This window comes from Pseudomonas sp. LjRoot277 (genome assembly GCF_964253845.1).
Taxonomy (GTDB): domain Bacteria; phylum Pseudomonadota; class Gammaproteobacteria; order Pseudomonadales; family Pseudomonadaceae; genus Aquipseudomonas.
This window is the reverse complement of the sequence record NZ_CAXURI020000001.1, coordinates 2,825,993-2,941,335: the sequence shown is the minus strand read 5'-3', so window position 1 is coordinate 2,941,335 and position 115,343 is coordinate 2,825,993. Positions and strand designations below refer to the sequence as shown.

The 115,343-nt window shown below is 59.2% G+C and carries 93 protein-coding genes and 5 pseudogenes (2 of these 98 running past the window's edge); 44 read left to right on the top strand and 54 right to left on the bottom strand.

What is annotated here, in order from left to right:
* The 14 genes from nosR to gabT form a co-directional block, all read right to left on the bottom strand.
* Window positions 1–1,559, bottom strand: the 5' portion of a protein-coding gene (gene nosR, locus ACSQ87_RS13925; protein WP_223430119.1) for a transcriptional regulator NosR. The gene continues 655 nt to the left of window position 1, outside the view; 1,559 of the gene's 2,214 nt are visible here — the first part of the coding sequence; it begins with the start codon at window positions 1,557–1,559; its stop codon lies off the left edge, out of view.
* Window positions 1,560–1,850: 291 nt separating this feature from the next.
* Window positions 1,851–3,239, bottom strand: a complete 1,389-nt coding sequence (gene hemN / locus ACSQ87_RS13920) for an oxygen-independent coproporphyrinogen III oxidase (RefSeq protein ID WP_223430120.1) — start codon at window positions 3,237–3,239, stop codon at window positions 1,851–1,853.
* A 22-nt stretch (window positions 3,240–3,261) separates the two neighbouring features.
* Window positions 3,262–4,605, bottom strand: a complete 1,344-nt coding sequence (locus ACSQ87_RS13915; RefSeq protein WP_223430121.1) for a coproporphyrinogen III oxidase — start codon at window positions 4,603–4,605, stop codon at window positions 3,262–3,264.
* A gap of 116 nt (window positions 4,606–4,721) precedes the next feature.
* A complete protein-coding gene (locus ACSQ87_RS13910) occupies window positions 4,722–5,165 on the bottom strand; it encodes a CopD family copper resistance protein (protein WP_046046915.1) in 444 nt (147 codons plus the stop codon).
* Window positions 5,166–5,955: 790 nt separating this feature from the next.
* Complete coding sequence (locus ACSQ87_RS13905; protein WP_046046902.1) at window positions 5,956–6,396, bottom strand: CBS domain-containing protein; 441 nt, start codon at window positions 6,394–6,396, stop codon at window positions 5,956–5,958.
* 40 nt (window positions 6,397–6,436) lie between these two features.
* A complete protein-coding gene (nirD, locus tag ACSQ87_RS13900) occupies window positions 6,437–6,814 on the bottom strand; it encodes a nitrite reductase small subunit NirD (protein ID WP_223430122.1) in 378 nt (125 codons plus the stop codon).
* On the bottom strand, window positions 6,814–9,375 hold the full coding sequence (gene nirB, locus ACSQ87_RS13895) for a nitrite reductase large subunit NirB (protein ID WP_223430123.1): 2,562 nt from the start codon (window positions 9,373–9,375) through the stop codon (window positions 6,814–6,816). The genes nirD and nirB overlap by 1 nt, the downstream gene beginning before the upstream one ends.
* 95 nt (window positions 9,376–9,470) lie before the next feature.
* Window positions 9,471–9,611 (bottom strand): hypothetical protein, encoded by a 141-nt coding sequence (locus ACSQ87_RS13890; protein ID WP_156400838.1) that lies wholly within the window; start codon window positions 9,609–9,611, stop codon window positions 9,471–9,473.
* 108 nt (window positions 9,612–9,719) lie between these two features.
* Window positions 9,720–10,925, bottom strand: a complete 1,206-nt coding sequence (locus ACSQ87_RS13885; protein ID WP_223430124.1) for a DUF1624 domain-containing protein — start codon at window positions 10,923–10,925, stop codon at window positions 9,720–9,722.
* 123 nt (window positions 10,926–11,048) lie between these two features.
* Window positions 11,049–12,986, bottom strand: coding sequence for an acetate--CoA ligase (gene acs, locus ACSQ87_RS13880; protein WP_223430125.1), 1,938 nt, complete (start codon window positions 12,984–12,986; stop codon window positions 11,049–11,051).
* Window positions 12,987–13,461: 475 nt separating this feature from the next.
* Window positions 13,462–15,585 carry a TonB-dependent siderophore receptor gene (locus tag ACSQ87_RS13875; RefSeq protein ID WP_223430126.1) on the bottom strand — a complete coding sequence of 708 codons (2,124 nt, stop codon included), beginning with the start codon at window positions 15,583–15,585 and terminating at the stop codon, window positions 13,462–13,464.
* Between the two features lie 175 nt (window positions 15,586–15,760).
* Complete coding sequence (locus ACSQ87_RS13870) at window positions 15,761–16,249, bottom strand: Lrp/AsnC family transcriptional regulator (protein WP_223430127.1); 489 nt, start codon at window positions 16,247–16,249, stop codon at window positions 15,761–15,763.
* A 47-nt stretch (window positions 16,250–16,296) separates the two neighbouring features.
* A complete protein-coding gene (locus tag ACSQ87_RS13865) occupies window positions 16,297–16,953 on the bottom strand; it encodes an HAD family hydrolase (protein WP_223430128.1) in 657 nt (218 codons plus the stop codon).
* 93 nt (window positions 16,954–17,046) lie between these two features.
* Entirely contained in the window at window positions 17,047–18,339 is a 1,293-nt protein-coding gene (gabT, locus tag ACSQ87_RS13860; RefSeq protein ID WP_436273670.1) for a 4-aminobutyrate--2-oxoglutarate transaminase, read from the bottom strand.
* 288 nt (window positions 18,340–18,627) lie between these two features.
* On the opposite strand from gabT, the gene ACSQ87_RS13855 reads away from it, so the two are divergent.
* From ACSQ87_RS13855 to ACSQ87_RS13830, 6 genes are all read left to right on the top strand, one after another.
* Window positions 18,628–19,554 (top strand): 2-hydroxyacid dehydrogenase, encoded by a 927-nt coding sequence (locus tag ACSQ87_RS13855; protein WP_223430130.1) that lies wholly within the window; start codon window positions 18,628–18,630, stop codon window positions 19,552–19,554.
* Window positions 19,555–19,978: 424 nt separating this feature from the next.
* Window positions 19,979–21,319, top strand: coding sequence for an OprD family porin (locus ACSQ87_RS13850; protein ID WP_223430131.1), 1,341 nt, complete (start codon window positions 19,979–19,981; stop codon window positions 21,317–21,319).
* 336 nt (window positions 21,320–21,655) lie between these two features.
* Window positions 21,656–22,513, top strand: coding sequence for a GNAT family N-acetyltransferase (locus tag ACSQ87_RS13845; protein ID WP_223430132.1), 858 nt, complete (start codon window positions 21,656–21,658; stop codon window positions 22,511–22,513).
* 46 nt (window positions 22,514–22,559) lie between these two features.
* Window positions 22,560–23,267 carry a cupin domain-containing protein gene (locus ACSQ87_RS13840; RefSeq protein WP_223430133.1) on the top strand — a complete coding sequence of 236 codons (708 nt, stop codon included), beginning with the start codon at window positions 22,560–22,562 and terminating at the stop codon, window positions 23,265–23,267.
* A gap of 84 nt (window positions 23,268–23,351) precedes the next feature.
* Entirely contained in the window at window positions 23,352–23,528 is a 177-nt protein-coding gene (tatA, locus tag ACSQ87_RS13835) for a twin-arginine translocase TatA/TatE family subunit (protein WP_223430134.1), read from the top strand.
* 75 nt (window positions 23,529–23,603) lie between these two features.
* The gene (locus ACSQ87_RS13830; protein WP_223430135.1) at window positions 23,604–24,788 is read left to right on the top strand and encodes an aminotransferase class V-fold PLP-dependent enzyme; all 1,185 of its coding nucleotides are present in this window, start codon (window positions 23,604–23,606) and stop codon (window positions 24,786–24,788) included.
* A gap of 83 nt (window positions 24,789–24,871) precedes the next feature.
* Here the strand turns inward: ACSQ87_RS13830 and ACSQ87_RS13825 are convergent, their stop codons facing one another.
* The 15 genes and pseudogenes from ACSQ87_RS13825 to ACSQ87_RS13755 form a co-directional block, all read right to left on the bottom strand.
* Window positions 24,872–25,702 (bottom strand): substrate-binding periplasmic protein, encoded by an 831-nt coding sequence (locus ACSQ87_RS13825; RefSeq protein WP_223430136.1) that lies wholly within the window; start codon window positions 25,700–25,702, stop codon window positions 24,872–24,874.
* 224 nt (window positions 25,703–25,926) lie between these two features.
* Complete coding sequence (locus tag ACSQ87_RS13820) at window positions 25,927–27,006, bottom strand: tartrate dehydrogenase (RefSeq protein WP_223430137.1); 1,080 nt, start codon at window positions 27,004–27,006, stop codon at window positions 25,927–25,929.
* Between the two features lie 41 nt (window positions 27,007–27,047).
* A complete protein-coding gene (locus ACSQ87_RS13815) occupies window positions 27,048–28,505 on the bottom strand; it encodes an NAD-dependent succinate-semialdehyde dehydrogenase (RefSeq protein ID WP_223430138.1) in 1,458 nt (485 codons plus the stop codon).
* Window positions 28,506–28,648: 143 nt separating this feature from the next.
* Complete coding sequence (locus tag ACSQ87_RS13810; RefSeq protein ID WP_436275089.1) at window positions 28,649–29,452, bottom strand: methyl-accepting chemotaxis protein; 804 nt, start codon at window positions 29,450–29,452, stop codon at window positions 28,649–28,651.
* A 54-nt stretch (window positions 29,453–29,506) separates the two neighbouring features.
* A pseudogene (locus ACSQ87_RS13805) lies at window positions 29,507–30,730 on the bottom strand (nitrate- and nitrite sensing domain-containing protein); the annotation flags it as partial.
* Window positions 30,731–30,782: 52 nt separating this feature from the next.
* Window positions 30,783–31,940 (bottom strand): acetylornithine deacetylase, encoded by a 1,158-nt coding sequence (argE, locus tag ACSQ87_RS13800; RefSeq protein ID WP_223430140.1) that lies wholly within the window; start codon window positions 31,938–31,940, stop codon window positions 30,783–30,785.
* Window positions 31,937–33,091, bottom strand: coding sequence for an NAD(P)/FAD-dependent oxidoreductase (locus ACSQ87_RS13795; protein ID WP_223430141.1), 1,155 nt, complete (start codon window positions 33,089–33,091; stop codon window positions 31,937–31,939). Before ACSQ87_RS13795 ends, argE begins: the two co-directional genes overlap by 4 nt.
* Complete coding sequence (locus ACSQ87_RS13790) at window positions 33,088–34,479, bottom strand: NAD(P)/FAD-dependent oxidoreductase (RefSeq protein WP_223430142.1); 1,392 nt, start codon at window positions 34,477–34,479, stop codon at window positions 33,088–33,090. Before ACSQ87_RS13790 ends, ACSQ87_RS13795 begins: the two co-directional genes overlap by 4 nt.
* Entirely contained in the window at window positions 34,461–34,769 is a 309-nt protein-coding gene (locus ACSQ87_RS13785) for a (2Fe-2S)-binding protein (RefSeq protein WP_223430143.1), read from the bottom strand. Before ACSQ87_RS13785 ends, ACSQ87_RS13790 begins: the two co-directional genes overlap by 19 nt.
* Complete coding sequence (locus tag ACSQ87_RS13780; protein ID WP_223430144.1) at window positions 34,766–36,610, bottom strand: ABC transporter ATP-binding protein; 1,845 nt, start codon at window positions 36,608–36,610, stop codon at window positions 34,766–34,768. The genes ACSQ87_RS13785 and ACSQ87_RS13780 overlap by 4 nt, the downstream gene beginning before the upstream one ends.
* Window position 36,611: 1 nt before the next feature.
* Entirely contained in the window at window positions 36,612–37,484 is an 873-nt protein-coding gene (locus ACSQ87_RS13775; RefSeq protein WP_223430145.1) for an ABC transporter permease, read from the bottom strand.
* Window positions 37,481–38,437, bottom strand: coding sequence for an ABC transporter permease (locus ACSQ87_RS13770; RefSeq protein ID WP_223430146.1), 957 nt, complete (start codon window positions 38,435–38,437; stop codon window positions 37,481–37,483). The genes ACSQ87_RS13775 and ACSQ87_RS13770 overlap by 4 nt, the downstream gene beginning before the upstream one ends.
* A 45-nt stretch (window positions 38,438–38,482) precedes the next feature.
* Window positions 38,483–40,129 carry an ABC transporter substrate-binding protein gene (locus ACSQ87_RS13765; protein WP_223430147.1) on the bottom strand — a complete coding sequence of 549 codons (1,647 nt, stop codon included), beginning with the start codon at window positions 40,127–40,129 and terminating at the stop codon, window positions 38,483–38,485.
* Window positions 40,130–40,215: 86 nt separating this feature from the next.
* Window positions 40,216–41,490 (bottom strand): NAD(P)/FAD-dependent oxidoreductase, encoded by a 1,275-nt coding sequence (locus ACSQ87_RS13760; RefSeq protein ID WP_223430148.1) that lies wholly within the window; start codon window positions 41,488–41,490, stop codon window positions 40,216–40,218.
* Window positions 41,491–41,526: 36 nt separating this feature from the next.
* Window positions 41,527–42,195 (bottom strand): haloacid dehalogenase type II, encoded by a 669-nt coding sequence (locus ACSQ87_RS13755; protein ID WP_008146451.1) that lies wholly within the window; start codon window positions 42,193–42,195, stop codon window positions 41,527–41,529.
* Between the two features lie 817 nt (window positions 42,196–43,012).
* Here ACSQ87_RS13755 and ACSQ87_RS13750 point away from each other — a divergent pair.
* Window positions 43,013–44,500, top strand: a complete 1,488-nt coding sequence (locus tag ACSQ87_RS13750) for an aldehyde dehydrogenase family protein (RefSeq protein ID WP_223430149.1) — start codon at window positions 43,013–43,015, stop codon at window positions 44,498–44,500.
* Between the two features lie 202 nt (window positions 44,501–44,702).
* Here the strand turns inward: ACSQ87_RS13750 and ACSQ87_RS13745 are convergent, their stop codons facing one another.
* Together ACSQ87_RS13745 and ACSQ87_RS13740 are read right to left on the bottom strand one after the other, a co-directional pair.
* A complete protein-coding gene (locus ACSQ87_RS13745; RefSeq protein ID WP_223430150.1) occupies window positions 44,703–45,572 on the bottom strand; it encodes an NmrA/HSCARG family protein in 870 nt (289 codons plus the stop codon).
* Between the two features lie 34 nt (window positions 45,573–45,606).
* Complete coding sequence (locus ACSQ87_RS13740; RefSeq protein ID WP_223430151.1) at window positions 45,607–46,542, bottom strand: NADP-dependent oxidoreductase; 936 nt, start codon at window positions 46,540–46,542, stop codon at window positions 45,607–45,609.
* Between the two features lie 102 nt (window positions 46,543–46,644).
* Between ACSQ87_RS13740 and ACSQ87_RS13735 the strand changes: the two genes are divergently transcribed.
* The gene (locus tag ACSQ87_RS13735) at window positions 46,645–47,520 is read left to right on the top strand and encodes a LysR family transcriptional regulator (RefSeq protein WP_223430152.1); all 876 of its coding nucleotides are present in this window, start codon (window positions 46,645–46,647) and stop codon (window positions 47,518–47,520) included.
* 75 nt (window positions 47,521–47,595) lie between these two features.
* Here the strand turns inward: ACSQ87_RS13735 and ACSQ87_RS13730 are convergent, their stop codons facing one another.
* The 11 genes and pseudogenes from ACSQ87_RS13730 to ACSQ87_RS13680 all read right to left on the bottom strand — a co-directional run bounded on the left by ACSQ87_RS13730 (window position 47,596) and on the right by ACSQ87_RS13680 (window position 59,493).
* Entirely contained in the window at window positions 47,596–48,822 is a 1,227-nt protein-coding gene (locus ACSQ87_RS13730) for an RtcB family protein (protein WP_223430153.1), read from the bottom strand.
* 207 nt (window positions 48,823–49,029) lie between these two features.
* A complete protein-coding gene (metC, locus tag ACSQ87_RS13725; RefSeq protein ID WP_223430154.1) occupies window positions 49,030–51,783 on the bottom strand; it encodes a cystathionine beta-lyase in 2,754 nt (917 codons plus the stop codon).
* A 109-nt stretch (window positions 51,784–51,892) separates the two neighbouring features.
* Window positions 51,893–52,156, bottom strand: a pseudogene (locus tag ACSQ87_RS13720) (glutathione S-transferase N-terminal domain-containing protein); the annotation flags it as partial.
* Entirely contained in the window at window positions 52,153–52,749 is a 597-nt protein-coding gene (locus ACSQ87_RS13715; RefSeq protein WP_223430155.1) for a cysteine dioxygenase, read from the bottom strand. The pseudogene ACSQ87_RS13720 and the gene ACSQ87_RS13715, both read right to left, overlap by 4 nt.
* A 17-nt stretch (window positions 52,750–52,766) precedes the next feature.
* Window positions 52,767–53,603, bottom strand: coding sequence for an amino acid ABC transporter ATP-binding protein (locus tag ACSQ87_RS13710; protein WP_223430156.1), 837 nt, complete (start codon window positions 53,601–53,603; stop codon window positions 52,767–52,769).
* Window positions 53,590–54,378 carry an amino acid ABC transporter permease gene (locus ACSQ87_RS13705; RefSeq protein ID WP_223430157.1) on the bottom strand — a complete coding sequence of 263 codons (789 nt, stop codon included), beginning with the start codon at window positions 54,376–54,378 and terminating at the stop codon, window positions 53,590–53,592. Before ACSQ87_RS13705 ends, ACSQ87_RS13710 begins: the two co-directional genes overlap by 14 nt.
* A complete protein-coding gene (locus ACSQ87_RS13700) occupies window positions 54,368–55,102 on the bottom strand; it encodes an amino acid ABC transporter permease (protein WP_223430158.1) in 735 nt (244 codons plus the stop codon). The genes ACSQ87_RS13705 and ACSQ87_RS13700 overlap by 11 nt, the downstream gene beginning before the upstream one ends.
* Window positions 55,099–56,310, bottom strand: a complete 1,212-nt coding sequence (locus tag ACSQ87_RS13695) for an aminotransferase class I/II-fold pyridoxal phosphate-dependent enzyme (protein WP_223430159.1) — start codon at window positions 56,308–56,310, stop codon at window positions 55,099–55,101. The genes ACSQ87_RS13700 and ACSQ87_RS13695 overlap by 4 nt, the downstream gene beginning before the upstream one ends.
* Window positions 56,307–57,731, bottom strand: a complete 1,425-nt coding sequence (locus ACSQ87_RS13690) for an FAD-binding oxidoreductase (protein WP_223430160.1) — start codon at window positions 57,729–57,731, stop codon at window positions 56,307–56,309. Before ACSQ87_RS13690 ends, ACSQ87_RS13695 begins: the two co-directional genes overlap by 4 nt.
* Window positions 57,728–58,579: a transporter substrate-binding domain-containing protein gene (locus ACSQ87_RS13685; RefSeq protein ID WP_223430161.1), complete on the bottom strand. Its 852-nt coding sequence runs from the start codon at window positions 58,577–58,579 to the stop codon at window positions 57,728–57,730. The genes ACSQ87_RS13690 and ACSQ87_RS13685 overlap by 4 nt, the downstream gene beginning before the upstream one ends.
* 71 nt (window positions 58,580–58,650) lie before the next feature.
* On the bottom strand, window positions 58,651–59,493 hold the full coding sequence (locus ACSQ87_RS13680) for a transporter substrate-binding domain-containing protein (protein WP_223430162.1): 843 nt from the start codon (window positions 59,491–59,493) through the stop codon (window positions 58,651–58,653).
* Between the two features lie 253 nt (window positions 59,494–59,746).
* On the opposite strand from ACSQ87_RS13680, the gene ACSQ87_RS13675 reads away from it, so the two are divergent.
* Complete coding sequence (locus ACSQ87_RS13675) at window positions 59,747–60,616, top strand: LysR substrate-binding domain-containing protein (RefSeq protein WP_223430163.1); 870 nt, start codon at window positions 59,747–59,749, stop codon at window positions 60,614–60,616.
* Window positions 60,617–60,651: 35 nt separating this feature from the next.
* On the opposite strand, the gene ACSQ87_RS13670 is transcribed toward ACSQ87_RS13675, so the two are convergent.
* Window positions 60,652–60,867: a TOBE domain-containing protein gene (locus tag ACSQ87_RS13670; RefSeq protein WP_008145745.1), complete on the bottom strand. Its 216-nt coding sequence runs from the start codon at window positions 60,865–60,867 to the stop codon at window positions 60,652–60,654.
* A 136-nt stretch (window positions 60,868–61,003) separates the two neighbouring features.
* Complete coding sequence (locus tag ACSQ87_RS13665) at window positions 61,004–62,266, bottom strand: OprD family porin (protein ID WP_223430164.1); 1,263 nt, start codon at window positions 62,264–62,266, stop codon at window positions 61,004–61,006.
* A 266-nt stretch (window positions 62,267–62,532) separates the two neighbouring features.
* Between ACSQ87_RS13665 and ACSQ87_RS13660 the strand changes: the two genes are divergently transcribed.
* The 5 genes from ACSQ87_RS13660 (at window position 62,533) to ACSQ87_RS13640 (ending at window position 69,588) form a co-directional block, all read left to right on the top strand.
* Entirely contained in the window at window positions 62,533–63,480 is a 948-nt protein-coding gene (locus tag ACSQ87_RS13660; RefSeq protein WP_223430165.1) for a LysR family transcriptional regulator, read from the top strand.
* Between the two features lie 91 nt (window positions 63,481–63,571).
* On the top strand, window positions 63,572–64,375 hold the full coding sequence (locus tag ACSQ87_RS13655) for a putative hydro-lyase (protein WP_223430226.1): 804 nt from the start codon (window positions 63,572–63,574) through the stop codon (window positions 64,373–64,375).
* A gap of 467 nt (window positions 64,376–64,842) precedes the next feature.
* Window positions 64,843–66,006, top strand: a complete 1,164-nt coding sequence (locus tag ACSQ87_RS13650) for a substrate-binding domain-containing protein (protein WP_223430166.1) — start codon at window positions 64,843–64,845, stop codon at window positions 66,004–66,006.
* A complete protein-coding gene (locus ACSQ87_RS13645; protein ID WP_223430167.1) occupies window positions 65,994–69,014 on the top strand; it encodes an EAL domain-containing protein in 3,021 nt (1,006 codons plus the stop codon). The genes ACSQ87_RS13650 and ACSQ87_RS13645 overlap by 13 nt, the downstream gene beginning before the upstream one ends.
* 385 nt (window positions 69,015–69,399) lie before the next feature.
* Complete coding sequence (locus ACSQ87_RS13640) at window positions 69,400–69,588, top strand: ribbon-helix-helix protein, CopG family (protein ID WP_223430168.1); 189 nt, start codon at window positions 69,400–69,402, stop codon at window positions 69,586–69,588.
* A 21-nt stretch (window positions 69,589–69,609) separates the two neighbouring features.
* On the opposite strand, the gene ACSQ87_RS13635 is transcribed toward ACSQ87_RS13640, so the two are convergent.
* Window positions 69,610–71,271: a SulP family inorganic anion transporter gene (locus tag ACSQ87_RS13635; RefSeq protein ID WP_223430169.1), complete on the bottom strand. Its 1,662-nt coding sequence runs from the start codon at window positions 71,269–71,271 to the stop codon at window positions 69,610–69,612.
* A 174-nt stretch (window positions 71,272–71,445) separates the two neighbouring features.
* Between ACSQ87_RS13635 and ACSQ87_RS13630 the strand changes: the two genes are divergently transcribed.
* Together ACSQ87_RS13630 and ACSQ87_RS13625 are read left to right on the top strand one after the other, a co-directional pair.
* Window positions 71,446–71,676, top strand: coding sequence for a hypothetical protein (locus ACSQ87_RS13630; RefSeq protein ID WP_223430170.1), 231 nt, complete (start codon window positions 71,446–71,448; stop codon window positions 71,674–71,676).
* A 1,030-nt stretch (window positions 71,677–72,706) separates the two neighbouring features.
* On the top strand, window positions 72,707–73,165 hold the full coding sequence (locus ACSQ87_RS13625; RefSeq protein WP_223430171.1) for a hemerythrin domain-containing protein: 459 nt from the start codon (window positions 72,707–72,709) through the stop codon (window positions 73,163–73,165).
* Between the two features lie 580 nt (window positions 73,166–73,745).
* Here ACSQ87_RS13625 and ACSQ87_RS13620 read toward each other — a convergent pair.
* The gene (locus ACSQ87_RS13620) at window positions 73,746–75,176 is read right to left on the bottom strand and encodes an IS1182 family transposase (RefSeq protein ID WP_436273669.1); all 1,431 of its coding nucleotides are present in this window, start codon (window positions 75,174–75,176) and stop codon (window positions 73,746–73,748) included.
* A 267-nt stretch (window positions 75,177–75,443) separates the two neighbouring features.
* On the opposite strand from ACSQ87_RS13620, the gene ACSQ87_RS13615 reads away from it, so the two are divergent.
* From ACSQ87_RS13615 to ACSQ87_RS13580, 8 genes are all read left to right on the top strand, one after another.
* Window positions 75,444–76,496, top strand: a complete 1,053-nt coding sequence (locus ACSQ87_RS13615; RefSeq protein ID WP_223430172.1) for an alpha/beta hydrolase family protein — start codon at window positions 75,444–75,446, stop codon at window positions 76,494–76,496.
* Between the two features lie 58 nt (window positions 76,497–76,554).
* On the top strand, window positions 76,555–77,085 hold the full coding sequence (locus ACSQ87_RS13610) for a DUF2867 domain-containing protein (RefSeq protein WP_317851607.1): 531 nt from the start codon (window positions 76,555–76,557) through the stop codon (window positions 77,083–77,085).
* A gap of 148 nt (window positions 77,086–77,233) precedes the next feature.
* Window positions 77,234–77,623: a hypothetical protein gene (locus tag ACSQ87_RS13605; RefSeq protein ID WP_223430173.1), complete on the top strand. Its 390-nt coding sequence runs from the start codon at window positions 77,234–77,236 to the stop codon at window positions 77,621–77,623.
* Between the two features lie 350 nt (window positions 77,624–77,973).
* Window positions 77,974–78,825 carry a sugar phosphate isomerase/epimerase family protein gene (locus ACSQ87_RS13600; protein ID WP_046056025.1) on the top strand — a complete coding sequence of 284 codons (852 nt, stop codon included), beginning with the start codon at window positions 77,974–77,976 and terminating at the stop codon, window positions 78,823–78,825.
* Between the two features lie 14 nt (window positions 78,826–78,839).
* On the top strand, window positions 78,840–79,910 hold the full coding sequence (locus tag ACSQ87_RS13595) for an isopenicillin N synthase family dioxygenase (protein WP_223430174.1): 1,071 nt from the start codon (window positions 78,840–78,842) through the stop codon (window positions 79,908–79,910).
* Window positions 79,911–79,954: 44 nt separating this feature from the next.
* Window positions 79,955–80,749 (top strand): ABC transporter substrate-binding protein, encoded by a 795-nt coding sequence (locus ACSQ87_RS13590; protein WP_223430175.1) that lies wholly within the window; start codon window positions 79,955–79,957, stop codon window positions 80,747–80,749.
* A gap of 64 nt (window positions 80,750–80,813) precedes the next feature.
* Window positions 80,814–82,361 (top strand): amino acid ABC transporter permease/ATP-binding protein, encoded by a 1,548-nt coding sequence (locus ACSQ87_RS13585; RefSeq protein ID WP_223430176.1) that lies wholly within the window; start codon window positions 80,814–80,816, stop codon window positions 82,359–82,361.
* A gap of 59 nt (window positions 82,362–82,420) precedes the next feature.
* Complete coding sequence (locus ACSQ87_RS13580) at window positions 82,421–83,209, top strand: SDR family oxidoreductase (protein ID WP_223430177.1); 789 nt, start codon at window positions 82,421–82,423, stop codon at window positions 83,207–83,209.
* Between the two features lie 312 nt (window positions 83,210–83,521).
* On the opposite strand, the gene ACSQ87_RS13575 is transcribed toward ACSQ87_RS13580, so the two are convergent.
* Entirely contained in the window at window positions 83,522–84,613 is a 1,092-nt protein-coding gene (locus ACSQ87_RS13575; RefSeq protein ID WP_223430178.1) for a DUF3616 domain-containing protein, read from the bottom strand.
* Between the two features lie 351 nt (window positions 84,614–84,964).
* On the opposite strand from ACSQ87_RS13575, the gene ACSQ87_RS13570 reads away from it, so the two are divergent.
* On the top strand, window positions 84,965–85,633 hold the full coding sequence (locus ACSQ87_RS13570) for a polysaccharide lyase family 7 protein (protein ID WP_223430179.1): 669 nt from the start codon (window positions 84,965–84,967) through the stop codon (window positions 85,631–85,633).
* Between the two features lie 642 nt (window positions 85,634–86,275).
* Window positions 86,276–87,409 carry an aminotransferase class V-fold PLP-dependent enzyme gene (locus tag ACSQ87_RS13565; RefSeq protein ID WP_223430180.1) on the top strand — a complete coding sequence of 378 codons (1,134 nt, stop codon included), beginning with the start codon at window positions 86,276–86,278 and terminating at the stop codon, window positions 87,407–87,409.
* 174 nt (window positions 87,410–87,583) lie between these two features.
* On the opposite strand, the pseudogene ACSQ87_RS13560 reads toward ACSQ87_RS13565, so the two are convergent.
* Window positions 87,584–87,694: pseudogene (locus tag ACSQ87_RS13560) on the bottom strand (hypothetical protein); the annotation flags it as partial.
* A gap of 163 nt (window positions 87,695–87,857) precedes the next feature.
* On the opposite strand from ACSQ87_RS13560, the gene ACSQ87_RS13555 reads away from it, so the two are divergent.
* Entirely contained in the window at window positions 87,858–88,340 is a 483-nt protein-coding gene (locus ACSQ87_RS13555) for a GNAT family N-acetyltransferase (RefSeq protein ID WP_436275088.1), read from the top strand.
* 106 nt (window positions 88,341–88,446) lie between these two features.
* Window positions 88,447–89,223 (top strand): nucleotidyltransferase domain-containing protein, encoded by a 777-nt coding sequence (locus ACSQ87_RS13550; protein ID WP_223430181.1) that lies wholly within the window; start codon window positions 88,447–88,449, stop codon window positions 89,221–89,223.
* 141 nt (window positions 89,224–89,364) lie between these two features.
* Here ACSQ87_RS13550 and ACSQ87_RS13545 read toward each other — a convergent pair whose 3' ends face one another.
* Both ACSQ87_RS13545 and ACSQ87_RS13540 read right to left on the bottom strand, forming a co-directional pair.
* Window positions 89,365–90,237, bottom strand: coding sequence for a DNA/RNA non-specific endonuclease (locus tag ACSQ87_RS13545; protein WP_223430182.1), 873 nt, complete (start codon window positions 90,235–90,237; stop codon window positions 89,365–89,367).
* A 282-nt stretch (window positions 90,238–90,519) separates the two neighbouring features.
* The gene (locus ACSQ87_RS13540; RefSeq protein ID WP_411741485.1) at window positions 90,520–91,563 is read right to left on the bottom strand and encodes a GlxA family transcriptional regulator; all 1,044 of its coding nucleotides are present in this window, start codon (window positions 91,561–91,563) and stop codon (window positions 90,520–90,522) included.
* Between the two features lie 105 nt (window positions 91,564–91,668).
* Here ACSQ87_RS13540 and ACSQ87_RS13535 point away from each other — a divergent pair, with 105 nt between their 5' ends.
* The 3 genes from ACSQ87_RS13535 (at window position 91,669) to ACSQ87_RS13525 (ending at window position 93,969) form a co-directional block, all read left to right on the top strand.
* Complete coding sequence (locus ACSQ87_RS13535) at window positions 91,669–92,310, top strand: HD domain-containing protein (RefSeq protein WP_150655705.1); 642 nt, start codon at window positions 91,669–91,671, stop codon at window positions 92,308–92,310.
* A 58-nt stretch (window positions 92,311–92,368) separates the two neighbouring features.
* Window positions 92,369–93,250: an NmrA family NAD(P)-binding protein gene (locus tag ACSQ87_RS13530; RefSeq protein WP_223430184.1), complete on the top strand. Its 882-nt coding sequence runs from the start codon at window positions 92,369–92,371 to the stop codon at window positions 93,248–93,250.
* A gap of 98 nt (window positions 93,251–93,348) precedes the next feature.
* A complete protein-coding gene (locus ACSQ87_RS13525; RefSeq protein WP_223430185.1) occupies window positions 93,349–93,969 on the top strand; it encodes a glutathione S-transferase family protein in 621 nt (206 codons plus the stop codon).
* A 50-nt stretch (window positions 93,970–94,019) separates the two neighbouring features.
* Here ACSQ87_RS13525 and ACSQ87_RS13520 read toward each other — a convergent pair whose 3' ends face one another.
* Window positions 94,020–95,057: a LacI family DNA-binding transcriptional regulator gene (locus tag ACSQ87_RS13520; protein WP_223430186.1), complete on the bottom strand. Its 1,038-nt coding sequence runs from the start codon at window positions 95,055–95,057 to the stop codon at window positions 94,020–94,022.
* Between the two features lie 211 nt (window positions 95,058–95,268).
* Here ACSQ87_RS13520 and ACSQ87_RS13515 point away from each other — a divergent pair, with 211 nt between their 5' ends.
* Together ACSQ87_RS13515 and ACSQ87_RS13510 are read left to right on the top strand one after the other, a co-directional pair.
* Window positions 95,269–96,600: an MFS transporter gene (locus tag ACSQ87_RS13515; RefSeq protein ID WP_223430187.1), complete on the top strand. Its 1,332-nt coding sequence runs from the start codon at window positions 95,269–95,271 to the stop codon at window positions 96,598–96,600.
* Between the two features lie 13 nt (window positions 96,601–96,613).
* On the top strand, window positions 96,614–97,969 hold the full coding sequence (locus ACSQ87_RS13510) for an amidase (protein WP_223430188.1): 1,356 nt from the start codon (window positions 96,614–96,616) through the stop codon (window positions 97,967–97,969).
* On the opposite strand, the gene ACSQ87_RS13505 is transcribed toward ACSQ87_RS13510, so the two are convergent.
* Window positions 97,966–98,874, bottom strand: a complete 909-nt coding sequence (locus tag ACSQ87_RS13505; protein ID WP_223430189.1) for a LysR family transcriptional regulator — start codon at window positions 98,872–98,874, stop codon at window positions 97,966–97,968. The two genes, ACSQ87_RS13510 and ACSQ87_RS13505, sit on opposite strands and share 4 nt — an antisense overlap.
* Window positions 98,875–99,065: 191 nt before the next feature.
* On the opposite strand from ACSQ87_RS13505, the gene ACSQ87_RS13500 reads away from it, so the two are divergent.
* Both ACSQ87_RS13500 and ACSQ87_RS13495 read left to right on the top strand, forming a co-directional pair.
* A complete protein-coding gene (locus tag ACSQ87_RS13500; protein WP_223430190.1) occupies window positions 99,066–99,731 on the top strand; it encodes a type 1 glutamine amidotransferase in 666 nt (221 codons plus the stop codon).
* 69 nt (window positions 99,732–99,800) lie between these two features.
* Complete coding sequence (locus tag ACSQ87_RS13495; RefSeq protein ID WP_223430191.1) at window positions 99,801–100,577, top strand: hypothetical protein; 777 nt, start codon at window positions 99,801–99,803, stop codon at window positions 100,575–100,577.
* An 86-nt stretch (window positions 100,578–100,663) separates the two neighbouring features.
* Here the strand turns inward: ACSQ87_RS13495 and ACSQ87_RS13490 are convergent.
* Window positions 100,664–100,984 (bottom strand): annotated as a pseudogene (locus ACSQ87_RS13490) (acetoin dehydrogenase dihydrolipoyllysine-residue acetyltransferase subunit); the annotation flags it as partial.
* Window positions 100,985–101,454: 470 nt separating this feature from the next.
* Window positions 101,455–101,790, bottom strand: a pseudogene (locus tag ACSQ87_RS13485) (TonB-dependent receptor plug domain-containing protein); the annotation flags it as partial.
* Window positions 101,791–102,768: 978 nt separating this feature from the next.
* On the opposite strand from ACSQ87_RS13485, the gene bcsE reads away from it, so the two are divergent.
* The 9 genes in view from bcsE to bcsC are tightly spaced (at most 5 nt apart) and all read left to right on the top strand, a layout consistent with a single transcriptional unit that may run on beyond the window.
* The gene (bcsE, locus tag ACSQ87_RS13480) at window positions 102,769–104,310 is read left to right on the top strand and encodes a cellulose biosynthesis protein BcsE (protein WP_223430192.1); all 1,542 of its coding nucleotides are present in this window, start codon (window positions 102,769–102,771) and stop codon (window positions 104,308–104,310) included.
* On the top strand, window positions 104,307–104,507 hold the full coding sequence (gene bcsF, locus ACSQ87_RS13475; RefSeq protein WP_223430193.1) for a cellulose biosynthesis protein BcsF: 201 nt from the start codon (window positions 104,307–104,309) through the stop codon (window positions 104,505–104,507). The genes bcsE and bcsF overlap by 4 nt, the downstream gene beginning before the upstream one ends.
* Window positions 104,494–106,125 carry a cellulose biosynthesis protein BcsG gene (gene bcsG / locus ACSQ87_RS13470; protein WP_150655676.1) on the top strand — a complete coding sequence of 544 codons (1,632 nt, stop codon included), beginning with the start codon at window positions 104,494–104,496 and terminating at the stop codon, window positions 106,123–106,125. The genes bcsF and bcsG overlap by 14 nt, the downstream gene beginning before the upstream one ends.
* On the top strand, window positions 106,095–106,331 hold the full coding sequence (bcsR, locus tag ACSQ87_RS13465; RefSeq protein WP_223430194.1) for a cellulose biosynthesis protein BcsR: 237 nt from the start codon (window positions 106,095–106,097) through the stop codon (window positions 106,329–106,331). Before bcsG ends, bcsR begins: the two co-directional genes overlap by 31 nt.
* Entirely contained in the window at window positions 106,328–107,050 is a 723-nt protein-coding gene (gene bcsQ / locus ACSQ87_RS13460; protein ID WP_223430195.1) for a cellulose biosynthesis protein BcsQ, read from the top strand. Before bcsR ends, bcsQ begins: the two co-directional genes overlap by 4 nt.
* Entirely contained in the window at window positions 107,047–109,644 is a 2,598-nt protein-coding gene (bcsA, locus tag ACSQ87_RS13455; RefSeq protein ID WP_223430196.1) for a UDP-forming cellulose synthase catalytic subunit, read from the top strand. Before bcsQ ends, bcsA begins: the two co-directional genes overlap by 4 nt.
* Window positions 109,641–111,929 carry a cellulose biosynthesis cyclic di-GMP-binding regulatory protein BcsB gene (gene bcsB / locus ACSQ87_RS13450; protein ID WP_223430197.1) on the top strand — a complete coding sequence of 763 codons (2,289 nt, stop codon included), beginning with the start codon at window positions 109,641–109,643 and terminating at the stop codon, window positions 111,927–111,929. Before bcsA ends, bcsB begins: the two co-directional genes overlap by 4 nt.
* 3 nt (window positions 111,930–111,932) lie before the next feature.
* Entirely contained in the window at window positions 111,933–113,036 is a 1,104-nt protein-coding gene (gene bcsZ, locus ACSQ87_RS13445) for a cellulose synthase complex periplasmic endoglucanase BcsZ (RefSeq protein WP_223430198.1), read from the top strand.
* A 5-nt stretch (window positions 113,037–113,041) separates the two neighbouring features.
* Window positions 113,042–115,343, top strand: partial view of a cellulose synthase complex outer membrane protein BcsC gene (gene bcsC / locus ACSQ87_RS13440; RefSeq protein ID WP_223430229.1) — the 5' portion only. 1,193 nt of this gene lie beyond the right edge of the window; 2,302 of the gene's 3,495 nt are visible here — the first part of the coding sequence; its start codon is at window positions 113,042–113,044; the stop codon falls past the right edge of the window.

Here is a 115,343-nt window from a genome sequence, read left to right as displayed (position 1 = left end):
AGCATGAAAATCAGCGGATCGGTGAGAAACAGCTCCCAGCGGAAGTGATCGAACAGCGCATGGGCGAAGGTCAGGACATTGACCACTGACAACTGCCCCAGCGCGTACCAGCCGATAAACACCACGGTAAAGATCAGGTAACCGCGGCGCAGCCAGTGCAGAAAATGCGGCCGGCGGGTGAAGGTGTCCTGCAGGAACAGGATCGCCGTCAGCAGCAACAACGCAGTCCCGAGTACGGCGATCTGGAAGGATTTCTGGTACCAGATGGTCAACCACATCGGCCGGCTGGCTTCCTCGAGCGCGGCCAGTTCTTCGGCGCTGGGCAGTGGCCGCTCAAGGTAGGGCTCGGGCAATTGATAGGCCAGTTCGAAGCTGCTGAACGTGCCGCTGACCGGGCCGGTCTGGCGACGTACCAATAACTCCAGAGACCAGGGCGATCCCGGATCAAACTTCGCCGGTTCGCGCACAACGAAAATCGACATCTCAGTGAACTCGGGCATGCCTTTGGCAAACACATCCGAGAGCCGCTGATGGTCCATGTCGCGAAAGCTGATGACGTTGCCGAACTGGCGCAATTGCACCCGATCGAAAATCCCGCCGCGCACGTACCCCGAGCCCTTATAGGAAAACAGCCCACGACCCAGCACCGCGATGGCTTGCTCGCCCGGCTTGAGGTCTTGCATGAGGAAGCGATATTGACTGTCGCCCAGTAGCGCGCGGCCGATGGTCGGCGGATTCAGGTCGGCGGTGTAGAGCTCGATAAAGGTCTCATCAACTTGATCGGCGCTGGCGTTATCGACGCCTTCGGCATCAGTGCCCTTGAAGGCGGCGTCGACCTGGCCACGGGTCAGGTTCAAGCGGCGGATGGCGCCGTTGCCGGTCAGTTGTTCCCAGGTGGCGGGCTCGAAAAAGTCCTGGCGCACGGTGGCGGGCTTGCGCGCCACACCGGCCGTGTCTTCGATCAACTTCAGCGATACGGCCACCTCGTGGGCGGCGCGCATGATGACCTCGTTGACTACCATCGCTGTGACGGTGGCCCCTGCAATCGCATCGACGGTCACCGCGTTCGGGTCACTGGAATGGCCGACGACGACCCGCTGACTGACCTTGACGCCTTTGTATTTGGCGCTGAAGCCGTGAAGTTTTGCCTCAGGAATGCCAATCAGCAGAATCGGCTCGTGGTGTTCCAGCACATAGGCATCCTGAATCATGCCGGTCGTGTCGAGAATCACTTGAGTGTTGATCGGTTTGCCTGAGTAGGCCGGAATATCCACCACGTCCAGGCTCTGGAACACATAACCGATGACCTTGCCGGCGGCGGACAGCGTGCGCACCTTGAACCGGCCTTCGGGGGCGGAAACGGAATCGGTCTGAGGGAAGGTTTTCTCGATGCGCTGCTGCTCGATGTCGCCGTACTGCTTGGCCTGCGCTCCTTCGAAGGTGGCGAGTATCAACATCAGCAGGACCACCAGCCCGACGCCCCAGGCGCGCAGGTTGCCGTGTATCGAAGGCTGATGGATTGTCATGGGTTCGCTGATTTCAAAAGGGCTTTCGGTCATGTTAGGGAGCGTTGCGCCCCCTGCCCTTGATTGAAATCAACTTAAGAAATTAGCCCAGGAAGACCAGTTAAACCATATCTGCCGCAACGCAAACCTTGTAGCAGCTGGCGAAGCCTGCGTTCGGCTGCGTAGCAGTCGTGAAATTAAACAATGCGGAGCTTTAGGAACACCGTGCCGTCAGTTTTACGACTGCTTCGCAGCCGAACGCAGCCTCGCTGGGGCTCGACAGCTGCTACAAAGAGCGTGTTTTGTCTGCAATTTATTAACTGATCAGCATTAGGCTCCAGTGTCTCAAACCGTGCGTGAAAACTGGCCTTTTTGCTCTCCACCCAGATAGGCGTCAAACGCCATCGCGGCACTGCGCATCATCAAATGCCCTTGCGGCAACAGCACCAGTTCGTCGCGGTGAATCTGCAGCAACCCATCGCGCACATGCTCGCCCAGCTGTGCCAGCGCCTCGGCAAAGTACTCGGTGAAGCGAATGCCATGCCGCGTCTCATACTTGTCGAACGCGATACGGCCATGGCACATCAGGTCGCTGATCACCTCGCGGCGCAGCAGGTCGTCGGCGTTCAAGCGGTAACCGCGATGCACCGGCAACAACCCTTGATCGATACGCGCGTAGTACTGCGAAAGCTCCTTGACGCTTTGGCTGTAGCTGTCGCCGACCTTGCCGATCGACGACACCCCAAGGCCGATCAAATCGCAGTCGGCATGGGTGGAATAGCCCTGAAAGTTACGCTGCAGGGTGCCATTGGCCCGCGCCAGCGCCAGTTCGTCATCCGGCAAGGCGAAATGGTCCATGCCGATATAGACGTAACCGGCCTCGGTCAGACGGCGGATGGTCAGCTCGAGCAGTTCCAGTTTGCGCTCCGGTGGCGGCATGTCGGCGGGGCGAATCAGCCGTTGTGCGCGGACCATCTCCGGCAAATGCGCGTAGCTGTAGGCGGCAATCCGGTCCGGACGCAGCGCGATGATCTTGCTCAGGGTGACGTCGAAACTCTGCACGGTTTGCAGAGGCAGACCGTAGATAAGGTCGACGCTGATCGACTTGAATTGCGCCTCGCGCGCCGCAGCGACCAGCGCATAAATCTGCTCTTCACTTTGCAGTCGATTGACCGCTGCCTGCACGTCGGGGTCGAAATCCTGCACGCCGAAGCTCAGGCGATTGAAGCCCAACTGGCGCAGCGACTGAATCTGCTCGGTGCTGATGGTGCGCGGGTCGACCTCGATGGAGAACTCATGGTCATCGCTGTCATCCATGTTGAACGCCTGGTGCAGACAGTCCATCAGGTCCGCCAGCTGCTCGCTGGTCAAATAGGTCGGCGTGCCGCCCCCCAGGTGCAACTGAGTGAGCTTGCGGGTGCTGTCGAACAAGGCCGCCTGCATCGCGATTTCACGCTTGAGGTACTTCAGGTACTCGACGGCGCGATGGGTTTTCTGGGTAATGATTTTGTTGCAGGCGCAGTAGTAACAAAGGCTTTTGCAGAACGGGATGTGGATATACACCGATAACGGTTTCGGCGCGGCCACCTGATTGCTGTCGCGGGCGGCACGCTGATAGTCGTCAACGGCAAACGCCTGATGAAACTGCGGCGCCGTGGGGTAAGAGGTATAACGCGGCCCTGGGCGGTCGTACTTTTCGACCAGGGCGCGATTGAAATCAAATGTCGTGTTCATGATCGATCAACTCGCAATGGGATTAATGCTTCGCACCGCCCAAATCCTTTTCAAACAGGTTGCAGATGGCATCCACTTCCGGCCGACCGGCGGGAAGGATGCTGATGAAACGGTCTGACAATTCAATCAACCCGTCCCGACTCAATTGCTCCAGCAACGGCCAGACGGCGGAGAAGTACTTGGAAAAAACCAGTCCGTAGCGCCTCTCGATAGCGCGGATATCCAGCTCCTGATCGCAGGCCAGACGCTCCATGACCATTTGCCGGATCTGGTCCCCCGCCTCGAAGCGCCAGCCTCGACACGTCGGCAGTTGCCGCATATCCAGTTGCTGCTGATAGCGTTCAATCCCGTCGGTGTTTTGCGTGTACAAATCGTCGATCTGGCTGATCGCGCCCAAGCCGAACCCGACATGATCGCAATAGCCGTGACGGGAGAAACCCTCACAGGTACGGCGCAACCGGCCTCGCTCCTGGGCGACCGCCAAATCATCATCAGGCCGGACAAACTGCCCCAAGCCGATGTAGTGATAACCCGCACAAAGCAGTTGCTCGAAACAGATCTGGCGCATCGCGCCTTTATCGTTCTGGCTGCACAGTGCTCTGACTTTGTCACCGAGCACCGGCCGATAGCGCCGTGGTGGCCGGGCATAATCGAACACCATCAGCCGGTCCGGCTCCAGCTCGATAATGCTCGCCAGCTTCAGCGCAAAACTGTCTGGCGTCTGCCAGGCATGGCCAAAACCCAGATCGACGTTGATGGATCGAAAACCAAAGGTGCGCGCCGCGTCCATAAGCGATTGGATCGGCGCCGGGTTCTGGTAGCAGGCCACCGACCTGTCACAGTCGGCGTCTATATCCGGCACGCCGATGCTGACGTGATTGAATCCCTGATTGCGCAACAACCCCATGGTCGACCAGTCGGTATGGTGAAGGTCGACCTCGACGCTGTAGTCACCGCCTTCATGTTCGAGAAAATTGAACCGGCCACGCAGATGACTCATCAGCCGCTCCAGATGGGCAGGCGCGGGTGTTCCGCCGCCCAGATGAAACTGCTCGACCCGTTGCTCCGCGCCCAGGTGACAACCGACGAGGTCGATTTCACGCTCCAGGTGCTGAAGGTACTGCTCGATACCGTTGTGCTCGCCGGCGATATCTCGCGGGGAACAGGAAGACGGCTTGAGGCTGGAAGGCAGTTGCACATTCAGGGACAGCGGACGGCACTTCTGGCGGCTGACGCGCAATGCACGAAGCAGGTCCAGAGAGCCAATACCGTCATGAAATTTTTGCGTGTCGGCATGACAGTTAGGGTCAAGCACGCCTTGATCGCACCGGGCGATCTCGCCTGGGTTGTGAAGTAAATCGAGCATGACGGTCTCCGAGACTGGCTACGGATTTACAGTCTCCGGGTTTAACCATCAATGCTCCTTGATTTGCGTCAAGCGCAAGCGAAGTGTCTGCACAACGGACCACCGGTCAGCCCCGATTACCATGTCAGGTAAAACATGCCCTTGGCCAGCAGCACGATAACGACCATGTGGCAAAACAGGCTGCCATGGATGAAGTGCAGGTATCGCGGGCTCATTCGGCCGCTTTTGAACAAAAACATCGCGCCGAGGAAATGCAGCAGCACGCTCACGGCCACCGCAATTTTCAACGCCAGCAATGTGCCGAACGATGAGGCCAGTGGTGAGGCCAGGGCTGGCAAGTAGCGCAACCAGACCATGCCCAGCCCCGCCCCGAACAACACCAGCAGCACCCACGGCATCAGCGAGCGGGCCCGGCGGCCAATCCCCTGCTCCACCAGCAGCATCACCCTGGCGGGTAACTGTTTGCGGATGCTTTCCAGGAACAGGACTTCGAAGAACACCGTGCCGATGAAGATCAGCGCGGCAAACAGGTGCAAGGTCAGAATCAGCGGATAGATCATGGTGTTTTCGCCTTGGGTCAAGGCAACCCGCGCTACGGCGAACATTGGGGTGAGCGCACTGGCTGTCGGTCTCTGGAGACTACAGAGACCGTCGGGCTATGCGGTTGATACCGATCAAGAAAGCCGCAAAACCGTGTGCATATCCGTTTCTGCGGTGATGGCTGCTTAGGGTTCCGCCCTTACGGCGGGTCACTTTCGAAAAGCGCGAAAGTAACCAAAGCGCTTCTGCCCCTGTCGTTCGGTGCCTCGCCTAGGCTCGGCATGCCCTCGCTCCGGTCCTGCTCCGTGGGCCCGCCGCCATCGGCCATCCATGGCCGGGGGCGGCTAACCCGGCATCCATGCCGGGTTGCCCACTGCGCAGAACCTCCACTCGGCCTCTCGAGGGTGCGGTGCATCCAGATCAAAAGCTGCAGGCGAGCTAACGCTCGGCCTGTTGAGTGGTGAGGAGCGAAAGTTGTACGCCGATCTGCTTTATGTGGGAGCGGGCTTGCTCGCGAAGCTGTTGATCTTGCCGTTGCCGTTGCTTTTGATTTTGATCTGTTGCCCCTTTCCCAGAGGCCGAACGCAGGCGTTGCGCAGGGGGCACCGCGGCAAGGATGCCGCGGTAGCCGCCCCCGGAGCAATGCCGGAGTGAGGGCATGCCGAGCCTAGGCGAGGCACCGAATGGAGGGGCAAAGCGTTTTGCTTCCTTTTGGGCGTCTGCAAAAGGGAGTCGCTGTAAAAGCGAAACCGTAATCAGCCAACACCGCAGAAACGGATATGTACTCCAACCTTAGTGGCGCTGACCGGTCTAGTGCCCGCGAATGTAATGCTCCAGTTGCCGAATCAAATCCGCCTGCTCAACAATGGCTTCCTTAACCAAATCCCCAATCGATAACAGCCCCATCAGTTCGCCACCCTCCATCACCGGAAGATGACGCAGATGGCTGTCAGTCATAACCGCCATGCAACGCTCAATACTCTGCTGACTGTCAGCCGTCACCACAGGCGCGCTCATGATGTCGCGCACCGGCGTACCAACCGAAGAGCGCCCCTGCAGAACGACCTTGCGCGCATAGTCGCGCTCGCTGATCACGCCGACCACCTGCCCGGCTTCGATCACCGGAAGCGCGCCCACGTTCTTTTCAGCCATGATCCTCAGCGCTTCAAGGACCATCTCATCCGGCGCGATGCTATGCACCTGGCGGTTTTGCACGACCTTGAGTTTCAGCAATTGTGCGGCTGTTTTCATAAATGCCTCCGATGCGGATACGCGATGCTGTTGAACAGGCTCAAGCCACCCCGACTTCCACCACGCCGCTGTTCAACCGCACGGGCCAGACACGCAGACGCTGTTGCGGGTACTCCAGGCAACTGCCGTCTTCAAGGCGGAAATGCTGTTTGTAGATCGGCGATGCAACCACCAGATCACCCTTGATGCTGCCCACCAACCCGCGACCGATCACGTTCGCCCCGGATTGCGGGTCATGGTTGTCGATGGCGTAGAGGGTCCGACCCTCGGCACCCGGCAGGTAGAACAGCGCCACTTGCGCGCCGTCGAGCCAGACGACGACGCCGGAGTTGCTGACCAGGTCCTGTTGCTCGCACACCGATTGCCAAGCCTCAGTGTTTTCCAGGGAATCGATGCGTTGGGTATTGGACTGGCTCATCAGGCAATCTCCTCGATAACAGGGATAAGGTTGAGTTCGGCCGCCATGATCGGGCGCCGCTGGCCGCGTTCCTGGACAAAGTGGATGTCCGGGTCCGGGCGTTTATCGTTGACGAAGGTACGGAAGCGCTTGAGTTTTTCCGGGTCTTTGAGGGCGTTGGCCCACTCGCATTCATAGCGATTGACCACCAGTTGCATCTGCGATTCGAGCTCTTCACCCAGCCCGAGGCTGTCGTTGATGATCACGTCCTTGAGGTAATCGAGGCCTCCTTCCAGGCTTTCGCGCCACACCGAGGTACGCTGTAATTTGTCGGCGGTGCGGATGTAGAACATCAGGAAGCGGTCGATGTAGCGGATCAGGGTTTCATCGTCGAGGTCGGTAGCGAACAGCTCGGCGTGACGTGGACGCATGCCGCCGTTGCCGGCGATGTAAAGGTTCCAGCCTTTCTCGGTAGCGATCACGCCAACGTCTTTGCTCTGGGCCTCGGCGCACTCGCGGGTGCAACCGGACACCGCGAATTTGAGCTTGTGCGGCGAGCGCAGGCCCTTGTAGCGGTCCTCGATGGTCAAGGCCATTTGCACGCTGTCCTGCACGCCATAACGGCACCAGGTGCTGCCGACGCAAGACTTCACTGTGCGGGTCGATTTGCCATAGGCATGCCCGGTTTCGAAACCGGCTTCGATCAGCTCGGCCCAGATGTCCGGCAATTCATGCAACTGCGCGCCAAACAGGTCGATACGCTGGCCGCCGGTGATTTTGGTGTAGAGGTCGTATTTCTTCGCCACCACACCGATCGCGATCAGTTTGTCGGCGGTGATCTCACCACCGGGGATGCGCGGCACCACCGAATAGGTGCCGTTTTTCTGCATGTTGGCCATGAAGGTGTCGTTGGTGTCCTGCAGCGGCACCAGTGAGGCGTCCATGATCGGCTGGTTCCAGCACGACGCGAGGATCGAGCCCACCGCTGGTTTGCACACGTCGCAACCGGTGTGGCCACGGCCATGCTTGGCCAGCAGTTCTTCGAAAGTGATCACCCCTTCTACCCGCACCAGCGCATAAAGCTCTTGGCGGGTATAGGCGAAGTGTTCGCACAGGCTCTTGTCGACGCTAACGCCACGGGCGATCAACTCATGCTCGAAAACCTGCTTGAGCAGCCCGGCACAACCACCGCAACCGGTGCAGGCCTTGGTCTGCGATTTGAGCAGGCCGAGGTCGGTGCAGCCACCGTCGATGGCCGAGCAAATGGAACCCTTGGTCACGTTGTGGCACGAGCACACCGTGGCCGCTTCGGGCAACGCGCCCGGGCCGAGGGTCGGCGCACCTTCGGACGACGGCAGAATCAGGCTGGCGGGTTCCGCCGGCAGCGCAATCGCGTTCTGCATGTATTGCAGCAGCGTGTCGTAATAGCTGTTGTCACCGACCAACACCGCACCGAGTACGTGCTTGCCCGTCGCGTCCACCACCAGGCGACGATAGCTGGCCGTGGTTTCGTCGATGAACTGATAACTGCGCGCGCCCGGCGTGCTGCCGTGCGCATCACCGATGGAGCCGACATCGACGCCCAGCAGTTTGAGTTTGGTCGACATGTCCGCGCCCATGAACGGCTCGGCGGTTTCGTTGCACAGCAGTGCGGCGACACCGCGCGCCATTTGGTAGCCCGGGGCGACCAGGCCAAAAATGCTGCCATTCCACGCGGCACACTCGCCGATGGCATAGATGTTCGGATCGCTGCTCTGGCATTGGTCGTCGATCACCACACCGCCGCGCGGGCCGACTTCCAGCGAGCATTGACGGGCCAGTGCGTCTTGCGCACGGATACCGGCGGAAAACACGATCAGGTCGGTTTCAAGGAATTCGTCATTGGCGAAGTTCATCCGGTAGCGGTATTCCTCGCCTGCGCTGATCGATTGCGTACCGCGCGACAGGTGCACACCGACGCCGAGCCGCTCGATCTGCGCCTTGAGTGCCAGGCCACCGTACTCGTCCAGTTGCACCGGCATCAGGCGCGGAGCGAATTCCACTACATGCGCTTCCAGTCCCAGGGTTTTCAGGGCGTTGGCCGCTTCCAGACCCAGCAAACCACCGCCGACCACCACACCGCGTCGGGCGTTGCTTGCCGCAGCACGAATGGCATCGAGGTCTTCAAGGGTGCGATACACCAGCCGCGAATCGCCCTCGGCGCCTTCGATCGGTGGCACAAACGGATAGGACCCGGTGGCCAGCACCAATTTGTCGTAAGAAATGCACCCTTGCGCGGTGATCACCTGGCGGCGTGCGCGGTCGATTTCCAGGACCGGCACCCCCAGATGCAGGGTGACGCCCGGGGTCTGGTACAGCGAGGCTTCGCCGAGGGCCAGCGACTCGGCATCACGGCCGGAGAAATACTCGGAAAGATGCACGCGGTCGTAGGCACGCATCGGCTCCTCGCTGAACACGTGCAGCCGATAGTGATCAAGGGCACCGCGTTCGATCAGCTGTTCGACACAATGATGTCCGACCATGCCATTGCCGATCACGATCAGCGTTTGCAGCTTGTTCAAAGTGGCAACATTGGAATTCATAAGAGACACCCGTCGATAGCTGTTCAAAAAGCAAAAAAAAACGCCTGAAACCTTGCGGTTCCAGGCGTCTTTGCCTGTTCATTTACGGTGCTAAGTCAGGCATCTATGCCGGATCCACCGATGTTGCCCGCGACCTGTTCGGCCAATCGATCGTCGTTGACCGAGGGGGCTGCCCACTCGACTGCGTTCACAGTGGGCCTGAACAGTGTCTTGCAGACTTTGTGCCAGTCAGCCATTGGCAGTCCTTGCGCCAGTAAACGTTGACTACGGGCGCCTATGAACGCCCGATATTTGCCTTCGCATAGTGCAGAGGCGTGTTGCGCGGCCTTATAAAAGTGCACACCTCAGAGGTATTTGAGGATCGCGATATCGCGGCGGCGCTGCTTGAGGTTGGCGAACCAGCGCGTCGGGAAGAACAGCAGCACCCCGAGGATCACACTCCACAGCCACACCGTGGGCAGGTTATCGAAGCCATAATAGGCCCCCTGATTGGCGCCCCAAATCGCGACCGCCACCAGGTACATGGCCTTGAGTACGTACAAGTGCAGCAAATAGAAGAACATCGGCGCCCCGCCGTAAATCGCCAGGGTCGCGGTGGACCAGCGATCCTGCAGCTTCTCGAACAGCGCCAGCAACATCAGCGAAAGGCCAATCGTCGGCATCAGGAACATCAGCGACGGCGGGTACTTCTTGGCGCTCATGAAACTCATGAAGGTGCGCAACGAGTCACCGGTCTGCACCCAGGGTTTCTCGCCATAGACATTCAAGTAGCGAATGAACACGAACGCCACCAGCAGGCCGGCGCCCAGTTTGAGCAGGCGGGAAATCCGCTCGGCCGGGTCCATGTCCTTGCCGAACCACGGCCCGATCCCCCACCCCAGCAGGATCACGCCAATCCAGGGCAATACCGGATACGTGGTGCGGGCCCGGGTGAATTCGGTGATGTCGATGAACACCCGCTGATGCAGGATCGACCACGGCACGAAAAACGGCGACTCCGGCCCCACGGTCACGCCATCGAGCAGGTTGTGCCCGGCGACAATGGCCACGCCGAGCACAATCAACCAACTGCGTTTGAAGTGCAGCAACCCGGCGAGCACGATCATGCAGATACCGATGCACCAGATCACCTGCAGCCACAGGGTCTTGGGCGGGAACTCGGCGTTCCAGGCAAAGCACACAAAGGTGACTTCGAGAAACACCAGGAACAACCCGCGCTTGAGCAGGAACACCGAGGTTTCTTTCGCCGTGTGTTTCTGGCTGTAGAGCCAGGCCGACAAACCGGTGAGGAAGATGAACGCCGGCGCGCAGATTTCGCTGAGCATGCGGGTGAAGTACAGGTCCGGCGTGACGCTCAGCGCATCGATCGGGTCGGTGACCTGACGGTGCAGCAGAAAGGTTTCGCGCACATGGTCGATCAGCATCAACAGCATGACGAAACCGCGCAGGGCGTCGATCGCCAGCATGCGGGTGTTGGCCTTGACGGCACTGGTTGCAAGCGCAGGGGAAGCGGTTGTCGCCTGCCCTGCCAATCCTGAAGATGGGGTCATATCAGTCACTCATGTAATGGTCGAGGGATCAGGCCTGTTTATTCCACGGCCACCACGTAGGTGTCCTGCCACGGCAGCTCGAAGCTAATTTTACCTGCGGCATCGGTGCGCTGGGTGAACACTTCACCGGGTATCGATCAGGTGCTGAACCACACCCGGATCCGCCAGGGTGGAGATATCCCCCAACCCCTCATATTCGGCCGTGGCAATCTTGCGCAGAATCCGGCGCATGATTTTGCCCGAACGGGTTTTCGGCAGGCCCGGCGCCCACTGGATCACATCCGGCGAAGCAATCGGACCAATCTCCTTGCGCACCCAGTTTTTCAGTTCCAGGCGCAGCTGCTCGCTCGGCTCTTCGCCACCGATCAACGTGACATAGACATAGATGCCTTGCCCTTTGATGTCGTGCGGCACACCGACCACCGCCGCTTCGGCGACTTTCGGGTGGGCGACCATCGCGCTTTCGATCTCGGCGGTGCCCATGCGGTGGCCGGACACGTTGAGCACGTCATCCACGCGACCGGTGATCCAGTAGTAACCGTCTTCGTCACGACGCGCACCGTCACCGGTGAAGTACATGCCGCGGAACGTCTTGAAGTAGGTATCGACGAAGCGGTCATGGTCGCCATACAGCGTGCGCGCCTGGCCTGGCCACGAATCGAGAATCACCAGGTTGCCCTCGGCCACGCCTTCGAGGATGTTGCCCAGGTTGTCCACCAACGCCGGCACCACGCCGAAGAACGGACGTGCCGCCGAACCCGGCTTGAGACCGTGAGCGCCCGGCAGCGGGCTCATCATGTTGCCGCCGGTTTCGGTCTGCCACCAGGTGTCGACGATCGGGCAACGGGATTGGCCGACGTTCTTGTAGTACCAATCCCACGCTTCCGGGTTGATCGGCTCACCGACCGAACCCAACAGTCGCAGGCTGCTGCCATCGGCGCCTTCAACAGCGGCTTTGCCCGACGCCATCATCGCGCGGATCGCGGTGGGCGCGGTGTAGAGGATATTGACCTTGTGCTTGTCGACGATTTTCGCCACCCGGGTGATGTCCGGATAGTTCGGCACGCCTTCGAACAACACGGTGGTCGCGCCGTTGGCCAGAGGGCCATAGACAATATAGGTGTGACCCGTGACCCAACCGACGTCGGCGGTGCACCAGTAGACTTCGCCCGGACGGTAGTCGAACACACGCTCGTGGGTCATCGCCGCGTACAGCAGATAACCGCCGGTGGTGTGTTGCACGCCCTTCGGCTTACCGGTCGAACCGGAGGTATAAAGGATGAACAGCGCTTCTTCAGCGCCCATTTCTTTCGGCGCGCACACAGTGCCCGCCACTTTCATCAGGTCCTCGAACCAGATGTCGCGATGCTGATTCCACTTGATGTTGCCACCGGTGCGCTTGCACACGATGACTTTCTGAATGCTGCTGGTTTCCGGGTTGGTCAGCGCGTCGTCGACGTTGGACTTGAGCGGGATCTTCTTGCCGGCACGAATGCCTTCGTCGGCCGTGATCACCACTTTGGATTTGCAGTCGATGATCCGTCCCGCCAGGGCTTCCGGCGAGAAACCACCGAACACCACCGAGTGAATCGCGCCGATCCGGGTACAGGCCAACATGGCGACCACGGCTTCAGGGATCATCGGCATATAGATAGTCACCACGTCGCCGCGGTGCACATCCTGGCCACGCAGGGCGTTGGCGAACTTGCAGACTTGTTCGTGCAACTCGCGGTAGGTGATGTTGCGGCTTTCGGCCGGGTCATCCCCTTCCCAAATAATCGCGACTTGATCGCCGCGCTCGGCCAGATGACGGTCGAGGCAGTTGTAGGAAACGTTCAGGGTGCCGTCGGCGAACCATTTGATGTCGACATGGTGATCGTCGAAAGAAGTCTGTTTCACCGTGGTGAAAGGCTTGATCCAGTCGAGGCGCTTGGCTTGCTCGCGCCAGAAGCCGTCCGGGTTAACGACCGACTGCTGGTACATGGCCTTGTAGGTCACCTCATCAGTCAGGGTGTTGGCCGCAACCTCGGGACGAACGGGATACAGAGAAGCCGCACTCATCTTTGTTACCTCGGTGGAATAGTTGTTGCTAAGTGTTTGTACTGATTAAACGTGCCCAGTACCTGGTAACCGGGAAACGGCTGCGATGTTTTCCACAGGTTAAGCTTTTGGCGCAATTGTCTAAGCCGAACTTGACCTCTGAGAAATTCGGATCGACTGTTTTCACCCCGGAAACAGCAGAATCCCTCAGCTTTAGTCATCCCCATAGAATCTACCGACATGTGCCAAATAGAACGTAGCGTAACTTCCGTCCAACATTCATGAGCATGGATGGAAATGGGCTTTAGTTACACGACTGGGTTAAATTACCGTGAACTCAACCGTTACTCGAAGATCTGCCAGGCGTTGTTGACCGTCGGATCTTCGAGCTCGGAAATCGGCAAGTACGTATAGACCTGACGATAGAGAAAGCAAACAGAGCGTTCGTAATACTTACGGTCAAAAATGCCTCTCTAGCGCCCCAGGAAGATTCTTCCTACAAGGTGTATGAAATTCCCACCTGCACGGTTCTAGGCGCCCCTGGATAGGCGTAGACATTGCCGAATGCCCCTTCCTCGTAATCTTCGTCCCCCAGATTTTTCACATCCAGATTGAGCCTGATCTTGTCGTTGACCTTGTAGTAACTCAGCAGGTCGACAACGGTGTAGCTGCCCATTGAAAACGACGTATTGGCCGTCTGCCCTGCTCGCTCATCGACGTATTTGAGCCCGGTGCCGAGACCCAGCCCCTTGAGTGCGCCATCCTGGAACTCGTAGACGTTGAGCAGGCTGAAGCTGTTCTGCGGAATATTCATTAGCCGGGTGCCGGATTTGATGACGTTGTCCTTCGTCACTTCGGCATCGACATAGGCGTAGCCGCCAATCACGCGCCATTGCGGGGTCAGGTTGCCGGCGATGTTCAAGTCAAAGCCACGGCTGCGTACCTCGCCTGCCGCCACGCTGTAGGTCGAGTCCACGGGATCGGTGGTGAGCACATTGCGCTTTTCGATCTGGTAGATCGCCGCATCGACACTCAACTGGCTGTCCAGCGCTTGCCACTTGATACCCAGCTCATAGGATTTACCCTTTTCCGGATCAAAACCGCCGCCCTCGCGACTGGCACCGGTATTGGGCTTGAACGAGCGCGCCGTATCGGCATAAATCGCCACTGTGTCGCTGAGGTCGTAGGTCACCCCTATGCGCGGGGTCACGGCATTGTCGCTGGCCTGCCAGCTTCTGCCGCCCGGCACGAAGGTTTCGTAGTCATGCTCGAAGCGTTCGAAACGGGCCCCGGCCAGGACGCGCAAGCGCTCGGTCAAGGCCACCTGATCCTGGATGAACGCGGCGTAGGTCTTGAGGTTTTCCTTGTCGTTGGTCGGGGTGCGGGTCAAGGCTGGACGCGGCTGGCCGTACACCGGGTCGAAGATATCGATCGGGTAGGCACTCACCGCTCCGCTGGAGCGCTGGATTATCGACTGGTAGTCGTAATCTTCGTACTCGACGCCGGTCAGCAAGGTATGTTCGAAACCGCCCGCGGTGAAATGCCCGGTGAGGTTGAGCTGGGTGTCCTTGTCCGTCCACTCCAGCTTGCGATAGTTGAAGTTGCGGCCCAGGGTGCGCCCGTCAGCCGCGACACCGTTGGCCTCGACGGCATTTCCCTGCAGTGTGCCGTCGAGCCATTGGAATCCACCGCCCAGCGTCCAGGTATCGTCGAGCACGTGTTCGAAACGCAGCTGCGCCATGTTGTTGTCGTTGTGCAGTTTGCCAACGTCTTTTTCGCCGAAGAAGGTATCGCGGGAGGCCGTGCCGATCTGGTTTGGATAGCGCGTCAGGCCGCGATCGAGCGGGTGGTTGTTGCGCATGAAGTCGCCTTCGAAAATCACCCTGGTGTCGTCGTTGACCTGCCAGGCAAGCACCGGCGTGACGCCGTAGCGCTCGGTTTCGACATGATCGCGGAAGGTGTCGCCGCCCTCACCCACCACGTTCAAGCGATAGGCCAGGCGGCCTTCTTCGTCGAGCGGGCCGGAAGCATCCAGGGTGCCACGCTGCATGCCCTGGTCATCGAGTTGGCTGCCCAGAGTCACAGTGGGCTCGGCCAGCGGCTGCTTGGAGATCACGTTGAAGGTGCCACCCGGATCGCCGCGGCCATAGAGCATGGTCGCGGGCCCTCGTAGCACTTCGAGCCGTTCGATGGTGTTCGCATCCGGCATGTTCGGATAGCCACGGTTGATCGGGAACCCGTTGCGATAAAACTCGCCGGTGGTAAAGCCACGTACAGTAAAGGTGGTCAGCCCCTGGCCACCAAAATTGTTGGCCCGCCCCACCCCGCCAGCGTAGTCGAGGGCGTCCTGCAATCGAGTGGCACTGATGTCCTCGACGACATCCTTTGTCACCACACTGATGGATTGTGGTGTTTCGTGAATCGAAGTGTCGGTACGCGTCGCACTGGCCGAACGGGTCGCGCGATACCCCTGGACCGGCCCTTGGGCCTGCTCATCGAATACTCCATTGATATCGATCGCTTGTAACTCTAACGAGGCGGGATCAGTGGGTGATTGTTCAGCCCAGGTGGACTGAGAGATAGCTTGAATCACACACAGAGAAACGAGAGTTCGACGCATGAACATAAAACCTTTGAGAAGATACCGGCCACATCAACAGCCGGGAGGAATTGTAACTAATGATATCAATTCCCATTCTCACTGAATAGTCTTTACTTTCAAACAACTGTGTTAATGCACAACTCATTGCAGCAACAGCCGCCCACTGACAATCGAGGTTAAGTAGTCAGGGACATCAGTGACGTAATAGTCTACGTAGCGGGATCCCATCTTTAAGTACAGGAGATTTAATGACGATATAACTGAAGTACTTGGAGATACCGATGTTCTTGTCCAGAAGCCCTTCGATCACTTCCTGATAATGCTGAATGCTGCAGGTCATGAAGCGCACCAGGTAATCGTAACCGCCACTTACTAAATGGCACTCAAGTACCTCATCGACCAAACGAATATTGGATTCGAACTTGGCGAAGTCCTCCCGTTTATGGTCGCTGAGCGTGATTTCAGTAAATACCGTGACCGAGTCAGTGATCTTGGCAAGGTTTAGATGAGCTCTGTACCCGGAAATATAGCCAGCCGATTCAAGCCGCTTGACCCGCTGCAAGCACGGGCTGGATGACAGACCCACCGCATCGGCCAGGCTGACGTTGGTCATTCGACCGTCTTTTTGAAGTTCAACCAGGATACTGATATCAATTCGGTCTAGTTTAATTAAACCTTCCATCGGGTACCTCGTGATTGCCGTTCAGTTAGACAGTGGTTTTAGCAAACTCAACGTCGCAAAGATAGCTGATGCTGAGCGACCAGGTCGGCCATGCTGGTGATGTAAAAATCTGCGGAGTATTCCTGAGTAGAATCTTCATGGCCGCGGCGAATCAGGCACAAACCAGCCGATTTTGGCGGCTGCGCTGGAGGTCTGGATACCTGCAGAATATTTTTGGGCTCCAGGTTATTGGCCAGCAACCATGCGCCGTCCTCCAATGGATTACTGGCTCGGGAATGCAGGTCTTCGGGTAAAATCCCCAAACGCTCACAGAGCTGCTCGCGATCTTCAGCATCACGATCGCAGTACACCAGCAGCCGATAGAATTTGCGCAGGTACAACATGGCACCCGGCGCGTCCTCGAACAGTGACCAGTTGCATGCCGAACGGGCGAAACTCATGCCCTCCTCCCAACTGGCCTTGAGCCCAAGGTGCTCTGCCAGTTGACGATGGGCAAAGCACAATAAACCACTGAAACCCAGCTCGGAAAAACGTGGGTACAGCGTGCGCACCGCCTCGTCAAACTCAGCCAATACCTCTTCCCTGCCCAGCGTGCCCGAATGGTTTTCGAGCAAAGGTTGCAGGGCCGTCCAGATACCGGAATCCCGATCGACCAGGACTTCGTCGCAATCGATCAGCAGTGCACGATAATCAGTCAGGTACATGGTGTGTAGCCTCCCATGATGCATTCATCAATCCATGTGCTCTAAATGCCCTCGGTTGGCGCATTGCTGCAAAGCGCCAACCGAGGCATGAGATCAATTCAACACACGCAACAATGCCGCTTCAAGAATAGTCAGCGCTTCGTCGATCTGCTCCTCTTCGGTTACCAGAGGCGCAAGGAAGCGCAGCACATTACGGTACACCCCACATTTGATCACCAACAGCCCACCCACCCTGGCTTGATCGATCAGTTGTTGGGTGAGTTCGGCATCGGGGCTGCGGGCCTCATCATCCTTGATCAGTTCGATAGCCAACATGAAGCCGGTGCCGCGTACGTCACCAATGCGCGGATGACGTGCCTGCAAACGCAGCAGGCCCTGACGTAACCGCTCGCCCAACAGGTCACCGCGTGCAAGCAACTGCTCTTGTTCATAAGCTTCGATCACCGCCAACGCCGCCGCGCACGCCAGGGCGTTACCGCCATAAGTACCGCCGAGACCACCGGGTAATGGCGCATCCATGATGTCCGCACGACCCACCACGCCCGATATTGGCAAACCACCTGCCAGGCTCTTGGCGACAGTGACCAGATCCGGCTGAATCCCGGCGTGCTGAAAACCGAACCATTTGCCGGTGCGGCCGAAGCCGGTCTGGATTTCATCAAGAATCAGCACAATGCCATGTTGTTCGGTCAGCGCTCGCAGCGCCTGGAGAAACTCCGGTGGCGCACTGAGGAAGCCTCCGTCGCCCTGCACCGGTTCGATGATGATCGCCGCCACTCGATCCGGCGTGACCTGGGTCGCGAGCAATTCGTTCAGGGCTTGCAGCGCCATCTCGCTGCTGAAACCGCGATAAGCGTTAGGGTACGGGGTATGGAAGACCTCGGGAGCGAAAGGCCCGAAATTCTGCTTGTAGGGTTGGCTCATGCCGGTCAAGGTCGTACCGAGCAACGTGCGCCCATGGAAACCGCCTCGAAAGGAGATGACCGCCGGGCGATTGGTATGCGCGCGGGCGATCTTCACCGCGTTTTCCACAGCCTCTGCACCGGAGGTAAACAGCGCCGCCTTGTAGGCTTCGCCACCACCGACCAATTCGCACAAGCGTTGTACCAGGTCGAGATAGGGCTTGTAGGCCACGACCTGGAAGCACGCATGGCTGACCTTTTGCAATTGCGCCTGCACCGCCGCGACCACCTTGGGGTGATTGTGGCCGATGTTCAGCACGCCGATGCCGCCGACGAAATCCAGGAAGCGCTTCCCGTCCACGTCCCACATCTCACAACCCTGGGCCCGATCGATGACCAGCGGGTGTGCGGTGACCAGCCCTCGTGGCACGAATTGATCGCGTTGACGGAGCAAATTCGGGGTTTCTTCGACTTTACTGTTCATTGGCATCTCTCATAGTGAGTCTGGCAACCGGGTAGCGGCTGCGACGTGATTCACAGGGTAAGCTTTCGACGCAATTGTCTAAGCCGAACTTGACCCCTGAGAAATCCGGATCGACTGTTTTCACCCCGGCAAACAGCAGAATCCTTCAGCTGTGGCCCGGCCCCATGGAATCTGCCGATAGGCGCCCCCTACAACGCAGCGTGATGCGTTTACGCAGAATCATTCGACATATCCTGCTCCGCCACTCGGGCATGCTTGAGGCTCCCTATTTAATGCGAGAAATGACCCATGGCCCTGCTCTATAAAGCCGACCCGGTGCGCGGTGAACATTGGAAGCGTCTGTTTGCCGAGCACGCCCCCGATATCGAATGGCGTGCCTGGCCGGACATCGGCGATCCGCAGGATATTCGCTACCTGGCGGCCTGGCAGGCGCCGGACGATGTCGACACCTTGCTGCCAAACCTGCAGGTATTGTTCGCCTTGTCGGCGGGTGTCGACCAGCTTGACCTTGACAGTCTGCCAACGGACCTGCCGGTGGTACGTTTACTCGACCCCGGCATCACCCGCGGCATGTGCGAATACGCCAGTTTTGCGGTGCTGAGCCTGCACCGGGATATGCTCCGCTATCGCCAGCAACAAATGGCCCGGTGCTGGCAGGCTCACCTGCTGCAACCGGCAGCCAAACGTCGAGTAGGTGTCATGGGGCTCGGCACGCAGGCTCAACAGATTCTGGCCACGCTGCAGCCTTTTGGCTTTGCCTTGTCGGGCTGGGCACGTAGCGAACATCAGATTGAAGGAGTGGATTGCTTTGCGGGTGCCGGGCAACTTCCGGCGTTCCTCGGCCAATGCGATATCGTGCTGTGCGTCCTGCCATTGACCGAGCAGACCAAAGGGATTCTCAACCGTCAGTTATTCCAGCACCTGCCAAAGGGCGCTGCCTTGGTCAACATGGGCCGGGGTGGGCACCTGATAGAAGAGGATCTGCTTGAGGCTTTGGCCAGCGGCCAGCTCAGTGCGGCGGTGCTCGACGTACTGCAACAGGAGCCGGCGGCGCCAGACCATCCCTTCTGGCACCATCCGCAAATATTGCTGACACCGCATATCGCTGCGATGACCCAACCGGAAAGTGCGTTTAGCGTGTTGCTGGAGAATATCCGCCGACATCAACGCGGTGAGTCAATGCTTGGCCAGATTGACCGCGAGCGAAGTTACTGACCAACGGCTGTCAACTCACCAGTAACAACCAACCGACGCCAGATTTTTTATCTTCTCTGAGGCAAATCTGGCGTTAAACAACAGACCTGATGTTCATCTCATTTTGCTGTTTCTGCGCATACCTCCCCCCAAGAACCAGCCGACATTTGCTGCTGACCTCGCCCCCCAATTGAGCAGTAATTGCGGCCCCTGAAGCCGCAACTTATGCAATCTACCGAATTGATTGCAGCCCATTGTCAGGCCTCGCCGTAGCTGCGATATAGCCACCCGCTGTGTGCCGCCCGGCCGTGCAGATCAAGTCCACCGCAAGACGGTGCTCGACAAGATGCTCCCGGGTTGCTTCGCAGTGGTTCACCTGAGCTGCCGTAAGAGCGTTGCCTGCCGCGCAGGCAACGAACACTAATAAGATCAAATGGGGTAAGCGATGAACTTCGCAAAACAAAGCTCTCTCTCCTTGGCTGTCATTGCTGCCACCGCGCAACTGGCAATAGCTGGACAGCAACAAGAATCCAAAGGCTTCATTGAAGACAGTAGCCTTGGACTGCTCAACCGTAACTTCTACATGAACCGCGACTTTCGCGATGGCGGCAGCAACAGCCAGGGCACCAACGGCGCCAAGCCGGCCAGCGAGCGCAATGGCTATCGGGAGGAGTGGGCACAGGGTGCCATGCTCAACTTCGCCTCCGGTTTCACCCAGGGCACCATCGGTTTCGGCACCGATGCCTTCGCCTACGGTGGGGTCAAGCTGGATAGCGGCCGCGGCCGAGCCGGGACCGGCCTGCTGCCGATCAGCAACAACCGCACCGCCGACGCTGAAGTGCCAGACAGCTACGGCGAGATCGGCGGCGCAGTGAAGATGCGCATTTCCTCTACCGTGCTGAAGTACGGCGAACAACGCCCGACCGCTCCGGTATTCGCCACCGGCGACAATCGCTTGCTGCCGGAAACCGCTACCGGCTTCCAACTGACAAGCAAAGAGTTCGACGCTGTTTCTTTCGAGGCTGGCCACTTCACCGCATTCAACAATCGAGCCTCGACCAACTCCGATGACAAACTGCTCACCACTTACGGTGGGACCGAAGCTGACAGTGTCGACTTCATTGGCGGCACCTATAAAGTCAACAACAACCTCAGCCTGATGGCGTACACCAGTGAGGCCGAGAATGTCTGGCGTCAGCACTTCGGCAGTGCCTCCTATACGATCCCTCTGACTGATCAGCAATCGCTGAATTTTGGCTTGACGGCCTATAAGACCCAGGACCAAGGCGAAGCGCGTGCCGGTAAACTGGACACTACGAGCTGGTCGGCAAAGGCGGCCTATTCCTTGGGGGCCCACAAGCTCACCTTGGCTTATCAGAAGATCGATGGCGACGAGTATTTCGACTACATCGGTGTGGACTCGATCTGGCTGGCCAACTCGATTCAGTACTCCGACTTCAACGCCCCCAACGAGCGTTCCATCCAGGCTCGTTATGACCTGAACATGGCCACGTTCGGCATACCGGGGCTGAGCTTCATGGCCCGCTATGTCAAGGGTGATCAAATCGATGGCACCAAGGCCGATCCGCATGGTGCCTATGCCAACAAGGTGGGCGACGACCAGAAGGAGTGGGAGCGTGACCTGGAAGCAAAATACGTGGTCCAGGAAGGGACCGCCAAGGACCTGTCCTTCCGCCTGCGCCAGGCTACGCATCGCGCGACCTCGTTCGAGAGCGATATCGACGAGGTCCGCCTGATCATCGAGTACCCGCTGAGCATTCTGTAACGGTTGATCCTGGCCGGTTTTGCTCGTGGACCGGCCGACTTTCTTGAAGGTCTGCTCCCGCTCCCTTAGCCTTGAGGCGCCCATCCGGGCGCCTTTTTTTTAAGCAATCCCTCCATCAGAAGCGCCTTTTGCGTTGGCCTGCATCCTGAAAACCGACCCGGTATTTGCTGCCGATACTGCTTCTCATTTGAGCAGTAACTGTGGCCTGCAGATCCATCGATGACGGAATCTGCCGAATCAATTGGAGCCTCTTGTCAGGCTTCGCCGCAGGTGAGATACAAATACTTTCAGCGGAGAAATCCGACCGATTACGCCCCCTTCAACTGGAGACCTGACATGTCCGTCTCGCCACGCCCTGCGTATAGCTATCGCCCCATGACTCCGGCCGATGTGCCGTTGGCCCACGCCTTGTCCGTACAGTTGAAATGGCCCCACCGCCTGGAGGAATGGGCCATGTTGCAGCGCATCGCGAAGGGTTTTGTCGCAGAAGACGCAGGCCGCTTGATCGGTACCGCGTTTACCTGTCCGCAGGGAGATTACGCCACTATCGGCCTGGTGATCGTCAGTGATGAGTACCAGGGCCAGGGTATAGGTCGCAAGCTGATGGAACTGGCACTTGAGGCTTGCGGATCACGTACCGCCATACTCAATGCGACGCTGGCCGGTGCCCCACTTTATGCCAGCCAGGGATTCATCGACTTTGGACATATTCAACAACATCAGGGGCACGCGCGGGCTCCTGCACCAAATGATCTGGCAGCCGGTGAGCGCTGCCGCCCGCTGACCGAAGCCGATCGGGCCGTCCAAATCGAACTGGCCAACGCCGGAAGCGGCCTGGACCGAGAAGTCGTGCTCAATGATCTGTTCGATGTCGTTGAACACTCGGTCGGTATCGAGCGCGATGGTCAGCTGCGAGCCTTCGCCATGCTGCGTTCGTTCGGCCGTGGTCGCTGTATCGGCCCGGTCATCGCCGAAAATCCAGAGCAGGCCAAGCACTTGATCGCGGTGTTGTTGGCCCGGGTACCGGACGCCTTCGTGCGCATGGATATACCGTCCGACAGCGGTCTGGCCCCCTGGCTGGAAGAGACCGGGCTAAAGCACGTCGACACCGTTGCGCAAATGGCTCGTGGCACCCCACCTCAGGCTATCGGCACAGTGCGCCAGTTTGCTCTGGTGACTCAGGCCATCGGCTGACAAACCCAGCGTTACATCCAATGCATTTTCCTGGAGAAACACCTTCATGCTCGAACCCACTGCAGTGCTGTTGGCACACGCCGACGGCAGTCCCGCTTCAACAAAATTCACCCCCGGTTCGTTGGGGGGCACCGATCCTTTCGACCGGTACATTGCTTATCTCGGGCCGGATGACATCGCTGCCGGCGTGGTCCAGGCGAGCGGACAGTTCAACGTCGATGACTATCCCTATAGCGAAACGATCGTGGTTCACGCGGGACGCGTCACCCTGCAGAGCCAGGATCACAGGCTCCAACTAAATCCCGGCGACAGCGCCGTGATCGCCCGCGGTACGTCGCTCCAGATCGAGGCGCAACCCGACTCTCTCTGGGCATTCTGCGCGGATACCCAGCTCGTTGAAGAGCGCCATCCCGGGCTCACCGCGCTCCCCCCGCTAACCCTGCTCTCTCCCTCGGCGGCACCGGGGCCAGAAATTCTGCTAAGCCCGGCACCGCAATGTCGCTCACACAATTTGTTTGTCGAAGAGGCGACCAACCTGCGCATCGGCGTCTGGGATTCGACACCCTATACCCGCGGGGCGAGGCCGCACCTGCTGCATGAACTGATGCACCTGATCGAAGGTAGCGTCACCCTCCAGGTGGCGGACGGGACCGATCTGACGGTCAACACCGGCGATACGGTATTTGTGTCCCGAGGTGCCCCATGCGCCTGGCATAGCAGCGTCTACGTACGCAAGTTCTACGTCGTCAAATAACTCGAATCGCGTTAGCGCCGGCAGATGAGTTTTCCTCCGCCGGCCCCCCCAGCAAACCGATCAATCACTTGCGGAGCTCAGACAATGGGATTAGGTGGCTTCAGTACCGGAAAACTCCTGATCATCCTGTTGATCGTGATCATGCTGTTCGGAACCAGGCGCCTGAAAGGCTTGGGGTCGGACCTCGGCGACACGATCAGGGGGTTCCGCAAATCCATGGGCGACGATAAGCCAGTTACCGAGGAACCCAGGGATCGCTAATCGTGGTGTTGAAGATCGTGGGTGTGGCGAGCACCCAAGCCCCAGTCACAATTCAAACAGAGGTGAGAAGCGGAAATGGAAGTGCAACTGATGTCAGACAATTCTGTCGCCGGGGAAGCATTCTGGGAGCGTGTGCGCGCAGCCTATCCAGAGCAGCGCCCCCTATTGAACCTGAACAACGCGGCCGTGAGTCCGCCGCCGCTGGTGGTAGAGCAGGCTATGATCGATGCCTATCGGCTGATCAGCCAAAACCCGGACGTCAATATGTGGAGCAAGCTCGACGCCGAGCTCCCTACGATCAAGCAACAGCTGGCTGACATGGCCGATTGCGATCCCGATGAGATCGCCCTGAACCGCAACTCATCCGAAGGCTTGTCGACAGCCATCTTCGGCATTCCATTGAAGGCCGGCGACCAGGTGCTGGTCTCACTGTGGGACTACCCGAGTGTAATAGCCGGATGGCTGCAGCGTCAGCAGCGCGAAGGCATCGAAGTAGTGACCGTCGACTTCGACCTGATGGACGATGAGAATGTCATCGTGCAAGCGTATGCGCAGGCAATTACCCCGCGCACCCGGGTGATCCAGTTGACCCACATGCTGCACTGGACCGGGCGGGTCCTTCCGGTCAAACGTATCTGTGCGCTGGCCCGGGCGCAGGCGATTATCACGGTGGTGGACGGTGCCCAGACGTTTGCGCAGATGCCGCTCAGCTTCCGCGAACTGGATTGCGACTACTTCGTCACCAGCCTCCACAAATGGCTGGGCGCGCCGGTCGGCAATGGCATGCTCATTGTCAGGCGCGACCGAATCGACAGCACCTGGCCGTTGCTGGGGCCTTTCGACCCTCCGCCGCTACAGATCGACAAGTTCGACCACTGGAATCTCGGCACCTATAACTCGGCGATACAGGCGGGCATTGCCCCGGCTATCCGTTTCCATACGGAAATCGGCACGCAAGCCATTCACACGCGTCTACAGGAGCTGACCCGCTACTGGGTTGACCTCGCCAAAGACATTCCCGGTTTCAGGCTTCACACGCCACTTGATACCGTCGAGCTGGGCGCAGTAAGCCTGTTCTCTATCGATCAATGCGATGCTCGATGGGTTGAGCAGGAGCTTCGAAACACCCACGGAGTGCATGTCAAGTTCCGCCAGATCAGACACATCAGCGGACTTCGGGTATCGCCGAGCATCTACACGCAGAAGAGCGATCTGTGCCGCTTTGTCGAGGCGCTAAAGCAGGTGGTTGCAAGCAGATAGCCTGGCTGGTCAGGGGATACACTTGAGACCCGCGGAAGCGGTGGCCCCCTGAAGGAGGCTTGAGTGTGTTCCCCCCACCGCAGCTAGATGCCATCACCTGGGGAGTACAAGGGACTAACCAAATCGTAACTTTTTGCCAGGCGTTCGATGCTGCCATCACGTTCCAACTCCGCCAGGATCTTATCGAGACGCTGCATGAATTTGGGCTTGTAAGGGTAAGCCGTAGCATTGAGCCGGGTATAACCAAGGTACCCCGCCTCACCGGAGAGCCAAGGTCCTTCGACTAGCCAGTTGAGATCACTCTGGACAAAGACGCCCTCGCGCTGCATCTGCTCAAGTTCCCATTGGACCGAAAGGCGGTCATTGATATAGACATCTATTCGCCCATGGTAGAGCCTGGCCAGGTTGGTACGATTGTCGTTGGCATAACTCTGCTTCAAGGCACCTGTAGCGAGCATGCTTTGGTAATCCTGGTCGTCAATGCTCATGAACCCTCTGTTCACGCCAATACGTAGACCGCTATAGGCAAACGGGAAACGTTCGACCGGCTGTTTTCGCGCCAACTCTGCGCGCACAAAGACGACTACCTTCTCCTTCAATATAGGCCGCGAGTAGTCCATCCAGGGCCGTGCGCTGGGGCGATAGTAGGGCGGATAGAGAGCAAAGGCACGGCCGCTGGCCACTTCCGCCAGACCGCGCGCCCAGGGCACGGGACGAATGTGCACGTTGTATTCCGGCATGCGGCTAAAAGCTGTGCGCAGAATATCGGTGTAAAGCCCTTTGACCTCATCCCCCTCGGCGTAGCTGTATGGCGGGTAGCCGGCGTCACAGAGAATGACCACGTCTATGGGAGAGCTCGCCCAACTCTTGGCGTGCATGGCGCAGCCCACCAAAACCATCAATAACAACCGCATACTCGACTTCCTTCACATTCCTTTGATCCCTCTTCGCTGGCCCTTCGCAACACTGAAGGAAAGAGCCGTTAGAAGCGATTCCACTGCGCAGGCGGGGGCCGCCTTGAGAAGAGACTGTCAGAGGGGTATTTGCGCGTGATAAAAAAAGCCCGCAGTGAGACGGGCTAAAAGGGTGAAACACAAGAATGAATAGAGCGGTCAAGCCGACCTGGTGTTTCCTCAGCTCACAGCGCCGAGGCGATTGCCATGCCGACATCCTGGGTCGAGCCCTGTCCACCCAGATCAGGGGTGATCGGTCCCTCGGAGATAACCTGCTCGATGGCCTTGAGAATACCGTCATGGGCCGCCCGGTAGCGCTCATCGCCATTGCCCAGGAAGTCCAGCATCAAGGCACCGGACCAGATCATCGCAATCGGGTTGGCGATGTTCTGCCCATAGATATCCGGCGCCGAGCCATGGACCGGTTCGAACAGCGAGGGGAAACGTCGCTCCGGATCGAGGTTGGCCGAAGGAGCGATGCCGATGGTACCGGCGCAGGCAGGTCCCAGGTCGGACAGAATGTCGCCGAACAAATTCGACGCCACCACCACATCAAAACGGTCCGGTTGCAGCACGAAACGCGCGCACAGAATGTCGATGTGCTGCTTGTCCCAAGTGACGTCCGGGTACTGCGCAGCCATCAATGCAGTGCGCTCGTCCCAGTACGGCATGCTGATGGAAATGCCGTTGGACTTGGTGGCCGCCGTCAGGCGTTTGCGCGGTCGGGTCTGGGCCAGATCGAAGGCGAACTTGAGAATCCGGTCCACGCCGCGTCGGGTGAACACCGACTCCTGCAGCACGAATTCATGCTCGGTGCCTTCGAACATCTTGCCGCCGACCGAGGAATACTCGCCTTCGGTGTTTTCGCGGATCACCACGAAGTCGATGTCCCCCGCTTCGCGTCCGGCCAGCGGACACGGCACGCCAGGAAACAGTCGTACCGGACGGATGTTCACGTATTGGTCGAAGTCACGGCGAAACTTCAGCAGTGAGCCCCACAGGGAAATGTGATCCGGCACTTTGTCCGGCCAGCCCACGGCGCCAAAATAGATCGCGTCGAAACCCTTGAGTTGTTCGAACCAGTCGGCGGGCATCATCTGCCCGTGTTCCAGGTAGTAATCGCAGTGAGCCCAGTCGAGTACTTCGATGCTCAAATCCAGCTGCCATTTTTTCGCGGCCTGCTCCAGTACCCGCAGCCCTTCCGGCAAGACTTCCTTGCCAATGCCATCGCCGGCAATCGCGGCGATTCTGAATGGTTTGCTCATCAATCGTGGCTCCTCAAATATCTGTTCAAAGGGTGACCGGATCACAGCCCACCGATGTGGAAGGCTTTGACTTCAAGGTATTCATCCAGGCCGTACTTGCTGCCTTCACGGCCCAGACCCGATTGCTTGATACCGCCGAAGGGGGCGACTTCCATGGAAATGATCCCGGTGTTGAGACCGATCATGCCGAACTCCAGCGCCTCGCCGAAGCGCCATGAACGGCGCAAGTCCTGGGTGAAGAAATAGGCGCCCAAGCCATAAGGTGTGGCATTGGCCAGAGCCAACGCCTCTTCTTCACTGGTAAAGCGCATCAGCGGTGCAACGGGGCCGAAGGTTTCTTCGCTGGCCAGCAACATCCCGGCATGAGCCTCACCGAGTACCGTGGGCTGGACGAACTGGCTGTCGCCCTCGGGGATGCCGCCACAGAGCAGATGGGCTCCCTGACTCAACGCATCGTCGACATGTCGAGCGACCTTGCTCACCGCCGCCGCATTGATCAATGGGCCGATGGTCACGTCGGCGTCCAGGCCATTGCCGACTTTGAGCTTGCCCACCTCCTCCACCAGACGCTGGGCGAAGCGCTCGTAGATTCCATCCTGTACCAGAATCCGGTTGGCGCAGACGCATGTTTGTCCGGCGTTGCGGAACTTGCTGAGCATAATGCCGGCCACTGCCTGTTCCAGATCAGCGTCGTCGAACACAATGAACGGCGCGTTACCGCCCAGTTCCAGGCTCAAGCGCTTGATGTGTTCGGCACTCTGACGCATCAGCAGCCGACCGACAGCGGTGGAACCAGTGAACGAGATTTTGCGCACCGTCGGGTTGACGGTCAGTTCTTCGCCGATGCCGGCGGGCATGCCGGTCACTACGTTGAAAACTCCCGCCGGAATACCAACCCGCTCGGCCAGTACCGCCAGCGCCAAGGCCGACAACGGGGTCAGATCCGAGGGTTTGACGATGATCGGGCAGCCCGCCGCCAGGGCTGGTGCGCATTTGCGGGTGATCATCGCGTTAGGAAAGTTCCACGGGGTGATCGCGGCGCAAACCCCGACCGGCTGCTTAAGCGTGAGCAAGCGGCGGTCGCCGCTGGGTGCCGGTATGGTCTCGCCGTAAATCCGGCGGGCTTCTTCGGCGAACCATTTGACGAAACTGGCACCATAGCGAATCTCGCCCTTGGCTTCATTCAGCGGCTTGCCCTGTTCGCTGGTCATGATCAGCGCCAGGTCGTCGAGGTTGTCGATCATCGCCTGATACCAGCGTTCCAGCAGCGCTGCCCGTTCTGCCGCCGGGCGTGCGCGCCAGGCCGGCCATACGCGTTCGGCGGCTTCGATGGCGCGTCGGGTTTCGCTGCCTTGCATCGCGGGTACGCGGGCGAGCAACTGGCCGCTGGCCGGGTCGATGACGTCGAGGGTGGCGGCGTTGTCGGCGCTGATCCACTGACCGTCGATGTAAGCGAGTTCTACCAGCAGGCTGGGGTCTTTCAGGCGATTCTTGAGCATGGTCGAGTCCTGTTCCGAGACAGCCTTCAGTCTATTGATTCGCCACAGGCAAGGATGCTGAAAGCGCCGCCTCTGCAGCCTCGAATGCTGAAAATCAGCATTCGACAGCAACCTCTACTGTAGGTGAGTGCAACGAGTCTCAATCAGACGATGAAGTGCTTGACCATGCCATTCAGCTCGCTGGCCAAGCCGGCGAGTTCCCGACTTGAGGCCTGGCTCTGATTGGCCCCGGCCGAGGCTTGTTGGGAAACGTCACGAATATTGAGCAGGTTGCGATCCACCTCACGGGCAACCTGGGATTGCTCTTCGGTGGCACTGGCGATACACAGATTGCGTTCATTGATCTGGGCGATGTCGTCGACGATGGCATTCAGTACCGCACCTGCCGCACGGGCAACCTCCAGGGTTTCCCGGGTTTTACCATTGCTGCTGTGCATGGCTCGCAGAGTGCCGTGACTGCTTTTTTGCACCGAGCCGATGATGGTCTCAATCTGTTTGGTCGACTCCTGGGTTCGTTGCGCCAAGGCCCGGACCTCGTCAGCCACCACGGCGAAACCCCGTCCGCTTTCGCCCGCGCGAGCCGCCTCGATCGCCGCATTCAAGGCGAGCAGATTCGTTTGCTCGGCAATGCCGCGAATCACATCCAACACCGAGCCGATATCACCTATCTGGCCTGCCAGGGTTTGCAGGGCGTTTGCGGTGTCCTCGATATCCCCGGTCAACGATTCGATGGCGCCGACTGTACGGCTGACGCTCTCCTGCCCCTGACGCGAGCGCTGGTCTGCTGCCTGGGAAACCTCCGAGGCCCAGGCGGCATTCCGCGCCACGTCTTCGATTGCACCCGTCATTTCTGTGACCGCAGTGGCCGCGTGGTCGAGTTCAGCGCTCTGCCGTTGCACACCACGGGTGGCGTCATCGGTCACTGCACTTAACTGAGCGGACGTCATGGCCAGTCGTTCGGAAGAACTCAAAATCTGCCTGACCGTACTGCGCAGGTTCATTTGCATACGCCCAAGCGCCTGCAACAGGCGCGCCGCTTCATCCATGCCGACGATATCCAGGGGTTGGGTCAGGTCACCCTTGGCGATACGCTCGGCCGCCGCCATGGCAATAGCCAACTGTTTGAGCAGACGCAGCACGATCAAGGTCGCCAAGGTACCGCCGGCTAGCAGAAGCGCCAGCAGACCTGTGGACATCAGGATGAAGCTCTGCCGGGCACTGTCGCGGCGTTTCACCAGCGCCTCATCGAGTGCCGTCAGCGCAGAACGGCCAACGGCATACAAGGCGTCAACAGGTTTGTTGTAAGCCGTCAGATAGTCGCCAACCGGGTAATTCAGCTTAAGCGCGTACAAGGCATCGGTAGACTCGTTATTCCCGGCGGTGTTTGCACTGGGAGCAAAATCCATGTCCATTTCGACGGCCGATACCAATCGCGCATTGCTCAGTTCAAGCGCCTGATGGATTTGCGGACCTAGTGCCGTTAGCGGCGCGTCCAGCAGAGTCTTGAGTTCGGGCTCGGCGGCACTCGCCTTGGTCAAGGCACGTGCCGTCTTGTCAACGCTGCTCAGCGCCTGAGTGGCCAAGCCACGCAGTGCACCTTGTTGCTCAGGCAGGATCCGGCCCTGCGCCAAATACAGACCGCCAGCACCACGCAACTGACCTAACAACTCGGTGGCTTGCGGCAATTCGATCAAGGCACCCGCCATCAACGAGTAAGTCCCTAAAACTGGATCCAGGGACAGTTTGAAGTGATCGAGCATTGCGTCTTCGATCAGCAGATAGGCTGCGATCAACTGGCTGTGCCGGGCCAGACTTTGCGAGCCCTTGATGGCGGCCTGATCGACCTGGCCGGCCAGCGCTTGCCATTGCTGCCGGGCCTGTCGCCAGGCAGCCAGAAGGCTGGGGGCGACTTGTGCCTCCTGCAAAACCTGCTCGGTTGCCTCGACAGCGCGATCCACTTCAGCCTGTTTGTCCGAACGGGCTTTGTTGAAATCTCGATTGCCGGTCAGCACGACGGATGCCAAGTCGCGATGCTGCTGCGTCAAGTGGACCAGCTCGAGCAATGCCTGTACCGGACGTATACCCCGCAGCTCCTGATTGGTCTGCAGGCTATTGTGATACGCGCCCAGTACGTAGAGGCCGGTCGGGATGGTGATCAGCGTCACGGCCAGCGAGCCGAGCAAGGCGAACTTGCCGGCGAATGACAGGCGCTCAAGCGCTTTCATGGGAGGTAGCTCCAGAAGGGTTGCGGATGGCTGACGGTGAACGGGCGGAACACTAAAGCCGCATCGAGCCCAACAACCCTTGCAGGAAGTGCTCGCCGGCTTCCATCTGGCTGATCTCGATAAACTCGTCAGGCTTGTGTGCCTGTTCTATCGAGCCTGGACCGCAGACCACCACCGGCACATCCAGGCGTTGTTTGAACAACCCGCCCTCGGTGCCAAAGGAGACTTTGGCAGTGCCGGTGTCCGGGGCGGCGAAGTTTTTCAGAAAACGCACCGCTTCGACGCTCGGGTGTGTTTCGAGGCCCGGATAGACATTCAGGGTCTCAATTTCGATATCCGCCACGCTAGACAGTTTTTTGGCTTCGCGCACGATCACTTCGGCCCGCGCACGCATCTGCTCCAGAAACTGATCCAGGTCGTCCGCCGGCAAGTTACGCACTTCGAAATCCAGGGTGCACAAGTTCGGCACGATGTTCAGCGCCTTGCCGCCGACAATTTGCCCGACATGCACGGTGCTGTAGGGCACGTCGTATTCGGCATCCTGGGCACCCTGCTCTTGCAGTTGCTGCTGGCCCTGACGTAGCGCAGCGATAAAATCGCAAGCCACGTGAATCGCATTGACCGAGCGCGGTGCCAGGGAGGAATGAGCTTCCAGGCCGCGACAGTAAGAACGGTAAGAACCCTTGCCCTTGTGCCCAAGCACAAACTGCATGTTGGTCGGCTCACCGATCACGCACAGAAACGGCCGCACCGGTGCCAGATGCAACACATCCAGTAAGCGTCGAACACCCACGCAGCCGATTTCTTCGTCATGGGACAGCGCCAGTTGCAACGGCCGACTCAACGAATGATCGGCGGCATCGAGCATGGCGTCGATAGCCAGTGCGACGAAACCCTTCATATCGCAACTGCCACGGCCATAAATCCGCCCGTCCCGCACCGTCGCCTGAAACGCGGGAAAGGTCCAGGCCTGCCCTGCTGCCGGCACCACGTCGGTATGGCCGGACAGCAGAATCCCCGGCACCTCCCGTGGACCGGTGCTGGCAAACAGATTGGCTTTTTTGCCGCTTTCATCCTTGACGATCAACGACTCGATGCCCTTGCTCAGCAACAGCTCGCGCACGTACTCGATCAAGGCCATATTCGACTCCGAAGAGACGGTGTCGAAAGCCATCAACCGTTTGAGAATCTCCAGTACGCGGGGCTTCATGAGGCCTTGCTCCGTTGCTCGACTGAAGAGGCGAACCGGTTGATGGAGAACGGCAAAATCGAAGTGCTGGTGCTGCCGGTGCTGATCAGCTCGGCCATCACGTCGCCGACGCCCGGGCCGAGCTGAAAGCCGTGACCGCAGAAACCAAACGCATAGAACAAACCATCAACGGTGCCGCTTGGTCCCATAACGGGCAGGGAATCAGGCAGGTAACCTTCGATACCACTCCAGACCCGAATGATGTTCAGGTTGCCGACACCCGGCAGCAGGCGGCGCATCTGCTCCATCTGATTGAGGATGCTGCGCGGTTCGACATAGGCCCGGCGGTTGAGCATGTCCGGTTCGCTGCGATAGCCGCCACCGATGATGATGTTTCCACGGGGTATTTGGCGGAAATAAATTACTTCCTCGGGAATCTTGGTATAGACACCGATGACTGTCGGCAAGGCGTAAGGCACTGGCTCGGTGACGGCCATTTGCGGGCCATGGGTGTCCAGCGGCACCGGTTCGCCGAACTGCGCCGAGAGTTTTTGGCCCCAGGCGCCAGCGGTGATCAACAGCTGGGCGGCGCTGAACTGACGACCGTCGGTGGTACTGATGCTGAACTCGCCGCCGACCTTTTGCACCTCGGCCACTTCAGTGCGCTCTTCGATCCGCGCACCGAGGCGTCGTGCCGCACGGGCAAATGCCGGGGCCGCCAGACGCGGGTTGGCGTGCCCGTCGTGGGGAGCATAAGAGCCGCCCTTCACATCCGGGCCGAGAAATGGAAAGCGCTTGTGCAACTCGTCGCCACGAAAGATCTTCAAGTCCAGCTGCTCCGCTTCGGGCGCATCGGCATAGGCTTGCAGTTCGGCGATCTCGTCTTCGCGGTAACACACCCGCATATGCCCGCTGGCGATAAACTCGAGGTCATCGTCGATCAGCTCTGGCAGACGCTTCCATAACGCCCAGGAACGATTGGCCAATTCCAGCTGGCCGAGGAATCGGCCTTGACGCCGCACGTTGCCGAAATTCACGCCGCTGGCGTACTGACCGATCTGGTCGCGTTCCAGCAAAATCACCGACTGCCCACGCTGGCGCAGGAAAAACGCCGCCGCCGAGCCCATGAGGCCGCCGCCAACAATCACGACATCGGCTTTCTGTACCGTCATGGCGCCACCTCCTCGGTGAGTATCGAAAGGGGTTTGACCGGCGCCTGACCCCGTTGTCGGCCGACCTGTTGCACGCTGACGCCCGCGGCGGCAGCAATCACCTCAGCCCCGGCCTGGGAGCAGTAACGTCCCTGGCAGCGACCCATGCCAACCCGGCTGAACGCCTTGGCCCGATTGACTTCGCAGGCACCTTTTTCGCTGACGGTGCGGCGCAATTCGCCGGCCGTGATCATTTCGCAACGGCAGACAATCGCCTCGTCCGGCAGCGCTTTGGCCTGGGCGCTTGGCCAGGGAAAGGCCTGCGCGAGACCGAGACGAAATTCATCCATCACCGCCAACGCGTGCCGTTGTTCGTCGCGCAACCCTACATTCACTGGTTGCTGCAGATCCTCCAGCAACGCCATTGCCACCAGGCGCCCGGCGTGTTCGGCCGCATCGGCACCGCGAATCTTCGAACCGTCGCCGGCGGCATACACGCCGCTGACCGAGGTCCGGCCGTCTTCATCTGTGGCCAGCCACCATTGGCTCGACGCTTCATCGAAGCGCATACGGCAACCGGCCAGGTCGGCCAACTGGGTTTCCGGGCGCAGGTGATAACCCAGCGCCACGGCATCGCAATCCACCGTCAAGGTCTCACCGCGCGCCGTGCGCACGCGCACGCCACTGACACCGCTGGCTGCATCGCCCTGCACTTGAAGCGGCGAAATGCCCAGGTGCACCGGGATCTTCGCGCGATACAACTGCGCCAACAGCTTCATTCCGGTGAACAGCAATCCCGGACGCGCCAGCAGTTTCGGCAATGCGCCAATCCGTTTGCTCAACGGCGAGGTATCGAGCACTGCCGCGACTTTTGCCCCGGCTTTCACATACTGACTGGCGACCAGATACAGCAGCGGTCCGCTGCCCATGAACACCACGCGGTGGCCGATGGACACAGCCTGAGATTTCAGGGCGATCTGCGCACCGCCGAGGCTATACGTGCCTGCCAACTGCCAGCCTTCGATCGGCATCAAGCGGTCGGTGGCGCCGGTGCAGAGGATCAGCGCGTCGTAATCCACCGTCGAGTGCTTGCCTTGGCTGACGCAGCACAGTTGCCCCGGTGTCAGGTTCCACACCAGCGTGTCCGGACGATAGTCAATCTGCCCGCGCAAGCGGTCGAAGCTCTGGTGCAGGTCATTGGCCTTGGCGGCCTCGGTGCCATACAGGGTGGCATAACCGCGGGTAAAACCTTCGGGTTGGCGACGGTAGATCTGCCCGCCATCCCGGCGATTCTCGTCGATCAGGATGGGCTTGAATCCAGCGGCTACCAGGGTTTCGGCACAACGTGTGCCGGCTGGCCCGGCGCCGACGATAACGACTCGATGAGTGCTCAACCGCGCAGTGGCCATATCGCCTCCGGTTGCATAGTGACAATATCCAGCCCTTCACGGACCTCATTGGAGCAGGCGCGTAGGCGTTCGCCGCTGCGGGTCCAGACCCAACAGTCCTGGCAAGCGCCCATCAGGCAGAAACCGGCGCGGCGGCCCGAATCGAACTCCGATTGGCGCAAGGCCGAACCCTGAGTCAGCAAGGCGACCATCAGCGTATCGCCCTGCAGCGCCTCGATGGGCATGCCGTCTACCTGCAGTTTGACAGTGGGCCGGCCCTGTTCGGCCAGTCTTACGAAACGCCCGTTCATGCATAGGCTCCCATGGTCATGCTGTTGGAATCCTGCTGAGTTTTCAGCAACTCGGCACTGTCGTGATGGCAAAGGATTTCACTGCCGCCCACAATCATCCGACGGTCCGGCGGAACACAATTGCACAGGCCATCGACCCGCACCGGGCAACGATTGAGGAACGTGCACAGCCCAGGCACATTGGCTTTTTCACCAATGGGCGGCAGCGTGCCACAGGTCGTTGTTCCGCAGGTTTCCAACCAGCCCTGGCGCAATTCCGGCACTGAATGGATCAACAGATCGGTATAGGGATGGAATGGTGCCTGTGCGTACGATTGCCGAGTACCCGCCTGAATCTTGTGGCCGCTGTACATCACCACAATGTCGTCGCACAGGGCTCGCACGGTTGAGATGTCATGGCTGATGAACAGATAGGACACCCCCAATTGCTGACGCAGGTCGCGCAATAGTTCGAGGATTGCTGCACCGACCACGGTATCCAGCGCCGAGGTCACCTCGTCGCAGAGAATCAGATCCGGCTTGGCTGCCAGGGCGCGGGCCAGGTTGACCCGCTGCTTTTGCCCGCCGGACAGTTCGTTCGGGCGGCGTTCGGCCATGGTTCGCGGCAAGCGCACCAGGTCCAGCAGCTCGCCGATGCGCTCGCGCAGCGCGGCGCCCTTGAGGCCAAAATACATCTTCAGTGGACGACTCAGAATGGTGCTGACACTGTGCATCGGGTTGAGTGCAGTGTCGGCGTTCTGGAACACCATTTGAATGCGTCGGAACTGTTCATCGGTGCGCTCGGACAGGCTGCCGCCCAGCGGTTGACCATCGAAGGTCAGCCCGCCGAGGGCCGGCGCCAACAATCCAGCCACCACCCGCGCCAAGGTCGATTTTCCGGAACCGGACTCACCGATCACCCCTATGGCCTGACCTCTGCGAACCGTCAGGTCGATGTCTTCCAGCACGCGAATAGCCGGCATGCCTTGCGAGTTCTTGTTGCCGTAACCGGCGGTCAGGCCCTGGATGGTCAGCAGCGGCGTCTCTTCCGCGATACCGCAAGGCGGACGGATCGTAGTGTCCGGCCGTGCTGCCGCCAACAAGCTGCGGGTGTATTCGTGGGCCGGGCCTTTGAGCAAGGGTGCCGTGGCACTCTGTTCGAAGATCTCGCCGCCATTGAGCACCACGATCTGATCGGCCATCTGCGCGACCACGGCCAAATCGTGGGATACGTAGACCGCCGTCGCACCACGTTCACGGACCACCCGTTTGAAGGCGCGCAGCACATCGATCTGGGTCGTCACATCAAGCGCCGTCGTCGGCTCGTCGAGCACCACCAGCAATGGATCGCTGATCAGCGCCATGGCCGCCATGACACGTTGCAGTTGCCCGCCGGAAACCTGATGGGGGTAACGCTGGCCAATGTGATCGGGGTCTGGCAGGGCCAGGTCGCGGAACAACTCGATGGCCTTGGCCTCAAGCACAGCCTGGCTGCCCAAGCCATGAATCAACGCGCCCTCAATCACTTGATCGATGAGTCTTTTAGCCGGATTGAACGCCGCTGCGGCGCTCTGGGCGATATACGAAACCCGGTTACCTCTCAACTTTTGCAACTGGCTATCATTCAACGCCAGCATGTCGTGTTCGCCGATTTGCACCACGCCGCCCGACAGCCGACAACCGCGCCGGGCATAACCGAGCAACGCCAGGGCGATGGTGGTCTTGCCGGAGCCAGACTCACCGATCAACGCCAGTACTTCACCTTTTTGCAGGGAGAAGCTCACGCCCTTGACGATTTCCACCTCACCAAGCTCGCCGCAGGCGACCACTCGCAGGTCCTGAACCCGAATTAATTCACTCATTTCAATGACCTCCCGAACGTCGACTACGTCGCGACGACAGCCGGTCGATAAACAGATTCACACCGATGGTCAGCGTGCCGATGGCCAGGGCCGGAATCACGATGGCCGGTGCGCCCTGATTGAGGCCGCCGATGTTCTCTCGCACCAGCGAGCCAAGGTCGGCATCCGGTGGTTGTACACCCAGCCCCAGGAAACTCATGCCACTGAGCAGCAGCACGATGAAGCCAAAGCGCAGGCCCAGGTCCGTCAGCACCGGGTTGAGCATGTTCGGCAGGATTTCCACGCAGGCGATGTACAACCGACGCTCGCCGCGAGTACGGGCCACTTGCACGTACTCCAGTGCTTCGATGTTCACCGCCATGCTGCGGGCGATGCGGAATGCGCCGGGGGTGAAGCTCAATACCGCCGTGCAGATCAGCAAGGTGACCGAGGAGCCGAAGGCCGAGACCATGATCAGCGCCAGCATCTTGCTGGGGATCGAAATGAAAGCGTCCATCAGGCGACTGATCAGTTCATCCAGCCACTTTGGTGACACCACCGACAACAATGCACAACTGGTGCCCAGACTGCTGGCCAACACCGCGGCCACCAACGCCAGGCCGACGGTGAAGCGTGCGCCGACGAGGATCCGGCTGAGCATGTCGCGGCCCAGGTAATCGGTGCCGAACGGGTAAGCAGCGCTCAGGTTGCCGAAGACATTATCAGAGACCACTTGCCCCACCGGATGCGGTGCCAGCCATGGGCCGAAGATGGCCACCAGCAACCAGATCACACACATCGCAGCGCCGATCAGGCCGAGCCAGGACGATCCGTGGGAAACCTTGCCCAGCGCCAATTTGGTAGTAACCGGCGATTTCACAATGAGATTGTTCATTGATTTCTCAGCCTCGGATTGGAAAGAATCGCGCACAGGTCGGCAATCAGCACCAACGTCAGATACGCCGTACAAAACAACATGGTGCAGGCCTGAACCAACGCCATGTCGCGGTTCGTCACGGCATCGACCATCAGGCTGGCGATGCCGGGGTAGTTGAAGATCGTTTCAACGATCACCACCCCGCCCAACAGGTAGGACAGGCTCAGGGCGATGGCATTGGCGATGGGACCGATGGCATTGGGCAAGGCATGGCGCAGGACGATCCGAATCTTGCTTACACCTTTGAGCCGGGCCATTTCCACGTAAGGGCTGTCGAGCTGGTCGATTACCGCCGCCCGGGTCATGCGCGCCATTTGCGCGACAATCACGCAGCACAGCGTCATCACCGGCAACGCGTAAGTGCGCATGAATTGCCAGGGTGAAGTGATGTCACTGGCGTAGGACAGCGCAGACAACCAGCCCAGGTTCACTGCGAAAATCAGCACCGCCAGGGTCGCGACCAGAAACTCCGGCACCGCCACCATGGTCAAGGTGAAAAAACTGAGGACACTGTCGATGCGCCCGCCCCGGCCCATCGCCGAACCGATGCCAAGAGTCAACGCCACCGGCACTGACACCAGCGCCGTAGCGGCCGCCAGCATCAGGGTGTTGGGCAGACGCCCGGCCATCAAGTCGCTGACCGGCATGGCGTTGGACACCGAGAGCCCCATGTCACCGCTGAGCAGGCTCATCAACCAGTGCAGGTAACGCAACACACCGGGCTGATCCAGCCCCATTTTCAGGCGCAAGGCTGCCACCTGTTCCGGCGTGGCGAACTGCCCCAGAGACTGTTGCGCCGCGTCCCCCGGCAGCACCGCCGTGATGGCGAAAACCACCATGGACACAATCAACAAGGTCACGATCGCCGCGCCCAGGCGCCGGCCGATCAACCACAGTGTGTTGCTATTCATTACCCAATCCTCATGCAATGTCGCTGCAGCAAAAACCCGATTTCATCAAGCGTCCAGCCAGACCTGCTCGGAGAACATGTACCCCATGAAACCGCCCAGGGGGTTGGTGCCATAGCCTTTGACCCGTTGGTCGACACCATCGATGTTGCTGATGAACACCGGCACGCCGATACCGCTGTGGTCATGCACCAGGGTCTGCATGTCGGCGTACATCTTGCCGCGCTTGGCCTCGTCGGTTTCACCGCGGGCTTGTACCAACAGCTGGTCGAACTGTTCGTTTTTCCAGCCCGATTCGTTCCAGGGTGCTGTCGATTGAAAGAACTGCGAGAAAATCATGTCGGCATTGGGCCGCGGGTTGATGTTGCCGAAGCTCAGCGGATGCTTCGCCCAGTGATTGGACCAGTAGCCATCGGCCGGCAGGCGGTTGACGTCGAGCTTGAGCCCGGCCTCTTTGGCCGACTGCTGCAGCAACACAGCGATGTCCACCGAACCGGTTGCGGCCGGCGAGCACATCAGCGGCATGGTGATGCTTTCCATGCCGGCCTTTTTGAGCAGGAATTTGGCTTTTTCCGGATCGTAGGCACGTTGTGGCAGGTCGGCGTTGAAGAAGCGCGCACCGGGTGCGATCGGGTGATCGTTGCCGACCCTGGCGTAGCCACGGAATATCGCCGACTTGATCTGTTCCCGGTCCAGCAAGTATTTCATGGCCTCGGTGAATTCCGGGCTTTGGCCCGGCAGCTGGTCCTGACGGATGATCAGGTCGGTGTAGTTACCCGACGGAGAGTCCACGACCCGATGCTTGGTGCTGGCCTTGATGCGGATCGTTGAGCGCGGGTTAACCTCGTTGACGATGTGTACGTCGCCCGATAACAGGGCGTTAATCCGCGACGGCTCGTCGGCAATGGCGATGAATTCGATCTCGTCCAGATACGGCAAGCCGGGTTTCCAGTAATTGGTATTGCGCACACCAATCGAACGCACCCCGGGCTTGAACTCCTTGGCCTTGAACGGGCCGGTACCGATGCCCTGGCTGAAATCGCTCGTCCCCTCGGGAACGATCAACATGTGAGAGATGGCTAGAACCGACGGCAATTCAGCATTCGGGCCGCTCAATTGTATCTGCACTTCGTGGGTGCCGACGGCCTTGACCTCGGCGAACTGCGACGCCAGCGGCAGGACCTTGGAACCGGTGATTGGATCCTTGTGCCGTAACAGAGAAAACACCACGTCGGCGGCTGTCAGCGCCTTGCCGTTGTGGAAGGTCACTTCCTTGCGCAGGGTGATCACCCAGAGCATGGCGTCAGTGGTGTCGATACGCTCGGCCAACTCCAGCTGCGGCACCATATGGCTGTCGAAACGCGTCAGGCCGTTGTAGAACATGTAATGGCGCACGTAATCGGTGGACGATGAGCCTTTGGCCGGATCGAGGGTGTCAGCGGTGGAGGAGGTCTGACCGGCAACGCGAATCCGTCCGCCCGGTTTGCCTTTGCCAGGGGTGGCGGCTTCATCATCGGCAAACAGCTTGCCGGCGGCGCCGAACAGACTACCGGCGCCCGCGACAGCCACCCCTGCCAACCCCAGCATTTGCAATGCATTGCGGCGTGACATGCCGCGATTGAGCCCTTCAAAAACACGCAGACTTTCTTCACCAGTGATCAACTGGGAGTCGATATCTTTTTTATTGTCAGTCATGTCAGTTCTACCTTTCGAAAAAGTGATAAGGCTCGAGTGCTCGCGATTAACGTTGTGTGATTGAAACGTAAAGCAACACCATGAACTCAGTGCAGGTAGTCCTGCAGGCGGTAATACGCCCCCACCAGAGGCAGGAACCAGGGTTTGCCGAAATGCCCGGGAATAGCTGGCCACTCGAGTTCGCGCCACGGGTTGGCCTCGACCTTGCCGGCCATTACCTCGGCCATGACCTGCCCCATGTGCACCGACATTTGCACCCCATGACCGCTGTAACCCATGGAGTAATAAACCCCTCCATGCTGCCCGGCCCGGGGCAACCGATCGGAGGTCATATCCACCAGGCCACCCCAGCAATAGTCGATCTTCACGTTAGCCAGTTGTGGGAACATCTGGACCATCGCCGCCTGCAACACTTTGCCGCTCTTGGCGTCTGAAATGCTGTCGGACATGGCAAACCGGGCACGACCGCCAAACAGCAAGCGGTTGTCCGGCGTCAGGCGGAAGTAGTTACCGATCATGCGGCTGGTGACATAGGAACGCCGTGCCGGTAGCAAGCTGTCGATCAGGGCCTGCGGTAGCACCTCGGTGACTATCACGAAACTGCCCACCGGCACGATCCGCCGCCGATACCAGCCCAATCCGCCCTGCTGGCTGGTGCCTGTGGCCAGCAGAATCTGAGTGGCGTGTAGCGAGCCTTTGGTGGTGTTGACCTGATAGCCGCCGGCACTGGCTTTCCAGTCCGTCACCGACACGCCCTGAAAGATCAACGCGCCGTGACGTGCTGCCGCCTCGGCCAGCCCGACACCGAAGCGCCCGACGTGCATCTGCACGCCGTTGCGCTGCAGCAAGCCTCCATGGAACTGGACCGAGTTGGCTTCAGCACGGGCCTCTTGCGCAGAGAGCAACTCGACCTCGGCGTCGACCTCTCGCCGAATCAATTCGCAGGTGCGCGCCAAACCTTCGTAATGCATCGGCTTGGCAGCCAGCTTGAGCTTGCCGTTGCGCTTGAGGTCGCAGGCAATCTGCTCCTGCTCCACCAATGAGACGACGCTCTGTACGGCGCTTTCATAGGCCTGGTAATAAGCACGCGCCTTATCAGCGCCGAGGCTGGCGCTGAGTGCCGCGTAGTCCTGGGCAACGCCGGTGTTGCACTGACCGCCATTGCGTCCTGACGCCTCGCCAATTACCCGCCCTCCTTCCAGCACCACCACACTGGCCCCCTTCAAGGCCAGGGCCCGGGCCGCCGCCAGGCCGGTGAGACCACCACCGACGATGGCCACATCGACCTGCCCGGGCAATGCGCCGAGCTGAGCACCGGTGAATTGCGGTGCGGTATCGAGCCAATAGGACTCACTGCCCATGTCTAACCCCTTTTGCCTTGAAGAGTGCCGTGAGACTTAGAGACCGACCAACCCGGCCAAACCGCCGATATCCGGGATCTGGTGGTAGCCATAGACCGCATTCGCCGGCTGTTCGTGACCACGGGCGACGAAGGCCTTGTTCTTGATCTTCATGTCGTGGGCCGGCATCAAGTCATAACGGAAGCTCGAGGACACATGCAGAACATCCTCTGGGCCGCAGCCGAGGTTATCGAGCATGAACTCGAAGGCGGCCAGGCGCGGCTTATAGGCTTGGGCTTGTTGTGCGGTGAAGACTTTATGGAAAGGTGCGCCGAGCTTGTCGACGTTGGACATGATCTGCTCGTCCATCGCGTTGGAGAAAATCACCAGCGGAATCTTGTCGGCGATTTTCGCCAGGCCAGCCGGCACGTCAGCATGCGGACCCCAAGTCGGGACGGCGTCGTAGTAGAGCTGGCCTTCGCCTTTGTACTCGACACCCCAACGCTTGCAGACCCGCGCCAGGGAGGTCTTGATAATCTCATCATATGGCCGCCAGTCACCCATCACCTGATCCAGGCGATAGGCGGAGAAGTCCTTGACGAACTGATCCATTTGCTCGGCAGGGACACGATCGGCGAACAGTTCGCGCGTCATGTTTCCCATTTGAAAGTTGGTCAACGTGCCGTAGCAGTCAAAGGTAATAAACTTGGGTCGAAGAAAGCTCATGAGTGCGGTCCTTAATGATTGTTGAGGTCATGACGGGTCAAGCAGTTACTCCGTTCGGGAAGCACCGGTGCAACGCTGCATCACGGATTTATTACAACACCAAGAGACCACGCATAAACTGTTAAAAGTATAGGCTGCTTGGTACAAACCACCGTTTTGCAGGCCTTGCTCAGCAGACTTTGCGGGACGCTCCAGACCCGGGCGTTCTACCCCGTGTTTTCAAGCCTTTGCGGGCTGTTTTGGTGCGCTGGCAAGCCATGCACACCGCAATGTGCGGCGGCATTTATGCCTGGTTGAAGGAGAACGAGAGTGTTCGCTGAGCACGCGCCCGCTGATTGTGCTGCGAGGTGAGGCGGAGCTAGTCAAGGCTTCAATGCGCCTTGGGACAACCTTGCTTCTATTAGCGATAGGTGTGACATACCGGTCAAAGCAACATCTGTACGCGTCGTGACAGCTCTACAAAGGCGGCGCATTGCACGACGCAGCACCACGTCCCTTCCTGCTTATCTATATGGCCCACCACCGCCACCGATGAGCCTGCGACCGCACTGACCAGTAATGGTCTCATTGAGCTGTCTATCAGATAGGTTACTGACGAAATCGGGTCAACTTGCTCTCATACAAAGTCAGCCTGACAGATACAGCAGATTCTCCCTTGCGAACTCGAAGAACAGCACATTTCATCTGGCACGCTTTGTTAGCTTATTGAGCAGACCCGGCATAGCGATGTCCTAATCGTCACGGCCCTTGCAAGTTCGCGAGCCAGACCGCCCTCTGCTGCTTACGGTGCCTATTACCGCTCTAGGGAGCCAGTTATATGACAACTAAATCTTCGAATAGCTACAGCGTTGATCAGCAAACGTCTCACAAATTTTATATCAATGGCTGTTGGTCTTCCCCGGCAACTCCCGCAAGTTTGCCGGTGGTCAATCCGGCAACTGAAGAGGTCGTTGCGCAGGTCGCGCAAGGCTCTGCCGAGGATGTTAATCGGGCAGTAGCGGCGGCACGCGCAGCGTTTCCTGGTTGGTCTGCTACCTGCGCAGAGTCGCGCGCGCTTGTCCTTGGAAAGATCCATGAGCTCATCCTTGAGCGTAAAGAAGTGCTCGCGCAGGCCCTCTCTCTCGAAATGGGCGCTGCCATCAGTTCCGCCCGGGCAATGCAAGTGCCTCTCGCAGCCGAACACGTTCGGGTCGCCCGCGATCTGCTGTCCACTTACCGTTTCCAGACAGTTGAAGGTGGAACCGCGATCGAACGCGAACCCATAGGCGTCTGCGGTCTCATCACTCCGTGGAACTGGCCGCTTTATCAAATCACCGCGAAAGTCGCCCCGGCTATTGCTGCAGGATGCACTGTGGTCCTCAAACCAAGCGAACTGTCGCCTCTAAGCGCCCTTCTTTTTGCACAACTGGTCCACGACGCGGGCCTTCCACCTGGCGTCTTCAACCTCGTGAATGGTAGTGGTCACGAGGTCGGCGCAGCGATGGCTGCGCATCCTGATATCGATATGATTTCGATTACCGGCTCCAACCGTGCGGGCGCGCTGGTCGCACAGGCGGCCGCCCATACGGTGAAGCGCGTCACACAAGAACTGGGAGGCAAATCCCCGAACATTCTGCTTCCCGACGCCGACTTCGCCAAAGCCGTCCCACTGGGCGTGATGTCGGCATTCCGCAACGTCGGACAATCGTGCAGCGCCCCGACAAGAATGATCGTACCTAAGGACAGGCTGGCGGAGGTCGAATCACTGGCTGCCGCGACCGCCAATGCGATCATCGTCGGTGATCCGCGATCGGAAGATACGGTGCTCGGTCCCATTGCCAACGAGGCCCAGTTCAATCGCGTGCAAGCCATGATCGAGGCTGGCCTGGATGAGGGTGCAAAACTCATTTGCGGCGGACCTGGACGTGTGCCGGGTTTTGAAAAGGGCTTCTACACTCGACCGACAGTATTCTCCGACGTAGACACCGCAATGCGGATCGCCCAGGAAGAAATTTTCGGGCCGGTGCTGTGTATCATTCCGTATGAAACGATCGATGAGGCGGTCGTTATCGCGAACGATACGGTATACGGCCTAGGCGCCCATGTTCAGTCTCAGAACCTTGATCTGGCGCGTGCAGTGGCCTCTCGTATCCGCGCGGGACAAGTGCTTCTGAATTACCCCGCCTGGAATCCAATGGCTCCATTCGGTGGCTACAAAAGATCCGGCAATGGTCGTGAATATGGTGTCTATGGCTTGGAGGAATACCTGGAAACCAAGGCAATCATTGGATTTGGCGGATCACTTGATAGTACTTCCCGCACGTAGAACTCATTCAAATGTTCGGTGCCGTCCAATTCGGCTATCCGGAAGTTGGCTTAGGGAGCGCAGCTCGACCCTATGTTCCTGCCGGCAATGTCTGGCGCCGTTCGTCCATTGAGGGAGTAGTGGTATGGCAAACGAGGACAGATTTTTTATGGGTGCGACGCACCAGCCAAAAAAATAAACCCGTCCTCACTGCCCAAGCTGTTTAAACCTCTGCAATGGCCTCGCGAACGAAGTCTTCATAGGTGCGCAGTGGGTGCCCGATGATGGTCTGAAGCTGTTCTACGGTTCCTTCAGTTGCTTGCATGCCGAACGTCTGGATACCCGCCATCATCAGGCGCATGTCATAAGCCAACCAGGTGGGACCGTACGAAGCCAGCTGTCCTTCGAAGGCTGCTACATCGTCACCGCCGTAGGCAATGTCGCGACCCAGGGCGGAGCTCCAGATCTTCGCCACAGAGGCACCGGTAAGTGCCTGCGGCCCGACCAACTCCAGCGTTACACGATCCAGGGCAGAAGATGCTTTGTCGCGTCGCAGCAACTCTGCAACGGCAACATCGGCGATGTCACGCGCATCTATCATCGAGACGCCCGCCGAGCCAATTGGCATCGGGTATACCGAGTAGTTCTGAATCGTCTGCTGGACCATGAGTTCGTTTTGCATGAAGTAAGCCGGACGCAGAATGGTTGCGGGGATGTCGAGGCTTTCGATCATGCGTTCAACCGTATGCTTGCCGGTGAAGTGCGGAACATTGGTGAACTTGTCGGCATGAATCACCGACAGATAGACGATGCGCTCGATGCCTGCCTCTTGGGCGAGGTTCAGCGTGATGAGCGCTTGCGTCACCTCATCGGGCGTAACGGCGTTGAGCAGGAACAGCGTCCGCACCGACGACAGCGCGACGCGCATCGAAGGTACATCGGTGAGGTCTGCGACAACTTCAGTGACGCCGGCCGGGAAGTCCCGCTTACCCGATTGGCGCACTAGCGTTTTAACCTCGGCGCCCGCGCTGGCAAGGCCCTGAGTGATGAGTGAACCAATAGTGCCCGTGGCACCAATAACGAGAATGCTCATTTTTGAATCTCCTACAGTGGATATTTAGGGTGGCTCAGCGAGAGAAGTCCGCAACGACCTTGCCAGTCCGTGAAGCGCTACGATTGCGTTCGATGGCCTCAGGGATGTCGGCGAAGCCAACGACCTTGCCGATCCTGGACTGCAGTGTGCCGCTGACGATTTCTTGGGCCAGCGTCTCCAGCAATTCGGGGGCGGGCTTGTTCATGAACCAGAGGCCTCGGCGATTCGCCGGCGTGCGCGCCAGAATGTCGGGTGATGACGTGCCGACAATGACGCCGTTTTCCGCCAACACCTGCCACGAGCGATCCAGTACCTCACCCCCGACGTAGTCGAGCACCAGGTCAATGTCCTGGACGACGTCCTCGAAACGTTGGGATTGATAATCGATGACATGATCGGCGCCGAGGCTGCGCACATAATCCAGGTCAGCCGTGCCCGCAGTTGCGAAGACCTCGGCGGCGGCCCGCTTGGCGTACTGCACGGCATATCCGCCCAGCCCACCGGCAGCGCCGTGAATAAGGATTCGCTGGCCTGGATGAATCGGCCCTGCGTGATGAAGACTCTTCCAGGCCGCCACGGCTGCGACGGGTACAGCGGCAGCATGGACGTCATCAAGATCTTCAGGCGTAAGGGAGAGGCTCGCTTCACTGACGCTCACGAATTCGGCGTACGCGCCCAGTCCTCCCACCGCGCCCATGACGCGATCGCCAACACGAAAGCGAGAGGCACCGGGACCGACAGCCTCGACAACACCCGCCATTTCGGCGCCCAGTACTATTGGTAGTGGAAGCGGGAAAGCATTTCGCACATGGCCTTCACGGACCTTCCAATCGATGCCGTTCACCCCAGCGGCTCGAACTCGAATCAGAACCTGGCCTTGCCCTGGTTCCGGCTTTTCGATCTCGGCCACTACCGCGGCGTCAGCGCCGCCGTATGCCCGGATCAGTACAGCGCGTTGCATGGTACTCATTGCAGTTCCTCGTATCGAGTTCCGATGACGAGAAGATAGGCTGTTGCGCAGTTAAAGCGGAGACACCAAAATGCAGACACTTCGTTTCAAAAATGGAACACCATGAATCTGAACGCTCTGATCGATTTCACGCTCGTCGCAACGAATGAGGGGCTCGGAAAGGCGAGCCGTGCGAGCGGCATATCCAAAGCAACCTTATCGCGCCGAATCTCCGACCTTGAGGAACAACTGGGCGTGAGGCTGATCGAGCGCAGCGCTCGCGGACTGAAGCTCACCGAAGCTGGTGAGATGCTGATGGCTCGAACAGAAGGTCCGTTGGGCGAGGTGGCTGAAGCCATGACGGCGGCCCGTGAGGGCGTATCGACGCCTCGCGGACGCTTGCGTGTCGCTGCCCCGGCCCTGTTCTCGCAGCTTGCAATGGGCCGCATTGGCGCTGAATTCTGTGCCGCCTACCCGGAGGTCGAAATCGAAGTGGTGGCGGAGGATCGCCTGGTTGACCTTGTGGAGGAACAATTTGACGTCGCCATCCGGATCAACCCGAGCCCAGACAGCAGTCTGGTCGGCCGCTGCTTCGCCAAGGACCGGCTGGTTGTAGTGGCTGCGCCCGAAGTACCTAAGCCAATGCCCGGCGCGACCAGACCAGTTTCTAGCATCGTGGCTTCGAATTTCCAGCCCACCCACTGGAAACTCGATGGAGGACACTTGGTCCTGGAGCCCATCCCCAAGCTGCGGTTCTCTTCGTTGTTGATGATCCGCGATGCGGCTATCGCTGGCGGTGGTGCAGCCCTCATTCCACAGTCCATCGCATGGAACCAGCTTGCCCGTGGCGAGTTGGTCCAGTGGGGCACGGTATCGGGTGTAGAACCCGAGCTCTGGGTCTTGCACACGTCCAGGCGCCTTGCTGCTCCGAAGGTTCGCGCATTCGTCGATTTCATGTGCGCGAAATATCCGGACATGTCTCTGGTACTAAAGGGATAGAAGACCTTCACTAGTCTCAGGTATTGATTCGGCCGCACCGGAACCGCGCGGTAATGAGCGCGCGCCTATTTTTCTCTATCCTTTTACGCACACCACCTGACGCAAGGTGTGCAGCACTTCCACCAAATCTCGCTGGGCGTGCATGACGTGGTCGATGTCCTTGTAGGCCATCGGAATTTCATCGATGACGGCGGCATCCTTGCGGCACTCCACGTGGGCGGTGGCGCGGATCTGGTCTTCGACGGTAAACAGGCTTTTCGCTTTGGTACGACTCATGGTGCGGCCGGCGCCGTGGCTGCAGGAGCAGAACGATTCCTCGTTACCCAGCCCGCGGACGATGAAACTTTTGGCGCCCATCGATCCCGGAATAATCCCCAGTTCGCCCTTCTTGGCCGATACCGCGCCTTTGCGGGTGACCAGAATATCCTCACCAAAATGTCGCTCTTTCTGCACGTAGTTGTGGTGGCAGTTCACCGCTTCCAGCGCAACCTCAAAAGGCTTGCTGATCACTTTTCGGGTCGCCTGAATCACCGCTTGCATCATCAATACACGGTTCTGCCTGGCGAAGTCCTGAGCCCAGCCGACTGCTTCGACGTAGTCATTGAAGTGCCGGCTGCCCTCTTTAAAGTAAGCCAGGTCACGGTCCGGCAGATTGGCGAGGTGCTGACGCATGTCCGTCTGAGCCATTTGAATGAACAGGTTACCAATGGCGTTGCCAACGCCACGGGAACCGCTGTGCAGCATGAACCAGACCCGGTTGGTTTCATCCAGGCACACCTCGATGAAGTGGTTCCCGCTGCCCAGCGTGCCCAAGTGCCCACGGTTGTTGGTGTTGGCGAGTTTCGGGTACTTGCCGGTGATCGCCTTGAACCGCGGGTCCAGTGCCGCCCAGGCCCGGTCCGCCTGATGCGGAACGCTGTCCCAGGCGCCCTTGTCCCGACCGCCGCGCCCCCCGGTGCGGCCATGGGGCACCGCTTTCTCGATCGCGCAACGCAAGCCATGCAGGTTGTCTGGTAAATCACTGGCGGTCAGCGACGTGCATGCGGCGATCATGCCGCAACCGATATCCACCCCGACGGCGGCTGGAATGATCGCGCCGACCGTTGGAATCACACTGCCGATGGTCGAGCCCTTGCCCAGGTGTACATCGGGCATCACCGCCAGATGCTTGAAGATGAACGGCATCCTGGCGGTGTTCATCAATTGCTGTCTGGCTTCGTTTTCTACCGGGACGCCTTCGGTCCAGAGCTTGATCGGTTTACCGTTGGCGACTTCCAGCAGTTGGTAGGTATGTTCTTGCATGACTTCGATTCTTTTCGATTGGTCGACTGTTCGACGTTGGGCAGGCGCCTGGGGTGAAAAAGGCATAGCAGCCGACGCGCCAGCTTTGATTCTCCTACTTCGCGGAAAAAAGGGGACAAATTTGTTTACTCACCGATAACAGAAACGCCGCTCAGTGAGCGGCGTTTTTTGTGGAATAGGCACCCTTTGAGCTGTTGGCGATGGAACCTAGTGATCCATAGCTGCAAACCCGCGTTCCAGGTCCTCAATCAACGCTTCGACATCCTCAAGCCCGATATGCAACCGCAGCACCGGATTCAATGAACGGTCTGCAGCACTGTCGCGATCCGTGGTATCGGCAACAGCAATCAGACTTTCATAACCACCCCATGAAGCGCCAAGCCCAAACAACTGCAGCGAATCAATAAAGCGTTCGACGTAGGTCGGGTCCGCATCACCCAGCTCGTAGGACAGCAAACCGTTGCTGCCATTGAAATCGCGCTGCCACAGGGCGTGACCGGGATGATCGGGTAACGCTGGATGGAACACCCGTTTCACCTGCGGTTGCGCTTGCAGCCAATGAGCGATTTCCAGCGCCTGGCGTTCGTGCACTTCCAGTCGCGGCGCCAGGGTTCGTGCGCCGCGCAGCACCAGGTAGGCATCGTCGGGGCTGACCGTGGCGCCAAAGGTGTCGGCCATGGACGCCAGTGGCTGCCACACGTCTTGTCGGGTGCAGACGCTGCCCATGACCACGTCGCTGTGGCCGCACAGGTACTTGGTCAACGCCATGATTGAGATGTCCGCGCCGAGGGCCAGCGGTCGGTACAGGTAACCCGAGCCCCAGGTGTTGTCGACGGCCAGGAGAATGCCTCGCGGTTTGCACAGGGCGGCGATGGCCGGCAAGTCGCAGAGCTCATACAGCAAGGAGCCCGGCACTTCGGTATAGACCATTTTGGTGTTGGCTTGCAGTTGCGCATGCAGGCTGCTGCCATCAGGGGCGAAGTAGCTGACCTGAATGCCGAACGGCTGAAGAAACTCACGGGCCAGCCGTCGCACAGGCGCGTACACCGCGTCGCTGATCAGTACGTGATCGCCGGGCCGCAGGTAGGCCAGGAAGGTCTGCGCGATCGCCGCCAGCCCGGTGCCGAACAAGCGCGTGCGGTAACCACCCTCCAACTCCGTCACCAGATCTTCCAGGGCGAAGGCCGTCGGATTGCCTCGAGCGCCATAGCTCAGGACCCGCTCGCTATCACGGCGAGCACGGGCGTCGCGCATTTGCGCCAGGTTATCGAACAGCACCGTGCTCAACCGCGTGACCGGCACGTTGACTGCCCGACCGCCATTGCCCTGTTCGGTACGCGCCGAATGGACCAGACGTGTACGCACCCGGGCATCGCGGGGCACTGTGTCGCGCAGCGGCTTGAGACTGGCGATTTCGTCGTTGCTCATCTGCGCCAGCAAACCGATTTCCCAGGCCAGGTACTGACGCGCCGCGTCCTTGTTGCCGGCGTGACGGTCGTGGGTGAAGAACAGAAAATCGATGCACTGTTGATTGGAAGGCGTGGTCGGATTTTCCTGCACCGCGAACCCCTCTGCGCGCCAGGCATCGATCCCGCCGTCCAGCAGCCGGACTTGAAGGCGCTGATTTTCCGGCAGCTCCTGCGCCGCGAAAGCAGCCAGCAAAGGATCATCGGCGACCAACACCAGTGGCCGTTGCTCACCGGCCACTTCAGACGCCAACAACGAGCGAATCGACCAGCGCGACCCGACGATATTGCCCTTGCGATAAGTCATGCTCGGTCGCAGGTCAATCAACACAACGGCGTCGTCCTTCAGTGCATCAGCCAGCGCCAATACTGTAATCGAAGGCAACGCCTTGTGAGCGGCAACCTCGACAGCAGCCAACGTCAGACCGCTGCTCACGCCACCCTCCAGGACATACGCTTCATGCCCCAACTGCCGCAACCAACTGGCAACGATCGGTGCGCGCACGCCATCACTGTCGAGCAGCACCAACCGCGCCTGACGCACACCGATATACAGATCGGTGGATTGAATCAACTGCCCGCCCGGTGTGTGTTGTGCACCGGCCAGACTGCCCGCAGCAAACTCCTCGGCGGTGCGCACATCACACAAAAACAGACTGCGACCGCCCTCCCTGGCCCATTGCTCGACCTGCGCCGCCTCAACGGTCTTCACACCGGCCCGCTCCGCCAGTTGCGCAGCAGCGAGTCGCCGGCCCGGTAACGTGCCAGATGACACCGCCTCGCCATAACGTCGGGTGCTGCCATGCTCCAGCTGAAAATCTTCCAGATACCAACCCTGGGTTCCGTTTTCCAACGCGTAGACCGGGTTTTTCAACCCCAGATTGATCAACGTCTGGGCGCCGATAATGCTGCGGGTCCGACCGGCACAATTGACCACGATTGGCGTGCTTTCGTCCGGCACCAGATCGTGGACGCGATAACCTAGCTCACCATTCGGGCAGCACACCGAACCGGGAATGGTCATCTTGCGGTACTCATCGAACGGCCTACCGTCGAGCACCACCAGCGGCTCGCCCCGCTCTTGCCATTCGGCCAGTTGCTGCGCGGTGACATGTGGCGTATGGCTGGCCTCTTCGACCAATTCACCGAAGGCCTTGGAAGGCACATGCACCCCGGCAAACAGCTGAAAACCGGCAGCCTGCCAGCCATCGGCACCGCCCTCGAGCACATGCACCTGGCTATATCCGAGCGCCTGCAGACGTTGAGCGGAACGCACCGCGACATCCACGCCGTCCTGGTCATAGATCACCAGCCGAACCTGAGGATTCGGCGCCAGACGCCGGACCTCCAGCTCCAGACGGCTGTAGGGCAAATTCACCCCGAAAAACAGGTGGGCTTCGCCATATTGGCCGTGCTCGCGCACGTCAAACAGGGCAATTTCCTGCCCGTCGAACAGCCACTGCTGCAGTTGCCCTGGAGTTACGGTCTGGCTCATGGGGTTCCCGTTTGAAAAAAGAGTTATTGAAGCGCCAGAGAGCGCTCATTGGCCGCGACTTCCCGGCCCTTTGCGTACGCACGCTGAATGGTTCGGCATTGCCGGCCGCCGGCAGGAAACGCCCGGCCTTGTCGGCCAGGTATTTGAGGATGGCACCGGACTCGAACAGGCTCAGCGGCTCGATCAAGCCCTGCGGCGCATGGTCGACAATCGCCGGAATCCGCCCATTGGCGCTGATGCGCTGGAACGCTGCCTGCTTCTGCTCGCCTTCACGGATATTGACCGGCAGCAGGCGGTACTCAAGCTCCAGCTCTTCAAGCAGGATGCCGATCTTCAAGCCATTGCCAGTCGGCCAGTAATACAGATCGATCATGCGTAGGCCTTGATCGACGGCGCCATTTGCGAGGCGTTGTAATTGAGGATGCGCCCGTCGGCCTCGACGCCGTAACGGCCATTGAGGGACTCCAGCGGCAAACCGTACAGGTGGAAATGCAGGGTCGCCTGCTCGCCTTCGACACGAATGCCGTGCAGGTCTTCGCCGAGAAACGAGATGGAGGTGCCGGGTTGCACGATCACTTCCTTTTCCAGGTGCAAGGTGGTGAAACCGGGCTCGCGGCCTTCGTCATCACGACGGTAGACGTAGTTGATTTCCTGGCCTTCGACCGCGCTGATGATCGCCCAGGTTTCATGGTTATGCGGGATCGTGCTTTTGCCCGGCAACAGCGAATTCAGGTACAGCGTCGGCGTGTCGCCGTCGTCATTGAGACGGTAGCGGAATGCGGTGCTGCCCTGCCCCGGCACCGGCGCGGGGAACTGGTCGAAATTGAACAGATCACGGCGCTCGGCCAGGACTTCAAGCAAGGAAACGATTTCCACCAGCGCGGCGCGGTCGACGCCCCGTTGATGGATGACGCGGATTTTCTTCAGGAAATCCTCGATGACGGCGGCACGGTTAACGGTACTCATGAACAGGCTCCTCGGTATTAGACGGACAGGCTGTAACGACCCAGGTTGGTCAACAGATACGGATCATTGGCGATGGGCGGCCGACGGCACGGATCACCCAGGGCGTGACGCAAAAACTCCTGGGTGCGCTCGCTGGTCGGGTGCTGAAAAATTTGCGCGGCACTGCCGTGCTCGACGATCACGCCGTTCTCGGTGAAGTAGACAATGTCGCTGATCTCTTCGGCGAAACGCATTTCGTGGGTGACCAGCACGCAGGTCATGCCCTCTTCGGTCAGCTCGCGAATCACCGTCAGCACCTCACCGACGGTCTCCGGATCGAGGGCCGAGGTCACCTCATCAAACAGAATCAGTTCCGGACGCATCGCCAGGGCGCGGGCAATCGCCACCCGTTGTTGCTGACCGCCCGAGAGCTGGCCCGGATAGGCATCGGCCTTGTGTTCCATCCGCACCTTGGCCAACAAGGCGCGGGCGTCTTTCTCGGCGTCGATCCGGTTGCGTCCCAGCACCTTGCGCGGGGCAATCACCAGGTTTTCCAGTACCGACAAATGCGGGAACAGGTTGTATTGCTGGAATACAAACCCCACACGCTTGCGCAACTCGATGCGCTGGGATTCCTGGGCCAGGGTGTGAACCTCGGTCGTACCGACGCGGATGCTGCCGCGCTGGGGCTGCAACAGGCCGGTAATGCAGCGCAGAATGGTCGATTTGCCGGAGCCGGACGGGCCGATGATCGACACGGCCTGGCCGCGATGCACGTCGAGGTCGATGCCTTTGAGCACCGGGTTGTTGCCAAACGACAGGTGCAGGTCGCGCAGGCTGACCAGGGGCTCGGCGACGGTTTCAGTAGAAGGCATAACGTCGCTCCAGGCGTTGGGTGAGTCGGGAAATCGGGTAGCAATAGGCAAAGAACAGCACCAACAGGCTCAGGTAAATCACCACGGTGAAGCCGGTCATGTTCACGGTGTTGCTGGCGATTTGCGCGGTGTCGATCACGTCATGCACGCCCACCAGGGACGCCAGCGCGGTGCCCATGGTGATCACCGCGTAAAGGTTCATCCACGGCGGCAACATGCGTTTGAAGCACTGCGGCAGGATGATCGAACGGAAAATCTGCCCTCGAGTGAATGCCAGGGAACGTGCGGCTTCCCATTGGGTGCTGGGGATCGAGGCAATGGCGCCACGGAAGATTTCCGCCACGTTGGCGCTCGCCGGCAAGGCCAGGCCGAGGGTGACCTTGACCCAGTCCGGGAACGAGACATAGGCGCTGCCGATGTGGATCTCGAACGGGAACACGTAGGTAGTGAAATAGATCAGCACCAGCCAGGGCGCGTTACGGAAAATCTGCACCCAGATCCGTGCCGGCAAGCGCAGCAGTCGCAGTGGCGATAGCGCCAACGCGCCGACCAACAGCCCCAGCAACGACCCCAGACCGATAGCGACGAGGCTGATCAGAATGTTCTGGCCAAAGCCTACGGCCAGCGCCGGCGACCATTGCAGCAAGGCCTTGAACACCGGGCTGTGCGGGGCGACATACACCAGCCACAGCACGACGCACATCAACAACAGCAGCTTGCCGACATGCCGCCGAGGCCAGGCCATCGGGGCGGTGACGGACGATTCAATGGCCATAGCCGGGCATCCTCAGGCGCGCTTCAAGGTAGCGCCCTACGCAATTGACGATAAAACTCAGCAGGCCGAAAAAGCTCAGGATCAGAATCATCAGCTCCAGCACGTTGTCGCTTTGGGTCCAGATCATGATCGCCGCGTAAGTGATGTCCCCCACGGCAATGGCCGAAGCCACGGCCGTCATTTTCACCAGGTCGATCAGGTTGTTGATCAGTGACGGCAAAGCAAAGCGCAGGGCCAATGGCAGCTGCACATTCCACAGCAACTGACGGCTGCTGAACGCCAGTGAACTGGCGGCTTCCAGCGTCACGGTCGGCACCGCCTCGATGCCGGCGCGCAAGGCTTCGGCATGGAACGCGCCCTTGTGCAACGAGATCACGATCACCACCCAGGCGAACGGCGTCAGCGGGTTGGCCGCGCCGACGGCTTGAGTCAGCAGCATGTTCAGCACCAGGAAGGCGCAATACAGCTGCACCAACGTCGGTGTGTTGCGGGTGACCTCGACAAATAGGCGTGCCGGTTTCGCCAGCCAGGGTTTTCCAGAGGTCAGCATTGCCGCCAACCCGACACCGGCCAGCAGGCTGCCGACAATGGTGAACAGGCAAAGCAGCACCGTGGTCAGCGCACCCTGCTCCAGGGTTCCGCGCTGGTAGGCGTCCAGCAGAAAACCGTAGTTCAGGCCCAACCCGGCAGCCCAATGGACGAAAAGCTCCAGCCAATGGCTCATGGTTCGCCCCGCAATTGCGCGCAAGCGTGAGCGATGCGACGTCCGGCTTCGGCAACGCTTTCCGTCGCCGTGGCGATGGACAGGCGAAACCACGGCGACAAGCCATAAGCGCTGCCCGCCACACCGGCCACGCCCTCCTCCAGCAGATACGCCACGACATCGGCGTCGCTGTTGAGGCATACGCCGTCCGGACGATAACGCCCCAGCAACCCGGCGCAGCGGACAAACACGAAGAAGCCACCTCGAGGTTCGAGCACCTCGAGACCTTCCACTTTGCGTAAGGCGCTCACCAGTAAATCCCGGCGTTGCTGATAGGCCGCCACCTGCTCTGGCAAGAAATCCAGTCCGCCTTCGAAGGCCGCCAACGCAGCAGCTTGCCCCACCGAAGAAGCCCCCGACGTGGATTGCGATTGCACGACCGCCATGGCGTTGGTCAGCACTTGCGGCCCGGCACCGAAACCGATGCGCCAGCCAGTCATGGCGTACGTCTTGGACACACCGCCCACCAGCAGGCAGCGCGGCTGCAGATCCGGCGCGACATTGAGCAGGCTCTGCGCTGGCTGACCGTCAAAGCGAATATGTTCGTAGAGTTCATCCAGCAGAATCAGCACCTGCGGATGGCGACGCAGCACCTCGGCCAAGGCTTGCAATTCGGCCGCGCTATACACCGCGCCGCTGGGATTGCCGGGGCCGTTGAGGATCAGCCAGCGAGTCCGCTCGCCAATGTGTTGGGCCAGCTGTTGTGCCGTGATCTTGCATCCCTGCGCCAGTGCGCACTCGATGAACACCGGCTCGCCGCCATTGAAGCGCACGCTGTCCGGGAAGGACGGCCAGTACGGCGTCGGCACCAGCACTTCATCGCCGTCATCGAGGGTCGCGGCGAAGGCATTGAAAATGATCTGCTTCGCTCCGTTGGCAATCACGATCGATTCCAGCGGATAGTCCAGACGGTTTTCCTGCCGGAGTTTGCGTTGCACCGCGACACGCAAGGCTGTTACGCCCGGTGTCGGGGTGTACTTGGTGGCACCGGCGGCGATGGCGGCATAAGCGGCCTGCTTGATGTGTTCGGGGGTGTCGAAATCCGGCTCGCCGGTGGTCAGGTCGAGAATGTCGCGACCGGCATCACGCAGTGCGGTGGCTTGGGATTTGGCGGCGGCATTGGCCGACAGAGAGATGCGCTGCACGCGCTTGGACAGGCGAAGAGTCATGGCTGAACCACCTCCAATACCTTGCCCGGATTGAGCAGGTTTTTCGGGTCCAGCGCCTGCTTGATCCGGCGCATCAGGTCGAGTTCCACCGGGCTTTTGTAGCGCCCGAGCATGTCCCGTTTGCGCTGGCCGATGCCGTGTTCGGCGCTGATCGAACCGCCGTGGGCGTGGGCGCTGTCGTGCACCAGCAGACTCAACGCTGCGTAATGGGCCATGTGCGCCTCGACCGTTGAATCAAGCGGATGAGCAATGTTGTAGTGCAGGTTGCCGTCGCCCAAATGGCCGAAGGTGAAGTGACGGACACCGGGAAAATGCGCCTGCAACAACGCATCGGTGTGGGTGACAAACGCCGCGACCTGGGAAATCGGTACTGAAATGTCGTGCTTCATGTTGCGACCGGCGCGCTTCTGCGCCTCGCTCATGCTCTCCCGCAACAGCCACAGGGCTTCGCTCTGGGCCAGGCTTTCGGCGATCAACGCATCGGCCAGCAACTCGCGTTCGAAGGCCTCCCCCAGCACGTCTTCAAACGCTTCGCGGGCATGGGCTTCGCTGTGGTTGTCGGACAGTTCCAACAGCGCAAACCAAGGCTGCCTGGCGCCGAGAAAAGGTTGCGGACCTTGCGGAAATTGCTCGCGCAGCAGCGCGAGGCAGTCGGCACTGAGCAGTTCGAACGCGGTGAGACTGGCACCGAAACCGGCGCGGGCATGGGACAGCAATTGCACCGCTTGGTCCAGGGAGCTGAAAGCCAAGAGTGCCGTCGCCTGCGCCTTGGGCAGCGGGAAGAGTTTCAGGGTTGCGGCGGTGATGATGCCGAGGGTGCCTTCGCTGCCGATATACAGGTCACGCAAGTCGTAGCCGGTGTTGTCCTTACGCAAGCCGCGCAGGCCATTCCAGATTTCGCCCTCGGCGGTGACCACTTCCAGGCCCAGGGTCAGCTCGCGGGTATTGCCATAACGCAGCACCGCGGTGCCGCCGGCATTGGTGCCCAGATTGCCGCCGATGGTGCAACTGCCTTCGGCGCCCAGACTCAGGGGAAATAGCCGGCCGGCGTCACGCGCAACGTCCTGGACGGTTTGCAGAATGCAGCCCGCTTCGACGGTCAGGGTGTCGTTGTCTGTGTCCACTACCCGCACACGATTCAGCCGATCGAGCAACAGCAACACTGCTCGGCCGCTGGCATCCGGGGTCGCGCCGCCCATCAGCCCGGTGTTGCCGCCCTGCACCACCACCGGCGTATCACTGGCCACGCACGCGCGAACCACGGCCGCGACTTCCTCGGTATTCGCCGGATGCACCGCAGCGATGACCTGCCCGACGTAACGGCCCTGTTTGTCCGTCAGGTAGTGCGCGGCCTCTTCGCTGCTCTGCACATGGCTGGCGCCGAGCAATTGCTGCAAGGCCACGAACAACGTCTGACTCATGGCTGCACCGCCAGCGGAGCGGCGTTGCGGTACTGCTCATGCAGATCACGCAACGCCTGGGACGGCGTCATCCCCGTGCGCTCGCCCAATTCGATCAGCCAGCCGCTGCGGTGCCAGTCGCGCACGATGGCATCCAGTTTTGCCTGGGTATCGTGCTCGCCTTTGCGCAGCCAGATCACCGAGTTCGACGGGATCAAATCACCCGGCAGCGGGATCTCATAATCAGCCCACTCGGCATCGTTCAACAGCGCGTGCATGGTCGGACTGACATGCACCGCCGCCACGCAACCATTGCCGCGTAGCGACAACAACGATTCGGATTGGCTGCGGAACGCCTTGATCTCTGCGCCGTAGTTTTCCTGCAACGGCTTGATGAAGTTGCTGCCCTGGGACACGCACACCGGCTTGCCCTTCAGATCGGCCCATTGAGTCACGCCAGCGCCTTTGCGAATCAACGCGGCGCCGCCGACTTCTTCATAAGGCGTGGGCACGTAATCGAGAATCTCGCCGCGCTCTTCGGTGAACTGCATATTGGCGATCAGGATGTCGACCTTGCCCTGCTGCAGGAACTGCACGCGGTTGGGCGCCAGTACCGAAACGGTCTTCGCTTCGACGCCCAAGGCCTTGGCGATGCCCTTGGCCAGTTCGACGTTGTAGCCCAGGTGTTCGCCGCTCTTCGGGTCGATGGTGCCGAATGGCGGACCACTGAGAATCACCCCGACGGTGATGGCGTGGCGTTGCTCGATCTTGTCCAGCGTGGCATCGGCCTGGGCAAGGCTGGCACCTAACGCGGCGGACCAGGCGAGGCAAAGCGTGGCCAGGGTTCTGGCAGAAAAAAATCGGTTCATGCACGACTACCTTGAACGACCGCCCGGCAAAAGGACGGTCTGTTGAAAACGATGAGGTGGAGAACCGGGAGTCAGGCGCCGTTGGCCTGGAACTGTTTCTGCAGTTCCACCAGGGCGGGTGATGCGGGCGTGATGTGGTTGCGGGTCTGGGCCTCAATCAACCAGCCGCTGCGGTGCAGTTCCTTGACGATCGGATCGAGCTTGGCCTGGGTATCGCTTTCTCCAGGGCGGGTCCAGATCACCGACGGCGCGGGATTGAGTTCCGGCGTAAGCGCGCGATAGCCCTGCCATTCGGCGGTGCCGGCGAGCAGCGGATTGATCAGCGTGGCGTCATGAACCGCCGCGACGCAGTTGTTGCCACGCAACGCCAGCAGGGATTCCGACGAACTCTTGAAAGCTTTGATCTCGACGCCCAACTCGGTCAGCGGCTTGATGTAACTGCTGCCCTGGGAGGTGCAGACCGGTTGGTTTTTCAGGTCTTCCCAACGGGTGATCTTGCTGTCCCTGAGCACCGCTGCGGTACCACCAACACGGTAGAACGGCGTCGGCACAAACCCGAGGATCTCGCCGCGTTCGGCGGTCCACTCCATGTTGGCAATCAGCAAATCGACTTTGCCCTGCTGCAAGAACTGCACGCGGTTGGCGGGCAATACCGGCACCAGCTGCACCTCGGCACCCATTTGCCGTCCCAGCTCCTGAGCGAGATCGACATTCAAACCGCGCGGCTTTTGGCTCGTCGGATCAATCCCGCCAAACGGGCCGCCGGACAGCAACACACCGACCACCAGCACATGCCGTTGTTCGATCTTGTCCAGGGTTGCATCAGCCCGGACACTATTGCTGGCAACCAGCGAGATCAAGGCGCCCAGCATCACAGGCAACAATTGTTTAACGGCTGAGCACTTTTTCGACATGGATCTTCCCCTGATGATTGATCGGCGTACCCCCGACCTGATGTGGAGGCATCCTAGGTACAGCGTTGAAGTAACGGAAATTCAAATATCTAATATCGTTATAACTTCCCGTGTTCGCACCGAGAGCGCATTTCCATAAAACCCGTATTTACTGACACCAAATATCCTTCAAAGAAAAAATCAGCAAAAATACATAAACAAACGTAATGTTTATGTTTTCAGCCTTGATATAAAAACAGCCCCGGAAATGGCCATGCCGACCTCACTCACTCTCGATCTCGAATTACTGCGCACCTTCATTGCCGTAGTTGATCACCACAGTTTTGCCGAGGCAGGTGCGCAACTGGCCCGCACGCAATCGTCGGTCACCCAACACATGCAACGCCTGGAACAGCAAGTGGGGGTGAGCCTGTTCGAAAAGCGCGGGCGGCAAAAACAACTCACCGAACCCGGCTTGCAGTTACTGCGTCATGCCCGGCAGATGCTGTCGCTCAACGACGAGGCGCTGAACTCCCTGCGTGAAAGCAGCTTGAGTGGCGTGTTGCGCATCGGTTCGCCCCACGACATTGCCGACACCATCCTGCCGCCGATCCTCAGCCACATCGCCCGCTCGGCACCGCGCTTGCGTCTGGAGATCGATGTCGGGCGCAGCCCGTTTCTGATGGACGACTTGCACCGGGGCAAGGTCGACATGGTGATCTCCACCCGCCAGGACCCAAGCCTGGAAGGCTTCGCCTTACGCACTTCGCCGGTGTGGTGGATCTGCTCGGCGCAGTACATTCACAACCCCGGCGAACCATTGCCACTGATCCTCGTGGATGAACCGAGCATCTACCGGCGCTATGCCCTGGAGGCGCTGGAACGCGCCAATATCAGTTGGCGCCAGGCGTATCTGGCGTCGAATCTGATTGGCATCAAGGCCGCGACCCGCGCAGGCCTGGGGGTCACCCCCCGAAGCATGGAGATGCTCGGACCAGACATGCGCGTGCTGGGTGAAAATGACGGGTTGCCGCGGCTGCCGGACGTGACCTACTACCTGTGGATCAGGCCCAACACCGCGAACTTGATTGCCCGAAAGGCCTATGACTTGATTCGCGCGAGCCAGGGGCTGTCCTTTTCTTGACGTGAGCGGCTCCGCGGATTCAAGCCCTGGCCCTTTCAGAGCTTGGCGATCGAGACTTCGGTGGATTTAACGAAGGCAATCACCTCGCTCCCCACTTTCAATTCAAGATCGCGCACTGAACGGGTGGTGATCACCGAGGTGACGATGCCGGAGGCGGTTTGCACATCGATTTCGGAGACCACTTCGCCTGTCACAATTTCCTTGATGACACCCTTGAACTGGTTGCGGACGTTGATCGCTTTGATGGTCATGATGAGGCTTCCTGTCTGATGTCGAATACATCCGCACGGATGTGCAGGCCTTCAAAATGCACGCCCCAGACCAATATTAAAAGGAATAAATATAGATTTACTTATTCCTTTATAGAATATAAAGCCCACCAAGCATCTACCACAACGCCACGGTATAGCTGACGATCAGGCGATTCTCATCCAGGTCATTACCGAAGTTCGAGCGCACTGATGCGTTGCGCCATTTAAGGCCGAGCCCTTTCAACTTACCGTCCTGTACCACGTAAGCGATATCGGTGTTGCGCTCCCATTCCTTGCCTTCACCCGGCGCAGTGCGTTGCACATTGTCGCCAGAGATGTAGCGCGTCATGAAGGTCAGCCCCGGCACACCGAGTGCGGCAAAGTTGTAGTCGTAGCGCGCTTGCCAGGAATGCTCGTCGACGTTGGCGAAGTCACCGATCTGCACGAAGTTGACCAGGTACGGATCGCTGCGCCCGATATACGGAAACGGATCGTCGCCGCTCATGCGCTGATAGCCAAAGCCCAGCGCATGGCCGCCCAGGCTATAGGTGAACAACGCACCGAAGGCCTGGTTGTCGATATCACGAAAGTTGCCGTCCTCGGTACTGCGCGCATAGCGCACGTCGCTCTTGAGCGACTGGCCGGCGCCCAGGTCCAGCGAGTGCACAAGGCCGAGATAATTTTGCTGGTAGATGTTTTCAAGCTTGCCGTAGCGGTATTGGGTCGTGAGGTTCGGCAACCATTGATAGTCAGCCCCGGCAAACTGAAACCTGTCGCTCTGCCCGCCGATACGGTTGGCGGTCATGTCTTGATAGTCGGTGGAGTCGACAAAATTGATCTGTGTGAGTTGACCGCCCGTGAGCTTCAAACGATCGATTTCCTGCACATTCACCAGGCCGCCCTTGAACGTACTCGGCAACAGGCGGGTATCGTTGGAACTCACCACCGGGTCCTTGATCTGCAACGTTCCAAACTTCAGGGTGCTGTTGGATACGCGCATTTTGCCTGTCAGGCCTAACTCGCCATAGCGATCCTGCGAGCCGCCGGAGCCATTCGGCGGCAACAGATTAGTCCCCGCCGTCCCTCCACCAGAGTCCAGTTTGAAACCGGCCATGCCCAACACATCCAGGCCAAACCCAAACGTGCCAGCGGTGTAACCGGACTCCATTCGCAACAGAAAACCCTGCGCCCATTCCTCGGCCTTGTCGCGTGAACCGTCCTGGCGAAAATCACGGTTGAAGTAGAAGTTGCGCGCTTCCAGGCTGCCTTTACTGTCCGCGACGAAATCCGCCTGAGCGGTCGGTGCACAGAGCAGACTCAGGCCGAGCAATGTGCCAACCGGGGCGCACCTATTGAATGGGCGGGTGCGACCCGCTTTTGAAGGCACGTGGACAGTCATGATTTTTCCCATGGAAGAGGTTCCTGCGGCAGCAAGCGAAGATGACGGACACGCCTCATTGTTTTTTTGTTAAGGCGTTGTCGTGGGGGGCGGACGCAGCGACCTGCGTCGTGGAGCGGATTCTTCGTGCCGGGGCAGAACGGCGTCAAACGGGAAAAAGACGAGGTTATGCATAAGAAAATTTGATGCCCGCGATGGCGGACTCTGGAGTAACAATTGCAACTCGCCCCTTCATTACAAGAGCCATAAGCGCCAAGGGAACCGCCATGAACCTCAAATTCCTCGAAACCTTCGTCTGGGTCGCCCGCCTGCAAAGCTTCAGCCTGACTGCCGAGAAAATGTTCAGCACTCAGGCCGCGATCTCCAGCCGGATCGCCGCGCTGGAAGATGAGTTGGGCCTGCGCCTGTTCGTGCGCGATTCACGCGGGGTGTCGCTGACGCCCGAAGGTCTCAAGGTGCTCGACTATGCCGAGCAGATGCTCGAGGTTCAGCGCGCACTGAAACACTCGCTGGACAACACCAGCCCGCAGCAGGGGCTGGTGCGCATCGGCGTGATGGATACGGTGATTCACACCTGGCTCAGCCCGTTTATGTCGACCCTGATGCAGACCTTCCCCGCCGTCGAAATCGAGATCACTGCCGACGCCGCACGCAATCTCTGCGAGCAGTTGAAAAAGGGCTATCTGGACATCGTTTTCCAGACTGACCTGATCCGCCACGAAAGCGTGCGCAACCTTGAGCTGGCGCACTATCCCATGCACTGGATCGCCGCCAGCAACTCGATCTATGCCCGGCCTTATGCCTCGCTCACCGAGATGGCCGGCGAGCGCATCATCACCTTCGTCAAACACTCACGACCGCATCAGGATGTACTCAACTTGTTGCACGCCCATGGCATCAGCACACCGCGCGTCAGTTGCGTCAACTCGGTGTCAGCCATGACCCGGCTGATTCGTGACGGCTTCGGTATCGGCGCCTTGCCGGCGGCACTGGTGGCCAAACCCCTGGCCAGCGGCGAGCTGATCCAGCTGGATCCCGGCACCCGCTTGCCGCAACTGGATGTCGTGGCCTCGTGGCGTGCGGGGGTTGGGCTGGAACTGATCGAGAACATCATCGAGATGAGCCGCCAGGTGGTCTGCCAATACGCTGCGGATGTCGGTCCGTTACTTATGGTGGCGGCTCCGGGCCTCGACAGCCGACTGGCCCCTGAATAACTTTTAGTTGTCTGGGGGCAACAACATTCCTTGTTGGACGGCATCACTGCGGTTTTCTAAAAAGGGTCAACGAACCTGCTGAGACGCCATGATGAATCAACCCGCCCCGTCCTTCGAACAACTGCAGTGCAACACACCTCTCGCCCTGCGCCAAAGCATCGCCGCCGGGCACTATCAGGGTCACACCAGCGGCCTGGGCCAAGGCCGGGTGCAAGCCAATATCGTGATTCTGCCCAGTGATTGGGCCAACGAGTTCCTCAGGTATTGCACCCTCAATCGTCAAGCCTGCCCGTTGCTCGACATTACCGAACCGGGCGATCCGTACTTCCGCAATCTCGGGACAGCCATTGATATTCGCCACGATGTGCCCCGATACAGGGTTTATCGCAATGGCGAACTGAGCGAAGAACCGCTGGATATCGAGCACCTTTGGCAGGATGACCTGGTGGCCTTCGCCATCGGCTGCTCGTTCTCCTTCGAACAACCGCTGCTGGATGCCGGTATCCCCCTCAAGCACATCGACCTGGGGCGCAATGTCGCCATGTACCAGACCAACATCGACACGCGCCCCACCGCTCGCCTCGGTGGCAAGCTGGTGGTGAGCATGCGGCCGATGAAAGCCGCTGCCGCCATCCAGGCCATTCAAATCACCGCGCGCATGCCCAACGTCCACGGCGCCCCCGTGCACATCGGTGATCCGTCGCTGATCGGCATCCCCGCGCTCAACACCCCGGACTATGGTGATGCCGTCCCCATTGAAGCTGACGAAATACCGGTGTTCTGGGCGTGCGGTGTGACGCCTCAATCGGTGGTGCAGGCCTCACGCCCGCCACTGTGCATCACCCATGCGCCCGGCTGCATGCTGGTGACGGATTTGTTCAACAGTGCTTTGTAAAGACGTGGGTGTGCTTGAGTTCAGTGGATTGTGCCGAAACATCAGTTAAGAAACGACACCATCCGTAGCAGCTGTCGAGCTTGCGAGGCTGCGTTCGGCTGCGAAGCAGTCGTGAAATCAGGCAGTGCGGTGTTTCAGTTAAACCTCGCACACAGGTTTTACGACTGCTTCGCAGCCGAACGCAGCCTCGCAAGCTCGACAGCTGCTACGGATCGCGTTTTGGCTTAACTGATCGGCATTAGGGCGAAGCCGCTCTTTTCAACGCAAAGTCGAAGCCTTGTAAAACCACTCAATGTAGTCAACGATGCAATCGGCCTTCGTCCCTTGTTTTGTGCCATGGACCCTGCCCCATTTCCTGAATGTTCAGGACTAAAGTTCGCGCACTTTACCCACAAAAGACCTGGTGACAGCAGAACCGACTATCCTTTCGGACAGTGAACGCTGCACTCTTGGCAAAAAGGGACGCCATGCCAGACTATGATCGCGCCATCGGCTCCAGACCCGGGCCACTCTGGATGGCTTCAGTTACGGTTTTCTGTCTTTTCACGGCAACTCCCGGAGTCGGCCAGAACCTGCCAACCACAGCGGGTGTCGAAAACGCCACGGTTACGGTGATTCAAGCGCAGGAAATCGTTTCCAGGGCCACCCTCGAAGCCGTTCGCTGGAGCGGCCCTGAATCCGGCCCGCAAGCCCTGCGGGGCAAGAGCATCGCCTTTGTCGCAGAAGATTTGCGTAACGGAGGCATTGTCGGTGTCGCGCAGGGCGCTCGCGAGGCAGCCAAGGCGATGGACTGGACGCTGAAGATATTCGATGGCGCTGGATCATCGGCCGGGCGCGCGAAGGCCTTTTCCGATGCCCTGGCAGCGAAACCCGACGGCCTCATTTTGTGCGGCTCCGATGCCCTTGAGAACAATGCAGCGCTGATCCTCTTCGCCAACCGGGATGTGCCGGTGGTTGGCTGGCACGCCGGGGCACGACCCGGGCCGATTGCCGGCACGCCGGTGGCCATGAACGTCACGACCGACCCGCTCGAAGTGGCTCGCCTCACGGCCATGGCGGCAGTGGCACAGTCAAACGGACAGGCCGGCGTGGTCATCCTGACCGACTCCAAGTACAGCATCGCCATGGCGAAAGCCAAGGCCATGGAAAACGTCATTCGGGCCTGTCGGGAATGTACGTTACTGGAAGTGCGCGATGTCGCGATCTCCGAAAGTGGCGAGAAGATGCCGGCGATTACCAAGGAGCTGCTTCAGCGCTATGGCAAGCGCTGGACCCACACGCTGGCCATCAACGACATCTATTTCGACTACTCGATCGCCTCATTGACCAACGCCGCAATACCCAGCGACGGCATCAGTCTGTTGTCTGCCGGTGATGGCAGCGCTTCGGCTTTCTTGCGTATACAGGCAAAAACCTACCAGACCGTCACCGTGGCCGAGCCGCTCAACCTGCATGGCTGGCAAGTGATGGATGAATTGAACCGGCTGTTTGCAGGTCAGCCGGTGAGCGGCTTCGTCGCGCCGATTCATCTGGTCAGTGCCGACAATATCGCCTTCGACGGCGGGAAGAAATTCCAGTACGACCCTGACAATGGCTATCGAGACATCTATCGCCAACAATGGAACCCCTGACATTGGACGTTACTTCCCGGCTCGGACGCCAGCTATTGCCGCAATCGCTACGCGCACAGTTCACACTGGCGTTTCTGACGCTGGCGCTGCTGATCCTGGCGAGTGGTGCAACAGCGGTCTACGCGTTGCGCACGTCAAACAACGCCACCCGCCAGCTGACGGATGAACGACTGGTCCGCATGCAAGATGGGCAAGACATGCTGCAGCGTACCTTGCTGATCGAACGCCAGACCGATCAGCTTCTGACAACCCGCTCCCCCGACACCCTGCGTTCAAGCTATGCGGCGACCGTCGAACAGCTTGAAGCCCTCGATCAACTGGTACAGCAGCTGACTGCTGCGAACAATGGCGTGGCGATACTCGACATGCATCAGTCGAGTCAGATGTTCCGCAATACTGCCAACATCGTTGCGCAGTTGCGAGAAAGCCTGCTGCAAACCGAGGTCACCTTCGAGCAGACCATGGAGGATCACACCGCCCGGTTAATCGCGACACAGTCCCGGGCCAGCCTGGAACTGGCGGTGTTACTTTTCGATCTGCCGCAGGCTGCTGACAGTGATGCCGTGCAACGGCTGCGGATCAGTTATGAGCGCCTGTCACGCACCGCTGGCAAGTTACCCGACGCTGAAGTGGAGACGCCCGATCTCTTCTCCCTGCGCCTGAAGCTCATCAATCAGCACAACGTCATACAGCGCTTCAATGAGGAACTGAAGAATGAGGCCGGGGTTCTGGTCGCGGTGGCCCGTGCGCAATCCAGTGCTTACACCGAAGACTATCGCGAAGCCCTGCAGCGCCTGGTCGAGGCCTCAAATCGTAGCCAGCAATGGGTGCTGATCATGTTGGGCGCCAGCCTGGTATTCGCCTGGTTCGTGACCCGGGTCTTCATGGGCCGTCATGTGCTCGTGCGTCTGAATGAAATAAGCCGGCAATTACGTCAGGAACACACTGACAAAACGCACTTGATGATGGCGGAACATGGAAAGGACGAGATCGGCAACATGGCTCGCGCGGTTAATCAATTCCTCAAAGACCGACTTCAGCTGGAAAAAAGAACGGTCCAATTGAGTATTGCCACAGAGCGGCTCGCCCTGCAAAACAGCCGATTAGAGAAAGAAGCGGTCATCCGTGCCGGACAACGTCATGTCCTGGAGCTGATCGCCAGGAGCACCGAGCTTGCAGAAGTCCTCGACAGCCTGGCTCACCTGGTGGAGTCCCAGTTGGAGGGGATGATGGTGTCCATTCTGGTGCTGGATGAGGATGGCAAACACCTGCTGCACGGGGCTGCCCCCAGTTTGCCGAAAGCCTATAACCAGCTCATTGACGGGATTGCGATCGGGCCGAACGTCGGTTCATGCGGCACCGCGGTGTATCGACGAGAGCCGGTCATCGTCACGGATATCGAGCTGGATCCGCTGTGGGAGGCGTACCGTTCAGCCGCTGCGCCCTATGGATTTCGCGCCTGCTGGTCCACGCCGATTCTGTCCCATGAGCGAAAAGTATTGGGTACGTTTGCCTTGTATTCCAACACCGTACGCAGCCCTAGCGCGACCGAGACGCGACTGATCGACATGGCGACACCGCTTGCCGGCATTGCGATAGAACGCCAACTTACCGAAAAGCGCATTCGCTATATGGGCGACCATGACGCACTGACCGGGCTGCCGAATCGCACACTGCTCGAAGACCGTCTCAAGCAGGCAATACTTTATGCTCAGCGCTACGACCGCCTGGTGACGGTGGTGTTTCTCGATCTGGACAAATTCAAACTGGTGAATGACAGCCTTGGGCACAGTGCTGGAGACGAACTGCTGAAAACCGTCGCCCAGCGCATGCTGGAGTGTGTACGCCGCACCGACACCGTCGTGCGACTGGGTGGCGACGAGTTTGTGATCATCCTGTTCGACCAGCCCTCAGACCTTGACTGCGTGACTCCAGCCCTGCACAAAATCCAGGAAGCCATCCTGCGGCCGATTCAGCTCAGCGGACACACACTCCACGTCACCTGCAGCATGGGCCTGGCCACCTACCCTGCCGACGGCAGCGATACCGACACGTTGCTCAGCAACGCGGACGCCGCCATGTACCGGGCCAAGGAACTGGGTCGCAACAGTTACCAGTTCTATACGAGCGAGATGAAAAACACGGTTCAGGGCAAGCTCGCCATGCAAGACGGGCTTCGAAACGCACTCAACCATGACGAGTTCCTGCTGCTGTACCAGCCACAGGTGGATTTGCAGTCAGGTCAGATTATCGGCGTAGAAGCACTGATCCGCTGGCAGCACCCCGAGCTCGGCATCGTGTCTCCAATCAAATTCATTCCGCAAGCCGAAGAGACCGGATTGATCGTGCCCATCGGCGACTGGGTGATTCATACCGCGTGCAGACAGAACAAAGAGTGGCAGAATGCGGGCTGGCCGCCGATCACCATGTCGGTGAATATTTCAGCACGCCAGTTCATCGAAAGGGACCTGATCGACCGGGTGATGCATGCCTTGCAAGAAACCGGACTGGAGCCGATGTACCTTGAGCTGGAGCTGACCGAAAGTCTGATCATGCAAGACCTTCAGCAAGCCATCAGCAAAATGAAGGAACTGCAATCAATGGGGATCAGTCTCTCGATCGACGACTTCGGCACCGGCTACTCCAGCCTCGCAGCATTGAAAAGCTTCCCGATCGCGAGACTCAAGATCGACCAGTCTTTCGTGCGCGATCTGCCCGACAACGAGAACGACAAAGCCATCGCCACCGCAGTGATTTCGTTGGGGCACAAACTGAACCTCAAGGTCATTGCCGAAGGCGTCGAAACCGAAGAGCAGCAAACCTTCCTGCGTGAAAACGGCTGCGATGAAATTCAGGGCCACTTTTTCAGCAGAGCGGTCAGCGCAGAGGAAATCAGTCTGTTACTGCGTACGCCCCGGTTACCTCAACCGAGCCGCATTGCGAGCCCTGACCCGGCAAGGCGAAAACGCGATGTAAAACGCCCAAGCAGTCCAATGCCCGGGCATTAATGACTCAGCGTACGGTAAAGCGCTGTTGTGTCAGAAGCCGATCGCCCTGGAACACTATGAAAGACCCGACCGTGTTGATGTCGGGCCTGAGGATTCCACCGGTCTCGACAGGCATCAATCGGCCATTTCCGGTCGCTCGTGACTGATCACAGTCGACCCGTTGCAAGCAGGCGGCCAGCTTAGAACGAAGCTGCGCCTTTCCTCGCGGGTGGGGATTATCCGTGCTGCGTCGAAGCAGATCCGGCTCATCCCCCACCGGGAGAACCCAATCTTTCTTGTGAGTAAAGTCGAAGTACCGAGCAACACGCTGCCTGTACAGTGACAGCACAGAACAAGGCAATTACAATTTGATTAACATCCAGCGACTTGAGCGATTGAATACCCCATGGAAAGCAAGACTGCGCGCCTCACGGTGCTCATTGATCCCGTCAAGAAAAAAGCTTTCGAGGAACTCTGTGCAGCACAAGACCTGACGTCTTCGCAGGTTGTCCGCCAACTGATTCGTGACTATCTGGACACTCACGGCGCCAGCTATTCGACCAAGAGCAAGCATGCCGTCAGTACCAAGTCATAACCCAACACTGGCAGTTAGTCTCTAGAGGGTCGACGTACCCTCTACGTGCTTGACAGCTTTAGCCAGCGCGGTGTTGAAGTCGGCGTGGTAATGCTCCGGGCCAATTTCTTGCAGGATACCCACCCTATCGAGCTTGCTGAGCACCTTGGTGTTCGCTTCGCAGAGTTTCACCACGATATTGCGATTGTGCAGCTGCTGAATAACCTCCTCCAACACTTGCAAGCCCGTGATATCCATAAACGGCACGCGCTTCAGACGGATAATCAACAGACGTGGGTCGGTATGGGTCTGCGCTAACACACGCTCGAAGGTCTCAGCCGCACCAAAGAACAGTGGCCCTTCAATCGTGTAAATCAGTATCCCTGGCGGCAAGTGAGAATGGCCATTGGCCCTCAACTCTCCTTCAAGTTCGTGCTCGACTATCTGCTGCACCTCCACGGATGAGGCCATGCGGCGCATGAAGTGCAGCATCGCGAGAATGACGCCGATATTCACGGCGATCACCAAGTCACTGAACACTGTGAGGCTGAAGGTGATGAGCAGAATAGACACGTCTGCGCGCGGGGCTCGCTGGACCATGCGCTTGAAGTGTTTCAACTCGCTCATGTTGTACGCGACCACGAAAAGAATGGCAGCCAGGGCGCACAGTGGGATGTTTGAGGCTAGAGGTGCCAGAAACAGAATAATAAGCACCAAGGTGACCGCGTGCGTAATGCCAGCCAGCGGGCTTGTGCCGCCATTACGGATATTGGTTGCAGTACGGGCAATGGCTCCGGTAGCCGCGAAGCCGCCAAACAATGGCGTGACCAGATTAGCCACCCCCTGACCGATCAGCTCCTGATTGGAATCATGCTTAGTGCCCGCCATGCCATCGGCCACCATTGCGGACAAAAGCGATTCGATTGCTCCAAGCATGGCGATCGTGAAAGCCGGACCAATCAAATCGATGACGCGAGACAGCGTGATTTCAGGCAGGCTAAACGCTGGAAGACCTTGAGGTATGCCACCAAATGCGCTGCCAATCGTGGCTACCCCCTCGAAATGAAAGGTTGACTGTATTGCCATAGCTACCGCCATTGCGACCAACGGACCAGGCACCCGTTTGAGACCGGGAATTTTGGAAGCGGTGATTACCAACAAAAGACTGAGTGCAGCCAGCAGGGTGGTGGCCACATGAAGATCCGGGAGCGCCTGTAGCAAATGCCAGAGCTTTTCGTGGAAGTGCTCTCCACTGATCGCCGGTAAACCGAAAAAGTCTTTCCACTGTCCGACCCAGATGATCACGCCGATGCCGGCGGTGAATCCGACGATCACCGGATCGGGGATAAACTTAATGATTGCACCAAGCCGGGCAATCCCGAGCAATAACAACATGGCGCCCGCCATCATCGTGGCGATTTGCAGACCGTCTACGCCATGCTTGGCCGTAACTCCCGCCAGAATCACGATGAACGCACCTGTTGGCCCGGCAATCTGTAAGCGGCTCCCCCCAAAGAGCGAAACCAGCAGGCCACCGATGATTGCAGTGTAGATGCCTTGCTCAGGTTTGACGCCAGATGCAATGGCAAAAGCCATTGCCAGGGGGAGCGCCACGACCCCGACTATCACGCCAGACACCAGATTGCGGAGCCAGTGTTTACGCCCCATCAGTCCCGCCTTCCAGGCCTCACCAACCGCAATCATGGCTAGCTCCAAAATAGATGTATGCGCATACTATTAACATGCCGTGATAATTTAAATACCCTTGATCCACTGCCTCGTGCCGCAGGGAATGCTGATAGCGAAGACTCAGATGGGCTGAACAGGCGTGCACTGTAAATAGAAATTTCCGAGAGCGCGTGTAGCGTGGTGACTGACATGAATCGCAAAGCTGTGAAAAGCAAACATGCCGAAGGCGTAACCTTTGACACCCACTTGATCGCAAACCCGACCAATCCCAAGGAGTGGATCGTGTTCTTCAAGAAGGACGCGGGGAGGAGTTATTTTTTGGTTGATGACAACGAAGAGGTCGAGTCTTTCGGACATCTGGATGACTTGATCGCCGAGCTTCGAGACTTGGGCCTCAAGACCGCTGAAATCCATTTCTAACCATTGGATTACGCCTTGGAGACATGATCATGTCAGTGAAAATCGAGTATCTATCCAATCAAAACGAAGCTCTTTGGTCTGTATGCTTCCTGATATGACAGGCAGCTTTGGGTCCAGAGTGTGTAAAAACGCTTCGCCAAAATTGCAGTGTGCGCGTCTACGTTAAATCTGAAATTTATCGGCACATCAGCAGATTTGGATTTTGCGTAGACGCGCGATTTCCAGCCCGGTTTTGAGTACCTGTCGCGCTGAAAAATGTTTTTACACAGCCTCGATCGGTTTCAGCCAGTCGTGGCAGGCAGCAATCGGCCAGTTTTACGCCGGTCTGAGCGGCTGCTTTGGGTTGTGGATTCAACCGGTCGCGATGAGCTCTGCCACCGCTGTCAGATTTTACGTAGCGACGCAGACTTCAAAACTGGACCTGCGTTTTTACACAATCTGGGCCAAAAGCTACCTGTCGGCTTTGCCTAAGCAATCACAGACGCTCCACCTGTTGCAGCTGGGCCTCATGTGCCTACGAAACCCGGGGCGATTCAAAACAGCGCGATCGGCACCGGCATGCAACGAAAGCAACGATCCCGTGCCACTTGCCCCTCCAGTTGTGCTCAGGACACCAGCTGTTCAATGTCAGCTAGGAAGCGATCTTGGTGAGTCTGCTTTTTCTTGCCGGTGTATTTGAGTTCGGAGAAGGTCTTCTACATGGCGCGTAACAAGGCACACGGATAGGGTGGCTGGTTGACAGTGCTCGGTGTGCCAAGGGGGCAGCTAGCTATTTTTTTAGCGTCGCCTTAAGTAAATCAAATAGCGTATATAAACATTCACTTGATATTTCAAATTCATCCAAAGGCGGCAAATTTAGTGGGGCAAGAGTTTTGTGCCAGACTATAATAAAAACGTTAAATACGCGTGGGTTAGTGTTTTGGTATGGAAGTATTAGAAGTTATGGAAACTGATATGTGTGGCTATCCTTGGAGGATGGTGGTTAATAATATTTTTCTGTGATGGTTTGGTGTAGCGGTGAGGATTTTATATGAACATCTTATTGAAAGAGCTGCACACCTATCATCATGAGGTGGCTATCAAAATTACTCAAATCAAAGGATTGCTGGGTAGGTTAAGGCATGAATCCGCTAGTGCCGATGACTGCAAGCTGTTGTTTAAGCTGCTGGAAGCCTTGCATGGTGATGCAGAGCGATACCACCATGAAAATGAAGAGCTTATTCGGCGGGCCTTGCTAGCGACTGAGGCACCGATCCACCAACGGGTCAAGGATATCGAGCGAGATCATCAAGCATTTGGGCGCATTGCCGGACAGCTCAAGATGCTGGAGGACTCAACTCAGGAGGCGAGAGTAATCGCTGACACTATCGATGACTTTATCAAGAAATACTACGATCATATGGATGCTGAGGAGAATATTTTCTTTCCGGTAGCAGACAAGTGGTTGTCAGACATCCAGTGGCAGGAAATAAAGCGTCAGTGGCATTAATCGAAGCTTTAACCGTCTTACTTAACCAGGCTGCTACTTAATACTCGATCTGACATATTTATTGCGTGGGTGCCAAATTTTACACCGCTGGCTTGTAGGATTACTTAGATAGAATTACAAACGAGATGAATTGTGAGCCTTACACCCACACATTCGCCAGACATGGAATAAGCGTTGGGGCTAATCGCATTATTTCGATTACAGATATCTAGCCGCCTACGGCGAATCAGGCCACGGGGTTATTGGGGGAACTGCGGGTGATGATGCAAATCTCTAGTGACCTCTAGTGACCATGCTTTAAGCAGGTGAGCCGCCCTGGTTTCGTTGGCTGATCTGAGGGCGCGCACACGGCTCAACAGGTAGCAGCGGTCCACCGGCAACTCTGGGTCGCCAGGTATCCTTCTCCAGCGGCAGAAATCGGCCCAGAGTGTGTAAAAACGCTCATGGCCTCATCGTCTTGGGTCATTGACGTTCGTTGTTGAACGATCGCATGACAAATGCTGCGTGTTGCATCAGTCGCGACCTGGAACACGTCAACGCTGTTTTTACAGCCTCTGGGATGGGCCAAAATCAGCCCTTTTCAGGCCGTCAGTGCTTTCATCAAACCGTGAGCACCGATGATTTTCATCACCCGTTTCAAGTTGTAGGCGAGAACATTCAAGCTCATCTCCGCACTCACCCCGGCCAGTTTTCGCGTCAGGAAGTGCGTCGCACCCATCCATTGTTTGAGCGTCCCGAAGGGATGCTCAACCGTCCGTTTTCGGACTCGCATCATCTCCGGTGCTTTGCTCAGCCGAAGCTGCATTTCCTCTAAGACGGCTTCATGCTCCCAGCGTCGAATTCGTCGCTCCGTGCTCGGTGTGCACTGTGCTTTCAACGTGCAGCCCTGGCATTTCGAACTCCAGTAACGGTGCAACTTCAGGCCTTTTTCAACGTTGGTGTAGCGCCAAATGAGCGTTTCACCAGCCGGACAAATGTATTGGTTTTTGGTCGTGTCATAGATGAACGCATCGTTATTGAAACGCCCGTCAGCCTTGGCTCCAGAGGTCATCGGCTTGGGCACGTAGGCGGTGATGCCTGCATCGTGACAAGCCAGGATTTGTTCGCTTTTGAAGTAACCTCGGTCGGCCACTACCGACAACGTATCTGACGCTAACGCCTCGCGGGCCTGCTTGGCCATCGAACTGAGTTGATCGCGGTCGGAACCGACGTTGGTCACCTCATGGGCAACGATCAAATGGTGCTGCGTATCGACCGCTGTTTGCACGTTGTAGCCGACGATTCCCGTGCCGCGCGTCATCATGGAGCGAGCGTCTGGATCGGTCAGTGAGACCTGTTTATCCAGCGATTCATTGAGCTGGATTTCGATCGCCTGAAGCTCCTTCATTTGAGTTTTGAGCTTGGCGATTTTCTCTTCCAGCCGCACGGCACTGGGCTCGGAAGCTGTTGGTTCTTGCCGATCGGCAGCATCGAGTGCCGTCAGGTAACGGTTGATACTCGATTCGATTTCTTCCATTCGCCGCTTCAGTTTGGCGCTGGTGAAATTGCGGTCGCGGTTGTTGACTGCTTTGAATTTACTGCCATCGATGGCGACCAGATGTTCTCCAAACAATCCCAACTGCTGACACAGCACAACGAACTGGCGACAGACGCCTCGGATGGCCTTGCTGTTGTCTTTTCGGAAGTTGGCGATGGTCTTGAAGTCCGGCATCAAACGCCCGGTCAACCACATCAGTTCGACGTTGCGCTGGGCTTCTCGCTCCAAACGTCGGCTCGACTGGATGCGGTTGAGATAGCCGTAGATGTAGATTTTTAGCAAGATCGCGGGGTGGTAAGCAGGCCGGCCAGTATCGGCTGGAATGGCACCTTCAAAACCCAGATTGACCAGGTCGAGTTCGTCGACAAAGACGTCGACTACGCGCACCGGATTGGTATCGCTGACGTAGTCGTCGAGGCTCTCGGGAAGTAAGGTGCCTTGGCCTCGATGTTCACCTTGGATAAAGCGCTTCATGGGCGATCCCTGCGATGAAATCCTCAGAAATCATAGCAAGGGTTCGCGAAAGCGTTTTTACACACTCTGGGCCAAAAGCGGACCTTCAGCCTTCTCGCCAAGACCACGAATAGGTTAAGGATGAAAGTTCTGCGCGGCGGTTCGAATGTGGTCTTTAATGTCCGTGCGTATAGGCGGCCACATTAACTTCGACTCCGTACGAAGGTAGATGCGCCTGACGGCGGGTTCAAGTTGCCATGCACTTATCTGATCAAGGAAGAAACGACATTGAAAATAGCTTTTGGCGCCCTGTTGTTGACCTGGCTGACTACGATCGCACTCGCTGACGAGCCCCCTGTCGGCTTCCGCTCTTCCACACTGGCGGACTCGCACAATGACCGCGCACTGGAGATGGTCGTCTGGTACCCCAGTGCAACCACCGCAGCCACGCAAATGATTGGCGATGATGCGGTGTTCGTCGGGGCTTCTGCCGTTCGTGACGCGCCGCCCGCTGCTGGCAAGCATCCATTGTTGGTGCTCTCCCACGGGTACAGAGGTAACTGGAGCAACCAGATCTGGCTTGCCAGTGCGCTGGCTCATAGGGGTTACATCGTCGCCGCAATCAATCACCCCGGCACCACCACTCATGACCGTAGCCCTCAAGCAGCGGCGCAGTTATGGCAGCGGCCCGTTGATGTGCGCCGAGCCATTGATAGGGTCACGACTCAACCTGAAAAATTCGGCCTGGTCGCCAATGACCGAATTGCCGTGGTGGGCCATTCACTCGGCGGCTGGACCGCCCTGGAGATCGCCGGTGCTCGTTTCGATCCAGACCGCTTCGCCCATGACTGCAATGCCCACCCGCAGTTATCAAGTTGCACCGTCTATGGAAAGATAAACCCCGCAAGCACCTCAACATCAAAGGCCGCGTTGGCCGCCGATTTGCGCGATAAACGCGTCACTGCCGTGGTTACCTTGGACCTGGGCCTTTCACGGGGCATGACCGATGAAAGCCTGGCCTCGCTGCCGGTACCAGCGCTGGTGATCGCTGCCGGCGTACCGTCGCGCGAGCTTCCCGCCGAGTTGGAGTCTGCCAACCTGACCAAACGCCTGCCTGCGGCGTCAAGCCGTTACGTCGAAATCAACGACGCAAGCCATTTCAGCTTCTTGTCGGTGTGCAAACCTGGCGCAGAGGTAATGCTCGAAGAAGAAGTACCTGGCGATGGCATCATTTGTCGGGATGGCGACAGCGCTCGCCCGCGTGGAGTGATTCAACAGCAGATTACATCGCTGATAGCAGAGTTTCTTCAGTCATCTATCTACAAAGAAGGCAGTTTGTAAAATCGTGGTACGAGAGCATGTCGTCTAATTAGTAGTTAAACCTCAGGAGAGATCCCCGATGCCCAGAGAATTCGAGCTCATTAAGTCCGTGCCAGTCCCCTCGAGGTCTGGTGTCACCCACCTTTACAAGTCGATGAACCTGGCGGACGCTTTTGCGATTCGGCTCCCTGCGGGTACATCCAGCAATCCGGATTTGCTAGCTCGATTCATCTTTTCCCACCAGCCATCCTGGATCGGATGGCTCATGAAAGTCCGAGACACTATCGTTGCCTGTTTCGGTCTCAAGACAGCCAAACACTTGGCATCACTTGCTAATCGGATTGGAATCTTCAAGGTCTACAGCACGAACCAGACTGAAATCGTGTTGGGAGAGGACGACAAGCACCTCAACTTCCGGATATCGGTTCTGTGTTCTGGAGAGGCAGAGCCAGAAGGCAGTCACCAACTCGTTTTATCAACCGTGGTCCAGTGCCACAACCGTCTAGGCCGGGCCTACATCTTCGTCATTGCCCCATTTCACCGCTTGGTTGTTAAGGCCAGTCTCCTGCGTGCAGCGCGCATCGGTTGGCCTCTGGCTACCTGCCCCTAAGGCTGGGAACGCTGTGTGCCCCACTGAAATCTAACCCTTCCATCGAGAGGCTTGTTCCGGCAAGCCCGGGCAAGCCTCTCAAGTCAAACGTCATGTCTCCAGGATTCATTCGCTCCATCTGCCGTTCATCACTAAAGGAATGGAAAACATGTCCAGGTCTGCGTTCAGTGCCAAGGTCTTCGCCATCTATTTGTTCGTCGTGGGTGCCGTGTTAGTCGTCGCGCCGAACTTCTTGCTGGCGATCTTTCGGATTCCACCAACCTCCGAGGTCTGGATTCACGTGGTTGGCGTTATCGCGTTCAATATCGGCATCTACGCATGGATCGCAGCCAAGCACGAAAACAAGCCATTTTTGGAAGCGTCGGTGTACACGCGCTTCGTCGTCTTCGTGGCCTTCACTACCTTCGCTGTCGTTGGCCTCGCCAGTCCAATGATCGTTCTCTTCGCAGTAGCGGATCTTTTTGGAGGCATATGGACCTACTTCGCACTGAAAGCCGATGCTCAGTCGATCAGGCCTGTCCTGGCGGGCCAGCACTGAGGCCTGACTCTTCCATCTTCCGGTTGAATCCACAGTCGATTGCTGCCCTTCGCCAAAGACGGCAATCGGCCCAGAAGCGGACCATCAGTGCCCCGGTATCGCTTGGGACTCTTCAAAATGATGCCGTAACAATGGCACCCCTCGCTAATAGCCAGCGTAGACACCTACTCGCCCATAAAATCCTTCTTGAAAAGCGCGATAAATAGCTAGCTATTTGTTGATGAAAGTCTGAAGTATTCATTTGAATTTTCAGATTCTTTCACCTCGCCGCCTATGCCTAACATCGGCTCCACAGCGAACTAGCCTCGGCAGCGCTTAGCCGTAGGCCTGAGGATTTTTAAGGATCACCGATGAAGCTGGAAATTTTCCGCACGCTGTGGGGTTACACCGCCAGCAAGGCCCAGGCGCTTGAAGAGTTGCTGCAGGCGGGCTTTGATGGGATGGAAGCACGTCTGCCACTGGACGCCCGTGAACGGGCTGAGTTCGCCGCCTTTCTCCAGGCCAATCGCCTGGGTTATATCAGCACAGTCTTCACGGCGTACGATGTGCTGCCGGAGCAGTCGGCGACCCCTGCCGTTCACCTCAATGACCTCGATCAGAAACTCGCCTGGGCCGCCGAACTCGGCCCACGTTTCGTCAACGTGCTGGCGGGCAATGATCGCTGGTCCCTGCCACAACAAGTGGAGTTCTTCGGTCAGGCACTGGAACTGGCGCGCAAGCACGGTCAGGTCTGCAGTTTCGAAACCCACCGCTCGCGTTCGCTGTTCAACCCCTGGGTGACCCTGGAGTTGATCCGGCAACTGCCCGATCTGTTGTTCACCAGTGACATCAGCCATTGGGTCGTGACCTGCGAGCGTCTGTTGAATGACCCGGCCGATGACCTGAGCGCTTTTATCGAGCGGGTTCACCATATCCAGGCCCGGGTCGGTTATGACCAGGGCCCGCAAGTTCCGCACCCGGCGGCTCCCGAATATGCAAAAGAACTGGCTTTCCATCAGCAGCACTGGGAAAGCATCTGGCGCTCGCAGCAAGCCCGCGGTTATCAGGTCAGCACCCTGACCCCGGAATTCGGCGCCGACGGCTACCTGCATCATTTGCCCTTCACCAATGTCCCGGTCGCCGACCTTTGGTCATTGAACGTGTGGATGGGCCAGACCGAGCGCGAACACTTCGAGCGTTTCCACCACTCAAGCAATCCTTAGGGAGCCGATGCGTCATGCCTGACAATAAAAACAACAGCGCCAGCACTGACACACACAAAGCCAACTTCAATAGCATCCCGGTGGTCAACATCGCCGGTCTGTTCAGCGTCGAACTGGAACACCGCCTGGCCGTGGCCGAACATTTGGGGCGCGCCGCCAGCGAAGTCGGGTTCCTCTATATCACCAATCACGGTATCGACCCGCAACTGATCGCCAATCTGCGCAAGGCCGCCAAGGACTTTTTCGATCAGCCCTTCGACACCAAGATGCGGCACTACATCGGCACCTCGCAAACCCACAAGGGCTTTGTACCCGAAGGCGAAGAGGTCTATTCCAAAGGCAAGCCGGACCACAAGGAAGCCTTCGATGTCGGCTTCGAAGTCCCGGCCGATGACCCGCTGGTGCTGGCCAACACGCCATTGCTGGGGCCTAACGACTGGCCGCAGCTGGAAGGTTTCAAGGCGTCGGTACAGGCCTACTATGAAGCGATCTTCGCTTTGGGCCGGCGCCTGTTCGGCGGCTTCGCCCTGACCCTGGGCCTGGAAGAAAACTATTTCGACAGCCTGGTCACCCGCCCGCCGTCCAAGCTGCGCCTGATCCACTACCCCTTCGACGGTGCCGCCCATGACGCACCGGGCCTTGGCGCCCATACTGATTATGAGTGCTTCACCATCCTCCTGGCCGACAAACCAGGCCTTGAGGTGATGAACAATCTTGGCCAATGGATCGATGCACCACCGATTGCCGATGCCTTTGTAGTCAACATCGGCGACATGCTGGAAGTGATGACGGCAGGCGCATTCGTTGCCACTGCGCACCGGGTGCGGAGCGTGAAGGAGGAGCGTTATTCCTTTCCACTGTTTTATGCCTGCGACTTTCACACCCAGATCAAACCGCTGCCCGGGTTCGCCCAGGGAGGTAACGACTACGAAGAAATCACGATCGGCGAACACATGTATGGCCAGGCACTGCAGACCTATCAGTATCTGCGCCAGAGGGTGGCCAATGGGGACGTTCAACTGCCAGGCAAGGCACGCAAGCCCGCCAGTTTCGGACATTTGAAAAATCAGGCTCAACCGTCCTGATTGAAGTTTTCAGTTACCCCTACCTACGCCGGAGTCAGTAAAAAATGAAAAACAATAAAAAAAACCTGTTGAGCTTGGCTGTATTGGCCGCCGGCATGCTCGGTTGCTCGTTGAGCATGGCCGCATCAGACACGTTCAAGGTCGGCATGGAAGTCACCTACCCGCCCTTCGAGTCCTATGACAAGGACAAAAACGTGGTGGGCTCGGACCCGGAACTGGCAACGGCCCTGGCCAAGCACATGAACGCCAAGGTGGAGTTCGTCGACACCAAGTTCCCGAGCCTGATCCTGGGCCTGAACTCCGCCAAATACGACGCGGTCATTTCCGGCATGTACATCACACCGGAGCGCCAGACTCAGGCCCAAACCATCGCCTATGCCAACACCGGTGCCGCGGTCATGGTGCCCAAGGGCAGCGAGATCAATGCGAAAAAACCTGAAGACCTGTGCGGCTTGAAACTGGGCCTGGAACAGGGCACCACCTGGGTCAAGGAATTCAAGAAGCTCTCCGATGAGTACTGCGTGCCGAACAACAAAGGCGCGATCACCGTCAGCGAGTACCCATCAGCGCCCGAAGTGACCCAGGCCCTGTTGTCCAAGAACATTCAGGCCCAGGTTGAAATCGCTGGCGCTGCAAAAATGATCGCGGAAAAAACCAATGGCCGGGTAGTGATCACCACCGAACACCCGATCTATCAGCAAACCCTGGGTATCTTCGTCAAGAAAGGTAACGACGAAACATTCCAGGCCGTGCAAAAAGCCTTCGAGGAGACCAAAAAGAGCCGTGAGTACGCCGCTATTCTCAAGAAATATGGCTTGGAAGAACCGACTGCCAATTAAGAACGTGTCCTTGTAGTCTGGTCATCTGCCGCCCCTGCACCGGGGCGGCAGATCGAGGTGCCCTATGCAATTCGATTGGTCGTATTTCATCTCCCTGTTCTCCCTGCCGGACTTCTGGAAGGCCTGCGTCACGGTGGTCCAGCTCAGTGCCCTGGCCTGGTTCCTCGGCATGCTGCTGGGCTTTGGCCTGGCCACGGCCAAGTTGTCCGAGTCGCCCTTATTGCGCATTCCCGCGGCGGTCTACATCTGGTTCTTCCGCAGCATCCCGTTGCTGGTGCTGGTGGTCTTCGTCTACAACTTGCCACAATTGTTTCCCGGTAGCGGACCGATACTGTCAAACCCTTTCTACGCAGGCCTGCTTGCCCTGGTGGTCACGGAAGCGGCTTACATGGCGGAGATCCACCGTGGTGGCCTGATCTCCGTGGCCAAGGGCCAGAAGGAAGCAGGCCGCGCGCTGGGTGTCGGCCTGTTCGGCATGCAGCGCTTGATCGTGATCCCCCAGGCTTTCCGTATCTCGCTGCCTACGTTGATCAATGAATACATCACGGTGGTCAAGCTGACGTCGCTGGTCTCGGTCATCTCCCTGACCGAAATCCTCACGGTTGGCCAACGCCTCTATGCCACTAACTTCCTGGTCATGGAAACCTTGGCTGCGGTGGGCGTGTACTACGTGCTGATCGTCACCGTGTTCGGCTATTTCCTGCAGCGTCTGGAGCGCTACCTGGACCTGAACTTCCGCAAGCCGCATACACTCGATGCCGCCGCCGTGGCCAAGCTCAAGGCCTGCGCCGAAGCCTTGCCCGACATTGCGCGTAAAGCCGCGGGCAGCAACGCAACACCAATCCTGCAACTGAAGAACATCCAGAAGAGCTATGGCACGCACCAAGTGCTGATGGGTATCGATCTGAATGTCGAATACGGCCAGGTGATCTCGATCATTGGCCCATCCGGTTCCGGCAAAACTTCACTGATCCGCACGGTCAACGGCCTGGAAAGTATCGATACAGGCGACATTCTGTTGTTCGGTGAAAAATTCATCGAAGCGTCGGACAAACCCAACAGCGCCCGTCTGCGCAAAGGCGTGCGGCACATTGGCATGGTGTTCCAGAACTTCAACCTGTTCCCGCACCGCACCATTCTCGACAACGTCACGCTGGCGCCGCGTTACCACGGCATCCCGGGCGAGCTGAGCGAACACCGTGCTTATGCGCTGCTGGACAAGGTCGGCCTGCTCGCCCACGCCCACAAGTACCCGCACCAGCTCTCCGGAGGACAGCAACAGCGCGTGGCGATCGCTCGTGCTTTGGCCATGGAGCCGGACATCATGCTGTTCGACGAACCGACGTCAGCGCTCGATCCAGAGCTGGTGGGCGATGTGCTGAACGTCATACGCGACCTTGCCAGTGAAGGCATGACCATGATTATCGTCACCCACGAAATGGACTTTGCCATGTCGATATCCGACAGGGTCGTCTTCATGGAGAACGGCAATATCCAACTGGATGCCGCACCTGAAACCATACGCTGCGATGCCGAAGGAGAACGAGTGCGGCGCTTTATGGGAATCAGTGTTCGATCGCCAAACCTGCCTATAACTGCGAATCATGCGTGAGCAGGGTGCTGCAGTAGGCAACCACTTTCTTTGAACTTCCTTCTTTCAGGAAAACACGCATGAATCTTGGAATAGCAGGACGCTGGGCACTGGTGTGCGCGGCCAGCAAAGGCCTGGGTAAAGCCTGCGCACAGACACTCGTCAGCGAAGGCGTGAACGTGGTGATCACCGCCCGAGGCGAACAGACGCTGAATGAAACAGCCCGTCAGCTCAGAGCGATAAATCCTGAAGTGACTGTCATCGCCGTAGCCGGAGACATTTCGACGCCTGAGGGTCGCGCGGCAGCTCTCGTGGCCCATGAGCATTTCGATATTTTGATCAACAACGCTGGAGGCCCTCCTCCCGGGGATTTCCGCGAATGGAACCGCGACGCCTGGCTCAAGGCGCTGGATACCAACATGCTCACCCCTATCGAGTTGATCAAGGCAACGGTAGACGGTATGGCGGCACGTGGATTTGGCCGAATCATCAACATCACGTCGAGTGCCGTGAAGTCCCCTATCGAAAGCCTGGGTCTGTCCAATGGCGCGCGCAGTGGTCTGACGGGATTTATCGCAGGGCTTGCCCGCCAAGAAAACATTGCCAGTCGGAATGTGACGATCAACAACCTGCAACCGGGCTCATTCGACACCGATCGACTGCGTGACAACCTGGTCGCTGCTGCCGAGGAGTCGGGGCAAGACAGTGAGGCATTCCTCGGCGAATGCCGTAGCGAAATTCCTGCTAAACGCTTCGGTTCACCCGAGGAGTTCGGCGCTCTGTGCGCTTTCGTTTGCAGCAGTCATGCGGGCTATCTGACCGGGCAGAACTTGTTGATTGATGGAGGGGCCATTCGCTCCAGCCAATAAATACGGCAGGCGTTGAACCTGGAGCCTTGGAGCATTGCCTTTGGAACCTTCCCCCATCGGCAATCGGTTCATCCCGCGTGTAGAGGCTCCGGCGAGAAGGCCCGGCCTGCTGAGCGCTTTGGAGGTGCCTGCATTTGTTCGGTGTTCTTTGACCATAAGTTCCAGGCGATGAACAGGATAAAGGCAACGCCGAGCCATTTCACCGCGATGAAGACCGACTCAAACTGCAGGGCCAGTGCTGCAAGTCCGAGGGTGGCGACCAGCAGCCCAGGCAAACTGATCTACAGGCCGCGTTGACGTCGAGGTGCGTGACTAATTCAGGATGAACAGGTCCCCTTCCACATCCGTATCGCCGTGTTTACGACTCTGCGCCGCAGAGTCGTAGAGGATCAGCAGGACCTCCCCAAGCTGCTCGCCCGATTCGAACAAACACATGCCCTCAGCGTGATCATTGCCTTGCCCAAAAGGCACCTCCAGCACCTTCTCCAATTGATCCGTAAAGACCACGCTTTCCTCGTCGGACGCGAAACCGCCGCGCCAGCGGAAGACCGTTACCGGACCATCCTGGTCCATGGTGGGACCCGCCAGGATCAGCAGATCGTCACCGCTAGTGCACAGGTCACGCAAGCCCAGACCATTTAGCGCGAAGAAGTGCTTGCGATAGCGGCGCCCATCCGGACCGATCTTCTTAAGCACCAGCGTGTCAGTCGAGGCGTCGTTCAGCTCAGGTTCTATCTCCAGCAACACAGCCCAGCCGCGAAGAACCGGTCCACGTAGCCCTAGCAGAAGACGCGAGCCAATCACCACCAACCCTTCGATATCGAAGCCGTTGTCTTTACCCGGGATACTCAGGAAGTCGCGTAGTTGAGGATCTTCAGCAATGGCCGTGGTCAGGTCGTTACTGACCTCGTTGCCATGTAGCTGCGCCGCCGTACGTCCATCGGCGTCCACCTTCCTGGCGAGTGCATAGCCGTCGTTCTGCCGGACCACAGGGATGCGGGCCAGCAGAAAGCGATTGCCCTGCGCCTCTACCGTCGATAGGCGCTTGATATTCTTCTGTGCAGGAGTGCCGGCCTCGGCCTTCTTTCGCTTCAGGCTATGGGAGCCCACCAACCAGAGGTAACCACTGTCATGGGTATAGGCCAACCCCTCGATATCGATCTCGGCGTCTTGCTTCGGTAGGGGCAGATCCAAATACTCCAGGAGCTGAAACGATTGGTGCTCATCGCACCTTACGACGTCGCCGGGCGCAGCATCCTGGATTAGCAGGCGTTCCAGGCTCGTGGTTTCGTCGTTCGCCACCCAGAGTGTGTCGTCAATCTGCTGAGCGACCGAAAGGCCATTGCGCAACGACGCAAACGCCGGATCAAAGCTCAACAGCGCAAAATTGCTTCGGTGGCTCATGAGCGGTCTCCTGTCTTTATGGCGCGGCGTGCCGGTTATTCAGAACCGGCTTCTGAGCGTGTTCTTCGTCCAGTGCATGCACTCATCCTGGCCGACCCGTCCACCGCTGATGGCTTAGGTCCCTTCGCTGCAGCTGGTAAGCAACCCGGATTAGTTCCATCAACTCCCAAAATAGCCGACTAACGGTGCCCCCCGTAGGCACAAAGCCTGCAACAACCACCTCGACGAACATTTGACGTCAATCTACCGCCATACGGATTTCCTGATCAGCAGACCCAATTGACACAGCTCAATAGCGTCGGTTCGAGCGCAACTGTGGCCGCAACATTCCCCGCATACAGGATTATTGACATGATCGACCTCGCCACCTGGAATTTAAGCATCCCTGAAGGCAGCCCACCGGCTACCATAGAAACGCCTCGACTGGCGCAAGGCTTCAAGGACCAGTATTTCAGTCCTGAAGCCGCTACCCTTTCCTTCTGGGCACCTGTGACCGGTTCCAGGACGGCCAACGCTATTTACCCGCGCAGCGAGTTGCGGGAAACCTATAGCGATGGGACGCTGCGCAACTGGCAGTATTCAGCGGCGGATAACATTCTGCGGGCGAGTCTGACCGTCAATCAGGTGCCCAGCACCGGCAAGATCGTGATTGGTCAGATTCACAACAAGGACAGCAACAGCCCCATGGTGAAGCTGGAATACCAATACAAAACGTCGACTTCGACGGGAAACATTGTCGTCAAGGTGCGCATGCGCCCCGACGATGAAGAGGGCCAGGTCATTACCATTGCGACGGGGGTGCCGCTCGACTGCAACTTTTCCTACCAGATCCACCTCAGCCCGAAGGGCGCGCTGGGCATCAGCGCAGCAGGATACAACTGGAGAACCACCATCGACCCGAGCTGGAAGACCAAACCACTGTATTTCAAAGCGGGTGCGTATGTGCAGGACAACACCGGCTATCCCACCGAGGGCGGAAAAGTGACGTTCAGGATGCTGGAGATCCAACACAACATTTAGTTGCTTCTTTAGGTCACTACCATTGGCACGCCGATCCGAAGGGTGAAGTCTTTAGTGGATTTCCTCGTCGATCGGCTACCAAGTGGCTGGCTGTCAGTGAACTCAACCGTGCGGGCGGCAGATGCCCTCGAAGCCTTTCAAAACCATTGCGTGCGCATACAGTGGGATACGCTGCTATCGCAGGCGGGTGTCGAAGGTGGCGGCACGCATCCTCACATGGTGCGATCACGTTCACTATCGCAAAGAAGGCGAGCGGGACGAGGAATGCATCAGATTGGTGGCGGAGGCTACCCAGAGAAGATTTATCCTGAATTATGAACGCTCTTTCCTGCGCCCGGTGCTGGATTGAGTTAACTAACCTTAAGGGCGTCGGTCGATTGCACCATTTCGCGATGGGCAGCTTTCGGCTGTGGATTCAACCGGACTGGGGGAAGTTGCAGCATTTTACTCGTGCATAGGTAATTGCCTGCTTTTTACCGTTGTATTTCTTGTGCGCAATCTGCGCAGCTAGAACCAGTTGCCGCCCACAGGTGATGCCAGCCGCTCGACAGAAGTCGCAATTCAATCCCGAGCAATCTTGTCATTTTCCAAGGCTTAGGGCAGGGTCGATACCACTGACATCTCTGCCAAAGGAGTCACCCCATGTCAAAGCTATATCCCAGTATCGATCCTGAGGGGCTGGTCGAGTACTCAGTGGTCTACACCGACCGCTCGCTCAACCACATGTCGCAGTCATTTCAAGGCGTGATGAAGAACATTTCCAGAACCCTGAAACAGGTCTACAACGCCCAGGCTGTTGCGGTGGTCCCGGGCAGCGGCACATACGGCATGGAAGCGGTGGCGCGACAGTTTGCCACCGACCAGCAATGTCTGGTGATACGCAACGGCTGGTTCAGTTATCGCTGGAGCCAGATCCTTGAGATGGGCAACATCCCGGCGGCCACCACGGTGCTGAAAGCCCGACCGGTCGACACCGGTCGCCAGGCTGCCTACGCCCCACCCCCTCTGGACGAAGTGCTGGCGGCCATTCAGGCGCAGAAGCCGCAGATTGTCTTCGCCCCCCACGTTGAAACCTCATCAGGGATTATCCTGCCCGACGAGTACCTGCGGGCCGTCGGCGACGCCGTGCATGCGGTGGGTGGCCTGTTCGTGCTGGACTGCATCGCCTCAGGCACGCTTTGGGTTGATATGCACAAATGCGCAGTCGACCTGCTGATCAGCGCACCGCAGAAAGGCTGGAGCGCCTCCCCTTGCTGCGCCCTGGTGATGCTCAGTTCTTTGGCCCTCGAGCGCATCGAGCAGACGCATAGCAGCAGCTTCGCCTGCGACCTGAAAAAGTGGCTTCAGATCATGCAGGCCTACGAACAGGGCGGACATGCCTACCATGCGACCATGCCCAGCGATTCCCTCGCGCGGTTTAACGAAGTGATGAAAGAGACGCAAGCCTACGGTTTCGAGAAGGTCCGCGGCGAACAACAGGCTCTGGGCGATCGGGTGCGCGCAATGTTGACCGGCAAAGGCATCAAAAGCGTGGCCGCAGCCGGCTTTCAGGCCCCTGGCGTAGTGGTGAGCTACACCGATGATGCCGACATCAAAAGCGGCAAGAAATTTGCCGACCACGGCCTACAGATCGCTGCCGGAGTGCCGTTGCAATGCGACGAGCCGGCCGACTTCCAGACCTTCCGCATCGGTCTGTTCGGACTCGAAAAGCTGCACAATATCGAGCGCACAGTCAGCACCCTCGAGCAGGCACTGGACGAGGTGATGGTTAACTAAGCCCTCATCTTGCCCGCAGCACATACCGAACCTGTGAATTCCAGGAGGGCATCCTGCCCTGGGCACTGCCGGCCCATGGCGCTGATCTTCGACGAATATGACGCTGGTCGTCCGGACGTCGTGTTAGAACCACAAGGGAAAGCCCATGCACGTGTGTTTTTAGGCTGTTAGCGCCACAAAGACGTCGACTACGCGCACCGGGTTGGTATCGCTGACGTAGTCGTCGAGGCTTTCGGAAAGTAAGGTGCCTTGGCCTCGATGTTCACCTTGGATGAAGCGTTTCACTGGCTTCCCCCTGTAAATGAATACGCAAAAATAATAGTACAGAGAGGCAGCCCTTCATTCGCATTTGAGGTGGATGTCTGTATTCGACGTTGAAGCCAAACTGGGAACCACATATCAGGCTCTCTATACTGGCCATCCCTGGATGGTAGTTAGAGCGCAAAATATGCCCGTCACACCCAATCAAAATTCCCCAGTCGATTTGGTCCTGGCTCAACAAAGCGACTTGGACAATCTTGTAGCCATTCGAATTGAGGCTATGCGCGAAAGTCTGGAGCGTGTTGGGCGATTTGATCCAGTGCGCGCGCGCGAGCGGTTTCTTAGCGGTTTTGAAGCCCACAACACACACTACATCGAGGTATCTGGAGAGAGGGTTGGTTTTGTAGTGGTCAAGCATCACCACAATGAACTCTTGCTCGACCACTTGTATGTGAGACCGAGCGCGCAAGGATCAGGGATAGGCTCTGCTGTTCTCACACAGATTTTCAAAGAGGCGGATGCGGCTGCGCTCCCTATTAAAGTTGGTGCTCTCAAAGAAAGCGCTTCGAATCGCTTTTATACTCGCCATGGCTTCCAATTCGTCGAAAGCAGTGAATTCGATAATTATTATGTTCGTCAGAGCGTTCCGCCGGTTGGCCCAGCTTGCTAGCTGGATGTGATGCACCTCGACGTACGTTTTTACACCCTCTGGGCCAGAAGCAGCCACTATCGGCTCTGTTAAAGTACCTTTCTGAACACAACTCACGGACGGCTTCATGGAGCGATCCCATCCTCGTGGCATTGGTGCAGACGGTTATATCCTCACCGTGTCCAACGTCGAGGTGCAGCCACAGTTTCAGACTTTGCTGGTGGACGTTTGCATGACGCTCGCTCAGTCGGAACCTCTGCTGGACGGGATTTATCTTTATGGCAGCGTCGCTAGAGGCGACGCCGTACCGGGAGTTTCCGACCTGGACCTGACCCTTGTTCTGCACAGCCCTCCTGCGTCGCAGGATCTGGACATGCTCGAGTCAAAAAAGCGCAAGCTGGAAAGTCGGCATACTGAAGTCATAAAGATCGATTTCGACATCGGTAGTCGTTCTGAAGTATTGGCGGCTGAGAATCGATTGAGCTGGGGTTATTGGCTCAAGCATCACTGTCGTTGCTTATGGGGGAATGATCTGGCCAAGCGCTTCGACCGGTTCAAGCCGTCGCGTGATATTGCCATTGCCGTGAATGGTGACTTTGAATCCGTACTGACCCGGTATGCCAATCTTATCGATCAGGCGACCACACCGACGCAATCCCTACGCCTGCAACGCGAAGCCTCGCGCAAACTCATCCGGTCAACTCAAGTGCTTCGCTCTGAACAGGACTTGATGTGGCCGCAAACACTGGAAGAGCATGTCGAGCTGTTTGTTCAGCATCACCCGTGTATGAGAATGCAGATCTCTTTTTTCTTGTCCCAGGCAAAGAACCCATATGCGAAACCAAAAGAGTTTACGACTCACCTCCATGATTTTTTAACCTGGATGGCTTCAGAAACCGGTTAGGTTCCTTCATGGGGTCATGCCGAGAAACGAAAGCATGCAGTTGCCGCACGCGGTATGGCTACTGGGTTGAAAAAGGCGTCGCGCAACTGCGATTTGATGGCTAGCACAACACCAGCCGTTGAGGTGCAATTCATTAAGCCATCAAGAGCGCCCTACGGAACCTGTGACCGGTAGATTTCCCAGCAAGTTGAGCCCGGTACTCTTCACGAAAGCGTCATAGTCCATCGGTTTCTCGATACGGGTTTCAGCGTTGGGTAGTACGTAGGCCCAGGCACGCTTGGACGATGCGTCGTAAACCAGCTTGAACAGGCGGGTCGGCACCCAGACCTTGTTGTCGCCGATGGTGGTGTGGCCAGAGTCAAAGAGCGGGCCGGTAAAGACAAACACATTGCCATCGGCTCGCTTGGCAAATTTTCTGACATCCGCCTCGACCTTGCTCCAGATCTTCCGGTTGTTGGTTGGGTCTTGCGGCACCATGTTCGACAGCGCAAAGGATTGGGCCATTGCATTGGGGCTTGGTGCATCGGCTGCCGGAGATTGATGGCCACGGTCCACGGCCGGATGTTGGCTACGGTAGTCGCTCAACTCTGCCCGCCCACTCTTGGGGATGCGTGGGTCCGGGTAGAACTGGTTGGTGCGTTCCTCCCCTTTGGCATCCTGCAGTTGGGCGGCATTAAGGCGTTCGACCACTACCAGCGGCGTCCTGCTGGTTTGCGAGTACAGCACCGCGAAGTTGTCAGAGCACAGGGCCAAGGGTTTCATGGTTGCAGGCACTGTGGCCATGTTGATCGGTTTCGCAGCCGGGAACAGCTCTGCGCAGCCGTCAAACGATGCCTGTTTCTGTTTGTTTGAATAGAGTTCCAGGGCCGCGTTCTGGCTGATCGAGCCCGAGTGGGACGCTTGTTCCTGATGCTGGGTGGGCGGCTTAAGGAGATCCAGCAGACTGCGGGCTTCTGCCCCGGTCGAGAGCAAAACAAGGGCTGACAGCCCAACTGCAATTTTGCGTAGGTGCATGCTTTTAATCTTCGAATTGAATTGAGGGGTAAACGTACGGCGAGTCCCGATTCACGGAACCAGGTGGAGGCGGTTGCTGATTATCTTGCGGCGAGCATGCTTTCACTGTCCTTGATCAAAATGCCAATGCGGATCCGGTCGGCTCCGAGCAGTACGACCGTTGGCGGTCGTGCGGGATTTATTGACCATGACAAGTCACATAAGTGCTGAGCAGCGTTTACATTCTACTGACTCAAATGAATCAGCAGCCCGCTCGAGCAAGCTCATGACCATTGGGCATGCCTAAGCGGGCTCGTTAACCGGCGCGAAACGTTGTGCGTACTCCTTTGGACTCACCCCCATGCGTCGCACGAAGGCTTTTCTGAGCACGTCGACACTGTGGTAGCCGCATCGGCGCGCAACCTCTTCCATCGACCGCCTTCCCAGCTCTATTTGCCGACAGGCCGCTTCGACCCGGACGTCCTCGACGTACTTCGCAGGCGTTGTCTTGAACTCCCTCTGAAACATGCGAATCAAGGTCCTCACACTGGTGGCGAGCCTGTCTGCAAGTATCTCGACCGAAAGCTCCGAATGTAGATGTTCACTGATCCATACGCATAACTCATCCAGGTTCGAACCTGTCGCATGCTGCGCCTGGAGTGCGACGCTGAACTGTGCCTGGCCGCCTGGACGTCGCAGAAACAGAACCAGATTTTTCGCGATCTCCAAAGCGATGTCGTCACCCAGGTCTTCGCTGACCAATGCGAGCGCAAGATCGATTCCCGCCGAGATGCCTGCCGAGGTGTACAGGTTGCCGTCCTTGACCCAAATCGGGTCGGGATCCACCTGCACGTTGGGATAACGATCGGCCAGGCTGCGCGCCATCCGCCAGTGGGTTGTTGCCTTTCGACCGTCCAAAAGCCCTGTTTCGGCCAAGGCGAAGGCCCCGACACAGATCGAGCACACACGCCTGACATTTTTGGCTCGCGTGCGGATCCACTCGATGGCCGTCTGATCCAGCTGATCCATGGCTTTCCAGCCCGACGTCACGATCAACGTATCGATCGCCTTGTTTTCAAGACGCTCCTGTTCAAGCGTCTTGTGCGCCATGAGTGCGATGCCGGTGCTGCTTTCCAGGTGTTCATTGGCGCCCGCGCAAACGAGCTCAAGTACATAGGGAGCAGAGTCGCCGCGGTGCAGGTTGTTTGCATAGGCGAACACCTCTGCCGGGCCGATCACGTCAAGCGAGTCCACGGGCGGCAAACCCAAGATCACCACTCGTTTTTGCCTCACGCCGACAAAGGAATGGTTTGATTTCGTCGTTATTTTCACAGCGATCTCCCGCATTGGCCTGGCACGGATATTGGCACAAATCATCTTAATATAGTCAATTTTGCCAATTGCAACTATTTAGAATGAACGGCGAGCCCACTTCATCCCCCGGGAGCAAACATGAGTACACCTGTGATCATCGGCGGCTTCAGCGCTCCAGACTCTGAACTCGCTCGCAAGGCCTCCTTCCTCGTCGAACGCGTTCACTCGACAGTGCTCCTGCACCATGTGCATCGCACGTGGTGGTTTGCCGAATTCCTCGGCCAGCAGCGAGGCCTGAAATACGACCGCGAGGCCGTCTATCTCGCCGCATTGCTGCACGACCTGGGTCTGACGTACGAATTTGCAGCCGACCAACGTTTTGAAGTCGACGGCGCCGACGCTGCCAGCCGCTTCCTGCTGGAAAACGGTTACCCGGAATCGAAAGCCGAGCTGGTTTGGGATGCGATCGCACTTCACTCCAGCGCCGGCATCGCCGACCGCAAACAGCCAGAGATCGCCCTGATCTACATGGGCGCCCATGTCGACGTGATGGGATTACGGCTGGAGGAAATCACGCCATCGCTGGTCGAGGATACGCTGGCCCTCTACCCGCGCATTGGAATGAAAGCCGCGTTTACCCAAGCAGTCGCTGAAGTGGCCCGGAAGAAACCTCACACGGCGATTGGCACCGGGCTCGCGGATGTCGGACGTCGTCACGTGCACGGGTTCGATTGCCCGAATGTGTGCGACCTGATTGATCACGCTCCTTTCGATAGCTGACGGCGATACGTGATATCGGCGCGAGCAATGTGTGTTCCTTTACTTTGGAGTATTCACCATGCAGCAACGTAAATACCTCGTCACCGGCGCTACGGGAAAAACCGGCGCCTACACCATTCGCCACCTTCTCGACGGAGGTCATGCGGTTCGGGCTTTTGTGCACCAGGAGGACGAGCGCAGTGCAGCGCTCCAGAGCGAAGGTGCCGAAATATTTGTGGGCGATCTCCTTGAACATGACGACATTATTCGTGCGATGGAGGGGGTCACAGGCGCCTACCTGTGCTATCCCGTGCGTCCTGGCTACATTCAGGCAACTGCCTACTTTGCCGATGCAGCCCGGCGAGCCGGCGTCGAGGTCGTTGTGGAGATGTCGCAGATTTCTGCTCGGGAAGACTCTTTGAGTCACGCCGCGCGCGACCACTGGATTGCGGAACGTGTACTCGACTGGTCGGGCGTACCCACCGTGCACATCCGTCCGACGTTCTTTTCCGAGTGGCTGATCTTTCCGTGGGTGCTTGATCAGATCGTGAAAGAGAACAAGATCACGCTGCCATACGGCACCGGCCGACATGCACCCATCGCCGCTGAAGACCAGGCGCGACTGATCGCCGCCGTTCTCACACAGCCGTCTGGCCATATCGGGAAAACCTATCCGTTGTACGGCCCTGTCGAGCTGAACCATCAAGAGATTGCCGACGAAATCAGCGGCATCACAGGCCGCACCATCACCTACAGCCCTTCGACCCTGGAAGAGTATCGCCAGCATCTGGAGACCTACGATCTGCCGGAGTTTGTGATCCAGCACTTCCTCGCAGTCGCGATCGATTACCAGAACGGAATCTTTAGCGGTGAGGACGGGGTTATTGGCCAAATCACCGGACAAGCGCCTCAAACGGTGGGTGACTTCGTACGCGCAAACCGGCAAGCATTCGAGGTGTGATCACTATGGGCGTATGCGCTTGGTCTTGAAGACATACGCGTACGTCGCTTTTCACTTAGCATCCAATGATTGTCCATTCATTTCCAATGGAGTGCCTGATGAACCCAAAAATCGAGCTGTATGGCGCTCAAACCGGCAACAGTCTGAGGGCTGCGATAGCCTTGGAAGAAGCAGGTATCCCCTACACGGCACGGAGACTGAATCTGCAAGCGAATGAGCAGCGCGACTTGGCGTACCTGGCGCTTAATCCGGCAGGAAAAGTCCCAAACCTGGTCGACCATACGTCGACACCGGCACGGGTCATCAACCAATCAAACGCCATCATTCAGTTCGCTGATGCCAAAGCTCCCGGTCGACTCGCACCGGCGCATCCCGGACCAGAGCGCGACAGGGTGTTTGATCGTTACTTCTTTTTCGTAACGGACGTAATCGGGCCCAGCCATGCGGCATTTTTCCTGCGCCAAGCGGGATTAATCGATGCGGCCACCGTCATCGATCTGCGCGTCATTGAACAACTTGTCTATGCAGAACGGTTTCTTACCGGAGACTTTATGGCCGGAGATCAGTTTTCCATGGCGGACATCTCTGCTTTCACCATTGCGGCATCAATTCGTGACCGGCTGGATTGGGCAGTGCTTTCACGCTTATCACGCTGGTTCGACGCGATCGAAGCCAGGCCCGCAGTACAGCGAGGATTGAAAGCGTTCCAAAATCACTAAGTGCTACCCGGCAGACCTTATTGTGTGGCGAAGGGCCGTGCAGCCGCCCCTCAATCAACGCGGCGCAAGAGCGAGGAACTCGCCCGCACCTGCAACTGCGGCGCAAGGATGATGGACTCTGCGGCCTCGCCCTTGATGCGCTTGAGCAGCAACTCAACCGCATGCCGCCCCATCTGTGCCATCTGCAGGCGCACGCTGGTCAGTGGAACGATGAGTTCATTGGCTAGCGGGATGTCGTTGAAGCCGACGACGGCAATGTCCCTGCCCGGCTGCAACCCTTTGTCGCGGGCGGCGCCCATCAGGCCAATGGCAAGGAAGTCGTTGACCGCGAAAAACGCCTGTGGGCGTGGGTTGAGCCCCAACAGATACTCGCCTTGTTGGTGTCCGGTGTGGCTGTCAAAAGGACCATTGAGGATCCACTCCGGGCGCAGGGCGACGCCTTGCTCACGGTAATAGCGGATGAACCCGCGGGTACGATCAGCCCCGGTGGACGCATGCCGTTCACCCGCCAGGATCGCCACATCGCGACAGCCCAGTTGATACAAATGTTCGGCCGCCAACCAGCCGCCCAATTCGTCGTCGCTGGCCGCCGAGAGGTGTCCTGCAATCTGCCGGCTGACCAGCACGTAGGGAATGTGCTTGCGTGCGAGCAGATCGAGTAGGGGCTGGCTTTCACCCACGTGCGAGTCACCCACGATCAGCCCGGCCACTGAGCGGCGCAAGGCGTGCTCGGCACGTGCCAGTTGGCGCGGCTGCAGGTCGTCGGTATTGGAGACGAACGTGAGGTAGCCGGCCTCCTCCGCCGCGCTGTCGATGCTGTCATAAATGGTCGCCATCACCAGGTCGGTGAGGCGTGGCATGAGTACGCAGATCTCCTGACTTTTGCGCAATTTCAGGTTGGATGCCTGCGTGTTCGGCCGATAATCCAGCTCCTTGGCCAGTGCGCGGATCCGCGCCACCACCTCAGCCGACGCCGCTCGCTCGACCCCGGTCGGATCGCCATTGAGCACCCGCGACACCGTGGAGACGTGCAACCCGAGTGCAGTCGCCATGGACTTCAAGGTGGCGGGGCGAGATTCATTCGGCATGTTTGAGAGTCTTCCACCGTGCATTATTCAGCGCGCGATTCTACCTCAACCGTGCCCTCTTCCCGGAAAATAAACCTTTACCCAAACGATTGACTAAAACTTTTTCCGTATCTACATTTCGCTTACCCAAACGTTTGGGTAACACAATAAAAATACGCCGGACGCGGCCGACTTTTTGACTTCTGCCATCATTTTGAAGAGTCAGATCCCTATGAAGAGCGCAGCTATTCCGTCTTTCCGCTACCAGATTTTCTTCCTGATCATGCTGATGGCACTGCTCAACTACATTGACCGCGGCGCGATTGCCTATGCCTCGGCGAGCATTCTCCCGGAGTACGGTTTCGACAAGGCCGACTGGGGCAAAGTCCTGGGTTACTTCGGTTATGGCTACATCCTCGGGGCGTTGATCGGCGGCATCCTGGCCGACCGCTTTGGCGCCAAGCGCATCTGGCTGATTGCGGGGGCCACCTGGTCGATTTTCGAGATTGCCACCGCATTTGCCGGTGACCTCGGGCTGGCCTTCATGGGAGGCTCGGCCATGGCCGGTTTCGCCACTATCCGCGTGCTGTTCGGCTTTGCCGAAGGCCCGGCCTACTCGGTGATCAACAAAAGCGTGGCCAACTGGGCCACGCCCAAAGAGCGCGGCTTCGTGGTCTCGGTTGGACTGCTCAGCACACCACTGGGCGCGCTGCTCACCGCTCCGGTAGCGGTAGGTCTGCAAACCCTGACTGGCGGCTGGCGCAGCATGTTCGTGGTGCTGGGCGTGGTCAGCCTGGCGCTGCTGATTTTCTTCATGACGCGCTTCACCAACACCCCCGATGAGAACCCGCGGGTGTCCAAGGCCGAGCTCGACTTCCTGCGACGGGAACGCGCCGCGGCAGCCAATGCTTCAACCCCGACCACCAGCGTTGCGCCGGTATGGCATTTCTTCAAGAACAAGGACCTGATACTCAATGCGGTCGGCTACTTCTCGTTCGTGTACGTGACGTTCCTGCTGCTGACCTGGACCCCCAAATACCTGCAGGACGAGTTCCACTACAACCTGTCGTCGCTGTGGTACATGGGCATGATTCCGTGGACCGGCGCCTGCTTCACCGTGCTACTGGGCGGCAAGCTCTCTGACCTGCTGTTGCGCCGCACCGGCAACCTGAAGGTGGCACGCAGCTGGCTGGCCGCGACCTGCCTGCTGTTGACCACGCTCTGTTTCATACTGGTATCGCAGGCCCAGACCGTGTGGGGCGTGATTGCCCTGATGACCCTTGCCAACGCCCTCAACGCGCTGCCCAACTCGGTTTACTGGGCCGTGGTGATCGACACCGCGCCGTCCAACCGGGTCGGTGCCTACAGCGGCATGACCCATTTCATCGCCAACACCGCTTCGTTCATCGCGCCAATGCTGACCGGCTACCTGACCGTGCGTTATGGCTACTCGTCGATGTTCGTGGCAGCGGCGGTAGCCACTGCACTGGGCATGAGCGCGATGCTGATGGTGCGTCCCGGCAGCCGGCAAACCAGCCCTTCCCCTTTAGCCGCAGCAGTTTGATGGAGTTGTTTGTATGAGCCTGGCGAAGCCTGTTCACGTTGGATCTTTTTTTGGTCAATCGGTCATCGCGCTGGCCGAGCGCCTGCGCGCGGGCAGCCTGACGAGCGTCGAGCTGACCCAAGCAGCCCTGGACAACATCGAGCGCCTGAATCCGACCTTGAACGCCTTCGTTCATGTCGATGCACCCGTGGCACTGGCCCAGGCGCGCAAGGCCGACGAGCTGTTTGCCCAGGGGCTGGACCTGGGCCCGCTGCATGGCATACCGGTGGCGGTCAAAGACAATATCGACACGTTCGACCACGTCACCACCTACGGTTCGGCGCATTTCGCAGGCTTCAAGCCGAGCCGCGATGCGCTGTGCGTGCAGCGCCTGCGCGAGGCGGGTGCGGTCATTGTCGGCAAGACCTTGACCCACGAATTCGCCTACGGCCCGACCGGCGACCGCTCGCTGCAAGGCGCGGCACGTAACCCCTGGGATGCCAGTTGCATCACTGGCGGCTCCAGCGCCGGCAGCGCCGCGGCGGTGGCCAGCGGCATGGTGCCACTGGCGCTGGGCACCGACACCGGCGGATCTATCCGGATTCCGGCGGCGTTGTGCGCAGTGGTCGGCTTCAAGCCATCGTTTGCCAGCGTGCCGCTGGAGGGGGTGTTCCCGCTGTCGTCGAGCCTCGACCACGTGGGCCCGATCGCCAACCACGTCGAGGATGCGCGACTACTGTTCGAAGTGGTGGCTGGGCGAGTTTGTGCGCCGATGGCCAGCCCTCGACCGTTGCGGGTTGGCTGGATCACCACCGGCAGCTTCGGCCCAGTCGACGCCGAGCTGGATCGGCAGGTATTCCAGGCGGCGCAGCGGCTATTTGGCGAGGCGCTGCAGGATACTGCTGAACTCGAGCCGTTGGTGGCCGAAATGAAAGACACGCTGCTGGTGCTGCAACGCGCCGAGGCCTTCGATGTGCATGCCGAACGCATGCAGGATGCACCGCACACGTTCGAGCAGGAGGTGCGCGAGCGCCTCGAATTGTCGCGTGAAGTCAGGGGCTGGCAATACATCCGCGCACAAGCCAGCCAAGCACGGCTCAAGGAGGCGATGGCGCGCTTGTTCGAGCGCTATGACTTTCTTGTCTCGCCCAGCGTGCCGATTACCGCGACAGCGGTCGATGCGCGCGAGGTTCGGGTTGGTGAGCAGGACATCGATGTGCGCGCCGCGTTGCTCAGCCATACCAGTGCCTGGAATCTCACCGGGCTGCCTGCGATCAGCCTGCCGGTGGGACTGTTGAGGGGACTGCCTGTGGGGCTGCAGGTGATTGGCGCCGCGGGAGAGGATGATCGTTTGTTGCGGGTGATGGCGCAGCGATTCGTGCGGGACTAGGTAACCGCCTCGGACTTCATCGCCTCAACCACATAATTGAGCCAACCGCTGGCGGTGCTGGGGCGATAAACCAGCACCACCTGTTGGGTGCAGGAGAACGGGTTGTCAGTCAGATCGAGCCGTAACAGCTGAAGTTCGGCCAGCGCATAGTCCGGTAGATAGGCCAGAGCCAAACCCGCGCGTACAAGGCCATCAACCAAAAGAAGGTCATCGCTGCGGTAACGGATGATGCGCGGTTGCTGATCGTCACGCCAGCCGTCGGTGGCCGGCCCACCTTGCAGCCCGCGAAACGGCGGCTGTGCAGGTACCACGAAGGGGTATTTCAGAACCTCGGTCACCGTGGCGCATGGGCCGTTGCCTGCGAGGGTGAGCGGGTGGTTTGCGCCGACGGCCACTTCAAAGCGGGTCAGTCCGATGTTCAGTGCGATATGGCGCGGGTCGAGAGCCCCTAGCGCTGCCGTGGTCACCAGTGCCAGATCCGCCTCACCGCGGGCCAAGGCACTGAGCGCTTCGTCTTCCTTCTCGTTGCCGAAAGCCACTTGAGCACCGGGAAAGCGTTCGCCGATCAAACTGGCTATGCGCCGTCCCCAATTCAACTGCAACAGCGCCGGCCCGGAGATCCGGCAGTGGAAACTACCGCGAGTCCCCAGAAACTCACTACGCATCTGATCGGCATTGGCCATCAGCGCTGCAGCCCGATCAAGCAATCGCGCGCCGTCGGCATTCAAGCGCAGATTGCGCCCTTGGCGGTCGAACAGCGTGGTCTGCAAGGCTTGTTCCAGTCTCTTCAGCCCCTTGGACAGAGTACTCGGGCTCAGGTGCAGTTCCGAAGCGGCATCGGACAGGTTTTGGTGGCGCGCAAGGGCCAGGAATTGGCGCAGGGTCGCTAGATCGAATGTTTCCATTTGTTCAATAATTGTTGAATATTCGTGGATTGAAAAGCAAGTTTGATGACGGAGAATAGCGAACGTTTTTTGCCTCGGCAAGGAGAGGCGATGCTTGGTCCGATACGCATAATCCACTTTGTCCCGACCTGCGGTAAGGAGTTTGCTATGCACGCTTTGGAGTTCGTATTGGCTATTTTTGGGAACGCCACATGAAGAAGATCGCTTGCATTCAGCATCTGGCAGAAGAAGGCCCTGGCGCCCTGGCCGATTGGGCTCTGGGTCGTGATGTCGCCATCGAACTGTTTCGCGGTGATCTAGGGCTGTTGCCGACGCACGAAGACTACGATGCCTACGTGTTGTTGGGAGGTCCATTCAATGTGGTAGGGGCGGATTGCCCACCTTGGCTGGAGCAAGAAAAGGTCTGGCTTGGCAACTTGCTGCGCAAGGCCAAGCCGGTGCTCGGTATCTGCCTGGGCGGGCAACTGCTCGCTGATCGGCTCGGGGCGCAGGTTGCCCCCATCGACCACCCTGAGGGGGGATGGTGCGAGGTAGAGTTCATAGGGGATGGTGAGAATGGCGGGCATTACATGCAGGTGCTGCAGTGGCACGAACGCGGTTTTGCGCTGCCGGCTGGGGCCAGGCATCTGGCCAGGGGATCAGACTGGGAGAATCAGGCTTACTCTGTCGGCGATGGGATGATTGGACTGCAGTTTCACCCGGAATGGACGCCGCAGATTGTGAATGCACTCAACCGCCGTTTTGCTGCCGAGTCGCCACTACCTATGCCCTCAACTTCGGATGAAGCCTGTTACGCCCGTATGCATCAGTGGTTCTTCGGATTACTCGATCGTTGGTCGGCGTCATGGTCGAAGTGAGGGGGGACACCACTGAGTCGATGAAGACAGGTGGATAACCAAACGCGACGCGTAACACAGGGAATATCTATGCATAAGGTTGCGCAATGTTACTTCGGCGTATGGAAGCGGCGTTTGATCCAGTACCGCTCAGGGCGTTCGGACAGCGAAACGGCCGTGTATTGGCTACAGACACCGCGACTGTTTGCCGACCTGCGAATCCCCTCCAATCCGCTCCCAAGTCTGGCGCTCGAAGATCTCAGCCACTCTCATCATCTGGCGATGTGTGAACAGAAAGGTTTCGCCGGGGTGACCCAGATAGACGCCGACATTTGCCAATGGCATCGCAAAATGGACTATCAGCCGGCCAGTGGGGCTGAAGACATTGGTCGCATGCACTTTGAAACCAGTGAGTGCCTGATCGAAACCGCTCTGGACGAAAGTTACTACGAAATTTGGGATCGCTTGCCCGACTCCCTCGTCGCTTGTCGTGGCCAATGGTTGCAAGCGATGAATGAACCATCGCGTCAGGGCTGTCTGCTATTGGCCGGGGACTATTTTCTGTTCGCCGCCAGCCGTCCCACACCGCTGACACCGGGCCCTCATTTGCGCGAAACGTTCAGCCAACCCGAAAGCTCAATAAACCCTGTTTCCCTGTTCGCCTGCGAACTGTCTTTTGGCCGGCATCACGCCGGAGAAACTCCATGGAAAATCGAGTGCTCAACGCTCCCCGCCAAAACTGGCCAATGCCTGCTGCCATCATCGGTGGACCCGTTTGCCCCGGATATTTTCACCAATGAAGCCGTCATGTCTTCACTCGGCACATTCATTCCAGCTGGCGGTTGGCGCTGTGTGCCCGATCCGTGACAGCCCCACCGTCGTAAATCAGCATAGCGAAATCTCCTTGAAATCGTTGGTCCTGGCGCCCCGCGAGATGCCGCCAGGAGGGGGCATCAGTGCTGTTGCACAAAATCCAGAATCAATCGGTTGACCTGCTCGGCCGCTTCCATCTGCACCATGTGCGCCTGACCTGGCAGGACCTCGACCTGGGCCTTCAGCCCGGCGCTGTGGCTCACCGGAATAATCGCGTCGTCACTGCCCCAGATCAGCAACGCTGGCAGCCCGCCGTCCTGCACCACGCCGCGCAGATCGAGCTGTTGCCGTCCTTCTTTGAACAAGCCTGAAACCAGCAGGCGCAGGGCCGCGCCCACTCCTTCCAGGCGCTTGTACTTGAGCATGTCTTCGAGCATCTGCCGGTTGACCAGCTCGGGGTTTTCCAGCCGTCACCCAACTGGTGCTCGACTTCGGTGAACACCGCAGTGCTCCAGAAGTAATCGCGGTTCCAGTCCGCGCCGTAGAAATTCTTGCGCGAAACATCCGGCAGCGACATGGCGGCTTCACCAGCAACGTTGGTGTAGCGATAGGCAGGCAGGGAGCGCTGGGCGCCTTGGATATCGGTATTCTGATTGCTTGCACCGAGGGTCCAGACGGTGTCTGGCGTCAGGTCTATGTCGACGACGCCATAGATCTGGTTCGACTCGCGTTTACCGCCACCGTCGTAGTAGAAACCTTGCTTGCGATCGCTGAGCACAAGGCGTCCACGCACGTTGCCGCTGTCGGTCAACGGGCCGGTGACGTCGACCATGCCTCGATAGTCGTCCCAGGAGCCGGCACTGATTTCAGCCGATACCGCCGCCTCGGCCAACGGGCGTTTGCGCACCAGGTTGATACTGCCGCCGGGGCCGCCGGCGCCTGTCAGGCTGCCGGACGGTCCCTTGAGCACTTCGACGCGGTCATACATCGTCAGATCAGGTGAAAGGAAAATCCGGTTGTCCATGGTGGTCGGCGTGCCGTCCAGCTGCAACGAGGTGATCTCGAAGCCACGGGAGAAAAAACTCAAGCGGCTGGCGTCGATACGCTGCACGGTGACACCGCCGACCTTGCCCAGGGCATCCTCGAGGGTATAGAGGTTCTGCTTCTGGATACGTTCCTGGCCGATCACGTTGATGGTCTGCGGCACTTCGCGAAGACGCAACGGTACCTTGGTCCCCACCGACACGGTTGGCGCCTCGGTCTGCATACCCACAATCGACTGCTCGGGCAGCGTCATGGTGCTCGTTGTTTCGGTTGGCGCCTGCCCGGCTTCATTCTCTTGCGCCCATGGCCTACTTGCGCAACTTGTGACTGGAACAGGTGCACCTTGAACTGAGCGATTAGCGTACTCGAGGCCCCCCAACTGATGGCGCTAATGAGCTAAAAGTCCTTTTTTCGTCTGTCGCCCGCGCAAAAAAGGCGCCACTCAATGAGTGGCGATTTTTCTATATTTGGAGCGGGAAACGAGACTCGCATCTAGCGTCCGACCCATTGAAATCCAAGGGGTTTCTTTTATTCCAGAAACAGGAATGGACTCAATACCGGACTTGCTTGAGGGGTGCTTTGAGCGCGAAACGCCATTTTTATGGCGCCACTGGGTTGTTTCCAATGAAAATTCTCGAAACAACTCTTGGACAATTCAAAAAATTGACGGTATCATTTTGATATCGCCCCTGTTGTCGACTTGCTTAACCGACACGACAAGCAGCGGATAAGCTTCGAAACCGTGGTTGCACCTGCCTGTACGTTGCGCTGCTTGTGGCAATCATTGCGTACCGGGCCCGTATCGAAATGCACAGACCAGCAACTTGATTTGCCGTCGAACAAACACTCGATGATTGTACGCCGCGAGTCCCGGCTTTACGGGAACCCGAGGCTCTGCCGTGGATGGTTCAAGAAGTCACACGAGCCAGACACCGAATGCCGCGGATTGTTTTCGCATCCGAATATGGCAAATGGCACATGAACGGGTCTGCCCCGTCCAGCAGCAAGGATGATTCAGATCATGTCAGGCGCAAGGTTCATCCCTGAACGTTTTTTCGAGGTATTCCGGCCAGATGGCAGCTCCTTTGCAGCGGCCGTTGCACACCCGGTTCACAGGTAAGAAGGCGGTAGAGGATCGTTTTTTGCATAGGGCTCGCGGCCCGGTTGGTTTAAGGTATTTTTCTGGTACGCAGAGGTCAGTTTGAGTCATGTCAGCTTAGGCATCCGGCATTTGCAGGATGAGCAAGTGTTATTGCGTCAAGGCGGCCTGTACTGGGTCTCCGTCGACCTGAACAGCGATGCCGAGACGCTTGCGCTTCAGTTCCTGAGCGCCTTGCCACAAGCCCAGCCAACCACACTGGTATGCGGCGGATGCGATCCCCGGACCCTGCTGGAAAACCTCGACGGCGAGTTTGGCCCGGAGCGCCTGCGGCTCTTCGAAGTAGCCGACGATGATCTCGGGATGGCCCTGAAATCCTGGGTGTCCGAGTTGCATCGCAGCGTCAGGACCCGAGGCAGTCAAATCCTCCTGCTATTACCGGCCCTGGCCTGGCGGCGCTTCGACGCCCGGTCTCTGCAGCAATGGTGCGAAGAAGTGCGCCAGTGGTTACGCCAGCGTCGCTGCACGCTGGTGGTGCTGTGCCACGGCCAGGAACCAGCGGTGCATGCCGAACTGGTGGGCCTCAACGAAGAGTTGTCGGGGTTGGCGCAGTTGTATCGGCGTGATGGCAGCATCCGTTATCAGCTGCACTTCTGGCACAACGAGCTGGGCGTGTGTACCGCCCAAGAATTCGAACTGGAGCAGGCCGACGGCGTTCTTGGCCTGAGCCAGGCGCAACGTGGCAGCCCTCAAGCCATCCGCACCGATGACCGGCGCGTCTACCTGACCCAGCGCAGCGTACTCGAAGGCGCACCGCCGCTGTCCCAGCAATGGCGACTGTTCGAGGGGCGTGACGAGTTGCTGCTGCACGCCCTCAAGATGCGAGCCGCTAGCGTGATCGTGGCCATCGAAGGCAACGACCAGGTCGAAGACCTTGCCCGTCAGTTGCACAAATTGCGCAATCAGTGCGGCTCGGCACTGAAAATCATCGTTCGCGAAATGGAGCCCTGCCTGCGCTACCGCGACGAGCGTCTGCTGCTGGCCTGCGGCGCCAATCTGATCGTGCCGCTGAAGGCCTCGCTGGCGCACTTTCTAAGCCTGACCGATAGCGTGCAGGGGCAGCTCTGGCATTACCGCAGCGACATTGATTTCCAGACCCTGTACGACCGCATGCACCCCCCTCATGTTCGCGGGCTGCTGACACCGAGCACGTTCATCGCAACCCTGGATCAGGTGTACAGCGGCGCCTCGGGCGAGATCAGCCACCAGTTGCTGAAACTGCAGCCACGTGGCGGGCTCCAGGTCGAGCAATACCTGAGTCAGATCAATCTGCGCCGTTATGGCGACATCGCTTGCGTGCTGGACGGCACCTTCTATCTGTTTCTGTTCGCCTGCCGCGCCGATGGCCTGGAGCCGGCACTGGGCAATATATGCCGCCTGCCATGGGCCGATATTTTCAGCGCCTGCGAGTCGTTGTCGTCGGTGGATCGCTTGCCGCGCAAGGGCTTTATCGAGGCGACCGAATTGCCCGAGACCTTCCGGTTGGCGGATGAACGGGTCATCGACAACCTGTCGCAGTCCGTCGGGTTGACCGGCTTTACGCCACACCGCATCACCCTTTCGCTCACGGAACCTTGCGCATGATGTATTCCGATCTGCTGCAGGTGATTGCCGCCAGCAGTCTGCTGACGCTGGCGCTGGCGCTGCTGCTGAGCCATTTCGGTCAGCGTATCAGGCACGGGCTTGAGCGTTACTTGCGCCCGCGTTACTTGAAATCCCGTGGCGTACGTCGGCGTACGACCCCGCAACCTGCCCAAAGTGAGTCCCATGAGCCGTCTTGAAATCCCCGTCATCGCGCAACCTGCGTGGAGCTGGCCGGGTCTGGGCCTGTGGAACCTGTACTTCCTGATCAAGTTGCTGTTGTTCTGGGGCGGTTACCTCAACCTGCAGATCCTGCCCAATCTGGTGTTCGCTGCCGTCTTGCTGGTGCCGTTGCGCAATCGCCATGCGAGCCTTCTGCGTTGGCTTATCGCCGTGCCGCTGGGGGTGGCTCTGTTTTATCAGGACTCTTGGTTACCGCCGTTCAGCCGCCTGTTGGACCAACCCGGCGTACTGAACTTCACCGGTGAATACCTACTGGAGCTGGCCGGTCGTTTCATCGACTGGAACCTCTGCGGGCTGCTGCTGATCGTGGTGGTGGCCTACCTGTTCGTCAGCCAGTGGCTGCGCCTGACCACACTGACCCTGGGCTGGCTGGCGTTGCTGGGCAGCGCCAACCTGCTGGCGTTGCAAGCGCCCGCGCAACAGGCTGCGAACCCCGGCACGGCTTCTGCCAGCGCAGTGGTCAGCAACGCCGAGCCCGACAGCGCGACGCTGGACGACTACCTGCAGAAGTTCTATGACACCGAGGCCGGCCGGCGCGTCGAGTTCAAACCCTCGACCTCGGCGGCCCAGCCGTTCGATCTGCTGTTGATCAATATCTGCTCCATGGCCTGGGACGACCTGGACGCCGTGGGCCTGCGGGACAACCCGCTGTTGCAGCAGATGGATGTGGTGTTCGACAACTTCAACTCGGCCACCGCCTACAGCGGCCCGGCGGCGATACGCCTATTGCGCGCCAGCTGTGGTCAGCAACCGCACAACAAGCTCTACGGCGTGGCGCCGGAACAATGCCTGCTGATGGACGATCTGCGCAAGCTCGGGTTTGCCAGCGAAGTGATGCTCAACCACACCGGGCAGTTCGAAGGCTTCCTCGATGAAGTCCGCAGCCAAGGGGCTCTGCCCAATCCGGCGGTGAACGCCTCGAACCTGTCGCGGGCGCTGGTGGGCTTCGACGGCTCGCCGATCTGGCGCGACCGGGAAGTCCTGGACAAGTGGTGGCAGCACCGCGAGAACAACCAGGATTCGCGCGTGGCACTGTTCTACAACACCACCACGCTGCACGACGGCAACCGAGCGCTGACCGCCGACGGCGGCACCAAGAGCGCCGAGTACAAACCTCGTGCCCAGGCCCTGATCGACGACCTGACGGCCTTTATCAAGGAGCTCGAGCGCAGCGGTCGACGCGTGGCCGTGGTGATAGTGCCCGAGCACGGCGCGGCGCTGCATGGCGACCGCATGCAGATCTCCGGCATGCGCGAGATTCCGAGCCCGTCGATCACTCACGTGCCGGTGGGCATCAAGCTGATCGGCATGGGTTCCGCGGCGAATTCAGCGCCGCTGCATGTCAGCGCACCCAGCAGTTACCTGGCCTTGTCCGAAATCATCGCCCGCTTGTATGCCGCCGCTCCTCAGGCCGAGGGCCAGGGGCTGGACTGGCAGGCGCTGTTGAGCGATCTGCCGCAGACCCCTGCGGTGTCCGAGAACTCCGGCACCGTGGTACTCGACTACGCCGGCAAGCCCTATGTCCGGATCAAGGAGAAAGGTGCATGGCTACCTTACCCTCAGCGCTTCAAATGAGTGCCTTGGTGCATGCCCGTAACGGGCGAGCCGATGACATCGCCCGACTGAAGCTTGAGCTGGAGCTGCCGGACCTTGAGTACGTGGACATTTCCGCCGAACTGGAACTGCTCCGCGCCTTGCAGCGCTGGCCGCTATTGGCCGAGCTCGAAGAGGCACTGCCGCTGGAAACACAACTGAAGACCCCACAGGAGGTGAGGACGTGAGATCGCTGAGTCTGCGCGGGTTGCGTGGAGGTGTCGGCAGCAGTTCCCTGCTGGCGGGGATAGGCTACGCCCTGCACAGCCTGGGCGAGCGGGTGCTGGTGGTGGACATGTGCCCGGAAAACCTGCTGCGCCTGTACTTCAACCTGGCGACCGTGGAAAGTTGCGGCTGGGCCCGCGGCATGCTCGATGGCGAGAATTGGTACAACCAGGCCTGGAGCCTGGCGCCAAATCTGAGTTTGCTGCCCTATGGCCGCCTCGACCGTGACGAACAACTTGAAATGGAACGCCGCCTGGCGAAGGACCACACCCTGTGGGTCAGGCGTCAAGCCAGCCTGGCCGAACACTACGACTGGGTACTGTTCGATGTGCCACAGCGCCTGGTCGGGCACGGCAACACCGGCCCCTGTCATTTCCCTATCCAGGTCGCCGAAGCGGACGCGGCCTGCCATGTGCTGCTGCAACAGCAAGAGACGGTGAGCGGTCCGCTGCTGGTCAATCGTTTCGATCCCGGTAGCCAGTTGCAACGCGATCTGATGCTTATCTGGCGCAAGAACCACGCCGATCGGTTGCTGCCCCTGACCGTGCACAACGATGAGGCGATGCGCGAGTCGCTCGCGTTCAAGACCCCGGTCGGGCTGTATGCGCCGGGCAGTCTGGCGGCCCAGGACGTGCTGAGCCTGGCGACCTGGTGCCTGGCTCGCCGCCGGGAGACGGCATGATTGCTCGCTGGTTTCCCTACACCCACCTGCGTCGCGAGTACGACACCCCCCCTCTGACCGGGCTCTGGCTGGCCTCGCTCAATGCTCTGGCCTGGCTGTTCCTGCGCCTGGAGGCGCCGGGCTGGCAGCAGTTGCGCGAGCAGCGCCAGCGCTGGTATCCGCAGTTGGCGAACAAGCCACCGAGCCTGGGTGATCCGCTGCGTTTGCTGGTGCAAAGCGTCTGGTTGCTGCTGGTGCAGCCGCTGCGGCCACGCCGCCCGCTGAGCTGGCCGCGCTGGATGCGCTTCGTGCAGCTGCGGCAACGCCTGCTCGGCATGCGCTTGGGCCCCTTGCTCGAAGCCTTGCCGCGCCATGTCCAGCAAAGCCGGCGAGTACGGCAGAGCCAGATCTGGTGGAAAGGCCTGGAGCCTCGCTGTCAGCGCTGGCTGAACATCGGTGTGGGCGTGGTAGCGGTGGTGCTGATGTTGGTGTGCATCACCGAACCCTTCGGCTACATCGCCCAACTGGTGTTCGTGATTCTGCTCTGGGCGCTGGCCATGTTGGTGCGGCGCATCCCGGGGCGCTTCCCGACGCTGTTGATGATCGTCCTGTCGACCATCGTGTCCTGCCGCTATCTGTGGTGGCGCTACACCTCGACCCTAAACTGGAACAACCCGCTGGACCTGACCTTCGGCCTGTTGCTGCTGGCGGCCGAAACCTACGCCTGGGTGGTGTTGATCCTGGGCTATATCCAGACCTGCTGGCCGCTGGGGCGCCAGCCGGCGCAGATGCCTCGCGATACCCGGCTGTGGCCCACCGTCGATCTGCTGATCCCGACCTACAACGAGGACCTCTCGGTGGTCCGCGGCACGGTCTACGCCGCCCTGGGCATCGACTGGCCGCAGGACAAGCTGCGCATCTACATTCTCGATGACGGTAAGCGCGAGAGCTTCCGCCAGTTCGCTGCCGACGTCGGCGTCGGCTACATCACTCGCGCCGATAACCAGCATGCCAAGGCCGGCAACCTCAACCATGCGTTGAGCCGTATCGATGGCGAACTGGTGGCAATTTTCGACTGCGACCACATCCCTGTGCGCTCCTTCTTGCAGCTCACTGTGGGCTGGTTCCTGCGCGATCCGAAGCTGGCCCTGGTGCAGACCCCGCACCACTTCCTGTCTCCCGACCCGTTTGAGCGCAACCTGAACATGTTCCGTCGCCGGCCCAACGAGGGCGAACTGTTCTACGGCCTGGTGCAGGACGGCAACGATACGTGGAACGCGGCGTTCTTCTGCGGTTCCTGTGCGGTATTGCGTCGCGCCGCGCTGGACGAGATCGGCGGCTTCGCGGTCGAAACCGTGACCGAGGACGCCCATACCGCGCTGCGCCTGCACCGGCGCGGCTGGAACTCGGCCTACGTGCGCATTCCCCAGGCTGCCGGGCTGGCGACCGAAAGCCTGTCGGCGCATATCGGCCAGCGGATTCGCTGGGCCCGCGGCATGGCGCAGATTTTCCGCACCGACAACCCCTTGCTGGGCAAGGGCCTGACGATCTTCCAGCGGGTCTGTTATGCCAACGCGATGCTGCACTTCCTGGCCGGTCTGCCGCGGCTGTTGTTTCTCACCGCACCGCTGGCCTTCCTGTTTCTGCACGCCTACATCATCTACGCCCCAGCATTGATGATCCTGTTGTACGTGCTGCCGCACATGATCCATGCCAGCCTGACCAACTCGCGGATGCAGGGCAGTTTTCGCCAGACGTTCTGGGGGGAGGTCTACGAAACGGTACTGGCCTGGTACATCGCCCGACCCACCACTGTGGCGCTGTTCAACCCCCGGAAAGGCAAGTTCAACGTCACGGCCAAAGGCGGCCTGATGGAGCACAACCAGTTCGACTGGAAGATCGCCCAGCCCTATCTGGTGCTCTCGGCCCTGAACATGGCGGGCCTGGGTTTCGCCTTCTGGCGCTTGTTCACTGGCCCGGCGACCGAGCTCGGCACGGTGCTGGTGAGCACTCTCTGGGTGGTCTACAACCTGCTGATCATCGGTGCCGCGGTGGCGATTGCCGCTGAAGTGCGGCAGGTACGCCAGACCCACAGGGTGCAGTCCAGGCTGCCGGCGGCCGTGCGTCTGGATAACGGTCGCTTCTACTCCGGCATGCTGGTGGACTACTCCGACGGCGGCGCCGGGTTCCAGGTGGATGTGCCGCTGTCGCTGCCGGTGGGCGGTCGCGTTTCTCTGCTGATGCAGCGTGGGCAGCGCGAGTTCCTGTTTCCCGGCGTGGTCTGCCGTAGCCAGAAGAACTTCGTGGGCATCAGCTTCACCCAGCTCACGGAGCAACAGAAGATCGATTTCGTGCAGTGCACCTTCGCCCGGGCCGACGCCTGGCTGAACTGGGGCGAAGACTTCGCACAGGACCGGCCACTGCACAGTTTCCTGGACATTCTCAAGCTGGGCGCCAAGGGTTACTACCGGCTCTACGAATACCTGCCGGCCTGGACCCACGTGGTGTTCGGTCCGGTCCTGCGCCTGCTGGCCTGGCTGGGCAGTTACCTGCCGCGCATGCCCCTGGCGTCTTCCCCCTCCTCCTCTTCTTCTATAACGGTGAACGCATCATGAGCCGCTATTTCAGCAAATCTCTATTTGCCAGCCTGGCGCTCCTGGCCGTCGCCTGCGCGCAGGCCGCCCCGGCGCCTGTCACTCTCCCGCCGGCGCAGGAGCAGAAAGCCCCGAACTGGGCCACCGCGCGCACCTTCGAACAGCTGGGGCGTTCGGCCGACAGCCTGTTGCTGGGAATCCACAACAGCGATCAGATCGAATTCACCCTGCGGCGCGACCGTATCGCCAGCGATGCCAGGCTTAAGCTGGAGTACACCCCGTCTCCGGCGCTGCTGCCGACGCTCTCGCATATGCGGGTCTACCTGAATGACACCCTGATGAGCGTGGTGCCCATCGAGAAAGAACAACTGGGGCGCAAGACCACGCAGCAGATCGCCCTGGATCCCCGACTGGTCACCGATTTCAACCGCGTTCGTCTGGAATTCGTCGGCCATTACACCGACATTTGCGAAGACCCGGCCAACAGCGCCTTGTGGGTCAACGTCAGCCGCGCCAGCCAGGTTTCCCTGCAGGAACAGGCACTGGCGACCCAGAACGATCTGGCGTTCTTCCCGAGGCCATTCTTCGACGCACTGGGCTATGGCAAGCCGGTCATCAACCTGCTGTTCGCCGACTCCCCGACCGTAGGCGAACAGCGCGCCGCCGGCATCCTGGCCTCTTATTTCGGCAGCCTGGCGGGTTGGCGCGGCGCCCAGTTCCCGGTGCTGTTCGATCAACTTCCGGCGAGCCAGGACCAGGACACCCTCAACCCTTCGGTGGTGTTCGCCACCAACGATCATCGGCCACAGTTCCTCGCGGACCTGGAGAAGTTCCCACTGGTGCAGGCGCCGGTGGTGCAGCTGATCGACAACCCCAACAACCGCTACAGTAAAGTGCTGCTGGTGATGGGGCGCAATGACGCTGACCTGGCGGTGGCCGCCCGTGCCCTGGCCTTGGGCGGCGAGCTGTTCCGCAGCTCGCGGGTGACGGTGGAAAACGTCCAGCAGTTGCAGCCACGCAAGCCCTACGACGCCCCCAACTGGATGCGTACCGATCGCCCGGTGCGCTTCGCCGAACTGCTCAAGTACCCCGAGCAGTTGCAGGTCAGCGGCCTTCTGCCGCGGCCGATCATCCTCGACATCAACCTGCCGCCCGACCTGTTCGTCTGGCGTAACCAGGGCATCCCGCTGCAGACCAAGTACCGCTACACGCCGCCGTCGACCAACGACGAGTCGCGCCTGAACATCAGCCTAAACAACCAGTTCATCACCAGCCTGCCGCTGCTGCGCAACACCAACAGCCGTCTGGAGGAACTGCGCCTGGCGGTGCTGTCCAGCGAGTCGGCGAACACCAGCGACCACCTCTTGGTACCGGCGCTGAAAATCGGCGATCGAAACAGCATCCGCTTCGATTTCAGTTTCGCCAGCACCTTCGGTAGCTCCCAGCGCGACCGTTGCCAGACCTCCCTGCCGGTAGACACCCGGGCTCTGATCGACGATGAGTCGACCATCGACCTGTCGGGCTATCACCATTACATCGCCATGCCGGACCTGCGCGCTTTCGCTCGCAGCGGCTTCCCGTTCAGCCGCATGGCCGACCTGTCGGAGACCCTGGTGGTGGTGCCGGCCAATCCGACCGCCACCCAGCTCAGCACCTTGTTCGAGGCGGTCGCCAAGATCTCCTCGCAAACCGGCTTCCCGGCGCTGGCCCTGAACCTGAGCGACAACTGGGATGACGCCAGGAAAGCCGACGTCGACCTGCTGGTGCTGGGCGCCCTGCCCGCGGACCTGCGGGATCAGCCGGACCTCAACCTGTGGCTCGACCACACCCTCGACTCCCTGATACAGGCATCGAATGCCGCCGCCGGTCAGGCTTCGGCCCGGGCCGGGCAGATCAACGATGAGCGCAACCTGGGAGCCAACCGGATCGAAGTGTCGGCCAAGGCCCCGATGGCGGCGATCGTCGGTATGCAGTCGCCCTTCCATAGCCAGCGCAGCATTGTCGCGCTGCTGGCCACCAACGCCCCCGATTATCAGATGCTGCGCGAAACCCTGAGCGATAACGGGAAAGTCGACGCCGTGTCCGGTTCCGTGGCCATGATCCGCAGCAGCGGCGTGAACAGCCAGCTGGTCGGCGAGCAGTACTTTGTCGGCTACTTGCCATGGTGGCTGATGCTCTGGTTCCAGCTCTCGGAACATCCAGTACTGCTGGCTGGCATGGCGGTCCTGAGTGTGCTGCTGACCGCCTTCCTGCTGTGGCGCGCCTTGCGCTGGGCCGTACGTCGTCGGCTGGCGAACGAGGAGTAAGGGATGAAAGCCGCCGTCGCATGGGCGTTGGCCCTGAGCCTGCCGGGTCTGGCGACTGCCGCCGAGTGCACCTGGCCGGCCTGGGAGAGCTACAAGAAGGCGATGGTGAGCCCCGATGGACGGGTGATCGATCACTCGTTGCAGCAGCAGATCACCACCTCGGAAGGCCAGAGCTACGGAATGTTCTTTGCCCTGCTGGGCAATGACCGTGACAGCTTCGCCAAGCTGCTGAACTGGACCCGGAACAACCTCGCCGGCGGCGACCTGAACCGCCAGCTGCCCGCTTGGCAGTGGGGCCTGAGCAAGGAGGGTCGCTGGCAGGTGCTGGATCCGAACAACGCCAGCGATGCCGACCTGTGGATGGCCTACAGCCTGCTGGAGGCCGGTCGCCTCTGGAAGCGGCCGGATTATGAAACCCTTGGCCGCAACATGCTCTGGCGCAGCGCCGCGCAAACCCTGCGCCCGTTGCCCGGGCTGGGCCTGATGCTGTTGCCGGGGGATGTCGGCTTCGAATCCGCTGATGGCTGGAGGCTCAACCCCAGCTACCTGCCGCCACAACTGCTGGCGCGTTTTGCCCAGGTCGCACCCGTGTGGCGCGACGTGGCGAACAGTACCCGGCGCCTGCTGCTGGAAAGCTCGCCCAAGGGCCAGCCCGCCGACTGGGTGGTCTGGAAGGCTGGGCAAGGCTGGGCAGCAGATGCCAAGGGCGCGCTCGGCAGCTATGACGCGATCCGTGTCTACCTCTGGCTGGGCATGCTCGATCCCCAAGCCCCGGGCAGGACCGAGTTGCTCGCGCAGGTGCAACCCATTGTGGCGCTGACGGCGCGGCTCGGCCATCCGCCAGAGCGTGTGGATATCGCCCAGGGCACCGCAGAGGGCGTCGGCCCGGTTGGCTTCTCGGCGGCTCTGTTGCCGCTGCTGGCCAGCGCAGCCGAAGGCGGTGCGGCGTTGGCGGCCCAACGCGAACGCCTACGCCAGAACCCGCCCCCGGCGGACGCCTATTACAACCAATCACTGCTGATGTTCGGCCAAGGCTGGGACCAACAGCGTTATCGTTTCGACAAGGACGGCCGGCTGTTGCCGGCGTGGACTTCATCATGCAAGTAGTGCTCATGCGCAAAGTCGTGTCGCAATGGACGTTGGTGTTGAGCTGCTTGTCAGGCACCACGCTGGCTCAGCCGGTTACCCCCCAGGACCCGCAACAGTGGCTGCTCGGACAGGTACGCCTGGGCGAGGCGATGTATCGCGAGGACCTGGTGCGCGACTCGCTGGCGCGCCTGGAGTCGATTGCTCCGGAACATCCGCAGGTCTTGGTCGGCGGGATTCGCCAGGCCCTGCTGCAACATAACCAGCCGCTGGTCGAGCAACGCCTGGAGCAATTGCGCCGCCAGGCCCCAGGTTCGCCGGCGCTGCACCAGGCCCAGGCCCTGATCAAGCTGCAGAGCAAGGACGGTCAGCATCTGTTGCAACAAGCCCGCCTGCTGGCAGCTGCCGGACGGGCTGAAGAAGCGGTGGCACAGTACCAGGCGCTGTTCGGCAGCGAACCGCCGGACTTCTCCAGCGCACTGGAATACTGGGGCGTGCGCAGTGCCATCAGCGACCAGCGCCCCGCGGTGATCCAGCAGTTGCAAAGCCTCGACAGCCAGTACCCGGGTAACGCGGGGCTGCGCCAGATGCTCGCCGGCCTGCTGTTCGCCGAACAGCGCGATGCCGAAGCCTTGGCGATTCTGCACCAGCTGGCCAGCGATCCCCAGGCCAGCAACCTCGCCTCCGAGCGCGAATACAACTACCTGAGCAAGCTGCCGGTCAACGGCGAAACCGCTCGCGCCTGGGAAGACTTCCAGCGGCATTACCCCTATTCGACCTTCAAGAACCAGGCAGCCAAGCAACTGCAGCATCAGCGCCAGTTGCTCGGCGACCCGGCCTGGCAGGCCGGCGTCAAAGGCAAGGAGCTACTGGAGGCCAACGACAATGTCGGCGCCGAAAAGCTCTTGCGCCGCGCTTCGCGCAACTACCCGGATGATGCCAGCCTCACCGGCTTCCTGGGCATCGCATTGATGCATCAAAACAAGCATGACCAGGCCTATACGGCGTTCACCGAGGCCTTGGGCAAGGAACAGGACACTTCCTGGATCAGCAAATGGAAAGACCTGCAGCTGGCCAACCGCAACTGGATGCTACTGCAGCAGGGTGACGAAGCCCTGGAGCGCAAGGACCTGGCGGCGGCCCGCAAAGCCTATCAACAGGCGCGCCAGGTCAAACCCGACGAAGCCGACTGGCTAGTGGGCCTGGCCAATGTCGCACTGGCCGAAGGCGAAGATATTCAGGCCGAGGCCTTGCTGCTGCAGGCGCGCAAGCTGCAGCCCGACAACGGCAAGGCGGTGCGCGCCCTCGTGCGTCTGTACCAGACGCAAGCGCCGGAAAAGGCCCAGGACTACCTCGACACCTTGCCGGCGGCCACCCAGCGCGAATTTGCGGCCTTGCGCCGGAGCCTGGAGCTCGACCGTCTTAACTTCGAAGCGGATGCCGCAACCCAGCACGCCGACTGGCCGACGGTTTCGCGGGTGCTGCTCAAGGCCCGGCCACTGGCCCCGGACGATCCCTGGCTGACCTATCGCCTGGCCAATGCCCAGCATGAACAGGGGCAGGACAGCGCGGCCAAAGACAGTTTCCGCCAGTTGATCCAGCGCCAGGGCAGCAATGCCCAGGCCCGTTACGCCCACGGCTTGTACCTGGCCTCGATCGGGCGCGACAGCGAGACTCTCGCCACCCTTGCCGCCATTCCCGCGGCGCAGTGGGACGACAATATGCGCGACCTGTCCAGCCGGGTCGAACGCCGCCAGCTGTTGGCCCGGGCCCGGGCCCTGCGTGATGCCGGTCACGAGCCGCAGGCGATCGCCCTGCTGCTGCGCGCCCCGAACACCGACGACCTGGCGACTCTGGCGGACTGGGCCTACCAGCGCGGCGATCAGCTGCAAGCCGAGACCTACTACCGGCAAGTCCTGCAGCGCGAGCCGCGCAACGCCGAAGCGCAGCTGGGTCTGATCGAAACCCTGATTGCCCGCGGCCAGCTTGCGCCGGCGCAACGCGCCCTGGAAGAACTGGCGGTGCCAGCGAACGCGCCGGCGGCCTACCAGCGGCGCCTGGCCAATGCCTGGACCGGGGTGAACCAGCCGGACAAGGCGCGCGCGCTGTACGCCCGCCTGCTCGAGACGCCACAGAGCGATCCGCTGCTGTATCGAGACGCCGCGCGGCTGATGTCCCGCCAGCAGCCCCAGCAGGCGCTGGACAACTATGCCCGCAGCATGGCCGCCGCCAGCTTGATCGATCCCGTGCAGGCCAACCACCGCGACGATCGCGCCATGACCCTGGCCAGCCGGGCGAAGGACGCCGACGAGTGGCTGCCGCGCAGCC

Bases quoted from the DNA above. Each gene is read 5' to 3' on its own strand.
- acs (WP_223430125.1), bottom strand. From the start codon at position 12,986: ATGAGTGCGGCTTCTCTGTATCCCGTTCGTCCCGAGGTTGCGGCCAAC.
- ACSQ87_RS13885 (WP_223430124.1), bottom strand. From the start codon at position 10,925: ATGACCCCATCTTCAGGATTGGCAGGGCAGGCGACAACCGCTTCCCCT.
- ACSQ87_RS13790 (WP_223430142.1), bottom strand. From the start codon at position 34,479: ATGGCCACTGCGCGGTTGAGCACTCATCGAGTCGTTATCGTCGGCGCC.
- ACSQ87_RS13640 (WP_223430168.1), top strand. From the start codon at position 69,400: ATGGAAAGCAAGACTGCGCGCCTCACGGTGCTCATTGATCCCGTCAAG.
- ACSQ87_RS13845 (WP_223430132.1), top strand. From the start codon at position 21,656: ATGTCCGTCTCGCCACGCCCTGCGTATAGCTATCGCCCCATGACTCCG.
- bcsR (WP_223430194.1), top strand. From the start codon at position 106,095: ATGGCTACCTTACCCTCAGCGCTTCAAATGAGTGCCTTGGTGCATGCC.
- ACSQ87_RS13595 (WP_223430174.1), top strand. From the start codon at position 78,840: ATGCCTGACAATAAAAACAACAGCGCCAGCACTGACACACACAAAGCC.
- ACSQ87_RS13660 (WP_223430165.1), top strand. From the start codon at position 62,533: ATGAACCTCAAATTCCTCGAAACCTTCGTCTGGGTCGCCCGCCTGCAA.
- ACSQ87_RS13820 (WP_223430137.1), bottom strand. From the start codon at position 27,006: ATGAGCAAACCATTCAGAATCGCCGCGATTGCCGGCGATGGCATTGGC.
- ACSQ87_RS13865 (WP_223430128.1), bottom strand. From the start codon at position 16,953: ATGTACCTGACTGATTATCGTGCACTGCTGATCGATTGCGACGAAGTC.
- ACSQ87_RS13770 (WP_223430146.1), bottom strand. From the start codon at position 38,437: ATGAATAGCAACACACTGTGGTTGATCGGCCGGCGCCTGGGCGCGGCG.
- gabT (WP_436273670.1), bottom strand. From the start codon at position 18,339: ATGAACAGTAAAGTCGAAGAAACCCCGAATTTGCTCCGTCAACGCGAT.
- ACSQ87_RS13785 (WP_223430143.1), bottom strand. From the start codon at position 34,769: ATGAACGGGCGTTTCGTAAGACTGGCCGAACAGGGCCGGCCCACTGTC.
- ACSQ87_RS13535 (WP_150655705.1), top strand. From the start codon at position 91,669: ATGAGTACACCTGTGATCATCGGCGGCTTCAGCGCTCCAGACTCTGAA.
- ACSQ87_RS13730 (WP_223430153.1), bottom strand. From the start codon at position 48,822: ATGCAAGAACATACCTACCAACTGCTGGAAGTCGCCAACGGTAAACCG.
- ACSQ87_RS13905 (WP_046046902.1), bottom strand. From the start codon at position 6,396: ATGAAAACAGCCGCACAATTGCTGAAACTCAAGGTCGTGCAAAACCGC.
- ACSQ87_RS13610 (WP_317851607.1), top strand. From the start codon at position 76,555: ATGCCCAGAGAATTCGAGCTCATTAAGTCCGTGCCAGTCCCCTCGAGG.
- ACSQ87_RS13910 (WP_046046915.1), bottom strand. From the start codon at position 5,165: ATGATCTATCCGCTGATTCTGACCTTGCACCTGTTTGCCGCGCTGATC.
- ACSQ87_RS13755 (WP_008146451.1), bottom strand. From the start codon at position 42,195: ATGAGCTTTCTTCGACCCAAGTTTATTACCTTTGACTGCTACGGCACG.
- bcsA (WP_223430196.1), top strand. From the start codon at position 107,047: ATGATTGCTCGCTGGTTTCCCTACACCCACCTGCGTCGCGAGTACGAC.
- ACSQ87_RS13875 (WP_223430126.1), bottom strand. From the start codon at position 15,585: ATGCGTCGAACTCTCGTTTCTCTGTGTGTGATTCAAGCTATCTCTCAG.
- ACSQ87_RS13545 (WP_223430182.1), bottom strand. From the start codon at position 90,237: ATGCACCTACGCAAAATTGCAGTTGGGCTGTCAGCCCTTGTTTTGCTC.
- ACSQ87_RS13590 (WP_223430175.1), top strand. From the start codon at position 79,955: ATGAAAAACAATAAAAAAAACCTGTTGAGCTTGGCTGTATTGGCCGCC.
- ACSQ87_RS13635 (WP_223430169.1), bottom strand. From the start codon at position 71,271: ATGATTGCGGTTGGTGAGGCCTGGAAGGCGGGACTGATGGGGCGTAAA.
- ACSQ87_RS13780 (WP_223430144.1), bottom strand. From the start codon at position 36,610: ATGAGTGAATTAATTCGGGTTCAGGACCTGCGAGTGGTCGCCTGCGGC.
- ACSQ87_RS13520 (WP_223430186.1), bottom strand. From the start codon at position 95,057: ATGCCGAATGAATCTCGCCCCGCCACCTTGAAGTCCATGGCGACTGCA.
- tatA (WP_223430134.1), top strand. From the start codon at position 23,352: ATGGGATTAGGTGGCTTCAGTACCGGAAAACTCCTGATCATCCTGTTG.
- ACSQ87_RS13500 (WP_223430190.1), top strand. From the start codon at position 99,066: ATGAAGAAGATCGCTTGCATTCAGCATCTGGCAGAAGAAGGCCCTGGC.
- ACSQ87_RS13605 (WP_223430173.1), top strand. From the start codon at position 77,234: ATGTCCAGGTCTGCGTTCAGTGCCAAGGTCTTCGCCATCTATTTGTTC.
- ACSQ87_RS13620 (WP_436273669.1), bottom strand. From the start codon at position 75,176: ATGAAGCGCTTTATCCAAGGTGAACATCGAGGCCAAGGCACCTTACTT.
- ACSQ87_RS13600 (WP_046056025.1), top strand. From the start codon at position 77,974: ATGAAGCTGGAAATTTTCCGCACGCTGTGGGGTTACACCGCCAGCAAG.
- ACSQ87_RS13745 (WP_223430150.1), bottom strand. From the start codon at position 45,572: ATGAGCATTCTCGTTATTGGTGCCACGGGCACTATTGGTTCACTCATC.
- ACSQ87_RS13655 (WP_223430226.1), top strand. From the start codon at position 63,572: ATGAATCAACCCGCCCCGTCCTTCGAACAACTGCAGTGCAACACACCT.
- ACSQ87_RS13515 (WP_223430187.1), top strand. From the start codon at position 95,269: ATGAAGAGCGCAGCTATTCCGTCTTTCCGCTACCAGATTTTCTTCCTG.
- ACSQ87_RS13525 (WP_223430185.1), top strand. From the start codon at position 93,349: ATGAACCCAAAAATCGAGCTGTATGGCGCTCAAACCGGCAACAGTCTG.
- ACSQ87_RS13575 (WP_223430178.1), bottom strand. From the start codon at position 84,613: ATGAGCCACCGAAGCAATTTTGCGCTGTTGAGCTTTGATCCGGCGTTT.
- ACSQ87_RS13510 (WP_223430188.1), top strand. From the start codon at position 96,614: ATGAGCCTGGCGAAGCCTGTTCACGTTGGATCTTTTTTTGGTCAATCG.
- ACSQ87_RS13840 (WP_223430133.1), top strand. From the start codon at position 22,560: ATGCTCGAACCCACTGCAGTGCTGTTGGCACACGCCGACGGCAGTCCC.
- ACSQ87_RS13685 (WP_223430161.1), bottom strand. From the start codon at position 58,579: ATGAACCGATTTTTTTCTGCCAGAACCCTGGCCACGCTTTGCCTCGCC.
- ACSQ87_RS13540 (WP_411741485.1), bottom strand. From the start codon at position 91,563: ATGCGGGAGATCGCTGTGAAAATAACGACGAAATCAAACCATTCCTTT.
- ACSQ87_RS13760 (WP_223430148.1), bottom strand. From the start codon at position 41,490: ATGGGCAGTGAGTCCTATTGGCTCGATACCGCACCGCAATTCACCGGT.
- nirD (WP_223430122.1), bottom strand. From the start codon at position 6,814: ATGAGCCAGTCCAATACCCAACGCATCGATTCCCTGGAAAACACTGAG.
- ACSQ87_RS13550 (WP_223430181.1), top strand. From the start codon at position 88,447: ATGGAGCGATCCCATCCTCGTGGCATTGGTGCAGACGGTTATATCCTC.
- ACSQ87_RS13625 (WP_223430171.1), top strand. From the start codon at position 72,707: ATGAACATCTTATTGAAAGAGCTGCACACCTATCATCATGAGGTGGCT.
- ACSQ87_RS13750 (WP_223430149.1), top strand. From the start codon at position 43,013: ATGACAACTAAATCTTCGAATAGCTACAGCGTTGATCAGCAAACGTCT.
- ACSQ87_RS13505 (WP_223430189.1), bottom strand. From the start codon at position 98,874: ATGGAAACATTCGATCTAGCGACCCTGCGCCAATTCCTGGCCCTTGCG.
- ACSQ87_RS13570 (WP_223430179.1), top strand. From the start codon at position 84,965: ATGATCGACCTCGCCACCTGGAATTTAAGCATCCCTGAAGGCAGCCCA.
- ACSQ87_RS13850 (WP_223430131.1), top strand. From the start codon at position 19,979: ATGAACTTCGCAAAACAAAGCTCTCTCTCCTTGGCTGTCATTGCTGCC.
- ACSQ87_RS13705 (WP_223430157.1), bottom strand. From the start codon at position 54,378: ATGGCCATTGAATCGTCCGTCACCGCCCCGATGGCCTGGCCTCGGCGG.
- ACSQ87_RS13630 (WP_223430170.1), top strand. From the start codon at position 71,446: ATGAATCGCAAAGCTGTGAAAAGCAAACATGCCGAAGGCGTAACCTTT.
- ACSQ87_RS13680 (WP_223430162.1), bottom strand. From the start codon at position 59,493: ATGTCGAAAAAGTGCTCAGCCGTTAAACAATTGTTGCCTGTGATGCTG.
- bcsG (WP_150655676.1), top strand. From the start codon at position 104,494: ATGAGCCGTCTTGAAATCCCCGTCATCGCGCAACCTGCGTGGAGCTGG.
- ACSQ87_RS13675 (WP_223430163.1), top strand. From the start codon at position 59,747: ATGCCGACCTCACTCACTCTCGATCTCGAATTACTGCGCACCTTCATT.
- ACSQ87_RS13715 (WP_223430155.1), bottom strand. From the start codon at position 52,749: ATGAGTACCGTTAACCGTGCCGCCGTCATCGAGGATTTCCTGAAGAAA.
- ACSQ87_RS13735 (WP_223430152.1), top strand. From the start codon at position 46,645: ATGAATCTGAACGCTCTGATCGATTTCACGCTCGTCGCAACGAATGAG.
- ACSQ87_RS13670 (WP_008145745.1), bottom strand. From the start codon at position 60,867: ATGACCATCAAAGCGATCAACGTCCGCAACCAGTTCAAGGGTGTCATC.
- metC (WP_223430154.1), bottom strand. From the start codon at position 51,783: ATGAGCCAGACCGTAACTCCAGGGCAACTGCAGCAGTGGCTGTTCGAC.
- ACSQ87_RS13830 (WP_223430135.1), top strand. From the start codon at position 23,604: ATGGAAGTGCAACTGATGTCAGACAATTCTGTCGCCGGGGAAGCATTC.
- ACSQ87_RS13810 (WP_436275089.1), bottom strand. From the start codon at position 29,452: ATGACGTCCGCTCAGTTAAGTGCAGTGACCGATGACGCCACCCGTGGT.
- ACSQ87_RS13815 (WP_223430138.1), bottom strand. From the start codon at position 28,505: ATGCTCAAGAATCGCCTGAAAGACCCCAGCCTGCTGGTAGAACTCGCT.
- ACSQ87_RS13650 (WP_223430166.1), top strand. From the start codon at position 64,843: ATGCCAGACTATGATCGCGCCATCGGCTCCAGACCCGGGCCACTCTGG.
- ACSQ87_RS13580 (WP_223430177.1), top strand. From the start codon at position 82,421: ATGAATCTTGGAATAGCAGGACGCTGGGCACTGGTGTGCGCGGCCAGC.
- ACSQ87_RS13690 (WP_223430160.1), bottom strand. From the start codon at position 57,731: ATGAGTCAGACGTTGTTCGTGGCCTTGCAGCAATTGCTCGGCGCCAGC.
- ACSQ87_RS13645 (WP_223430167.1), top strand. From the start codon at position 65,994: ATGGAACCCCTGACATTGGACGTTACTTCCCGGCTCGGACGCCAGCTA.
- ACSQ87_RS13775 (WP_223430145.1), bottom strand. From the start codon at position 37,484: ATGAACAATCTCATTGTGAAATCGCCGGTTACTACCAAATTGGCGCTG.
- ACSQ87_RS13915 (WP_223430121.1), bottom strand. From the start codon at position 4,605: ATGCTCGATTTACTTCACAACCCAGGCGAGATCGCCCGGTGCGATCAA.
- ACSQ87_RS13530 (WP_223430184.1), top strand. From the start codon at position 92,369: ATGCAGCAACGTAAATACCTCGTCACCGGCGCTACGGGAAAAACCGGC.
- ACSQ87_RS13695 (WP_223430159.1), bottom strand. From the start codon at position 56,310: ATGACTCTTCGCCTGTCCAAGCGCGTGCAGCGCATCTCTCTGTCGGCC.
- ACSQ87_RS13585 (WP_223430176.1), top strand. From the start codon at position 80,814: ATGCAATTCGATTGGTCGTATTTCATCTCCCTGTTCTCCCTGCCGGAC.
- ACSQ87_RS13870 (WP_223430127.1), bottom strand. From the start codon at position 16,249: ATGGAAGGTTTAATTAAACTAGACCGAATTGATATCAGTATCCTGGTT.
- bcsZ (WP_223430198.1), top strand. From the start codon at position 111,933: ATGAAAGCCGCCGTCGCATGGGCGTTGGCCCTGAGCCTGCCGGGTCTG.
- argE (WP_223430140.1), bottom strand. From the start codon at position 31,940: ATGAAGCCCCGCGTACTGGAGATTCTCAAACGGTTGATGGCTTTCGAC.
- ACSQ87_RS13890 (WP_156400838.1), bottom strand. From the start codon at position 9,611: ATGGCTGACTGGCACAAAGTCTGCAAGACACTGTTCAGGCCCACTGTG.
- ACSQ87_RS13555 (WP_436275088.1), top strand. From the start codon at position 87,858: ATGCCCGTCACACCCAATCAAAATTCCCCAGTCGATTTGGTCCTGGCT.
- bcsB (WP_223430197.1), top strand. From the start codon at position 109,641: ATGAGCCGCTATTTCAGCAAATCTCTATTTGCCAGCCTGGCGCTCCTG.
- ACSQ87_RS13495 (WP_223430191.1), top strand. From the start codon at position 99,801: ATGCATAAGGTTGCGCAATGTTACTTCGGCGTATGGAAGCGGCGTTTG.
- ACSQ87_RS13565 (WP_223430180.1), top strand. From the start codon at position 86,276: ATGTCAAAGCTATATCCCAGTATCGATCCTGAGGGGCTGGTCGAGTAC.
- ACSQ87_RS13665 (WP_223430164.1), bottom strand. From the start codon at position 62,266: ATGACTGTCCACGTGCCTTCAAAAGCGGGTCGCACCCGCCCATTCAAT.
- ACSQ87_RS13825 (WP_223430136.1), bottom strand. From the start codon at position 25,702: ATGCGGTTGTTATTGATGGTTTTGGTGGGCTGCGCCATGCACGCCAAG.
- bcsF (WP_223430193.1), top strand. From the start codon at position 104,307: ATGATGTATTCCGATCTGCTGCAGGTGATTGCCGCCAGCAGTCTGCTG.
- ACSQ87_RS13700 (WP_223430158.1), bottom strand. From the start codon at position 55,102: ATGAGCCATTGGCTGGAGCTTTTCGTCCATTGGGCTGCCGGGTTGGGC.
- hemN (WP_223430120.1), bottom strand. From the start codon at position 3,239: ATGAACACGACATTTGATTTCAATCGCGCCCTGGTCGAAAAGTACGAC.
- ACSQ87_RS13855 (WP_223430130.1), top strand. From the start codon at position 18,628: ATGGCCCTGCTCTATAAAGCCGACCCGGTGCGCGGTGAACATTGGAAG.
- ACSQ87_RS13765 (WP_223430147.1), bottom strand. From the start codon at position 40,129: ATGACTGACAATAAAAAAGATATCGACTCCCAGTTGATCACTGGTGAA.
- ACSQ87_RS13795 (WP_223430141.1), bottom strand. From the start codon at position 33,091: ATGACGGTACAGAAAGCCGATGTCGTGATTGTTGGCGGCGGCCTCATG.
- ACSQ87_RS13710 (WP_223430156.1), bottom strand. From the start codon at position 53,603: ATGCCTTCTACTGAAACCGTCGCCGAGCCCCTGGTCAGCCTGCGCGAC.
- nirB (WP_223430123.1), bottom strand. From the start codon at position 9,375: ATGAATTCCAATGTTGCCACTTTGAACAAGCTGCAAACGCTGATCGTG.
- ACSQ87_RS13740 (WP_223430151.1), bottom strand. From the start codon at position 46,542: ATGAGTACCATGCAACGCGCTGTACTGATCCGGGCATACGGCGGCGCT.